The sequence below is a fragment of the Caballeronia sp. LZ028 genome, from assembly GCF_031451415.1.
Lineage (GTDB): Bacteria > Pseudomonadota > Gammaproteobacteria > Burkholderiales > Burkholderiaceae > Caballeronia > Caballeronia zhejiangensis.
Genome location: NZ_JARUXN010000001.1, coordinates 2539886 through 2653934 on the forward strand (window position 1 = coordinate 2539886; position 114049 = coordinate 2653934).

A 114049-nucleotide genomic window follows, 5' to 3' on the forward strand; every position below is an offset into this window, starting at 1 on the left:
TGCGACGCAACGCTCACTAAAACCTATTCACGTTCCATGCCAATTTCGAGATTGTTGATTGCCTGCCGTAACCGCTTGTTTATGAACATAAAATTTTAACTTTGTACCTTGACCGGAAATGCCGAAGAAGTAGTGTGTCGGAGTGCCTCCGACACATGGCCGGAATTCTGTTGGTAATGACGATGGAGGACGATGAAACAAAGCAAGCCCTGCTTTGATTTCCTCGCGGCGTTCGATGGTGCCAAAATCAAAAGCGGCGAATACCGCGACATCGATGAGTCGTAGGCGAGCATGAACGGGACGAGTTGCGGACAAGCGCCGCAGCGACCGACCAAGAATGAGGGGCATGCGAAGGCACAGCGGGGAGCACGTATGCAATCGCTGATTGGAACTCTTCATCGAGCCGCCGCAATGTCCGCTGACACCGCGGCTTCCACCGAGTCCGTAGCGTGAGTTGGACCGCGCGCTCGGCCACGCAGACTGATGAGCACCGGCGAAGGCTGAAGTGAAACGAACAGCTTCTCGCTTCGCGTAGGCCCTCTTCGCTTGACGATGTTCACATCGACGCCGCCGTCCGCCGGCCTGACGGCAAGTCGCAGGGTTGCAGGTGACGCGTCTTGCGCGGACGCGAGCGGGCGAATTAGCACCAGAAGTGTCTCGGTCGACTGAGCCGCAAGATGGAGCCGACGCAACGATTCTTGTCGGATGTGCTGCTGCCAAAACAGGAGCGTTCCGCACGTTCCCGCACTGAGAATGCGTTCGGCCGACCAGAGGGCGTCGGCGGTTTTGGGCGCGTGGAGCCGCATGAACTTGTCCGCAGGAAGACCAAGATATGCGAGCGCGAGCGCGTTGGGGACATGCGGGGGCTGAAGTAAGACGAGTGGTCGCTTGCTGACAGATACAAGGGCTGGACGCAGCAGCCGTACTTCTCCGACGCCGGGCTGTTGGACGAGCAACTCGACAAGCGAACCGACCGGCCAACCACCCCCTGGCAACTCTGCGGAAAGTTCAGCGTAACCGGTGTCGATAGTCTTCCCATACGCACGAGCAAGTTGAGACCCTCTCCACAGTGACGGGTGGATGTCCTCGATGTGTTTTGGGAGGGCTACCATTGCTTGCAAGCGCTAATCAGAATCGCGGTGGACGGTTCTTCCGGCGGCCGACAATTCTTCGCCGCCGCTAAGGTTTCACTTCTTCGCGCAGGAAAGCGCTGGGTCGCCGATTCCCCGTGGCACCCACACCACGCAAATCATGTTTTCAGTCTGGAACTCGCGTGAGCGACTTTCGGGATGTGCCATGACGTAACTCCACGAACCATCGTCATCCCCTCGCGTACATGATGCAACCAGTAGCAGCAGCCCGACTGTTGCCAAGATTCTCATATCCACGCTCCCCCTTTTTCGACAATGCCTCGGCGTCGTTATGACGCTCTTTCTCCAGCCAAGCCAAATCTAGTCGGGCATTGGGACGCAACGCGTCTCAATGTCCAACTTAAATGTCGACAAGGCGTCAGCGGCTTGGACGTCTGCGCCCATATAAGTGAGGCTCTCTATCTGGTTGCATGGATGACCTTCATGAAATCAGAGAAGCGGGGCCGAACGGCGATTGCGGCTTTGCTCGTGGATTGCCGGCAAGGCTGCTGGAGCTGTTGGAGGTCCTGGTTACAGATGTGGCGAGCGACGTTGAAGTGGTCGCAAGGGAGCTTGGGCTCAGGGACGAGATGCGGGAAAGGCTTCGGCGGGCGTTCGACCGGGTTGAGTGTGCGCTGGGTGTTCTGGAGGCAATGCAGAAGGCCGCGGTTACGCAATCCGGCCGGAGGCCGGCGGATGTGTCGGCAGAGGAAGGCGGTTGCGGCGGTCGCGACGTTGGCGCCAGCGAAGACCACGGGAGAGACGATGCGCTAGACGCGATGGAACGCGTTCGGGGTGCGGTGGAATTGCTCGCAGGGGAATGGCCGCAGGACTACCCCGAGCAGGCAGTCGAGTGGTGCATCCTCGAGAAGGTCGAGCGCTCGTCGACCGGACATACAAGCGACGCGGCAGCGACTAGGACGAAGCACTGGCTGTGAAAAACGCTTCTCTGCACCAGAAGCGTTCCTGACTGCAACGGAAAAAAATTTGGCCAGAAGAGTTGACGGCGAACGTCTGCCGAGTCCTCCGCGGCTAGCAATCTCGACAGGCGGGCGCGGGTTGACCACAACCTCACAAGGCCTGGAATCCTGACATAGTCGCAATTTCGGGCTTGGGCGACGAGGCTTGAACATTTCACGTCATAGCGGATTATCGAATTCCATCAACACACGGCGCTCGACTGCGGTTATCTGTCCGACCTTCCGTTTAGCTTCTCAGATGCGCAAGGACAATTCAGGGCAGAGAGCTTCCCTTCAATAGTCGCTATGTCGGCTTCGAAAGTGCGCTGCCGTGCTCGATGCCTCAAAGGAGCAGTCAGGAAAAACAGTCCGAGCGCTGCGCCAGCGCAACAGAACAAGAGTGCTCCGTTACCAATTTTTTCGCCGAGCCCGAATTCCCAGACCATCTGAAGCGAAGTCCCGGTTATGAAAAGCATGGCCAGGCCGGCTGCGAACCCAAACCAATCATTCCTTCTGGCTATGCCTTTCCGAATGCGTACTTCATGCTCTTTGGCGCGCAATTGGAGACACGCAAGGTTATTCGGGTTCTTCGGGTCATGATACTTTGGAAAATCTTTGAATACGTCCATTCGGCGTCCAGCGGCGTTGCGACACCGGTTTAACGGCACCCCAACGAAAATCTTTAATCAAACAAACGGTTTCGTTCATCCATGGGGCGACGCAGCGCATTTATGTCGCGCTCCGCTAACTCGAGCCGCGCGGCGGTCAGCTCGCTTGGCGTCCCCGGTCACACGAATTCAGGTGGGAACGAGCCGGCTCTTTGCGCCCCTTGATGACAAACTAAGCGATTGGTCTAGCTTAGCGTTGAGGAACCGGCCTGCCGGAATATTGGAACGCTTCCTTTATTTTTTGACGCGACCGCTCATGGTTTCATACGCCACCGTTCTTGTTCCGAGTTTTATGCACCGGGTGACGCGACGTGCGCCTGTCGTTATTGTCATCTGCATGGGAATCTGAGTCGATTTGCCGGCGTTGTACTCGCGAAAGAGCTTGCCGGGGCCGATGTCGATTCCTAGCCTCTCGAAGACTTCCGAGACGATGGCCTCAAACGTGGCTGCCGGTGCCAGCCGGCCGGTGAACCGATTTATCCGCGTCTTGCAGTAAATCCCGTGGCCAACCCGAATGAGCGTGAGAGCAGTGACGAGCTTCGCTAGTACGCGAGTAAGTTGCGATGTGCCTCCAAGCTTCGTGAGGTCAGAGCGGAGAATGACGACACCAGAACGGCGACGAATTGAGCGGAGTACTCGCTGCTCCACCGTAGATTCGCGTATTCGAGTGGAGGAGCCGGCCCTCACCATTCCGAGACGCTCGTCGACTTGGTCGGGTCCGGCAATTGAAGGTGCAACTCAAGGCCAAGAACTGCGCACCAACTCAGGAGCTGTCCGAAGCTCACATCTTCTGGATGCTTTTCCAAGTACGAGACGCGGTTTTGACTCAAGGCTACGCGCTGCGCGATTTGCGACTGCGTAAGTTTTCGCGATTTGCGTTGGGTACGGAGGAACTGGCCGAGCTGTGGCGCAGTGACGAGACGCTGAGAGAAGAGAGGAGCAGACATAGATACCCGTTCTTCGGTTATTTTCAATTTATCCGCATAGCGGCTGTTTCATCGCCGGCGTCGGCCCCCCGGATTTCCCTGCGAACAGCCGTAACGTCAAGCACGGCGGGGCTTATCGAGGACAGGCGGATACCGAAGCGGTCGGCGCCTTTATTGCGGTGCACGGCGCAACTCTCAACTCGCGATGTCATCGATGCTGCGGAACGCTGTGGCCATCCTTCCTTCCAAAGGTCGATTGGAGCATTGATTGAAGTTCTGCAAGCACTGCGGGTTCACTAATTCCAAGCATTAAGTCCGTCTTCACCAACTGGTTACGACACCAGACCGGCCATCCGTAATCGTCGTCATCAATCGCAAGCCAAGCGCTCGGGCGGCGTCGAAGGACATCGCTCCAAACTTGCATGCCTCGAGCCATGCTTGCAAATGAAGCGTCGTCCATCCGACTGTGATAAGTCGCACCGATGACTCTCGCCCGTAAGCTAGGTGTGAACTGCTTAGTCACTCGGGCGATGCTTCCTCGATATCGACGAACCCAAGACGTCGACAACACGATGTGCACGTTGGGATAGGGCTTCAGAAGCTCCTCGAGCAACGCCACGTGCTCGAATAGCCGATGGCCTGGCGCATTCGATAGAAAAGGCCCGACCCGCCGCTTCACGTAGACGGATTGCGGATGCAAAACTGCATCGTAGTCGCAATACAGCACCTGCCCGCCGAGCTGCCGCGGCGGCGGGATTTCGAAAGAGGGACCTGACATTCCTGTCAACATGCCGTCGTCCGTAGGGGTGAACGCACGAAGACACTTCCGAGAAGATGTGTCGGGAGACCTGGTGGTCGTGTGATACGCCCACGAGACCAGAAGCAACATACGTATCTAGAATCGTCGTGCTGTGAATCGCCTGAAACATCAGCCATTCGGAGCCTGCGTTTGCGCATGGGCGACGATGCGATGAATCAAAACCGTCACATCGTCGTGAGAGATTACTGCTGCACGCTGAATGCTCTGTTCGGAACCGTCGGCGAATTGGATGTTCGCATAGAGGTAGCCGTCGTCGACCCTGCCGTCGATTCGCATAAATGGGACAACTCCGTCCATCGCGCGTATTGAGACGAAGGCGGTTATCGCGTCCCCCGAGAGCGTCGGTACGGCGTATCTCTCGATGCTGATTTCTAATAACCTCGCGCCTTCCTGAAGTGTATCCAATCGCGGTCCACTGACCACACGGAGACCGCCTTCCAGGGAACAGATGCGCCTCGAAGTATTCGTGTCGTCGGGTACTTGGCCATCGAATATATCGACGATGATGGCCGGCAATGGTCCCATCTCGTCATCGACATTCGAAGCGTCTAGGTCTCCTTCGACGGGACCTTCAACGGAGTCGGCCTGCTCGTCCAGCGAACTTTTCTTCAAGATTTCTTTCCAGCTGTTTTTGGTGATGGCGCTCAGGTTGTGCCTAGCTTTTTGAGATACTCAAAAGCAGCCTTTGCGACAGACACAACGTCCTGCTCCTCGCACAAAATCGGCTCATTCATCTCTGACGAAACTGCTGGCCATACAGCCAGTATTCGCCACGCGTGGTCATCGCAACGGACACAAACACCGCCTTCCAACACACCGTCGGACGTTCCTTCGAAGTGCCTTTCGACAAAGGCGGTAAAAAGACTTGAGCTTGGATACGGCGCATAGGGAAACTGGTAACCGAATTCGCTCAACGTCGCTCGAGCACGAGACCACAGCGGCCTGCGTCGCTCAATCTCCGCTGCCGCGGTGTAGAGCGGCTCTGCTTGCGGAAGCGACGCATGGTGACCCTGAAAAATTTTGATGACAGTTCTTGTGGACTCCTGCACCCGCACCGCCGCCGACTGACGAACCCGCTTATAGTCCTTGTCATCGTCAAGCAGCTCAACCGGACGAAGACCGCCGAGGTGGCCCCACGCTGACAGCAGGAAGTCGAGCTTGCAAGTGTTTGAGATAGGTTGAAGCAGCCGACAGATTGACTGCAAGCGCTCCGCATTGACGCGTGGGCTCGCAAAAATGCTTGGGTAGTACGCCACTCTGTCGACGTTGACGGCAAAGATGCGGCCTTGCTCTACGAGTATGTGCAACTGCTCGGGTGTAATGTCGAGCAAGCGCATCAGCAGTTCGCGCGAGATGAGGGTGCCGTTTTCAAGCATCTCTCGCCGGTTACGCAAAATTTCTCTATCGAGACTTTCCTGGCTGAGCGTGCTGTTTTGGGACTCGAAATCGCCGACATACATGTAGTCTAAATTGGCGTTGTACGCCGCAAGTAGCACGACCGGTCCATGCACTGTTCTGTCGTACTCTTCATCGAAGCCGATGCTTTGGCCGAAGGAGCTTGGTGCGTAGAGCGATTGCGAGAGTCCGTCGTCACGAAAGTGAACTTCACATCCCCAATCATCTTGCTCCTCGACGCGACGAAGCTCGTCAGCGCCCGAGATGTCCGCACTTCCTGAGAGCAGCAGAACGTCCGCGTTGGGGTCAAGTTCGCTCAACTTCGAAATCAATGTAGCTACCTTCATCGAAGCTCCTTCTTTAGCATCGACTGGGCTGCTGGAGGTCAGCGGTGTCCACGACGCACGCGAATTCAAAGTTCGGTTTCTCAAACTTCAAGCCCGCAACATTCGACAACTTGAATCGGCCTCTCACATAGCCAGCCGGATTTGCTACGACTTGGCAATCGTTAATCTGATATCGGACGCTATCGTGAACGTGACCATGAATCCAAAGGTCCGCCTGTCCAAGAAGCTCGGTCACGTCACTTGCGAATGCCGCGTTCAAATTGTCCCCTTCTCCGCCGAGCAGCGACCCTGGATGCCGCGGATGGATTGAGTTCGCATGTGGCGCGTGATGAGTGACAACAACTGTCTTGCCGTCGTATGGCTTTGCGAGCTGTTCTTGGAGCCAAGCTCGTGATTTACGGTGAACTTCGAGTGCGTCCTCAGGCGTAAAGCGGTCGCCCGAGTTCATCCGAATGACTCGATGGTCTCGAATGAATCGAGCAGCTTCCTTCATCGCCGTTGCCCGTAGTTCGATTCCGTTCAGCAGATAGTCGGTCCACAGAGTGCAACCAAGAAATCTCGTGCCACCAAAGTCGGCAACTTCTCTTTCAAGTAGGCGCACAGAGGTCCCGGCCGCTTTGGTACGGATGCTGTCAAGCGTGGCCTCGATGCGGCCTTGATAGAACTCGTGATTCCCTGCAACGAAGAGGACAGGCACAGGCCAGTCCTCGAACAAGTTCACGACTTCGCACCCGCGAGCGATGTCTCCTGCGAGCACAAGGACGTCGGCTTGATGGGCGGGTCGAATGATGGTCTCGCCCGGAAAAGAGTCTGAAAGCAATTCGAGATGTAGGTCGGAAGCAATCTGGATTCGCATAGCTCAATCACGTCGACGGAGTCGGAAAATTGGCGCGAGCGGAGTCTAATACTTGGAGCATTGACCGGAGTGCGCGCAAAAAGCGGGGTGTTATGCGCGTCTTCGGTGAAAGCTGGCGCTCGATACTCGGCCACCGAGATGGCTGTCACCAATCAAGGAATTGCCCCCAGAGCCAATCAGCCGGGGACGCGTCGGGATGTCGTTCAACTGCCATCTCGTCTTTCTTGCGACCGTAGTTCCTCACTAAGTCGAGGTAACGCGCTATTAGAACCGCGCCATCGCTCTCGACTTTGGAGTCATAGAGAGACCGCTTCAAGCGCATGTCTGCAATCTCATCTGCGGTGTATTCGTCGAGTGTGTGCAGCGCGCCCCTGACCACAGCCTCCGCTTCGTAGGGGTGCAGGCTCGTCTTCCGCATCAGTTCAACTTCAAGGTTGACGAGCGTTGGGATGCGCCTTGCTGCCGGCAGTCCGCTGACTTGATGAAACGTGCGGAGGATGAGCCATCGGATGAAGTCGATTCGCCATTCCACCTCACCGGGCATCTCGTGCGGTGAAAGTCGGTAACGCTCGCCCTCTACCTCGACCGTGATGTAAGCGCCGACGCGCGCCATCATCGTTCTCGTGGTCGCAGGGGCGTAACTCATGTGGACTGGTCCCATCAACTCTCCATCAATCACGTCTGATTAGATAGCTCATCGAGCAAGGAAATTCGGCCCTTTAGGGTTTGAATGTGTTGACCTTCAGGGGCCGGCTAGCTCTTCTGCATTGCTTTGCATCGACGTTCCTTTGCAGCAGATATGCTCGCGTGACGACATCGTGTGCGGCCGCGTCGGCTTACTCCTGCGCGCGCGGCAAGTCCATGACGAATGCACAGGTGCTCCACAGCTTCAATCGCAGGATGAAACTACCTGCTGCGCTGACAGTCCAAATTTTCCTTCGCTAACAACACAATGTCTTCCTACAGATGCAACACCTCATCGTCGGCCGTGGATGACTCGACCGCGCTTTCAAGGCACACCAAATAGGTGGCATCAGAAGCGGCGCCGATGCTGATTGCCGACGAAACGCCCTCCTCGCAGCAGTCTTGCGAAAACTCCTGTGCTCGCAGAAACCGGAGTGAAGGGCAGCACTTCCTTGTCGCAAGTTGGCTCACGTTCGGTACACCGTCAGCCGTCACCCAAGAGCTATTTCATCTCGGCGCCTTCCGTTGGTTCCAGAAGCCGCCCGCAATCTTTAGATGGGGACCACGCTGACGAGCAAGCCCATGAGGGCCGTCAATGCAGCAAGTGTAGATTCAAACCATGTAGATGTAAACGTTGTAGATGTAAAACGAGTGGCTTCAAAACACGTGGACGCAAAAAACGTGGATGCAAAGGCTGTAGATTCAAAAGCCGTGTTCGGCGATGCTTTCGCCTATGGAAGAAAAACTAAAACCTGAGCAGCAGGCGCTTCGCAGCCGGGTGTCTGCAAATGTAAAAAGACTCCGGAACGCCCAAAAAATATCGCAGGAAGGACTTGCCGACCTCGCTGGACTCCACAGGACGTACGTCTCTCAAGTGGAACGGATGGTCGTGAACACCTCCATGGACAACATTGCGTTGCTCGCCACCGCCCTAGGCTGTGACTTTTGCGAATTGTTCGCAAAAGTTGAGACAAGCACCCAGAACGCACCGCCCGTGGCCCCGGTCGCTGAAAAAACTCGCCATCGAACTTTTAGAAAAAAGACCTGAGCCCCCGCTTTTGCGTGCTCCGAACTCAGGTCCAAGTCGACGCGGCATCGAAGCAATTTCGGCGGTCAAGTTTGCCCGCGGCGCCAGAACCCAAGTCCCGCCTCCTATCCGCGCGAACACCCTCCGTTCCGGCGGCCCTAGAATCTTTCGAATTCTTGCAAGCTCAGATAGGAATAGTTAAGTTACGCCCCCGCCGGTCTCATGCATCGTATAGTCCGACGGCTAGCCGTTGGCGCGGCTGGCGAAAAGTGCGCGCTCCGCCGGAAGAGGGGTCGAAACACTCCGACCTACCTTGGGCGTGAACTTGCGAGTTGTAGCAGAATGCTTCATTCGCAGATAGTCGCCCCCCTTAGAAACTTCCTCACAGGCCCCAGCAGCGTGACTTCGAGCGTCGAAATCCACGTAGTCGATTCCATAGAAGACGTCACCCCTGAGGATTGGAACGTCCTTGCGGGCACTAATCCGTTCGTCCAGCACGCCTACCTCTCCGCGATGCATGTCTCCGGATGCGCTGCCAAACGGACGGGATGGCAGCCGCGTTATCTGCTGATGCGCCGCGGTGAGGGGCTCATTGGCGCCATGCCGTTGTACCTGAAGAGCCATTCCAGGGGAGAGTACGTATTTGACCATTCTTGGGCAGACGCCTTCCAACGGCACGGGTTGCGGTACTACCCGAAGCTTTTGAGCGCGGTACCTTTCACGCCTGTGACGGGGCCGCGCCTGCTAGCAAAAACGCATGAAGACAGGGTGCTGCTTGCGCGCGGCGCGATTCAGTACGCCCGGCAGCTCGACGTATCGTCTCTGCATGTCCTGTTTCCAGAAGAGAACGACCTGGCCGCAATGTCTGACGCTGGGTACATGCAGCGCGAGGGCGTGCAATTCCACTGGAAGAACGAGGGATACACGAACTTCGACGCGTTCCTTGCTTCCATGAATCAGCAGAAGCGCAAGAAGGTGAAGCAGGACCGCCGGCATGTTGCCGAGGCCGGTGTCACGTTCACTTGGCTACGTGGAGCGGAGATTGATGAGGAGGCGCTGGACTTCTTCTACTCTTGCTACGAGAACACCTACCGTGAGCACTGGAACCCGCCGTACCTGACGCGTGAGTTCTTTGGTCTCATTCACGAAGCGATGCCTGAGAGCATCTTGCTCGTTATCGCGGAAGCCGATGGCGAGCGGCTCGCATGCGCGCTGAACGTCATCAGGGCCGGCATCATGTATGGTCGCTACTGGGGCACGCGGGAGTTCGTTTCAGGCCTTCACTTCGAGACCTGCTACATGCAGGGCATCGAGTACTGCATCGTGAACGGCCTGGACGCGTTCGAAGGCGGCGCCCAAGGTGTTCACAAGATGTCGCGCGGCATGCTCCCAACGCCGACCTGGTCTGCGCACTGGATTGCGGACAACCGGTTTGCTCATGCTATCAGTGAGTTCCTGGATGCAGAGACTGCCGCCATGGATGAGCACATCGGGGAGTTGGAAGCACATACGCCGTTTAAGAATCGAGCATAATCGGCTCGGGTCGCTTACGGCCCTTCGCTACATCCTTCCAGTAACGCGCCATCTGTACTGCTTCTTCGAGCTTGTTTCGAAGCTCCGACTCCATTTCCGCAGCTTGGGTTTCCAGTTGATTCAATCGCGCCTCCAGAATCGCGATTTCGGCGCTTGTATCGGTGACCTGCTCTCGCAGGCGAGCCTCCACGCTCTGACGTTGTAAGCGGGTGACTGCTCGGATGTAACACTCCCATGAGTAATCACCGCGATGGTCGAGCGCCTTTCTCATTGTCGACGCTAGGTTTTCCCATGTGAGAGCAATGCCGCGGCTTTGGAAAGAAGCGACGATTTCATCGGCGGTATTGTCGCCATATAGCCTCTTGAACGAATGCAAGCCGGCACCTTTCGGTGCTCTAATGGCCTTGAACGCCTCGCCGAACTCTTGAGATATGTGCTGCAAGGTCAACGGCGTTCCGTCGTCAACATTGATGAACAGAGCGTTGGATTGTTGAGATTTCTTCAATCCCAATCGAACTATGATTTTTGCCCTTCCTTCACAGATGTACGTGTGGACCATTCGACACCACAAAATACTCACTGGCTTCTTGAATGTATTTCCGTTCTTCTGCGCTGAGGGTCTTATCAGCATTTTCGTGTCACCCTTCGCTGCGGCCCGTTCGATATTCTCAAGAGAAAACTGGTCAATTGTTAAGCTCAAGAGCGCGTTTCTTCGCCAGCCGTTGTACTGGGCAAGCCGCATGACAAGGATATTTCTTTCCGCGACTGCCGGACCGCGATTGTCTCGGAAATACGCAATCAGCTTGTCTACATCTTCCTCTGTCGCCCAATACTGGTCGTCCGAAACGCGGGATGAGTCGCCAACATCGGCGAAACATTTCGGATACGTCCGCTTATCAGGAAACGACTTTTCTGTCTTCTTCGCTTCGACAATCACGCTCTGGATTCGATATCCCTCTCCTTTGCCGATTAGGTTAGCGCAGAGATGCGCAGTCTCTTGCGCCCAGCAGCAGAATTCGTACACAACTCGAAGCCGGTAATTCGTGGTTCTTTGTACTGATAATTCGTCTCGAGACCGCGGGTCCCGTTGGATTTTTTCCAGCAACCATTCACGCAGAAGGTCGAGCATGCTGTCAGTCAACTCAGACCACACAATGCTTCTTTCGTCCAAGAAGAGAGATAAAGCCTGTAGACCATCTGCGACCCGGTTTATGCCGGAATCGTAGGCTTGCGACGTAGGAGAAAAGCACTGAGCGAGAAGACCGCGTGCGATATGCTGCGCGTAAAGATTGAACGCGTCGATGCGCCGGAGACGCGCATCGCGATAGATTGGTATTCTCCTACTACCTCTAAATCTGACAATTCGCATCGTCGGTCGCGCTCGCCTCGGCGCCCTTATCGCATGCAAGCGAGTAACATTCGCGATGGCCGTCTCAGATACGTCAAGTTCACTTCTGAACTCGCGTTCTTCGTCTATACGTTGCTTCATTTCGATTCTCCCTTGGAGGACCGTCGCCGACCTATGATTCCAGCTCGGCGCAATTCATCGCCAGTCCCGACGACTACCGTTGCTGCTGCCGAGCGCGCCACGGCCAAGGCAATTGCGTCGGACACCGAGAAACGGCTGCGGCTTAGCATGACAACCACAAACTCTACTCGGGTCGAGATTGGCTCCAGAAATGAGGTCGCATATCCGAGCCGTAAGAGCGAAGTCTCTTCGCGACGGATATTCACATCTCCGACCCCATCAAAAGAGACCGTCAACGCGAGTTCATGCACTCCAGTCTCGTCGACTTCAACAAAACCTCTTTTCCATACGTGACGCACTTCTCCACGCATGCCGCGTAACAAGCGCCGTGCAAAATTGTTGCCATCCCAGATTACATGGTCTCCGATAGTCACGAACTGTTGGCGCGCCAATGCGACGACCGGAGTCGGCAAATTTTGATACTTTCTAGCGTCCAGATTCTCAACGTGAAATTGTCTGTTCACCAGCATCGCATGCGCTCGAGTCATCGTTACAAGAAGCGCGTTTCCAATAGAGACACACATCCTAAACTGTCCACCAGCCACGTCGTACCCTTCGCGGAAGTCCCTCACGCAAATCATCAACCTAGCCAGTCTGCCACCGGCCGTCATTGACAGTGATAACGTCTCCGGAGTTGAAGTCTCGTGACTTACTCGGGACCAGGATGGCTGTCGCGGGCCGGTGAATAAACCTTCGGCTTCTCCAAGCTTCAAAGTTGCTCCCGCAGTGAGATGCTTCAGAAAAAATCGCTCGAACATGCATGGCGCATAGCACGACAAAATTATTCTGACTGCCCCAACCAGCCGGCGCAAAAGAGCGTGTATTGCGACGAAGCTAAGAATAGCTGCGTCGTGCACAACGACCATATCAACATCGTAGGCCGCATCCATGCCACGAGCCAACAAGTCCTGGACAGAGACGAATGAAGCGCCGATGACGTGATTCCGCAATCTTGACGACACGCTGTTGGAGCTGAACACATGAAGGGCTGGTCGTTCCGAAGGCCACGAGCTCACGTTACCAATCCGTCGCATCTCATCGAAAACGCATACCTCGAGGGTCGGTCTTTGGTCGGTTGCACAGAGCGCAACCCCGTTACCATTACCGTGAAAAATAACTTTCCTGTGTGCAAAGAGTTGAGCCAGAGACCGCTCAAGTATCCAGGCACCTTGACCCTGCAAGCGTGAAGCTGCCGCCTTGCCTTGCTTTCTTACATCGCCTCTTTCTATGCATTCTCTGATGGCTTTCCGAGCCAATTCATCTGAAGCCAAAAGACGAGCAATACGCCTCGTGGCCTCAGACTCCTTGAGATGTATGTGACCCATTGCCGCTGCGTCATTCAGAACTTTTAAACAAGCTCCTCGGCGGCGCACCAGCGAATTGGGTCCAACGCCGAACACAGCCTTTGCGAACGAATCGACTGCTGCCCACCGTTCGAAGTACACGAGGCTGAAGGGGTCGGATGTAATCCTTTCAAAGGCGCCGTTTCCCCATATCGCCTTGGCTTTCGCGACGCTCGAGACGGACAATTCGTGGTCCGTCGCAAATCGTTGAACTTCCAGCTCATCTTGGTACTGCTTCCACCCACGCACGATAACCCCAGCTTGCCGCATGGTGAGACCCGTCTGGACAAGCCCTCGAACATCGCAAGTACATAACAGTTCGTAGAGCCGAATTCCCTGCTCCCTCCAAATCCTAGAAATGGCGAGACGACCTACACCGATGAAGTATGGATGGTGCTCAACAAACGAGACAATCTGGTCGCGCTCAGGTAGCTTTCGAAATATCAGGGCCGCCTCGAGTTGCTGACCAAAGCTAGAGTCGTTGTAAGTTCCTGTCGCTTCAAGTACTTCGCCGGCCCACGGCGCGTCTCGCATTACTCGATACGACGCGCGTACACGTACTCCCTGCGGAGACGCTCTACTCCGTACCCTAAAAATAGCCCCACCAAATGGGCCCTCACTTGTGACTCTCGTGACTACGCCGGTCACACTGAAGCTCCTCATTCCGGAATCCATGTTGCGAACTCCTCGAGGTAGGACAGGCGAGCCAATTTTTGAAGCAACATCTCAGATTGCTCGGACGGAGCGTGGTAGTGGATATCCGTTTGCTCGAACGCTACCTCGTTCGAAGTTGAGGTGCGCGGGGGTAGCCACTTTTCCAAACGGTCATCCAGTTCATCAAAAATCTTACGGATTGCACTGTTACTACCGACCGAGGATGGCGAGATTCGTAGGAGCTTGCACACCTTCTGCCGGCTAACTCGTCGGAATTGGTTCCGTGGTACAGACTGCAACGGCGTCTCAACGACCCAATCTGACAATCGGCGCCTAGCATTGTCCGCCTTTTCCTTATTCGATATCGCTTTCACGGTGTCTGCGCTCGCTCGATGCTAATGGGGTCACTTTCCGCGCTATGGTAGCCAGTTCGGCGTTGCGAGTTTCCAGTTGCTCAATGCGGGCCAACAGTTGTTCCTCGTTATTTTTCCGCGTCGCTCGTTCGCTTTGAAGCTCCGCTCCGCTCATCGTTACTTCATCCAACAAGACCGCAATTTCCGTCTCTTGCTGATGAATCAGCTTCCGTTGCCAGGAACGCTCGCGTAACAGCCGGCTGATGAGGTTTGCTTTGTTCGCGACCAACCGTTGGTGAGACGCTCGAGCTTCGAGCGTAGGAAATATTTTTTTAAGAAGTCCCCTCGAAGTGTCGTGGGCGGCACTGTTCACGGCAGACCGACTCGGACCTGCGAAGTTTAGATTTTCTCGATTCCTCACAAAGCTTGAATTCTGGGTACCATCCCATGCGCAAAATGAATCGACACTCGTTGGAAAGTATTCGAGCACGAGCTCGCCGTTCTTGTCGCGGACCGGCTCGCCTTCGCTGTTAGCTCTCCATGGTATTGACTTGCTCCAGCGTCGCAGGACTTCAAGTTTAGCCTCGATTGCCGCTTCTACTCGGCGCTTTTCGGATACGGACACGTGGTCAGGCATGTGACTTCTCCCGGAACACAACAGGCTTCCACTCACTCACCAATTTTTCCACAAGCACTTTCATCTCCGTCGCGCTTGCGCGCTCCCTTGTGATGATTACCCTAAGCTCATCCGCCGTGTCACGAGCTGCCAAGCGGTAGTGCAGGGGCCGCTTCGTGTCCGTCGCCGCCTTATCCAACTCCTCTACCTCTTCCTCCATCGTTGAGAGATGGTTACCTGTTCTAATTGAGTGAATGCAATCGATGCAAGTCGCGGGACTCGCCGTCTCAGGACACACACGGTCCTCCTCCTCGTTATAGCAGTTAGCTTGCCGTTTGGTTCTGGCGGCAGACCCAGCGGTGCAAGATGTGTTCGCCATAGGCGCGGGAGCGTACCCTTCTCGCTCTGCAACTTCACGGGTCTGACGCGCCTTCTCCTCCAGTGAAGCCTCGCGAAATGAAGCATTTGATTCAAGCTTTCGGCAAATGCGAACAACGATTCGAGCGAACCCGCCGCCAACGTCAACGCCGCTTAATATGTTTACAACCTTTTCTTGAAAGTATGTTGAACGAATGTCTTCGAACTCGTCGCTGAAGTCTGCGTCTTCCTTCTCGATAGCCGCGAAAAGCGACTCAATGCTACGGTCGTCAGCAACGTCTCTGCCGTCTGTCGTGTAGATGCGAGTAGTTTCCAATGTGAAATGGCACAGATGTCGGCTCAGGGCCATGAGCACGGGATGGTCATGCCGATACATGTAGATGAGCGCGAAGCAGCGTCGGTAGATGTGCGAAGCGCTCACCTTCGTAATCGAGACGTTCAAGTCTGAAAAGAATAGCTTTGCTCCCTCCTGAAAAGAGAATACGTTCGGGCGGTCGTTAAAGGCTGCGTATGAGAAATGGCGCCAGACGAACAATTTCTCTTTCCGGGCCTCATCGAGGGTAGGCGCGACGGCGAGCGGTTCTGTTCCAAGTGGTCGAAAGGTCTGGCCAAGGCGTTCCATTACGTCGACGGCTCGTTCAACGATTTCATTCGCCCACATCGACGCGTAGCGTTGAAGCGTCTTCTCAATGTACACATCTAGATAAGAGCCATCGCGCCCGTCATTCGCCGGTGTCAAGCAACCGCGGTACAGTCCGTATGTTTTCCCGGTCCCGAGCACTTCCTCACGCCTTCGCCCATGGTTGAACAAAACAGCGATAGCGCATGAAAATTGCAGCTTGAGGATAAGATGTCGCAAGCTGCTTTCCTGATTTCGAGCGAGTGCTCGCAAGGCTTTTGGTAACCCATAGCTATCTGCAATTTGTTCGTGGAGAGCGACCGTTTTGCGGGTAACTCTATCACCGATAACTTCTAATGAGAGAACCGATGGGTCACATGACTCCAGCTCATTACGGGCCGTTTCGCAAACCATAATGACACCGTCAGCACAAACGTGAATCCATCGCATCGCCTCGGTGAAAATCGTAACGACATCGGTGATACCCAAGTTCTCGGTGCGCAGGTCAGGATGCTCCCCTTTGTACAACTCTATTGCGCGCCTGTGCGCCGATTTGAAGGGGCGCTCTCCGAACGAGTCAAAGCCGCCGATGAGAGCACATCGATTCAAAAATTTGAGGTTTTGGTAAAGACTGTGCGGCGACACCAAGGGCAAGTCTTTATCTTTCTGCACAGGCCGCTGCGAACCTGTTGCCTCTGCTATGCGCTGTACGATAGCCTTTGGTAGGCTCGCGCTCGCGATTGGAAGCATCAAGTGCCTGCTAATGGCATCCATGTTGCACGAGAACTCGCCGATGTGACCGCTGCCCTCCAGAGAGTTCCTGAACTTAAGGTCGACATTTGCCCGTTGAAGGAGTAGCTCGAATCGAGCATCGTAGTCAAGCGCACTCCACCACCCACCGTTCGCAAGTTCGGTCGCTAGAGTTTGGACAAGTTCTGGTTCGACCTTACTCAACTTATAGCGTGCATGTCGAAACAACCAGACGATAAGTCGAAGGAAAGAGCGAACTGTTCGTCCGACTTCACGCTCGATGTCTCCCGCATCGTGCGCGTGACAGTCTTCATTCACCAACGCCTTCAACGTTGCCAACAGCTCAGGATGCTTACGGAGTCCCTGAGGCTTAAAAATGCTCTCCCCGCCAGAAAAGTCGATTACTGTTTTGCTATCGAAAACAGTCTTAACGTCCGAGACGCCTGAGGCATTTGGGGCTACATCGATACGAATCTCTTCATCGTCCCAGTGGCTCACAAATCTGCGGTGCTTTTTGTCTTCTATGAACCTTCTTGCTGCGTCAAAATCACGGCGGCCTGCACCGGCTGTAACCTCTTTCCGAAAGGCGTTACTTACTTTACGCGAGCACATTTCTTTCTACCTCCGGAACTGGAGTGAGATGATTTTGACCTGACCATTGCTTTTCAACGCTAACGCTTCAATGTCTCCCTAAGTACATAAGCGAAAGGGCTTCGCCGGAGGAGCCTGTAAAGCGCGGCACAAAAAACAATCCGTGGTAGATGAAAGGCAAGAAACCGCTTCTCATTAAATGAAATCAGGAAGCTTAGTCTTTGCTCGTAGAATCGTTGCTGAAGACAGCAATGTATGGCGTCGTCTTCCGTTATCTCAACACGCATCTCACCCCCTGAAGCTATCCAACTGTCGGCGACGCTGTCCCGGTTCTCACTGGCATATGGAGACGCAGGAAAAAGGAGACGTTTTGCGGCTTTTGATTCCTCGCTGTCGTCGATTTCTTTATTACCTGTTACCCAAAGTATGGATTTTCCTAACACTCGCATATATCTACGTATGTTGGCGTCGTGAAGTTCTGTCTGGACCTTCAACCTGAGATAACGTACCGTGGTGGCCATGCTTGAGTGACCAGCTTGGACTTGAGTAGCGATGATGTCACCTCCACCTTCAACGTATGTGTAATTAAGTCTCAGAGTCCTATAATCTCGAATCGTTATGTGCGGGAGGTTATTGCTCTCTAGGAATATCTGCAAATATCTGCTAATTTGGGGGAGATGTGCAATTCGCCGTCCATCGTATCTCAAACGCAACGCACAGAAAATGGATGGATTCCGCCTTTCAAGGAACGCGTCTATGTTCCTGTTGTGCCAAATCAGCAGTTCGATAGCTCTGCACGACAGTTTGTCGTCGGCTCGCCACTCCACTTCTTCAATCTCGATTTGCTGGAATTGGTCCGTCTTTGTTTTTATCCCCGTCAAACGATAACCAGTTCCAATTCGACGAATTCTGCCCGAGTTGAGTGAGACGAGCGTAGAACCGTTCCACCCCGTCTTGATTGCAAGAATTATGAAGCAAGCGATAAGCGAGCGTTGAGTAAGGTAAAACTGTGATAGAGCAACATCGAAAGCGTAACCAGCGGTGGCCTGCAATCCGTATCCGGTGAGAAAGTGTGATAGGCCAAAACCACGTTCGTTGGCGGTTCCAGTGACATACATCTGCTCGTTATGTACGTACGACATCAAAAGCCAATTTACGGCGTCCTGTGGAAGCCGCTTCATCGTGTCGTAGACGGGGATGATGCCGTCGGTATATCGCTCAAAGATACGCTTCGGCAGCGTTTTAGGTGGCCCAAGTGCGAGAATGGCGTTCATCTTTTCAATACACTCACCATGGTCGTTTAAGACCTGCTCACAAGCAATTAAGTATGTATCCATCAGCGAACGAAGTTTTGACGTCGCTTTCTCGTAGAAATCGACATCACTACTTGCTGAGATTACTTTCAAGCTATCCAGGACGTTATGAGATGCGGGAGCATCGTCTCTGTTCGCGACAAAAGGAGTTACTCGATATCCATGTGCTGCGTCACAGAAATTCTGCCCATTTTTAAGACGTGCCAAGCTGTAGCTTGTGAATACTTTGAATGACGTATAGAGACTGTTTCGCGATTTTTTATTGGGTAACAACGTGTCGACTAAGGAAAAGAGATTGGATACGTCTTCTACTTCCAACTCCGCTGCCGGGGTCGATAGCAGTCTCTTTCCATCCGTTGTTTTTACTAATTTTCGAAGAACTGCTATGACTTGGTAGAAGGATGAATGTTGAATAATCTCAGGAGCACCTGAAAGCGCTTCTGACAACAATCCCCCTGATTTAAGACCAAGGGCATCAAAATCAATTATTTTTAGATACTCGGTCCTCACCCCATGGACCATCGCCGTTGTGGTTATTTCGACGTAATTATCACCGATTGGTAGCTTGAATTTGGCAAAAAAGAATGCGGCTATTTCCGCAATTTTTTTGCCACCACGGATAAGTCTGGGACAGTACGAAATAAAGCTCGCGAACCCTTTCAAGGTAATTATTTTCGATTCAGGTTTCCCAGAATAATTTCGATTTGCGAGTAACAGCAGAGATTGGATTTTCGACGCGCTAATACTCTCCGGCGGGGAAGACAAAATTTCTTGTCCCTTTGGGCTCTTCGAGATAACACGGAATACTATGTTGAATGCATGGAACGTTTCGCTGTCTACTTCTTGTGGCGAGAGTTTTATCGCAAGTTCCAAGATGCTACCCGGAACTAACCCAAACTCCGCGCGCTTTAGCTCTCGAAACATCGCGTTTCCTTGGGCGTCGACCGTTTGAATCACGTATCCATCATCTGTACATTTTGCATGAACGCGGCGGAACTGCGTGCCCCAGAGCGGGCCGCGGAATGAGCTATGGCTCCAGACATCGCGAAACGTAAGCTGTTTTTCTGTCCGGGTAATCATCGTAGTCGCTCCAGCGTCGGAAGCCCATCATGTAACCTTTATGGGCCGTTCATTCAGTAAGTCAATGACCGTCAGCCTACATAACAGCTTGTATTCGCCGCGCGAATGCGACTTGATGTAGAGCGGCATCGCGCCGGCAAATTCGCCGCCGCGCTTCAGTATCAGATGATGCGCGCGCCAGCCGGTGCGCTTGACGGCGCACTCCGTCTCCTGCAACGCCGAGAGAAACGCGTGACGCACGAACGGGTTTTCGCCGGCGAGCCGGTTCCAGTCGTCGGCGGCGATGTCGGCGAGCGCATCGACCACATGAATTTCGACCTCGCGATTCAACAGGCTACCTCGCTGTGATTGACCGACGAGCACGCCCGAACCATCGCAGAGCGCGCCCGAAAGCGGCTATTCTCGCGCAAGTCGCAGCGGCGCGCCGATGCGGACAAAACGCCCCGGCGCGGTGCTTTCGGCGATAATGCGCGGCAAATCTTTCATCGTTCTTCCATGCCCTGGTTTCTGTACCTGATCGAATGCGCCGACGGCAGCCTCTACACGGGCATCGCGACGGACGTCGAGGCGCGCTTCACCGCGCACGCGAGCGGCAAGGGCGCGCGCTACACGCGGGCGCGAAAGCCGGTGCGCGTGCTGGCGTCGTTCGAACTGGCGGGGAAATCGGAGGCGCTGCGCGCGGAATATCGCGTCAAGCAACTGACCGCGCAGCAGAAGCGCGCGTTGATTGCGGGGGAAAGGACGCTGGAGTCGTTGTTGCCTCAGACCGAAGCAAGCGAAGAAGAATAAAAAACGCCGCCGCGTGGGTGACACGCGGCGGCGTTTTGTCGGAGAACGCGTTTACTTCTTGTAGTTCGCGACGCCTTCCGAGATTTCCTTGTGCGCGGCGTCGATGCCGGCCCAGCCTTCGACCTTCACCCACTTGCCCTTTTCGAGCGCCTTGTAGTTCTCGAAGAAGTGCTTGATCTGGTCTTTCAGATACTCGGGCACGTCGTCGATCGACTTGATGTTCGCCGTCATCGGGCAGACCTTGTCGTGCGCCACCGCGACGAGCTTCGCGTCCACGCCCGATTCATCGGTCATCTGCAGCATGCCGACCGCGCGCGCGCGCACGACCGAGCCCGCCAGCAGCGGATACGGCGTGATGACGAGCACGTCGACCGGGTCGCCGTCGCCGGAGAGCGTCTGCGGAATGAAGCCGTAGTTCGCCGGATAGCGCATGCCGGTGCCGACGAAACGGTCGACGACGAGCAGGCCCATGTCCTTGTCCGCTTCGTATTTGACCGGATCGCTCTGCGCGGGAATTTCGATGATGACGTTGAAATCGTGCGGGAGATCTTTGCCGGGAGGTACGTTGTTGAAGCTCATGAGCGCTCTCTGGAGAAGTTGAGATCGGAGATGGAATCGCACGGGCGGACGGTGTCTTGCGGCCCGTCGCGCCTGTCTGCGCGTGATTTCGCCATTATAGCCAATCGACCCCGCACGCCCGACGCACGTTCCCGGTTGGCGCGATAATCGGTTTCCGGCTCCAGAACATCCGATTTCAGGAGACATGCATGGAAGACGCGAAGCATTTCATCGATAACCGCTGGATCGCGGCATCGGGCAACGAGACGATTCCGGTCGTCGATCCGTCCGATGGCCAGGTCTTCGCGCAGATCGCCCGGGGCACCGCGGCGGACATCGACCGCGCGGTCGCCGCCGCCCGCGCGGCCTTCGACGGCGGATGGGGCGCGACGAGCGCGGCGGAACGCGGGCGCATCCTCGCGCGCCTGTCGATGCTGATCGGCGCGTGCCACGAGGAGATCGCGCAGGTCGAGGCGCGCGACACCGGCAAGCCGCTGAAGCAGGCACGCGCCGACGCCACCGGCATCGCGCGGTATTTCGAGTTTTACGCGGGCGCCGCCGACAAGCTCCACGGCGAAACCCTGCCCTATCAGCACGGCTACACCGTGCTCACGATCCGCGAGCCGCACGGCGTGACCGGGCATATCGTGCCGTGGAACTATCCGCTGCAGATTTTCGGGCGCAGCGTCGGCGCGGCGCTCGCCACGGGCAACGCGTGCGTCGTGAAGCCGGCGGAGGACGCGTGCCTGTCGCTGTTGCGCATCGCGGAACTGGCGGCGGAAGCCGGCCTGCCGGATGGCGCGCTCAATATCGTCACCGGATACGGTCACGAAGCGGGCGCGGCGCTCGCGCGGCATCCGGGCATCGATCACATCTCGTTCACCGGCTCGCCCGCGACGGGCGCGGCCGTCACGAAGATGGCCGCCGACAATCACGTCCCCGTCACGCTGGAACTCGGCGGCAAGTCGCCGCAAATCGTATTCGCCGATGCCGATTTCGACGCCGCCCTTCCCGTGCTCGTCGCCGCGATCGTGCAGAACGCCGGACAGACGTGCTCGGCGGGCAGCCGCGTGCTGATCGAGCGCGCGGCGTACGAACCCTTGCTGGATCGTCTCTCGGAGGCGTTCGCGGCGCTGAAGGTCGGTCCGAGCAAGCTCGATCTCGACTGCGGCCCGCTCATCAGCGCGAAGCAGCAGCAGCGCGTGTGGGATTTTCTGTCCGATGCGCAGCACGACGGCATTCCGATGGCCGCGCACGGCGAAGTCGTCGGCGATGCGCCCGAAGCGGGCTTCTATCAGGCGCCGACGCTGTTGCGCGACGTCCCGCCGACGCATCGTCTCGCGCGCGAGGAAGTGTTCGGCCCGGTGCTCGCCGCGATGCCCTTCGACGACGAAGCCGACGCGCTCCGACTCGCCAACGGCACCGACTACGGGCTCGTCGCCGGCATCTGGACCCGCGACGGCGCGCGTCAGATGCGGCTCGCGCGCCGCGTGCGTTCCGGACAGGTGTTCATCAACAACTACGGCGCGGGCGGCGGCATCGAATTGCCGTTCGGCGGCGTCAAGCATTCGGGACACGGACGCGAGAAAGGCTTCGAGGCGCTGTACGGCTTCACGACGCTCAAGACCATCGCCATCAAACACGGATAAGGAGACACGCATGCGACTGCAAGGCAAAACCGTCATCGTGACGGGCGGCGGCTCGGGATTCGGCGAAGGCATCGCGAAGACGTTCGCGCGTGAGGGCGCGAACGTCGTCGTCAACGATCTGAACGGGCCGGCCGCTGAGCGCGTCGCGAGCGAGATCGCGCTCGCATCGTCGCCGGAGGTGAAGCACGGCCGCGCGATCGCCGTTCAAGGCGATGTGACGCAGCGCGCCGACTGGCAAACGCTCTTCGATGCCGCGATCGGGGACTTCGGCAGCGTGCAGATCGTCGTCAACAACGCGGGCACGACGCACCGTAACAAGCCCGTTCTCGACGTCACCGAGACCGAATTCGACCGCGTCTACGCGGTGAACGTGAAGAGCATCTATTGGAGCGTCGAGCAGTTCGTGCCGTACTTTCGCGAACGGGGCGGCGGCGCGTTCATCAATATCGCGTCGACGGCGGGCGTGCGGCCGCGTCCGGGACTCGTCTGGTACAACGGCAGCAAGGCGGCGGTCATCATCGCGAGCAAGGCGCTCGCGGTCGAACTGGGCGCGGACCGCATCCGCGTGAACTGCATCAATCCGGTGATGGGCGAGACCGCCCTGCTCTCCGAGTTCATGGGCATGGAGGACACGCCCGAGAACCGCCGCAAGTTTCTCGCGACGATACCGCTCGGCCGGCTTTCGACGCCTCAGGACATCGCCAACGCGGCGCTTTATCTCGCATCCGACGATGCCGAGTTCATCACCGGCGTCGCGCTCGAAGTGGACGGCGGACGCTGCGTCTGACGCTTGCCCGCGCACGCCGCGCGCCGTGTGCGGCGAGTGCGGGCATCGGTGCTTTCCCTAGCAGAAACGGGCGTTTTGCGGTGCGGCCGACGGGCTAGAATCCTTACGCGCCTGTAATCGCGAGCGGGCCCGTCCGCTCGCCTGGCGCACACAAAAAATATTGGAGACAAGCATCATGGCCAGCACCGCCAAACCCATGCCGCGCCCCGGCGCGGGCACGCCTTCCGCGTTCGAGGAGGCCACTTACCGAAAGGTCGTCTGGCGTCTCGCGCCGCTTCTGCTGATCTGTTATGTGGTGGCGTATCTCGACCGCGTGAACGTCGGCTTCGCCAAGCTGCAGATGGCCGCCGATTTGCAACTGTCGGATGCCGTGTACGGCTTCGGCGCGGGCATTTTCTTCTTCGGCTACTTCATCTTCGAGATTCCGTCGAACATCATCTTGCATCGCGTCGGCGCGCGCGTGTGGATCGCGCGGATCATGATTACGTGGGGCGTCATTTCGGCGCTCACGATGTTCATCACCACGCCGACGATGTTCTACGTCATGCGCTTTCTGCTCGGCGCGGCGGAAGCGGGCTTCTTCCCCGGCATCATTCTTTATCTGACGTACTGGTTTCCGGCGCAGCGGCGCGGGCGCATCACGACGCTGTTCATGACGGCGATCGCGCTTTCGGGTCTGATCGGCGGGCCGATCAGCGGCTGGATCATGGATGCGTTCCACATGAAGAACGGCTGGCACGGCTGGCAATGGCTGCTGCTGCTCGAAGGCATTCCGTCGATCATCGTCGGCATCGTCGTGTTCCTGAAGCTCGACGATCGTATCTCGAAGGCTTCTTGGCTCACGCAGGAAGAACGCGAACTGCTCGAACGCAACATCGCGGCGGATAACGTCCAGAAGGAAGATCTGTCGCTGGGCAAGATCTTGTCGAGCCCGAAAGTGTGGCTGATGAGCATCATCTACTTCTCGTTCGTGATGGGACTGTATGGCGTGAGCTTCTGGCTGCCGACGATCATCAAGTCGATGGGGATCAAGGATGCGCTGCATGTCGGCCTGCTCTCCGCGATTCCTTATGGCGCGGCGGTGATCGGCATGCTGTACGCGGCGCGCAGCGCGGATCGTTCCGGCGAGCGTCGCTGGCATATCGCGATTCCGGCGTTGATCGGTGCGATCGGGCTGGTGCTGTCGGTGGTGTGGTTCAACAACACGACGCTCGCGATGCTCGGCCTCACGCTCGCCACGATGGGCATTCTCACGACGCTGCCGCTGTTCTGGAGTCTGCCGACGGCGTTTCTTGCCGGCACCGGGGCGGCTGCGGGTATTGCGATGATCAACTCGCTTGGGAATCTCGCCGGGTTTTTGAGTCCTTATCTCGTGGGGTGGTTGAAGCAGGTCACTGCTTCTAATTCGAGTGGGATGTATATGCTCGCGGGTTTTCTCGTTCTTGGGGCTGTGCTTGTGCTTAGTGTGCCGGCGCGGTTGGTTAATCGGTAAGGTTGCGTTCCGCTTTCTTTTTCGCGGCAGCCTGTGATCGCGTCGGTCTGTTGGCACTGCCCTTGTGCAGGGCAGTCCCAATAGACCGACGCGTAATCGCGAGCCGGCGGAAAAGAACGAAACCCGCACCGCAACGATGCACATCCCCCGTGCATGCACCAAAACCTCGCCCGCTAACCCCCATCCCCCGAAGTAAAACTTCCCTGCGATTCCCCGCAAACCCCCGCCATTAGGGCAAAAGACCCCAATTGGCATACCCCTTGCAGAACGCTCCGAGCAATCGTCATTGCTCAAACAACCACATCGGCAAGGGGAACACAGAAATGAAACGACGCAGTCTGCTGAAGTTCGGCTCCATGTCGGGCGCGCTCGCCCTTGCGGGCCAACTTCCGATCACGAAAGCCCACGCCGCCGATACCGGTCCGATCAAGGTCGGCATCCTCCATTCGCTGTCGGGCACGATGGCGATCTCCGAGACGTCGCTGAAAGACACGGCACTCATGACCATCGCCGATATCAACAAGAGCGGCGGCGTCATGGGCCGGCAGATTCAGCCCGTCGTCGTCGATCCCGCTTCGAACTGGCCGCTCTTCGCCGAGAAGGCGCGTCAGCTTCTCACGCAGGACAAGTGCGCGGTCGTGTTCGGCTGCTGGACCTCGGTGTCGCGCAAGTCCGTGCTGCCGGTGTTCGAGGAACTCAACGGCCTGCTCTTCTACCCCGTGCAGTACGAAGGCGAAGAGATGTCCCGCAACGTGTTCTATACGGGCGCCGCGCCGAATCAGCAGGCGATTCCCGCCGTCGAATATCTGATGGGACCGGAAGGCGGCAGCGCCAAGCGCTTCTTCCTGCTCGGCACCGACTACGTGTACCCGCGCACGACCAACAAGATCCTGCGCGCGTTCCTTCACTCCAAGGGCGTGAAAGATGCAGACATTCAGGAGGTCTACACACCGTTCGGACATAGCGACTATCAAACCATCGTCGCGAACATCAAGACCTTTGCCCAAGGGGGAAAGACGACTGTCATCTCTACGATCAACGGCGATTCGAACGTACCGTTCTACAAGGAACTCGGCAACCAGGGCCTGAAAGCGACGGACGTGCCTGTCGTCGCGTTCTCGGTCGGCGAAGAGGAACTGCGCGGCATCGACACGAAACCGCTCGTCGGCCATCTTGCCGCATGGAACTACTTCATGTCGGTGAAGAACCCGAACAACTCGAAGTTCGAGAAGGAATTCTTTGCGTACGCAAAGGCGCAGAACCTTCCGGGCGGCGACAAGCGCGTCACCAACGATCCGATGGAAGCGACCTTCGTCGGCATCCACATGTGGAAGCAGGCCGTCGAAAAGGCGAAGAGCGCCGATGTCGACAAGGTCCGCACCGCGATGGTCGGTCAGACCTTCGCCGCGCCTTCCGGCTTCACGCTGACGATGGACGGCAACCATCATCTGCATAAGCCCGTGATGATCGGCGAAATTCGCGGCGACGGTCAGTTCAACGTCGTCTGGAAGACGAAGACCGCCATACGCGCGCAGCCGTGGAGCCCGTATATCGCGGGCAACGAGGGCAAGCCGGATGTCGTCAGCTCGATTCCCGCGTTCCTGCGCCGTCAGCGTGTGCGTGTCGCGTAACGCCTGACGTCGATGCAGCGAGGCCGCGCGTTTCATGCGATGCGCGCGGCCTTTCGAGTTCTAACGGAAAGGCCCACATGACCGGCTCCCTCAAGCGCGCGCTCCTTGCGCTCATCCTCGCGATGACGTCGCTCGCGGCCCACGCGCTCACCAACGACGATCTCGCCCCGCTCGCCGGCGACGACTTCGAAGCCAAGACCGCCGCCATCGACAAGCTCATTGCCAATGCCGATGCGCCTTCCATCGCCGTGCTCGGCGCGCTGTCCGATGGCTCGCTCGTCGCGACCGATAACGGTCACGTCTACATTCAGACCGATGACGGCACGAAGGACGCGATCACCGGCAAGACCGCCGAAGCGCCTGATGCGCAACCGATCACGCTGAACAATCTGCTGCGCACGAAGGTCGCGGGCGCGTTGTCGGGGCTGCAGCTCGCATCGCCCGATACGGCCAAACGCCGCGACGCCATCGCTGCGTTGCTGAAGAACCCGGACGCATCGATGAAGCCGATGATCGACCGAGCCCGCGCAATCGAAAAGGATTCCGAACTAAAGAAGCGCCTCGACACGCTCTGGGCGATGACCGCGCTGCACGATCCCGACGTGAACAGGCGTCTCGAAGCCGCGCAACTCGTCGCGGCGCGCCATGACCTCGACATGTACGAACTGCTGCGCCCGATCGTCGCGAAGAAGGCCGACGGCACGTTCAACGAACCCGACGAACGCGTACGCAACGCGGCTCAGGAAGGCATCTACGCACTCGATTCGATTCAGCGCCGCAGCGAAATCTTCGGCACGATCTTCGCGGGCCTCTCGCTCGGCAGCGTGCTGCTGCTCGCGGCGCTCGGGCTTGCGATCACATATGGGCTGATCGGCGTCATCAACATGGCGCACGGCGAGTTCCTGATGATCGGCGCCTATGCGACCTATGTCGTGCAGAACCTCGTGCAGCATTACGCGCCCGCCGCGTTCAACTGGTATCCGCTCTTCGCGGTGCCTGCGTCGTTCATCGCCGCGGGGCTCGTCGGCATCGTGCTCGAAAGGCTCGTGCTGAAGCATCTCTACGGACGTCCGCTCGAAACGCTGCTGACGACCTTCGGCATCAGCCTGATCCTGATTCAGGCGACGCGCACGCTCTTCGGCGCGCAGAACGTGCAGGTGACGAATCCCTCGTGGATGAGCGGCGGCGTCACCGTGATGCAGAACCTCATCCTCCCGTACAACCGTCTGACGATCCTCGCGTTCTCGCTCGCCGTCGTCGCGATCGCGTGGGGCGTGCTCACGAAGACGCGCCTCGGCCTCTTCGTGCGCGCGGTGACGCAGAACCGCCGCATGGCCGCGTGCGTCGGCGTCAAGACAGCGCGTGTCGATTCGTACGCGTTCGCGTTCGGTGCGGGCATCGCGGGACTCGGCGGCTGCGCGCTCTCGCAGATCGGCAACGTCGGGCCCGATCTCGGCCAGAGCTACATCATCGATTCGTTCATGGCGGTGGTGCTCGGCGGCGTCGGCCAGCTCGCGGGCACGGTGATCGGCGGCTTCGGGCTCGGGCTCGTCAGCAAGGCGGTCGAGCCGTTCTGGGGCGCGGTGCTCGCGAAGATCGCGGTGCTCGTGCTCATCGTGTTGTTCATCCAGAAGCGTCCGCAGGGCATGTTCGCCCTCAAGGGCCGCAGCGCGGAGGCTTGAGACATGACCGCCTCGACCAATGTCGGCACGAACCTCGACGTCACGCCGCAACCCGATCCGGGCGCGGCGCGCGCGGGCTTCGCGCTCGGCCTGCCGCCGCGCGCCGCGCTCTTGCCGAAGAAAGGCTGGCTCGCGTTGATCGCGCTCGTCATCGCGATGAGCATCTTCGTGCCCGTCAGCGCGCTCGTGCTGCCGGAAACGAGCACGTTCCATCTCTCGGCTTATGCGATGACGCTCGTCGGCAAGCTCATGTGCTACGCAATCGGCGCGCTCGCGCTCGACCTCGTATGGGGCTATTGCGGCATTCTGAGCTTGGGCCATGCGCTTTTCTTCGCGCTCGGCGGCTACGCGATGGGCATGTACCTGATGCGCTCGATCGGCCGCGAGGGGACGTATCAAAGCGATCTTCCCGACTTCATGGTGTTTCTCGACTGGCACAAGCTGCCGTGGTACTGGGAGGGCACGGAACATCTCTGGTATGCGCTGTTGCTCGTCGTCCTCGTGCCTGGCGTGCTTGCGTGGGTGTTCGGCTTCTTCACGTTCCGCTCGCGCGTCAAGGGCGTGTATCTGTCGATCATCACGCAGGCGATGACCTTCGCCGCGATGCTGCTTTTCTATCGCAACGAAACGGGCTTCGGCGGCAACAACGGCTTCACCGACTTCAAGCGCATCGCGGGCTTTCCAATCACGCATCCGGGCACGCGCACTGCCCTCTTTCTCATCACGTTCGCGGTGCTCGTGCTCGCGTTTCTCGCGGCGAGATGGATCGTCACGTCGAAGCTCGGGCGAGTCGTCACCGGCGTGCGCGACGGCGAAGCGCGCCTGATGTTCCTCGGCTATAGCCCGCTCGCGTACAAGCTCTTCATCTGGACGGTGTCGGCGGTGTTGTGCGGCATCGCGGGCGCGTTGTATGTGCCGCAGGTCGGCATCATCAATCCGAGCGAGATGTCGCCCGCGAACTCGATCGAAATGGCGATCTGGGTCGCGGTCGGCGGACGCGGCACGCTGATCGGACCGATCGTCGGCGCGTTCGCCGTCAACGGCGCGAAGAGCTTTTTCACCGCCTATTTCGCGGAGTATTGGCTGTTTTTCCTCGGCCTCATCTTCACGCTCGTGCCCTTGCTTCTGCCGAACGGCATCATGGGACTGATTGATCTCGCGCGCCGCAAGAAGGCGCACGGAGACGCTGCCGAATGACTGCACATAACGCATTGATCGTGGATTTGCCGCCGATTCCGGAGACGAGCCACAAGAACATCAACGTGTCGTCGGGCCTGGGGCATGTGCTCGCGCCCGGCGAGATCGATGTATCGCACGGCACGATCCTCTATCTCGAGGACGTCACCGTGAGCTTCGACGGCTTTCGCGCGCTGAACAAGCTGACGTTGTCGATCGATGTGGGCGAGTTGCGCTGCGTGATCGGCCCGAACGGCGCGGGCAAGACGACGATGATGGATGTCATCACCGGCAAGACACGTCCCGACGACGGCAAGGTTTTTCTCGGGCAGACGTTCGATCTCACGCGCATGTCGGAGCCGGTGATTGCGCGCACGGGCATCGGGCGCAAGTTTCAGAAGCCGACTGTGTTCGAGAATCATCCGGTGTGGGAGAACCTCGAACTCGCGATGAAGACGGACAAGCGCTGGTTCGCATCGTTGAGGGCGCGGCTGGATGGTGCCGCGCAGGCTCGCATCGAAGAGACGCTCGAGCTGATTCGCCTTCAGCATCAGGCGACGCGGCTTGCGGGCGAGTTGTCGCATGGGCAGAAGCAGCGGCTCGAAATCGGCATGTTGTTGATGCAGCAGCCTGCTCTCTTGCTGCTCGATGAGCCTGCGGCCGGCATGACCGATCATGAAACGATGGAACTCGCGGAGTTGCTCAACAAGCTGCGTGGGTCGTGTTCGATGATGGTCGTCGAGCATGATATGGAGTTTGTTGCTGCGCTTTCGGGGGATAGCGGGAAGGTTACTGTTATGGCTGAGGGGAGTGTTCTTGCCGAAGGCACGCTCGATGACGTCAAACGGGACGAGGCCGTTATTGAGTCTTATCTTGGGCGTTAGTGTTTTATGTCGGCGTGGGTCGTCGTGGAAGCCTGTTTTCTTAGTGGTCTATTAGCACTGCCCCTGTGCGGGGCAGTGCTAATAGACCGACGCGATCACAGGATTCCACGCAAGCGTAAGCAAACAAGCGCAGACCAAGAGACAAAGCAAATGCTAGAAGTCGAAAACCTGAACCAATACTATGGCGGCAGCCACATCCTCCGCGATGTGAAACTCACCGTCCCCGATGGAAAACTCACCGTCCTGCTGGGCCGCAACGGCGTGGGCAAAACGACGCTCCTTCGCTGCCTGATGGGTGTCGTCCCGACAAAAAGCGGCACCATCGCCTGGCGCGGCAACAAGCTCTCCTCGATGCCCACCCACGCGCGCGTCGCAAACGGCCTCGCCTACGTGCCGCAAGGCCGCGACATCTTCGGCCGTCTCACCGTCGAAGAAAACCTGCTCGTCGGAGCAGCGAGCCGCAAAGCGCCATCGAAGATTCCCGATCACATCTACGCGCTGTTCCCCGTCCTCAAAGACATGAAGAACCGCCGAGGCGGCGATCTCTCCGGCGGTCAACAACAGCAACTCGCAATCGGCCGCGCGCTGATGAGCGAGCCGCAACTGCTCATCCTCGACGAGCCGACCGAAGGCATTCAGCCATCGATCATCCGCGATATCGGCCGAACGCTTCGGCAACTCGTCGACGAAATGGGCATGACCGTCCTGCTCGTCGAGCAGTATTACGACTTCGCGCGCGAACTCGCCGATCGATACTGGGTCATGAGCCGCGGCGAAATCGTCGCGGGCGGCGCGGGCTCGGAAATGGACGCGCATGGAGTGCGCGAGCTGATCGCCGTATGATCGAGGCTCCGCTCTAGAAGAACGCATCGCTCATGCACCACGAATCGCACGCAACACTCGCCGATCCGAACATCTGGCGCGGCTCGCTCGAACTCGGCTACGCGCGTCAGCACGGCCGCACCGTCTGCGTTCATCGCAAGCACGAAGGCCCATTGCGGCTGCAACGGCCGCTCTATCCCGAAGGCGATATCTGTCATTCGGTGATCGTGCACCCGCCCGGCGGCGTCGCGGGCGGCGATCGTCTTTCCATCGACGTTCGTCTGCACCAAGACACGCACGCCGTCATCACGACGCCCGGCGCGACCAAGTGGTACAAGGCCAACGGCAAGCTCGCGACGCAGCGCATCGATATCGATCTCGCCGCGCATGCGAAGCTCGACTGGCTGCCGCAAAACAACATCGTGTTCGAATCGTCGAACGTCGAACTCGAATTCAACCTGACACTCGATGAAGGCGCGAGCGCGATCGGCTGGGACGCAATGCTGCTCGGGCGCGCCGCCGCCGGCGAAAAGTGGACGCAAGGGCAAATCAAGGCGACATCGCGTATCGCGCATGGCAATGGTTCGACGCTCTGGTTCGAACGCACGCTGCTCGATGCGCGCGATCCGCTGCGCGACTCCGCTCAAGGTCTCGCGGGCTTCCCCGCTTACGGCACGCTCTGGGCGATCGGCCCCGCATGCGACGATGCCCTCGCCGAGACCCTCGCCGCACATCTTCCCTTCGACGATGAGCTCCGCGCAGGCGCATCGTGCGTCGCGCCGGGCGTGCTGATCGTGCGCGCGATCAGCCGCTCCATGGAACCGCTGCAAAACGCACTCACCGATTGCTGGTCGCGTCTTCGTCCGCTCGTGCATGGCGTCGATGCGCGACCTCTGCGTTTGTGGACTACCTAGTACGCACCAACGAAGCGCACGCGTCTGCACATCCGTTGTGCGCGGCGATATATGCGTAACCGGCAAACGCTGACAGCATAAGAAATAAGCATCGATGGCACGACTCTCGCTTTAAGCCTTCGCTCGAGAGCCGCGCATTCCAACGCGGCCGTTCAAGACCGAAGGATCATCGATGCTCACGACTTTTTCCCGCACGCGGCGCACCGCACTCGTCGCGCTGCTGCTTTCCCTCGCGCCTCTCGCCGCGCATGCCGACGCGCTCGACACCATCGCGAAGAACGGCACGCTGCGCGTCGCCGTGCCCGAAGACTATCCGCCCTTCGGCTCGGTCGGCGCCGACATGAAACCGCAAGGCTACGACGTCGACATGGCCGCGCTGCTCGCCAAGTCGATGAACGTGAAGCTCGAACTCGTGCCCGTCAACAGCGCGAACCGCATCCCGTATCTGACGACCAACAAGGTCGATCTCGTGATCTCGTCGCTCGGCAAGACGCCGGAACGCGAGAAGGTGCTCGACTTCTCGACGGCTTACGCGCCCTACTTCCAAGGCGTGTTCGGCCCCGCCGACATCAAGGTGACGAGCCCCGCCGATCTCACCGGCAAGACCGTCGGCGCCACGCGCGGCGCGCTCGAAGAGATCGCGCTCTCGCAGATGGCGCCCAACGCGACCATCAAGCGCTTCGAGGACAACAACGCGACCATCTCGGCCTTTCTCTCGGGACAGGTGCAACTGATCGCGGCGGGCAACATCGTCGCGGCGGCGATCCTGTCGAAGAATCCGCCGCGCCGGCCGGAAGCGAAGTTCATCATCAAGGATTCGCCGTGCTTCGTCGGCATGAACAAGAACGAGCCGCGCCTGATGTCGAAAGTGGACGACACCATCGCGCAGGCGAAGAAGGACGGCACGCTCGACACGATGTCGAAGAAGTGGTTCAACCAGCCGCTGCCCGCGACCCTTTGATCGGGAGCGCGGCATCGTATGGCCTATGAACTTCAATTCGCCGATCTCGCGCAGTACGCGGGCATGTTCGCGAGCGGCGCGGCGACCACGCTCGCGCTGACCGCCGTCTCGACGGCGCTCGGCGTGTCGGTCGGCGTGCTCGGCGCCGCCGCGCGCAACAGCCGGCATGCGTGGCTCGCGGCGATCGTCGGCGCCTATGTCGAAGCGGTCCGCAACACGCCGTTCATCGTGCAACTGTTCTTCGTGTTCTTCGGCCTGCCCGCGCTCGGCATTCATCTCAGCGAATACGTCGCGGCCATTCTCGCGATGACGCTCAATCTCGGCGCGTACTCGATCGAGATCGTGCGCGCGGGCGTCGCCGCCGTGCCGAAGGGTCATCTCGAAGCGGCGGCATCGCTCGCGATGTCGCGTGGCGAGACGTTCCGTCATGTCGTGTTGCCGCAAGCGCTCGCCAAAGTGTTCCCCGCATTGACGAGCCAGATCGTCATTACGATGCTCGGCTCGGCGGTCGTCTCGCAGATATCGGTGCCCGATCTCACGTATGCCGCGAGCTATATCCAGTCGCGCAACTTCCGCGCGTTCGAGACGTGCTTCTTCATCACGGCCGCGTATCTCGTGATGGCGCTCGCTCTGCGCGCCGCATTGAACGCCATGGGCAAGCGCTTTCTGATGAATCACCGGAGCGCCGCGCGATGATCGAATTCACGCTCGCGCAGATCTTCGAGAACCTGCTGCTCGCGGCGCGCTGGACCATCGTGCTGTCGATCGTGTCGTTCGTGTTGGGCGGCATCGTCGGCTTCGTGCTGCTCGTCATGCGCGTGTCGAAATCGCAAGTGCTGCGCATGCTCGTCAAAGGCTATATCCAGCTCTTTCAGGGCACGCCGCTTCTCATGCAGTTGTTCCTCGTGTTCTTCGGCCTGCCCTTGCTCGGCATCGACGTGTCGCCGTGGCTCGCGGCGAGCGTCGGTCTCACGCTCTTCACGAGCGCGTATCTCGCGGAGATCTGGCGCGGCGCGGTCGAAGCGGTGCCGAAGGGCCAGTGGGAAGCATCGTCGTCGCTCGCGATGAGTTACATGGAGCAGCTTCGTCACGTGATCCTGCCGCAAGCGACGCGCATCGCGGTCGGCCCGACGGTCGGCTTCGCGGTGCAGGCGGTGAAGGACACGGCGCTCGTATCGATCATCGGCTTCACGGAACTGACGAAGGCTGGCACGATGATTTCGAACGCAACTTTCCGGCCGTTTCTCGTGTATGGGCTCGTCGCCGTTATCTACTTCTTGCTTTGCTATCCGCTGACGCGCTATGCGCGCACGCTCGAAAGGAAATGGAATGCCGCTCGTTGAAACCCGCAATCTTCAGAAGCAGTTCGGCGCGAATCAGGTGCTGAAGGGCATCGACTTCGCCGTCGAGCGCGGACAAGTCGTGTCGATCATCGGGCGCAGCGGCTCGGGCAAGAGCACGTTGCTGCGCACGCTCAACGGTCTGGAGAGCATCGACGAAGGCTCGATCGAAATCGACGGCGAGCATATCGATGCGCGTCATGCCGACCTGCGCGCGCTGCGGCTGAAAGTCGGCATGGTGTTTCAGCAGTACAACCTCTTTCCGCATCTCACCGCGGGCGAAAACGTGATGCTCGCGCAGACCGTCGTCAGGAAGATCCACAGGGCGAAGGCGCGCGCGACGGCGCATACCGTGCTCGAACGCGTCGGTCTCGGCGACAAGTTCGATGCTTTTCCCGATCAGCTTTCGGGCGGTCAGCAGCAACGCGTCGCGATCGCGCGCGCACTTGCGATGAAGCCGACCGTGCTGCTCTGCGATGAGATCACATCGGCGCTCGATCCCGAACTCGTCGGCGAAGTGCTAGCGGTCGTCGAAGACCTCGCGCGCGACGGCATGACGCTCATCATGGTCACGCACGAAATGCGCTTCGCGCGCAAGGTGAGCGACAAGGTCGTGTTCATGCATCAGGGGCGCGTGTGGGAATCGGGCGCGCCGGACGCCATCTTCGAGCGGCCGTCGACCGTGGAGTTGCAGCGCTTCATCCAGTAAGCCGAAAGCCGACCGAAAGCCCCTTAAAAGCGCATGAGACGCGGCATTCCGGTGCTAGCATTGCAAAGCCCGAAACACTTTTCTCCATAGAAGAAGCCCATGAAACTCACGCCCAGAGAAAAGGACAAGCTGCTGATCTTCACAGCGGCCCTGCTCGCCGAGCGTCGCCGCGCGCGCGGCCTCAAGCTCAATCATCCGGAAGCGGTCGCGTTCATATCGGCGGCATTGATGGAAGCGGCGCGCGACGGCAAGACCGTCGCCGAAGTCATGCACTACGGCACCACGCTGCTCACGCGCGACGACGTGATGGAAGGCGTGCCCGAGATGATTCCCGACATCCAGATCGAAGCGACCTTCCCCGACGGCACCAAGCTCGTCACCGTTCATCATCCGATTCCCTGACACCATGATCCCCGGCGAATATTTCATCGACGATGGCGAGCACGAGCTCAATGCGGGCCGCGAGACGGTTACGGTCGTCGTCGCGAATCATGGCGACCGGCCGGTGCAGGTCGGCTCGCACTTCCACTTCTACGAAGTCAACGCGGCGCTCAAATTCGAGCGCGAGAAGGCGCGCGGCTTCCGATTGAACATCGCGGCGGGCACGGCAGTCCGCTTCGAACCCGGTCAGGAACGCACCGTCGAACTCGTCGCGCTGGCCGGCGATCGCCATGTGTACGGCTTCAACGCGCTCGTCATGGGCCCGCTCTAAAAAAGGACAGATATGACGCTACGCATCGGCCGCCGCGCTTATGCGGAAATGTTCGGCCCGACCACCGGCGACCGCGTGCGCCTCGCCGACACCGATCTCATCATCGAAGTGGAACGCGACTTCACGACCTACGGCGAAGAAGTGAAGTTCGGCGGCGGCAAGGTGATTCGCGACGGCATGGGCCAGTCGCAGCGCCCCGCCGCCGACGTCGTCGATACCGTCGTGACCAATGCGCTGATCCTCGATCACTGGGGCATCGTGAAGGCCGATATCGGCATCAAGGGTGGACGCATCTTCGCCATCGGCAAGGCGGGCAATCCGGACATTCAGCCGAACGTGAACATCGCGATCGGCGCGGCGACGGAAGTGATCGCGGGCGAAGGCATGATCGTGACGGCGGGCGGCGTCGATACGCACATTCACTTCATCAGCCCGCAACAGATCGACGAAGCGCTCGCGAGCGGCGTCACGACGATGCTCGGCGGCGGCACCGGCCCCGCGACCGGCACCAACGCGACAACCTGCACGCCGGGCCCGTGGCACATGGAGCGCATGCTGCAGGCCGCCGACGGCTGGCCCGTCAATCTCGGCTTTCTCGGCAAAGGGAACGCGAGCCTGCCGGAGCCGCTGATCGAGCAGGTGAAAGCGGGCGCGATCGGCCTGAAGCTGCACGAGGATTGGGGCACGACGCCCGCCGCGATCGACAATTGCTTGAGCGTCGCCGACGACACCGACACGCAAGTCGCCATCCACACCGACACGCTGAACGAAGCGGGCTTCGTCGAAACGACCATCGCCGCGTTCAAGGGCCGCACGATCCACACGTATCACACAGAAGGCGCGGGCGGCGGCCATGCGCCGGACATCATCAAGGTCGCGGGCGAATCGAACGTGCTGCCCTCTTCCACGAATCCGACGCGCCCCTACACCGTCAACACGCTCGATGAGCATCTCGACATGCTGATGGTGTGCCATCACCTCGATCCGTCGATCGCGGAAGACATCGCGTTCGCGGAATCGCGGATTCGTCGCGAGACCATCGCGGCCGAAGACATCCTTCACGATCTCGGCGCGCTGTCGATGCTTTCTTCGGATTCCCAAGCAATGGGCCGCGTCGGTGAAGTCATCATTCGCACATGGCAGACCGCGCACAAGATGAAGGTGCAGCGCGGCGCGTTGCCCGAAGACAGCACGCGTAACGATAATTTCCGCGCGAAGCGCTATGTCGCCAAGTACACGATCAATCCGGCAATCACGCACGGCATCGCGCATGAAGTCGGCTCGATCGAGCCGGGCAAGTGGGCCGATCTGGTGTTCTGGGAACCCGCGTTCTTCGGCGTGAAGCCCGCGATGATCGTCAAGGGCGGCATGATCGCGGTCGCGCAAATGGGCGACCCGAACGCGTCCATTCCGACGCCACAGCCGGTGCATTATCGCGAGATGTTCGCGACACGCGGCGGCGCACTCGGCAAGACGTCGCTGACATTCGTATCGCAGATGGCGATGGAGGCGCGCATCGCGGATCGTTATGGCTTGCAAAAGCAGATCGTCGCGGTCAGGAACTGCCGCAATGTGACGAAGGCCAACATGATTCACAATGCATGGCAGCCGTCCATCAGCGTCGATCCGCAGACCTATCAGGTGATCGCCGACGGACAATTGCTCACATGCGATCCCGCCACCGTTCTGCCGATGGCGCAGCGTTACTTCTTGTTCTGATATGCGTACCATCGACAAACGTCTGACCGCGAAGCTTGCCGACGTCCTCAAAAAACGCGCGCCCACGCTGACTCTTCCCTTCGATGCGCGCTGCAAGAGCCGCCTCGCCGCCACGCTCGACAACGGCGAGGAAGTCGCCCTCGTCATGCCGCGCGGCACCGTGCTCGCGGATGGCGACATGCTCGTCGCCGACGACGGCGGCTTCGTGCGCGTCGTCGCGGCGGCGGAGGACGTGCTCATCGTGCGTGCGCCGAGCGTGCGTCTCTTGACGCGTGCGGCCTATCACCTCGGCAACCGGCATACGCCGGTCGAAGTCGGCGCGGAGTATCTGAAGCTCGAAGCCGATCCCGTGCTCGAAGACATGCTGAAGCGCTTAGGCGTGCTCGTCGCGCACGAATCGCAGCCGTTCCAGCCCGAAACGGGCGCGTACGGCGGCGGACACAAGCACGGCCACGACGAGACGTTCAGCGAAGACTACGCGCTCGCGCAGAAGGTATTCGACGAGCATCACGGGCACGATCACGATCATTCGTCGTGCGGCCACGATCATGGTCACGATCACGGTCATCATCACCACGGCCATGCGCATCGCTGAGCTCACCGCGCTGTTGCATCTCGCGTCGCCGGCATTGCCGATCGGCGCGTTCAGCTATTCGCAAGGGCTCGAAGCGGCGATCGAGCACGGCCTGATCCACGACGGCGACAGCGCGCGCGACTGGATCGCGAGCGGCCTTTCCAGCGTGCTCGCGCGCGGCGAATTGCCGATGCTCGCGCATCAGATCGAACACTGGCGTTCGCACGACGAAGCCGCGCTGAGCGCCGCGAACGATGAATACATCGCGAGCCGCGAATCGGCGGAATTGAGACGCGAAACGGAGCAGATGGGCTGGTCGCTCGCGCAGTTGTGCGTGTCGCTCGAATGGGGCGACGAAGCACGCCGCGCGACGCTCGCCGCGATCAAGCCGATCGCGCAGCCGACCGCCTTCGCGTTCGCCGCGTTCGCGCACGATGCGGCACCCGACGCCGCGCTCGCGGCCTACGCATTCAGCTGGGTCGAGAATCAGGCGGCCGCCGCGCTCAAGGCCGTGCCGCTCGGCCAGCTCGCGGGACAGCGCATCATCGTCGCGTTGCGCGAGCCGATCGATGCCGCCGTGCGCCGCGCGCTCGATACAGCGCCTCAACACATCAACACCTTCGCACCGCAGCTCGGCGTTTTGTCCGCGCGGCACGAATCGCAATATTCGCGGCTTTTCCGCTCCTGAACCGACACTCCATGAACGCTCCCGCTTACTCTTCCGCCGCTCGCCGAACCAAGAAACTGCCGCCGTTGCGTGTCGGTGTCGGCGGGCCGGTCGGCTCCGGCAAGACCACGCTGCTCGAAATGCTCTGCAAGGCGATGCGCGAGAAATACGATCTCGTCGCCATCACCAACGATATCTACACGAAGGAAGATCAGCGCCTGCTGACCGTCGCGGGCGCGCTGCCGGCCGAGCGCATCATGGGCGTCGAGACGGGCGGCTGCCCGCATACGGCAATCCGCGAAGATGCGTCGATCAATCTCGAAGCCGTCGATCGCATGGTGTCGAAGTTTCCGGATGCGGATATCGTGTTCATCGAATCGGGCGGCGATAACCTCGCGGCGACTTTCAGCCCCGAACTCTCCGATCTGACTATCTACGTGATCGATGTCGCGGGCGGCGAGAAGATTCCGCGCAAGGGCGGGCCTGGCATCACGAAGTCGGATCTGCTCGTCATCAACAAGACCGATCTAGCGCCTCACGTCGGCGCGAATCTCGACATCATGGCGAGCGACGCGAAGAAGATGCGCGGCGAGCGGCCCTTCGTGATGTGCAATCTGAAGGCGCTCGATGGGCTCGACGAAGTCATCCGCTTCATCGAGAAGAAGGGTTTGCTGCTGGCTTGACGCGGAAAATCGCGTGACGACAGCGCGTTACGGCAGCGCGATCGAATTCGATATCGAGACCGCGTTCTCGCCGACCTGCACGAAGTCGCGCTTCATCGCGACTTGCCATTGCAGGAAGTTGCGGCTGTTCGATTCGCCGGGAAGCATCCAGTCGTGCAGCTCGATGATGATGACCGGAAACATGTTCAGCGCATCGCAATGGCGCGAGAACAGGTCGGCCTCCGCGCCTTCGATGTCGATCTTCAGGATGAACGGCGTCGTGCCGGACGGCATCACGTCTTCGAGCGTGAGCGCATCGACGGCATAGCCTTTCTCGGTGGGCTGCTCCGCGGTGCGAAACGCCCACTCGCCGCCGCCCGGATCGTTCAGATAAAGCGTGCCGCGCTTGGCCGCGATCGCGGCGTTGAGCGGTTTGATCGACGGAAACGCCTGTGCATTCTTGTTGAGCAGCGCGAAATTCGATATGTCCGGCTCGATGGCGACGATCTTCGCTTTCGGATAAGTGAGCGCGTGCCACACTGCGGCGGCGCCGATGTTGGCGCCCGCATCGACGATCAGCGGATTTTCGCAAGCCTCATAGAACGCGGCGATTTCCTTCGCGCGCATGAGATGATCCGTCGCGTATTCGCGAAGAAAGAAGATCTGCCGACAAACCGAGCGATCCGCCGGACAAGGCCGGTATTCGAAGCGCCGATTGCCGGGAAGAATCAGGCCATGCGCGCCGTAACGGACGGTGCCCCATGCATCGGTCGGTCCTGGGGATGGCCGCAGCAGGCGCAACAGTCTTGGCGGCAACATGTCCTTGACGACGGACTTGATGAGATCTTGCATGCGCGTCCTCGAAGAAAATTGGAAGCACGTTCGCAGGCACCCGGCCGCTTGTTATGCGTTCGAAAGGATCGGCTTGAGGAAGTTCATTATCCTCCGAACTTACTTCGCAAGATTCATCTGAGGAAAAGCGCAGTTGGCGGCAGGAAACAGCGAGATCGCGTCGGATCACTTCGCCGCGTCGCTGTCCTCTTCGAGCAGCGCGCTCAGCACGCTCACGGTACGCTCCGTCGCGCCGCGATGCCGCGCCGCGAACGCCGAAGCCGCCGCGCTCATCGCGAGACGCCGCGCCTTGTCGCCGAAGATCTCGCGCAGACCGCGCGCGAGTTCCTGCGGATCCTGCACGCGCAACGCCGCGCCCGCCGCGATCGCATCGTTGGTCGCCTGCGTGAAGTTGAACGTGTGCGGGCCGATCAGCACCGGCACACCTGCCGCGCACGCTTCGATCAGATTCTGCCCGCCGAGCGGCAACAGACTTCCGCCGATGAACGCCAGATCCGCGGCCGCATAATACGCGCCGAGCTCGCCCATCGAATCGCCGAGCAAGACCTGCACGCTCGCCGGCAACGGCTCGGGCACGTCCGCGCCCGAGCCCGCCGCGACGGGCTTCGGCGCCCACACCGACCGGCGCGCGCTCGTCAGCCCGAGACTCGCGATCAGCGCGGACACTTCGTCGAAACGCTGCGGATGACGCGGCACGAGAATCAGCAACGCATCGGGCAGGTTGAGGGCCGAGAATGCGCGCAGCACGAGCGTTTCCTCGCCCGCGCGCGTGCTCGCCGCGACCCACACGGGCCGCTCGCCGATCGCCGCGCGCCACGCGTGACCGCGCGCGATCAGTTCGGGCGGCGCGGTCATGTCGAACTTCAGATTGCCGAGCACGGCGACATTGCGCGCGCCGAGCGCGGTGAGCCGCTCGGCATCGGACGGCGTCTGCGCGAGCACACGCGAAAAGCCGCCGAACACCTCGCGCACGGCGCGCCCGAACTTCGCCGCGCGCCGGTACGAACGTTCCGACATGCGCGCGTTCGTCAAGACGAGCGGCACGTCGGCGCGTTTGCATTCGTCGATGAGCGTCGGCCAGACTTCGGTTTCCATCACGATGCCGAGCGACGGCCGCCACGCGCGCAGAAAGCGCCGCACGAGAATGGGCAGATCGTAGGGAAGATAGCTGCGCAACACGCGGTCGCCGAAAAGCTCGACGCCGGTCGCGCGGCCGCTCGGCGTCATGTGCGTGAGCAGCACGCGCGCTTCGGGATGCGCTTTCATCAGCGCGTCGATGAGCGGCTGCGCCGCGCGCGTCTCGCCCACGGACACCGCGTGCACCCAGATGAGCGGCGCGAGATCGTCGGCGCGGCGCGGCGCGATGTGGCCGAAACGCTCGCCGATATGCTCGCGATAACCGCGCTCCTTTCGCGAACGGATGTAGAGCCGCAGCACCGCGAGCGGCGCGACGATCCACCAGAGCGCGCGATAGACGAGCCGGAGCACGGAAGCCGATGCGCCCGGCGTAGCGGCGGACGAGGCGGCGCCGCTCAAACGAGCGCCCGGCCCTTCAGGCGTTCGAGAATGCCGAGCGGCGCGTGATCGGGGCGCGCCATCGCCTTGACGGGCAGGAAGAAGGTCTGCTCCATCATGAACTGGCCGGACATCACCGCATGCGAGGTGTGATCGGAGAAGCAGACCCACACCGAGCCGGGCGGAAACGGCATCGTCTCCTGCGGCGAATTTTTCTGATAGTCGAGATCGGCTTTCATCGCATCATGCAGATGCAGCATGAGATGGTCGTACTCGCTGCGCGGCGACTTCGTGATGTGCAGCAGATTCATCAGCCACGCCGAGCCGGGCGCCTGCGCCTTGATGCCGGGCAGGAAACGCTTCGCCATGTCCTCGAACGGCTCGCCGACGCGCCACACGCGCGGCGCGCCTTTCGGATTGATGTTCGTGAACACGCGCAAGATGCGCTCGCCGTGCGTTGGCCGCGACGGGAAGGCATCGACGTGAAGACGGGCATCGTCCTTTCGCCAGGATGTTTCGCGCGTCTCGACCTGACGCAGCCTGAGGCTCGTGGGCGCGACGCGCAGCTTGCCGTCGTATTCGGGAAAGAGCCCGTCGACGAGCGAACGCGCATGATCCTGATAGCGCTTGATGAGCGAGCGCACCGCCGACTGCATCACGCTGTCGCCGAGCACGCCGTTCAACGCGCCGCCGTTGGGCGCGAGGCTGATGTTCTTGCGCTTCGGATCCGCGATGCCCGGATCGAGCAGCGAAAGCTCGCCGCCTTCGATCGGAAAGCGCAGGTTGGGGAAATACAGCACTTTGCCGTTTTCGACGCCGGCGAGCAGCGTCTCGCGCGGCACGGACAGGTTCTTGCCTTGCCAATCGCCCGAGGCGACTTCGATGATTTGAGATTCCGTCATGTGTCTACGACCTTGAGTTGCCCGCACACAGCGCAGCGCGGTGAAAACTACAGCAGGCCGAAGCCCGCGAGCGCGGTCTTCACTTCGGAAAGCGTCGGATGCCGGCTCGCGTCGCCGAGATTGACGACGTTCGGCGACCAATAGCCGCCGGTGCGCCATGCGGTCGAGAAATTGTACAACTCGACGGTCGGGCGCTTCAGCGCCGCGGCAATATGCACCAAACCGGTATCGACGCCGACGGTCGCCGCGGCCCCGTCGATCAGCCCGACGACCGCGGGCAGCGACATCTTCGGCGGCACGATCGCGGCCGCGCCGAATTCCTTCGCGAGCTTTTCGCTCGTTGCGCGTTCGGCCTCGCTGCCCCACGGCAGCACGATCGACGCGCCGCGCGTCACGAGCGCTTGGCCCAGTTCGATCCACGCGGCTTCGGGCCATTGCTTGTCGGCGCGCGAGGTGGCGTGCACGAACACGACGTAAGGCACGGGAAGATTCAGCCCGAGCGCGGAGACGGCGAGCGTCGCGCGTCGCGTGTCGAGGCCGAAGTCGATGTCGTCGGTCGTTTGCGGCTTCGGCAGGTCGAGCGCCGCCGCCACGAGTTGCCGCGTGCGCTCGACGACATGCGTGCGCGGTTCGATCGGCACGCGCCGGTCGTAGAAAAAGCGCACCGGCCATTCGTAGCCCGCGCCGTCGGTGCGATTGCCGAGGCCGACGAGCGGCCCGCGCGCCCAGCTCGCGACCCACGCGGTCTTGATGAGACCCTGGCAGTCGATGACGAGATCGTATTTTTCGGCGGCGAGCTCGCGCTTGAACTTGCCGATCTCGCGCCAGTTCGCCGGCGACGTGAACGCCTTGCGCCAGCGCCTGAGCGAAAACGGAATCGCGCGGCGCACGCCGTGTACGAGTTCGACGAGACTCGCGAAACTTTCCTCGACGAGCCAGTCGATTTGCGCATCGGGATAGCGGCGGCGGATGTCGGCGATGGCCGGCATGTTGTGGACGACGTCGCCAAGCGACGACACGCGGACGATCAGGATCTTTTGCACGCTGAGATGGAGAAGCGCGGACGGCGCGGCGCGGTGAGCAGGAAAACGGGGATTTTAGCGCGGCTTGCCTGCTGAACGGGCACAGTTCGTGACTTTCGCGGCGGTTCAGGTCTGAAATAATGCTGGCTGAGCGGAACTCGGACGTCGTCGCATTGGCGCGCTGCTGCTCCATAAGCCGAGAAAGATTCAGTTCTGTCGCACTGTATATTTAGTAACGCTAAATCATGATAATCAGCCCGCCGTTCCTTCCGGCTGAAGGCCTCAACATGCCCGCTGAGAAATGGAAGACCGACCCGATGATGGATGTGGTCGATACTTTCGAGTTGTCGCACAGTGGCGTATTTCCTATCGCGTTCGATCGTCGCTGGCATTGCGGCATGCACGTGGTGCCGTTCGGAGGGCTCGGCCAGCTTGAGCCCGTGCGCGCGATCGCAGACGGAGAGGTCGTCGCCTATCGCGTGTCGTTGAAGGCCATCTCGGACGGACAGAGAAACGCCGATGGCACCGAGGCATTGAACAGCAACATCGGATTCGTACTGCTCAAGCATGTAACCGATACCGGTGAAGGCCGCACCATCACGTTCTATTCGCTGTATATGCACCTGCTTGATCTGGTGAAAACGAATGAACTGAGCCCGCAGCCGAACCATCCTGCTTCGGACAGCTCGCCCAATGCGCTGCCCGCGTGGCTGCTCGCCGAGACGGACGGTGTGCAGGCGGGCGCGGGCAAGAAGGTTTTTCGGAAGGATCGGTTGGGTTTTCGCGGCCGGTATCAGGGCGAGGCTCATCTGCACTTTGAGATCTTCATGACCGAGGAGGATTTCATCGCATATTTTGAGCAAGACGGGCATAAGGTCGCATTAGGCGAAGCGCAGCCAACGACGCCGGCGTCGAAGGATTACTGGGGAAGCACGTATTTTGTGATTCCGGGCGGTTCGACGTTCGTCAGCGTGCCGGCGGGGTTAGGTGATCTGAAAACTAAGGGCCGCTCGCCCAAGCCGTTCTTTCCGGCTTTGGACACTGGTGCGTTGAACGAAAACAGCACGCTTTATGTCGAGACGTATTTCAATCGTGGCGAGCGCTTTATGCGTGCGTGGATTGATCGCGGAGACGGTAAGCCTGTTCCGGTGACATCCGATTTCGCACGGGACAAATTCGAGGAATACGAGTACGGCCTTTATGAGCGTGCCACTGCGCTCTATGGAACCTGTCCGAGCGAAGGCTTCGAGTTATTGCGTTTCGGGCGAATCCTGAGCACGGATACGCCGACCTTGACTGCCACTGAACAGGCTACATGGGTCTCGGTGCCGTTTGCTGAGGGCAAAACGGGCTATATCGACATCAATCAGGCCGGCATCCAGAAGCTTTCGGATGCGGACTTTCCGTCGTTCATGCACTGGCAGAAGATCGAAGATGGCAATACGCCGTTCGATCAGGATGGGCTGTGCGGATACGACACGTTGTGTCGAATTGCGGGTGCGACCGATTCGCAGCCGATTACTCCAAGCGATATGACGTCAGAATTCAGCCACGATCAGCAGGTAGCGGCGCTAGTACAGCGCGATGTGAGCGTGCGCGCCAAGCTCAAAGGGTTCATCTGTCACGCCCGGAGCGAATGGGATGCGGGCAACAACGATCAGCGCTACGGCTGGTTGAACGAGCCGGAGGGATTTTTTGGCAAACGCGAGGATACTGATCCGCACGGTTACGAGAACTTCATCAACTTCGTGAAGCGGTGTCAGTTCCTGGCGCAAACGCCGCTTGGCGAAGGAAAGAAATTTTGGTTCTTTCATCCGCTTGCGTTTATTCGGCATTTTAGGAAGTGTGGGTGGTTGAATCACAAGGAGTTCGCCAACACTTTTCCTCGCTATCCGTATTATACGAATAACGGATCGCCCGCATCAGCAATAACAACGAACAATTCAACGTATGTCATCACAAAATCCACTGCAATCGCGCGCATACAAAATCATGTAATCGCGCTGAATCAGACGATTCGAAAATATCTGGGAGCAGACGCCCGTAGAACTGCAATATTTCTCGCTCAGGTTCTGCTGGAGACTGCCCAGTGGCGGAATTTGGGAGGCGTAAGGCGATTGTTGAGTGAGTGGGGTTTCGGTAAGTACTCGGCGGTAAATCCAGCGACTCAATTTTATGGACCGTTCTACGGACGCGGGATTATGCAACTGACTTGGGCTGGAAATTTTTCAGAGTATGGAACGTATCGGGCATTGCCTGCGCACGTTGGGCCTTACGTTGAGCGACTTCCTAACTCGCCCGTCAGAATTACCGAGACCTCTGAGCACTATAATTTCAATCCTCGAGATGGCGGGATGCCTATGCGTTGGTTCCCTCGTTTCGATCCTGATCGCATTGCGGAGGAGCCTCCGTTAGCCTGTGATTCTGGAGGATTCTACTGGGTTTCAAAGGCATTCTCGCAAGGTCAGAATATCAATCGCGTCGCAGATAAAGAATACTCCGCCGATAATATTGGACTCATCAACAGGCTGGTCAACGGCGGTTTCAATGGATACAACGAACGACAGGCTTATACCATTTTTATAATGAATGAATTATGGGACGCAACGCTCGGCTATTTCCCGGAAATAATCGCGCCTACTCGACGAACCACGATTAAGCCCGATCTGACCAGGAGCAACGAATGATATGAAGATCCACAAACCATTAATGATTGTCGTCTGCGCCTTCCTATTTGCACTAGCAAGGGCCTCGGCTCAGACCGTGACGTTTAAAGTGACCGAAACAGCGTCAGCATCCGTTCGATTGAAGGATCGGTCGGTACATGTGGATGTCCGCGATACCATCTTTGGTTTAACGTCCCAAGACATAGAACTCGATACAGAGAGCGCTCCTCATATTGGCGTGGATGATTACGGCTTCGATGGAACCAGGGGCTTTTCTGTGTGGTATTTGGACGAAGGAATGGCAACGAGCACGATATCGCGTGTTTTTCTCTACTCGCCAATCAGACGTGGTTTCGTGGAAATACGTCCGAAATGCGCGGATGAGTTCGTCAATTTGCGGGTCGATCGCGTTAAGCATGTACTCGTGAGCACGTACTATGACGGGAACGAACCGAAGCTTTGCAGGACGGAAACTAGACGGTTGAACCGATGAAGAAATTGCGCTGTCGGCTTCAGGTAAGAAGTTTAGATTTCAACCCATTGTCGACCGATGCCACGACACGTACCCGAGGTCATGTGAGCGGGCTAAGAAGCTTCGCTCCCTAAAGGCAAAGGACATTTTATGCGACGCAAATTCATAATCGCCATTGGCGCTATTTCTTGCTGTCTATCGGCTAGCGTCTTTGCGTCATGTCAACGCGCGAATCTATCACTATCTAAAGTCAGCAACGGCCGCGTACTCGTTGAAGCCTGCCCCGACGACGAAGGCGGCGGGACGATCACGCTGACGGTATTAGTCGGAGCTGAAAAGCGCGCCTGGACAAGAACAGTCTATGCGGACTCAGCCTATCAGCTTTCGCTGGATTCATTGATCGATTTCGACAATGGCATCAGTCAAGGCCTTGGTGTCACCACTGGCGAAGGGCGCGATGCAAACGGAATGCACTATTGGAAGATCTCGAAGGACGGACGATCTATAACTGATCTCGGAAGTGCTCCCTTGTTGGCCAAGGACAGATTCATGCAGGGTTATTTTTCCGGCTTGACGTCGAGCAGCGGTGAATTTCAAGCCATAAGATACTTTTATAGAGTGAAGGGCGAAAGGCTGGATCTGCACCGCGCAATTGGCTTCAAGTGGAATGATGACTCAACGGGGATAGCAGTTTCGATGGAAATACAGTCCGAGGAGGCCATGAATGCTATCCGGGAGCGAGCACTGTCCAATACCGAGATTGAACAATGCCAGAGAGGATCGATTAATTGCTGGTAGCTCTCGAATTAGAAAGGATAGTCCAGCCTTTGCAGGACGCTCCGCCGACGCCCGCGGCATATCCTGGCACATATTGTTGGTCATGTGCCGCAGATCCCTTGGTGCCTTGTCACTTTCCTCAGGTTCCGTCTATTCATGCACTGTGCCAAGCCTGCCTGATGCCTGGACAAGTGCTATCTGATAGCGGCAGAAGCGAAGAAGGCGAGAACCGAAACTGCGTTTCTTGAGGAAACTAACCCGTCATCACGGGCTTGGTGCGGGCATGCATCACTAGTGTTGACGGTCGCCTGTTCCGAATAACAGTTGACTCACCCGGCGACGTCGCCCAGCGTCCGCAAACAAATCAGCGGCCTCCATGCTCCGGAAAGCCGCCGATATCTCATCAACTTTCTAAAACGGCAACTGCGCGTCCGGCTTCTCCGCCAGAATCACCCGACGAAAATCTTCCTGAATGCGCTTAAGCGCCGCGTCGTTGTCCGCTTCGAAACGCATCACGACGACCGGCGTCGTATTCGACGAACGCGCCAGCCCGAACCCATCCGGGTACTCGACACGCAGACCGTCGATCGTCAGCACGTCGTCCGCGCCAGTGAACTTCGCCGATTTCTGCAGACGCGCGATCAGCTCGAAATTCTCGCCCTCCTGCAACTTCAATTGCAGTTCAGGCGTGGAAAGCGAATTCGGCAGATCGTTGAGCAGCTTGCTCGGATCGGCCACGCGCGACAGGATTTCGAGCATACGCGCGCCGGTGTACAAACCGTCGTCGAAGCCGTACCAGCGATCCTTGAAGAACACGTGGCCGCTCATTTCGCCCGCGAGCGGCGCGCCCGTTTCACGCAGCTTCGCCTTCACAAGCGAATGGCCGGTCTTCCACATGACCGGCTCGCCGCCCTGCTCGCGCACCCACTTCGCGAGATTGCGCGTGCACTTCACGTCGTAAATGATCTGGCCGCCCTTGTTGCGCGACAGCACTTCCTGCGCGAACAGCATCAACTGGCGATCCGGATAGATGACCTGCCCGTCCTTCGTGACGACGCCGAGACGGTCGCCATCGCCATCGAACGCAAAGCCGACTTCCGCGTCCGTTTCCTTGAGCGCCTTGATGACGTCCTGCAGATTCTCCGGATGCGCCGGATCCGGATGATGATTCGGGAAGTTGCCGTCGATCTCCGTGAAGAGTTCGACCAGCTCGCAGCCGAGCGCCTTGAAAAGACGCGGCGCGAGACCGCCCGCGACGCCGTTGCCCGTATCGACGACGATCTTCATCGCGCGCACCGGCTTCACGTCCGACACGATGCGGTCGAGATACATCTGCGACACGTCGAATTCGGTGTACGTGCCTTCGCCCGTCGTGAAGTCGTTATCGACGATGCGCTTGTACAAGCCTTGGATCTGATCGCCGTAGATGGCCGCGCCGCGCAGCACCATCTTGAAGCCGTTGTAGTCGGGCGGATTGTGGCTGCCCGTCACGACGATGCACGAATCGACGCGACGCTCGCCCGAAGGCAACGGCAGCGGCACGCTCGCCGCGAAGTAGCCGACCGGAGTCGGCACCATGCCGATATCGACGACATCGACGCCCGCCGCGCGCAGGCCATCCGAGAGTGCGCCGACGAGTTCGGGACCGGAGAGACGACCGTCGCGCGCGACCACGACCGAATCGCCGCCCTGCTTTTTGATCTCGCTGCCGAACGACTGGCCTATGCTCTTAGCGACGTCCTTGTCGACCGTCTTGCCGACGATCCCGCGAATGTCGTAGGCCTTGAAGATGGATTGGGAAACTTGGCTCATGAGATGGCTACCTCCTCTCTATTAATTGATGGTTTCTCGGCGATGCAGCCATGAGGGCATGCAGGTCGTGACGGTTGGCGCGCCGCTGCAATGCACAGCGCGCGCGAACGACTGCCAGATGACGTATCGAATTCTGCCTATGCGTCTGGTAAACCAATACGAAAGAAACAATTCGAAGCAAATGGATGCAAAACCGGCGCAGCGGGCGGCCCATGGATCGCACTTATAATCGCTGTCTTTCGGCGCTCTGGTGGTTGCGCTCGCTCTGACGAAGCCGGTTGGAGCCTGCGCGTTCATTCTAATCCAATGCTCAAACGCTCTTTCGCCTCGATGCCTTCGAATGAGGCGCGTCTGCGTGCAAACACACAAAACTTGACCGATCGCTCGTTTGCGCGAGGCGGTCAGGCTTGGGTAGCACGCGCCGTGCCCGATTACGCCGAGCGCTTCACCGCATGAAGGCGCTCACGCGCTCCGGCAATCCGGACGTCGCCCGCGCGCTCGCCAACATCGTCTGGCTCGGGCTGGAGCGGCTCACGCAGATCGCGGTCGCCATCGTCATCTCCGGTTTGCTCGCGCGCTACCTCGGCCCGGACGACTTCGGCAAATGGCAATACGCGAACACGCTGCTGCTCGTCATCGCGCCGATCACCTGGGTGTGCGGCGCGGAGATTCTCGTGCCGACGATCGTCAACCGCAAGCCCGCCGATACCGGCGCCGTACTCGGCAGCGCGTTCGTGCTGCGCATGGGCGTGTCGGTCGTCGCACTCTGCGTAACGTGGATCTGGATCGCCGCCGGCGGCACGGACCCGATGGTCGGGCTGATGCTCGCCGGACTCGCCGTCACGATGCTCTTTCGCGAGCCGTTCATCGGCGTCGTCAATTCGTGGCTGCAAAGCCTCACCTACAGCAAGCCGCAGCTCATCGCGAGCATGGCGGCGGCCATCGTCAAGGCGGCGCTCGTCTTCGCGCTCGTGCGCATCGCGGCCGCGCCGTCGAGCTTCGGCTGGCTCTGGGCGCTCGAAGCCGCGGCGATCAGCGCCGCGCTCGTCGCGTACTACGTGCGCCGTCACGGCGGCACGCTCGGCTGGGGTTTCGACCGCGCACTGTTCAGACATTTCGCGAGCGCGGGCACGGTGTTCTGGCTCGGCCTCATCTGCATGTATTTGTTCCTGAAGCTCGACCGGCTGATGCTCGCGCATCGCGTGTCGTTCGCGGAACTCGGGCTTTACTCCGCCGCGCAGCAGTTGAACGAGAACTGGATCGCGCTCGCGCTGATGCTCTCGCAGACCATCGCGCCGGCGTTCGTGTATCGCGTGCAGGAAACCGCGCGCCTGAAGCGCAATCTCGTGCGCCTCTTCGCGATGACCGCCGCGCTGATGATCGCAGGCGCGGCCGTCCTCGATGCGCTCGCGGGCTTCATCATCGCGCGCGTGTTCGGACCGAATTACGCGGGCGCGGCGGACATCTTCCGCTGGGCCGTGTGGCTTTCGGTGCCCGCGGGCATCGAAGCGATCGGCAATCTCGTCGTGCTGAAATATCAGGCGAAGTATGTGCTGCTATCGAAATGGCTTTTCGCGCTCGCGGTCGCGTTCGCGGTGAACTGGTTCGCGATACCGCGCATGGAAGGCTACGGCGCGCTGATCGGACTCGCGGCGGGTTATGTCGCGGCGGCATCGGTGAATTTCTACTACATCCGTTTTCGGCTGCGCGCATGAACGAACTCCACGATGTCGCCGTGCTGATGCCCGCGTTCAACGGCCAGGCCGATGTCGAACGCACGCTCGCGTCGTTTCGCGAAACGTCGATGGTGAACGTGCTCATCGTCGACGATGGCAGCACGCCGCCTATCGTCGCGCCCGTCATCGACGGCATGAACATCGACATTCTGCGCATGCCGAAAAACGGCGGCATCGAGCGCGCGCTCGAAGCGGGCATCGCGGCGCTGTACGCGCGAGGCGTCCGTTACGCGGCGCGCATCGACGCAGGCGATCTCGCGACGCCCGCTCGCCTCGCGAAGCAGCGCGCGTATATGGAGGCGCATCCGCGCGTCGCGGTGCTCGGCATGTGGACGCACGTCGTATCGACCGATGGCGCGCCGCTCTTCGATCTCACGCCGCCCGCCGATCCCGCCGCGATCCGCCGCATGATGCTCGCGCGCACATGCTTCACGCATCCGTCGCTGATGCTGCGCATCGACGCCGTGATCGAAGCGGGCAACTATCGCGCGCAGTATCGCGCCGCCGAGGATCTCGATCTGATCCTGCGTCTGCTACAACGGCACGACGGCGCGAATCTGCCCGAGTTCGGTCTCTTCTACGAACTGAACGAAAGCGGCATCAGCGCGACCAAACGGCGTGCGCAAATCATGTCGACACTGCGTCTGCAACTGCGCCATTTGCGCGTGAGCAATCCGCTCGACTGGGCGGGCGTCGCGAAGAGCATCGCGCATCTCGTTTTGCCGTATCGCGCGTTGCGTGGATTGAAGGCGCGCTTGCTGAAGCGCGCATCCGCCGCGTGAACCTATTCCTGACTTCCGGATGACCAAAGAAAAGTCGAAGCTTCGTATCGCCCTCGTGTGCAACACGGCGTGGGCGATCTATACCTACCGGCAAGGCGTGCTGCGCATGCTGACCGCGCGCGGCGCGCAAGTCACGATCATCGCGCCGCGCGACCGCACCTTCGAGCCGCTCACCGAAATGGGCTGCCGCTGCGTCGAGTTGCCGGTCGCATCGAAAAGCACCGATCCGCGCGATGACCTCAGGACGCTCGCCGCGCTCTTTCGCGAATATCGTGCGACGCGTCCGCATATCGTGTTTCACTATACGATCAAGCCGAACATCTACGGCTCGCTTGCCGCGATGCTCGCGCGCGTGCCGTCGATCGCGGTGACGACGGGTCTCGGCTACGTCTTCATCCAGAAGAGCCGCACGGCGCAGGTCGCGAAGCGGCTGTACCGTTTCGCGTTCCGCTTTCCGCGCGAAGTGTGGTTCCTCAATCGCGACGATCACGAAGCCTTCCTGCACGAGAATCTGCTCGCGCATCCGGATCGCGCGCGGCGTCTGCATGGCGAAGGCGTCGATCTCGACGAATTCGCGTTCGAGCCGCTGCCCGCGCGCGAGGATTTCGTGTTCATCCTGATCGGCCGTCTGTTGTGGGATAAAGGCGTGGCGGAATATGTCGAAGCCGCACGCAGGATTCGCGCGAAGTTTCCGCACGCGCGTTTTCAGTTGCTCGGGCCGGTCGGCGTCGACAATCCGAGCGCGATCAGCCGCACCGACGTAGAAAAGTGGGAAGCGGAGCATATCGTCGAATATCTCGGCGAAGCGAACGATGTGCGGCCGCTCGTCGCCGCGGCGGATTGCGTCGTGCTGCCTTCGTATCGCGAAGGCGTGCCGCGCACGCTGATGGAAGCATCGGCGATGGGCCGCCCGATCGTCGCCACCGACGTTCCCGGCTGCCGCGAAGTGGTCGAGGACGGCGTGAACGGCCTGCTCTGCGAGGTCAAAAGCGCCGACAGCCTGACCGAAGCGCTCGAGCGCATGCTGACGCTCTCTGCCGACGAGCGCGCCGCCATGGCGCGGCGCGGCCGCGAAAAGGTCGCGAGCGAATTCGACGAAAAAAATGTCGTCGAACGCTACAAGGGCACAATACATGCCATTACCGGCATTTCACTTTGATTTCATGCAATCGGGAGAGCACAAGATGAATGGCAATCAGCCGACGAAGGGCACGATTCTCGTCACCGGCGGCGCGGGCTTCATCGGTTCGCATACGTGCGTCGAACTACTCGACGCGGACTATGGCGTCGTGGTCATCGACAATCTCGTCAACAGTCGCGCGGAGTCGTTGAAGCGCGTCGAGCGCATCACGGGCAAGAGCGTCACGTTTTATGAAGCCGATGCCCGCGACGAAGCCGCGCTCAACCGCATCTTCGACGCGCACGCGATCACCGGCGCGATCCACTTCGCGGCGTTGAAGGCCGTGGGCGAATCGGTCGCGAAGCCCATCGAGTACTACGAGAACAACATCGGCAGCCTGCTCGCGGTGCTCAAGGTCATGAAAGCGCGCGGCGTGCGCAACTTCGTGTTCAGCTCGTCCGCGACGGTATATGGCGTGCCGAAGAGCGTGCCGATCGACGAATCGTTTCCGCTTTCCGCGACGAACCCCTACGGCCAGAGCAAGCTCATCGCCGAGCAGATCCTGCGCGATCTCGAAGTGTCCGATCCGTCGTGGCGCATCGCGACGCTGCGCTATTTCAATCCGGTCGGCGCGCACGAGAGCGGTTTGATCGGCGAAGATCCGGCGGGCATTCCGAACAACCTGATGCCGTATGTGGCGCAAGTGGCCGTCGGCAAGCTCGCGCAACTGCGCGTGTTCGGCAGCGATTACGATACGCACGACGGCACCGGCGTGCGCGATTACATTCACGTCGTGGATCTGGCGCGCGGGCATATCGCGGCCATCGATGCGCTCAAGAAGCTCGACCGCAGCTTCGTCGTGAATCTCGGCACCGGGCAAGGCTATAGCGTGCTCGATGTCGTGAAGGCGTTCGAGGCCGCGTCGGGCAAGCCGGTTCCGTATGAGCTCGTGCCGCGCCGTCCGGGCGATATCGCCGCCTGCTACGCCGATCCGGCCGCCGCGGCGGAACTGATCGGCTGGCGCGCGGAGCATGGCATCGAACGCATGTGCGCGGATCACTGGCGCTGGCAGTCGCAGAATCCGCAAGGGTTCGCTTAAAAGCGTCGAGGCGCTGCGCTTTGCGCGCGGCGCCGCTTTTTTCCATCGGTTCTATTTCATGCTCAGTTTCGCGCTTGCTTTTCTGGTCTCGCTCTTCGTGACCTTGTTGATCGTGCGCTTCGCACACCTGCAGGAAGGCGTGCTCGGCGACACCGATCTCGCCGGCGTGCAGAAGTTTCACGCGCGGCCCGTTCCGCGCATCGGCGGCGTGGGCATCATCTGCGGGCTCACGGCATCGGCCGTGCAGTTGCGATGGGGCTATCCGGCCGTATCGGGCGGCATTCTCGGCATCGTCGCGTGCGGCTTGCCGGCGTTTCTCTCCGGGCTGATCGAAGACCTGACCAAGCGCGTCTCGCCGCTCGCGCGCCTCGTCTGCACGATGGCCGCCGCGGGCCTCGCCTATGCGTTCCTGAACATCGCGGTCACGCGCATCAGCGTGCCGCCGCTCGATTTCCTGTTGTCCTACGCGGTCATTTCATGCGCGGTGACGGTGCTCGCCGTCGCGGCGCTCGCCAACGCGGTGAACATCATCGACGGCTTCAACGGCCTCGCATCGATGGTCAGCTTCATGATGTTCGCCTCGCTCGCCTATGTGGCGTTCCAGGTGCACGATCCGATCGTGCTTTCCGGCTCGCTCATCATGATGGGCGCGGTGATGGGCTTCTTCATCTGGAACTTCCCCGCCGGGCTGATCTTTCTCGGCGACGGCGGCGCGTACTTCGTCGGCTTCATGCTGGGCGAACTCTCGATCATGCTCGTGATGCGCAACCGCGATGTCTCCGCGTGGTATCCGGTGCTGCTCTTCATGTATCCGATCTTCGAGACGTGCTTCTCGATCTATCGCAAGAAGTTCATTCGCGGCATTTCGCCGGGCATTCCGGACGGCGTGCATCTGCATATGCTCGTCTACAAGCGTCTGATGCGCTGGGCCGTCGGCGTGAAGAACGCGCATGAGCTGACGCGGCGCAATTCGCTGACGTCGCCGTATCTGTGGCTGCTGTGTCTCGTCGCCGTGATTCCCGCGACGCTCTTCTGGCGGCATACGGTGCATCTGTTCTGCTTCGTCGTCGTGTTCGCGGCAACTTACGTGTGGCTCTACATGAGCATCGTGCGCTTCAAATCACCGCGCTGGCTCGTGTTTCGCCGGCCGCACACGGTGAAGAAATGAAGCGACGCCGCCTGAGTTCCAGGCGGCGTTTTTCATTCGAAGCCTTATTTCAGGTGCTTTGCGAAGAAATCCGCGGTGCGGCCGTTGGCGAGTTGCGCGGCCGCCGCGTCGTAATGCGCGCCCTGATTGCGCGCGAACGCGTGATGACAGCCGGGATACGTGTACACCTCGACATTCGGCTGCCCCTTCACCGCCGCCAGCACGCGGTTGCGCGCATCGGCGGGAATGAACTCGTCCTCTTCCGCGAGATGCAGCATGAGCGGCACCTTGATCTTCGGCAGTTCGGCGAGGTATTGATCCGTGCCGCCGCCGTAGTACGAAACCGATGCGTCGACATCCGTGCGCGCCGCCGTCAGGAACGAGAGCAAGCCGCCGAGACAAAAGCCGACCGAGCCGATCTTGCCCTGCACTTGTGAGAGTCCGCGCGCGAAACCGATCGTCGCCGCGATGTCCTCGACGCCCGTGTTCACGTCGAATGCGTTGTAGTACTTGAGCGCCTGCTGCCATTCGGCTTCGGTGCGATCGGTGAGCTCGACGTTCGGCTCCAGCCGCCAGAAGAGATCGGGGCATAGCGCGACGTATCCCTGGCGCGCGTATTCGTCACAGGTTTCGCGCATGTCGGCGTTGATGCCGAAAATTTCCTGAATCACGATCACGGCCGGCGCGGTCGTTTGCGCGGGATATGCGACGTAAGCGTCGAAATTGCCATCGGGGATGGAGATGCTGAGCGTCTCGGACATGGGAAGTCTCCTGGATGATGAAGCGAGCCCATCATATCCAAACTTTCCCGCGCCGCGCTCGAAGCGGACCACTCATCTCGGCGATGATCGCGAGTCCCCGGATGAATCGAGCGTATCGATCGATCGGGGCCTTGCATGCGTGTCGCGCCGAACCGCCCATGCCATTTCCCTTCTGCGAGGGTCGATTGTTATCGAGTGGCTCGCGCGGCCGGAACCGCGCGTCCTCGTGGGCCTGCTTCCCCGGCATCGCGGGGCACCTCGTTCCGGCGTGTAGCACGCACATCGCGCATATTGAGTGGTCTCAAGCCGGATCGGACCGCTTCCGGCCATTGCATCTTCGGTCCATCGAACGGCGGCGATCCGCCAGAATGCCGTGCTTTGCGGACATCGATTCGAAGCGTCCGATGAAGCGTGGTCCGGCGCACACGCGCTTCCGTCGTTTCGCGCCGAAGACTAGTCGCAAGACGCCGCCGCAACCGCGCACGACAAGAGCCGCTGCTATATTCGACGCAAAAAATAGGGGTGCCGGGGCCGTCATGCGCAACAAGTTCGCCGTCGTCTGGATCTGGCTTTGCCTGCTTCCGCTCGCGTTCGACTTACGAAGCGTCGAGACGGCCAGCAAGGCCATCGATGTTCTGCTCACCGTGACATCGATGGGCGCCGCCTGCGCGATGCTGCTCATCGCGCCGCGCTTCGCGCGCCGCTCGCGCATGCGCGGGTTCGTCAGCGCGCTCTTTCTGCTCACGATCTTCGGCAGCGACGCAACCCAATGGCTGCAAGGCAACGACGCCGGCAACTACGCGCGCGTCGTGCTGCCGTTCCTCTTGATGCTGCTCGGCTATTTCGTAGGCTGCCGTCCGTGGGATGCGCAGCGTCTTGCGCAGATCGAACGCGCGATGGTCTGGTCGATGATCGCATCGCTCGTGTTCGGCGGCGGTTTCGGCATGGCGATGCCTGGCGGCATCGACACCTTGAGCATTCGCGTCGTCCCGGTCACGTTCCTTTGTCTGCAAGGGCTGTTGCTGCACGAAATCGTCTTCGCGCAGCGCATCGGGAAGCTGGCCGGGCTGTTTTTTCTCGCGACGATCGTCATCGAGATTCTGTTCGGCACGCCGGGCCTCCTGGTCGGCACCGTGCTGCTGATCGCTTATGCGACGTGGCTCGCCGCGCCTTCGCTGCGCGCGTTCTTCGCCGCCGGTCTGCGCGCGGCCACGATCCTGACGCTGCTGATCGCGATGGCCACCGCGACGGCCACGTTCTTTCCGACGATCGGAGCGCCGTGGATGAAGCGTCTGTCGCTCGTGCAGGATGCGCCACCCGCACGCGATCCGGTGCTGATCGCGCGTCTCGCGGAAATGAAGGATCAGGTCGATCAGACTACGTCGTCGGCAATGTCGACGATCGTCGGCATGGGCTACGGACACGACTATCGCTACGCGCCGTCGTATCTGCCGGATCTTGCCGGCGACATCAGCGAGCAGGACTTCTACGCCTTCAAAAAATGGGCGGCCGGCCGCGACTTCTGGGTCTATCAGTTCTTCGCGGGCGGCGTGCTGTTCGGGCTCGCGCTGCCGATCGCCATTCTGTGGGCGCTCTGGCGCGGTTCGCGGGCGTATCGCGCATGGCGGCACAGCACGCCCGATGCGCCCTGGCTGCCGGTGCTCGGCCGTGCGCTCTTCGTGCTCGCTGCGCTGCCCGCGACGTCGATCGGCGGTAATCCGCTCGGCGAGCGTTTTCCGGGGCTGATGTTCGGTGTCGCGCTGGGTCTCGTCGTCGCGTCGTATGCGCGCATCGCGCATGGCATCCACGCGCGCGCCGCCGAAGCGGCCGGTCGCACGCCGCAGCAAAGCGCGCCTTTTTACGGCGCGCCGCCCGACATGCATCCGCAAGACGGGCCGCTCACGGAGATACGTCCGGCGAATCCGCCGCGCGCGTCAGGTTCGCTGCCCGCGCAGTAAGGTCCGTCCGCTCACTGCGCGCGCAGATGTGCCCGCAGATAAGGCGCGAAGCCGTTTTGAACGGAGATGATCTTCGTCGCGCAGTCGTCGAAATCCGAGCCTCGCGCGCGCTCGTCCTCGAACATGCCCTTGCATTGCGCGAAGAGCGAGATCGTCGCGCCGTCGCCGTTCGGGACGCGCGTCGCCGAGAACACCGGCTTGCCGGTGTCCGAAGGCACGTCGGTTTCGATCGCGGCATTGTCGGCGCGTGTCAGGCGTTCCTTCGAATTCTGCTCGACGTAAGTCTTCGTGAGCTTCCAGGCCGCATCGCACTGTGCGGCGTCGCGGCATGCGACGGTCGCATTGCGTTGCGCCGTATCCAGCGATTGCTGCGAGAGCAGGAACGTGCGTTCCTTCGTCTGCTCCTTCTCGACGGACGAGCACGCGGTGAGGACGATCGAAGCGACTGCGAGAGCGATGAGCTTTTTCACGGACGGAAAGCCAAAGAATCAGGTCGGACGGCGATTATAACGACGCCCGCTTTCGGCAACCATTTGCGTGCGGTATCGCGCGATCAGGAGGAGACACATGAAACACGCGCTTTTGTGGCTGGCCATCGCGGCCTTCGCGCCGTCGTTCGCGTATGCGGGCGATTCGGCCGATACTCCGTCGATGGACGCGCTGCTCGCGCAACAGAACGGCTATGTGGGCAATCCGGCGGGCGGCGCGCGGCTGCGTCCGGGCACGCGCAAGGCCGACGCAAAAGCGATGATGATGCCGCGAAGCGCGGCGGCGACGCTTTATCCGGCGCCTTCGGGTCTGAAGGCGCCGGCGTCGAATGCCGCGCGTGCGCGCGACATCTACAAGTCGCCGTATTGAACTGAGAAGACCTACTCCGCGATGCTCTCGTAGCTGTAATAGCCCGCGTAGGTGCTGCCCATCAGCACCTTCGATTGCGGCACATCGGTGAGGAGCACGCCCTTCATGTGCACGCCGCCGTGATAGAGGCGCTTCATCGTTTCGCCGATTTCCTGCACCTGATTCTTGCCGTGCCGCACGACGAGCAGGCTCGTGCCCGCGTGCCGGCCGATCACGGTCGCGTCGGTGACGGCGAGCACGGGCGGCGTATCGATGACGACGAGATCGTAGAGCTGCTTCAGTTCGCCGAGGATTTCGCCGAGCCGATCGCTCGCGAGCAGTTCCGCCGGATGCGATGGCAGCGAGCCCTTCGGAATCAGATCGACGCCGGGCAACACGTCGTGAACGATGACGTCCATCGCGTTGGCGCCCATCAGCACGTCGGATAGGCCCGGCGTGTGACGCACGCCGAAGTGCGAGTGGATGTCGCCGCGGCGCATGTCGCCGTCGATCAGCAACACGCGCTTTCTCGTCGATGCGACGAGCGTCGCGAGATTCGCCGACAGAAACGACTTGCCCGCTTCGGGCCGCGAGCCGGTCAGCATCACGACGTTGTTGCGCGCTTCGCCGAGCTGCAGTTGCAGCGACGTGCGCAAGCTGCGAATGCCTTCGACGGCCGCATCCTCCGGTGCCTGCGCGGCGAGCACGTGCATGCCTTCGCGGCGCATGCCGACCTGACGTTGCAGACGAAGCTGCTGCGTGCTGCGCGGCACGATGGCGAAGACGCGCGTGCCCAGTTGCCGTTCGATGTCTTCGGGACGCTCGACGCCGCCCCACAGCGACTTGCGCACGAACGCCGCGATGATGCCGAGCACGAGGCCGATGCCCGCCGAGATCAGGATCACGAGCGCGCGCTTCGGACGCACGGGATCGTCGGCGGGTTGCGCGAGATCGACGATCCGCACGTTGCCGACCTGCCCCGCCTTCGCGATGCGCAATTGCTGCGCGCTGTTCTGCAGGTTCGCGTAAAGCTCGCTGTTCGAGCGCACGTCGCGCGTATAGCGCAGCGCGGTCTGCTCGGTATCGGGCAGCGTCGACACGTTCTTGCCGAGGCGCGTCTGCGCGGCGGTGAGCGATGCAATCTGCGCATCGAGCGCCTGCACCGACGGATGATTCGCCGTGAAGCGCAGCGACAGTTCCGCGCGCTGTTGCTGAAGATCGGAGAGCTTCGTCTTGTTGTCGACGATCTGCTGCAGGAGCAAGCGGCTCTCTTCGGAGAGATCGACGGAACCTTGCTTGTTGCGAAACGCGCTCAGGCGCTGCTCGGCTTCATCGAGCTGCTTCTTCACGAGCGGCAGTTGCTGCTCCAGAAACGCGAGCGTGTGCTCCGCTTCGGCCGAACGCTTCTGCGTGTCCTGCTCCACATAACGATTCGCGATGTTGTTGACGATCGCCGCGATTTGCTTCGGATTACTACCTTCCAGAGATACGCCGATGATGCCCGATTGCAGTGCGGTCTCCGCCACGGTCAGGCGCTGCTGAAGACGGTCGATGGTCGTGATCGTCGAGAAGCGTTGCAGTTCGAACTGCACGCCGGGCTTGCTGTCGAGCTTGTCGACCTTGAGCGTCACCGGGCCTTGCGGCGTCGCACCCGACACTTCCTTGCCGACCTGCCCCGTCAGCACGACCAGTCCGCTCGGATCGCGCAGTTCGTAAGCGCCGCGCTCGAGCGCGACGAGTGTGAACTTCCTGTCGTAGAGCTCCTTCGGCGTGTCGAAGAGCGGCACGTCGATGGCTTCGCCGCCCCACGCAAAGCGCGACAGATAACCCTGCGGAATCGGCCGGTTCAGCATCGCGAACACGTTGCCGACGAGCTTGCCCACGACCGGCAACACGCGCGGCGAGGCATCGATATCCAGATGCAGACGCCGCACCGTATCGTCGATGACGAGTCGCGAGCGCAGCAGTTCGATCTGCGCGGCAGTCGAAGTCTTCGTTTCGGTGAGTTGCGGAACGGCGGCTTGCAGCGCCTTGGCGCCGGCGTTCGCGTTGTTCGTGTTCGCCGGCTCGTCGACCTGGATCATCGCGTCGGCCTTGTAGGTCGGCGTCGCGAGATACGCGTAAGAGGTGCCGAGCGCAATCACGGCGAGCATGACGAGCGTCACGAGCTTCCAGTTGAGCATCGCCGCGGCCAGGTAATCGGACAGGCGCAGTTCGTCACCCGTCGATACGTCCACGTATCGCGTATCAAAGTTCATCGACATGATCTCGCTCGCTTATATTTTTTAAGTCGAACCATGATGCTCCGGCGCGCCCCGCGCGCGCCGGTCAGACACTTGATGCCAGATGCTTACTTCGTCAACACGGCCGCCGTCAAACCAGCGTTGATCGCCGGCAGCAGCAGGTTGAGCACGCGCGAGAAGCGCACGAGCCCGTTGTTGTCGACATAGACGACGTCATGCGGCTGCAGCTCGAAGTTGTTCGCGAGCAGCATCGACACCGGCGACAGCGCGTCGAGCTTGTAGACCTCCGGCTGGTCCGTCGCGCCGTTGCGGATCACGTACAGCTCGCGCGGGTTCGACGTTTCCGGGTTGAAGCTGCCCGCCTGCGAGATCGCGTCCGACAGCGTGAGCTTGCCGTTGCGCATCGGGATGACGGTGGCCGGCTTGGTCACTTCGCCCATCACGTAGACGCCGTTTTCGTCGCGCGAATCGACACGCAGCGCATCGCCCGGCTTGAGCATGATGTCCGACGGGCTGCGGCCCTTCGACGTCATGCCGGCCATGTTGATGTGATACGTGACGCCATCGCGGATCAGCGTGACGCGGCTCTGATCCGCCGTCGTCGCGAAACCGCCCGCGCGGCCGATCGCCTCGGTGAGCGTCATCGGAATGTCGTTGATCTGCTGCGCGCCCGGCGTGCGGACATCGCCGTCGATATACACCTGCGACGCGCGGAACGACGCGACGCGCACCGTCACCTGCGGCTTCACGAACACCTTCGACAGCTCGGCATACAGCTCGCGCTGAACCTGCGTCTCGGTCTTGCCCGCGACGTGCAGCGGCTTGTTCACGTACGGGAATTGCAGATTGCCGTCGGCATCGACGACGAAGCCGGGCGCGGCATCCGACGTGCGCGTCTGGTTCGCCGGCTGGCCGAGCGCCGCGACGAGTTCCGGGTGATCCCAGACCGTGATCTGCAGCACGTCGCCGACGCCCAGCTTGTAAGGCGCGGGCTTGCCGTAGAGCGAGGCGTTCGGATCGCCCGTCACGGACGGCTGCGCGGCGCGCATCTTCTTCACGAGCGCGGCGTCGATCGTCGTGATCGGAATGTTGGTGGTCGTGGCCGGATCGCCCTGATCGTTCGACGTTTCGACGAGCTGGGCGGGCTTTTCCATGTGCATGCCCGGCGAGAGCCCGCAACCCGTCAGGATCACGGCGACGGAAGCTGCCGCAGCCAGGCTCGTGAGGCGGAAGATACGCGACACGTTGGTGTTGGCGGCCATGGAGGTGGTGCCCGGTTGTTGTTGGTTGTGCATGATGGTCGTCCCCTGCATCAGTAAGCGTTGGTGTGGCGTAGTCCCTTGAAGATCGTTGCGGCGATGATTCTCATATCGAGCCCGAACGACCAGTTACCCAGATAGTACAAATCGTGAGCGACGCGTCCTTCCATCTTTTCGATCCGATCCGTTTCCCCACGAAAACCGTTGACCTGGGCCCAGCCGGTGATGCCTGGCTTGATCCGGTAACGATGGATGTACCCCGATACGACCTTCTGATACAGGTCGTCATGTTCGAGCGCGTGTGGACGCGGGCCCACGACCGACATGTCGCCGCGCAGAACGTTGAAGAACTGCGGCAGCTCATCGAGGCTGGTGCGGCGCAGGAACGCTCCGACACGGGTCACGCGCGGATCGTTGCGCGTGGCCTGGCGAAGCACTCCGGCCTGTTCCGTGTGCAGGCGCATCGAACGGAACTTGTAGATGGTGAAGACGCGGCCATCCGCGCCTTTGCGGTTCTGCCGGAACAACACCGGCCCGCGCGAAGTGAGCTTGATTGCGAGCGCGATGCAGATGAGCGCCGGCGAGACCGCGATGATCGCGCCGAGCGCGAACAGGCGGTCGAAGATTTCCTTTTGCAGCTGCGCCGACGCCGACAACGGCGTCGCGACGAGATTGATCGCGGGCTGGCCGAGCAGATCGGTGACGCCGCTTTCGAACAGCGCGAGGCTGCGCACGTCGGGGATGAAGCGCACGTTGATGAGATCGTCGCGGAATTCGTTCACGAAGCGCAGGATCGTGGGCTCCTCCGACAGCGGCAGCGCGAGCCACACTTCATGGACGTTCTGCGCGCGCACGAAGGCGACGAACGCGTCGAAATCGTCATACACGGGCAGGCGCGTGTTCAGACGCGACTTGCCCGCCGCCGCGTTGAACGCCGCGCACATGCGAAAACCGGTGTCCTGCGAACGCTCGATCTTGCGCAGCATCGAATCGCAATGTCTGCCGCAGCCGACGATCGCCACTTGCTGCAGGTTCAGGCCCGCGTTGCGCATGTGCGCGAGAATCGCGTGCGTGATGAGACGGCCGGCGATCATGAGGCCGCCGGACATCGCGGTCCAGTAGGCGAACCAGAGGCGCGACACGTAGTCGAGCCGATGCAGCGAGAACATCAGCGCGAGCGCGCAGCCCTGCACGACGAGCCAGCCGAGCGAGACCTGACACGCAAGCTGAAGCTTGCTGCGGCCGCGCCACGACTGGTAGACGCCGAAGCCAGGAAAGAGCGCAAGCGAGAACGCCGCCGCGAACGCGACGAACGCCACCGAATAGGTGTGTGCCTCGATGTACTCGAACCTGATTTGCGACGCCACTGCCGCACCGCCGACGATCATCAAGACGTCGAACAGGCGCGCGAGCAATCCCTGTAAATCGCGCATGTTTTTTTCCCCGGAACGCAATCAGCCCTTTACCGCCCTTCAGTCTCCTCCTCGCGTTAGCCCCGTCTTCTTCTTGTGAACGGTTGCAAGAAAGTCTTCTGCCTTCGAACGCTCAACTGCGCCCGTAGGTGTCGTCGAAACGCACGATGTCGTCTTCGCCGAGATAGCTCCCCGACTGCACTTCAATGATTTCGAGCGGCACCTTGCCCGGGTTCTCCAGACGATGCCGCACGCCGAGCGGAATGAACGTCGATTCGTTCTCGGAGAGCAGAAACTGCTCTTCGCCGCGCGTGACGAGCGCCGTGCCGCACACGACGATCCAGTGTTCCGCGCGATGGTGATGCATCTGCAGCGACAGCTTCGAGCCCGGCGACACCACGATGCGCTTGACCTGGAAGCGCTCCCCGTGCTCGATCGAATCGTAGAAACCCCACGGGCGGCGCACCTTGCGATGCGTATCCGCTTCGGGCGCGTGCTGCTCGCGGATGCGCGCAACCAGCCCCTTGATGTCCTGCACGCGCGAACGGTCCGCGACGAGCACGGCGTCGTCCGTCTCGACGACGATCACGTTGGTCGTGCCGACACACGCGACGAGCCGTCCGCCTTCGGAGCGCGCATAGCTCGATGTCGCGCCTTCGAACACGACGCGGCCGCTCGCGACGTTGCCCGATTCGTCCTTGTCCATCGCGTCCCACACGGCGTCCCACGAACCGAGATCCGACCAGCCCGCGACGAGCGGCACGACCACGCCGTCGCACGGCTTCGTCGGCGTGCCGATGTGCTCCATCACCGCATAGTCGATCGAGTCGGACGGCGCGCGCCCGAACTGCGCCGCCTGCGGGCGGAAGAACTTGCCGTCGGCCTCGCCCTCCTGCGCGGCGGCCGAGCACGCCGCGTGCATGTCGGCATTGAGCTTTTGCAGCGCCGCGAGCCACACGCTCGCGCGCACGACGAAGATGCCGCTGTTCCACCAGTACGTGCCCGCCGCGACGTATTGCGCCGCGAGTTCCGCCGCCGGCTTTTCGACGAAGCGGTCGATCTCGTGCGCGCCGTCATCGAGCGCCGCGCCCAGACGGATGTAGCCGAAGCCGGTGTCGGGGCGCGTCGGCGGAATGCCGAGCGTCGCGATCACGCCGCGCTCCGCATGTTCCGCAGCGATCGCGATCGCGCGATGCAGCGCCGGAATATCGGCGATGGAGTGATCCGCCGGCATCGCGACCATGATCGCGTCCTCGCCGTCCTTCACGGCGGCAAGTGCCGCGAGCGTGAGCGCGGGCGCGGTGTCGCGGCGCGCCGGCTCGACGATGATGCGTGCATCGACGCCGGCTTCGCGCGTCTGTTCTTCCGTCGTGAACCGATGCTCTTCGCCGCACACGATGATCGGCTCGCCATCGACCTTGAAGTTGCCGGCAAAGCCTTTGAGCCGCGACACCGTCGCCTGGAGCAGCGAGTCACGTCCGACGACGCCGATCAGCTGCTTCGGGAATTGTTCACGCGACATCGGCCACAGGCGCGTGCCCGAGCCGCCGGCGAGGATCACAGGGACGAGGCGGCGGCACGGCCCGGCCGCCTTGGCCGGGCCCGCCTCCACACCTGCTGCTCCCTGCTTCACCCCACCTTCCGTGCGTGCTTCATTCGTCATAAAGAACTCCTGCCTGCCTGTTCGTCCGAACGGCGAACCGTTCGGGAAATGATTAAGTGCCGGACCGATCGGGTCCGGCCAAAGGTCCGACGTTTTACGCCATAGTCGGGCTCAGAGCGGCCCACGTCACATAAGCGCGCGGGTCAGCCGTTCGCCTCGCGTCTGCTCTGCATCCGGTACTCCGTCGGCGAGATCAGAAGGCGCTTGCGGAAAATCTTCGCGAGCCTGTCGCCGTTGCCCATGCCGCTTCTGCGCGCGATCTTGTCGACCGGCAGTTCCGAATCCGTCAGAAGCGCACAGGTCACGGCGAGGCGCGCCTGCAGCAAATAATCGGATGGCGTGATGCCCATCTCGATCTTGAAGCGGCGCAAGAAGTTGCGCTCGCTCATCGCGGCCACCTGCGCCGCATCGACGACCGAAATCGGCCGTTCGCAGTTGTCCTGCAGCCAGCGCGCCGCCGCGCGGATCTTGTCGCCCGCCGACGCCACGCCGCTGTCGCCGAGGATCGACACGAGCTTCGCGGCCGAACCGGGCATCAGACGTTCGGCGACGCTGCGCGACACGTCGATGCCGAGATCGCGCTTCACGATCAGAAGCGCGCCCTTCATCGACTCGTAGCGGTCGCCGGCGTCGCCCTGCTGCTCGTCGCGCACGAGTTGCATCGCGTTGCCGTAGCGCGCCTGCGCGTCCTGCGCCTGACCGATGCCCGCGGCGTCGAGCACCTTGCGGCCCTCGGAAATCGCGCGCACGACCGTGGTCTTGGTCTGCACGCGACGCAGCCATTCGATGATGCGATCGTCCTTCGCCGCTTCTTCCGCGCCACGGCCGCCGGCGACGAAAAGCGCGTCGAAGCCGCCGTAGTGGCGCGCATCGAGACCGTCCGTCCAGACGCGCACCGACGACGAGCACGCCACGTTGCCGCCTTCGACCGACAGGAACCGCACGTCGTACGTGCAATCCGGCCGCGACTTCGCCGACGACAGCTCGTTCGCCATGTGGAAGACCTCCGCGACGATTCCCGCGCCGAGCAGCGAAAAGCCGTCGAACAGCAGGATCGCGACCTGGCGCACCTCGGTCTGCGAGGCGTTCGACGCGGGAGGCGTCCAACCCATGACTGCGGGTTCAAGAGTGGCGTAAGGCATGGTCATCCTCTGCAGCTTGTTTCCTGGAAGGCGCGGAAGAGTTGTTCGGTCATTGCGGCGCATCAATGGACTTCCCGAACTTCGCCGGGTTGCCGTGACCGATTGGAACGAAGTGTTGGCGGAATCGATCCGCTGGCTTGAATAATAAGCAGACAATGTTTTTTGTGCTCTGGATTTTCGCGCTTAAACCACAGAATCTGTTCCGCTATGAGGGTGAGCGCACATTGAAATCCTTCCCCAAATTCCGGAAAGCCTGCATTCAATGCATGGAAAACAAATACGGATTTGTCATACAAGGGTTGATTCGGCGGTTTAGCTCAATCTGATTCCCGTGCCGCCAGATCGGACACAGCGTTGCTCACTAAGCTCCACAGGACGGCCCTGCGCGGTCCGCCGGATGCGATGGCCGCCAAGTCCGATCATTCGAATTGATTCATTTATGAAACATCGATGTGTGCGAAAGCGGACGTTCGTACCGCTGCAATCGGAAAATTTTGGTTTCGCCGTTACATTTAGGAACGATATGTAATGCGCATTTCAGACGCCGATTAAAATCCGCGAACGGCTTCGGCATTAATACTCAATGATTTTCTAATAACGCAATCGAGGTCCCCAACGTGATTTTTGATTAACCCGTTTTATTTTTATTCAAAGGCATAATGCGGTATTTTCATATGAACTTAGATGCTGCATTGCAGCGGACACGAGATCGCGTCGAACCTGCATGCGCGCGGGACTCGGGCGCTGTCACCGTCCGCCATCGGCTAGTATTTTTGCGGCGGCGCACGCTTTGACACTATTTGCCGAATCGCCCAATTCTTGTTTTGCAATGATCGGCTGAATGCGGCTCGAATCGCGCGTACGTTCGCAATCGTCTTCACGCAAATTTTCGTACAGCGCGCGGACACGCAAATCGGTCAGGTTTGCCGCCCGCGCTGACAATGTGCTGACCGTTGCTCGTCAGCCTTGCTTGTTTCAGTCGTGAAATTCCCTCGCGCGTGCGCGCACGCACGGTCATGCGGCGTCGCAGCGGGCATCGTTTGCGCGACGCACGACTCACCGAAGCCAACCGGAGCAACGATGCTGAGCAACGCTGATTTCCTGACGGTCGTGCGGCTCGCGCCGCTCGTGGCAATCGATCTGATCGTCACCGATGGCAACCGGCGCATCCTCGTGGGGCATCGGCGCAACCGGCCCGCGCAGGGCACATGGTTCGTTCCGGGCGGCCGCATCAGAAAAGACGAATCGCTCGATGCCGCCTACAGGCGCATCGTCAGCAACGAGTTGGGCGTCGCGAGCGCGCAGCGTTCGGCCGCACGCTTCTTCGGCGTCTACGAGCATCTCTACGACGACAACTTCGCGGGCGCCGATGGCATCGGCACGCATTACATCGTGCTCGCCTACGCGCTGACGCTCTCCAGCAAGGTTCCGATCGGCCGTTTCGATCAGCACAGCGACTATCGATGGCTTATGCCCGACGAACTGCTCGCGCGCGACGACGTGCACGAAAACACCAAGGCCTACTTCCGCTGATCCGCGCGAAAAGGCGCGTACCGAGATCATCTGCCAACACTTCGTCAATTTCGGACTCGGCGCGCGGCGGCTGCCGGGCGCCGCGTATAGTGCGCCCATGTAAGCTCACTTTCCCGCTACTTACGTTCCTGCATCGATCGGACCCCGGCCGGACACGACGCCTGCCGCGGTTCGCACAGGGAGAAGTCGATGGTGTACGCCAATGGTACGGGCCGGCTTCAGGTCGTGCGCGCGGTCGCGCCCGACGTGCCGTCCGCCGATATGACCAGCGCGGCGAAGCGAATCGGCATTCTGATCTTCGAGGACTTTTCGCTCGTCGAAGTCAGCTCGATCTCCGAGGTCTTCTCGGTCGCGAATCAGGTGCATCTGCCCGCCGACGCCAACGCACGCGCGCAGGCGCCGAATTATTCGCTGATGTTTCTGTCGAGCGATGGCGGCAGCGTGGCGAGCAGTTGCTCGATGCGGATCTGGACCGAGAGTCTCGAAACGCGCTGGATGAACGAATGCGACGCGCTGTTCATCGCGGGCGGCGTGGGCGCGCGTCATGCGCGTAACGATGCCGCGCTGCGCAAGCGCCTCGCGCGCGTGGCGCCGAAGATTCCGTTCATCAAGGCGATCGGCGAAGGCGCGCAGATTCTCGCCGCGGCCAATCTCGACGTGCAGAACCGCACGCTCGATTTCGCCGGCGAGCCGCAAGGCCGCGCGCTTGCGCCGGCGTTGTCGAATCCGCTTTTCATCGCGGAACAAACGCTCACGCTCGACGATCCCAAAGGGCCGATCGCGGCGGCGCTGTCGATCATCAAGCGCGACCACGGCGCGGCGCTCGCGCGTGAAGTATCGGAGCGCTCCATTCCGGGCGCGTGGCAGAAGCTCGCCACCGTGCTCGACGATACCGAAGCCGGCAGCGTGCGCCAGAAGATCGACGCCGCCGCGCGCTGGATCCGCGAGAACTACGTGCGGCCGATCTCGATCACGGATGCGGCGCGCGTCGCCGCGATGAGCGAGCGCAATTTCCTGCGCCGCTTCAAGGCGCAGATCGGGCTGACGCCGTCGGAATATCTGTTGCGCGCGCGGCTCGATGCGAGTTGCATGTTGCTGGCCGCGACCGATCTGCCGGTCGACAAGATCGCGCGGCGCTGCGGCGCGGGCAGCGGCGACGGCCTCGCGAAAATCTTCCGCAAGCGGCTCTCGATCTCGCCGACCGAATACCGGATGGCAGGCCGCCGAAAACAGGGCGACGGTTCGTAAACGTCCGGAGCCGGCCTAGAACAAATACGCATGGAATCAAAGGTACTCTGGACGCTTTCGAATCTCGGCGACGCGGCCTTTCTGCTGCCGCTCGCGCTCGTCTGCGCGCTGTGGCTGCGCACGGTCGACGTGCGCCTCGCGTTGCGCTGGGCCGTGCTGCTCGCGATCGGCATGGGGCTCGTCGGTCTGTCGAAGATTCTCTATGCCGGCTGCGGCGTCGAGATCGCCGCGATCCAGTTGCGCATGATCAGCGGACACACGATGCTCGCCGCGTCGATCTACACCGTCGCCGGCGGCTTGCTGTTCGGCGCATTCGGCGGAAGCTGGCATCGGCTGGGCGCGGCGGGCGGACTCGCGCTCGCGGCGGCCATCGGCGCGAGCCGCATCATGCAGGACGCGCACACGCCCGCCGAAGTCGTCGCGGGCTGGGTGCTCGGCGCGGTCGTCGCCGCCCTCTTCCTCATGCGCGTCTTCGAAACGCCGCGCAAGATGCCGCGCGCGCTCGTCGCGGGTTGCGCGCTGCTGGCGGTTTCGTCGATCGCCTACGGCCATCACGCGCCGTTCCAGCGGATGATCGAGCACTATTCGTGGCGGCTCTGTCAGGGACTCGGGCTCTGAGCTTCGCGTCAGTTCACTCGCAGCGCATGGGCTGACGAACTTCAGTATGATCGCAGGCTCTTTTCTCTCGCGCGCCCATAGAGGCGCGCGATCACGTTTCCGGGATCGAGCATGGACCGCTTCCTTGCAATGAAAGTCTTCGCGCGAGTCGTCGAGGCGGGCAGTTTCTCCAAGGCAGCCGATGCCCTGCGCCTGCCGCCCGCGAGCGTCTCGCGCACGCTTCAGGCGCTCGAAGCGCATCTCGGTGCGCGCCTCATCAATCGCACGACGCGCAGCATCAGCATCACCGAAGACGGCGAAGCCTATTACGAGCGCTGCGTGCGCGTGCTCGGCGAAGTGGACGACATGGAAGCGTCGCTGTCGCATTCCAAGCTGAGTCCCAAGGGCAATGTGAAAGTCAGCCTGCCGCAAGTGATGGCGAAGAACACGATCATTCCCGCGCTGCCGGAATTCTTCGCCGCGTATCCGGATATCGGCGTCGAACTGGTGCTGACGGACCGGCAAGTCGATCTCGTCGAGGAAGCGGTCGATTGTGTCGTGCGCGTGGGCGCGGTCGGCGATGTCGGGCTGGTCGCGAAACGCATCGGCGCGTATACGCAGATCACTTGCGCGTCGCCGGGATACATCGAAAAGCACGGCGAGCCGACGTCGCTCGATGACCTCGAGCAGCATCTCGCCGTCGGCTATGTGCTGAACAACTCGGGACGCGTGCGCAACTGGGAATTCGTCGTCGATGGCGAAACGCGCACCATCGCGATGAAGCACAAGATCGCCGTGAACGACGGCGATTCGTATATCGCGGCGGGCGCCAACGGGCTCGGGCTGATTCAAAGCTCGAGCTATACGCTCGATCCGCTCGTCAGAAGCGGCGCGTTGAAGGAAGTGCTACGGGAATATCCGTCGTATCCGCGCGTGGTGTCGGTGCTGTATGCGGCCAACCGGCATCAGCCGAGGCGCGTGCGCGTGTTCATCGACTGGGTTGCGGAGTTGTATGCGCGCCTGCCGTCGTTTCAGGTGAGCAAGGGAAACTGAACGCGGGCGTCGTTTGCGGCGATGCATCCGCGAACGGCATCGCGCGCCAGTCGTAATCGCGATAAGCGCGCTCGAGCGCGCGCAGATCGGCGGGCCGCGCGCTCGCGTGCACGCCCTCCAGATGCGGCAAGCTGAATTCCACCTTGACGCAGTTCGCATAATCGCGCGCGCGCATGTTGGCGGGGATCGTCGTGAAGAACGCGGTCGTCGGCACGTCGAATCCCGCGCCGGCGTGTAGCGCCGCCGTATCCGCCGTGACGAGATAGCGCGCGCGCCCGATCCACGCGAGGAAATCGTCCGTGTCGATGCAAAACGGCGCGATATCGCGATAACGCGGATCGTCGACGGGCCCGAAACCCATCACCGGCAGGCCGGTTTCATCCGCGAGACGCGCGACGATACGCGCGCGCATCGACGCCGGAATGCTGCGCACCGGCGTGCTCGCGTTCGGGCAGAACAGCGCGTAAGGCTCGTTTGCGATCGGCTTGAGCGGCACATCGGCGAGCCAGCGATTGCGCTTGTCGGCGGCGGCGATGGTCGAAGGCGCGATGCCCATCGCCCAAAGGAAGAAGTCGATCATCGGCATCGAGGCGAAGCGCGGCCAGAAAAGCTGATTGCCGACGTCGATCTTCGGTTCATCGGCAGGCAGGCTCGCGAGCGGCACAGGCAGACCGACGATATCGGCGAGACGCGGCGCGGCAAGCTCGTAAAGACGCTGCACGTAGCGCGGCGCGCGCGCCGGCCGATAGATCGTGAACCGAAGATGCGGATGAAGGCGCTTGACGGCGGAGAGCGCCGTAAGCCCGATGATCGAATCGCCGAGCGTGACGCCGAACGCGTTGACGAGATGCACGCGGCGCTCGCGCGCATAGTCGGCGTCGAAGGGTTCGCGGCCCGCGTTCAGGATGGTGGCGGGCAGCGCGGAGAACGCGGATGCATCGGCGTGCGCGACTTCGAGATCGTAAGGCGCGACGATCTCGCCGCTTAGCGATAACAGCGATCCCGTGTGGGTCAGCGCATGAACTTCGTCGAGCGTCGTCATGCGTGACCCCGTTGCGGTCAGCCGGCCGCGCCGCGTTCGTTCGCCGCCTTCGCGACGGGCACGCTTTGCAGCACGGGCATCGTCGCCGTCTGATACTCGGGCACCCAGCGGCGCAGATCGCGGCGCACTTCTTCGTCGGAGAGCACGCGATGCTGCATCAGCCAGGGCAGCAATTCGTCGATGAAATCGTCCGGCACGCCGCGCGCCTGCGCGATGCGCAGCTTCGGATGCGGCGTGCGCGTGGTGGTTTCGTCGTCGGCGAGCAGTTCTTCGTAGAGCTTTTCGCCCGGACGCAGCCCAGTAAACGTGATGCGGATCTGCTCTTCCGTGAAGCCATAGAGACGGATGAGGTCGCGCGCGAGATCGACGATTCTCACGGGCTGGCCCATGTCGAGAATGAAGATCTCGCCGCCGCGCCCCATGCTCGACGCCTGCAGCACGAGTTGCGCGGCTTCCGGAATCGTCATGAAAAAGCGCGTGATTTCCGGATGCGTGACCGTGACCGGACCGCCCTTCGCAATCTGCTGCTGAAATTTCGGGATCACGCTGCCCGCGCTGCCGAGCACGTTGCCGAAGCGCACCGTCTCGAACTGCGTGCGCGGCGCGGATTGCTGCAGCGCCTGACAGGCCATCTCGGCGAGACGCTTGGAGGCGCCCATCACGTTGGTCGGGTTGACGGCCTTGTCGGTGGAGATCAGCACGAAATGGCGCACGTTGTGGCGAATCGCCGCGCGCGCGACGCGCAGCGTGCCGAGCACGTTGTTGCGCACGGCCTGCCACGCGTTCTGCTCTTCCATCAGCGGGACGTGCTTGTAGGCCGCCGCATGGAAAACGATGTGCGGCGTGAAGCGCGCCATCGTCTGATCGAGCAGCAGCGAATCCTTCGCGTCGCCGACGACCGGAATCACCGAGCACTCCGGAAACTTCTCGTGCAGTTCCTCGATGAGGCGATACATCGCATATTCGGAGAGGTCGTAGGCGATGAGCTGCGCGGGCGAGAAACGCAGAATCTGACGGCACAGTTCCGAGCCGATGGAGCCGCCGCCGCCCGTCACCATCACGACGCGCCCGTGGAGCAGTTGCTCGACGTGCGGCATGTCGATCTTCACCGGCTCGCGGCCGAGCAAGTCTTCGAGGTCGATCTGCCGCACGCGCGACAGGAAGTTGCCGCCTTCGGTGAGCGGCGTGAGCGCGGGCAGCACCATCACCTTGACGCCGGCGCGCACGCACAACGTGGCGACGCGCCGCTGCTCCTCGACCGACGCCGAAGGAATCGCGATGATCACGTAGTCGGTCTTGTACTGCTCCGCGAATCGGGAGAGGTCGCTGAACCCGCCGAGGACCTTGTGGCCGAGCACTTCGCGGCCCTGCTTGGCGGGATCGTCGTCGAGCAGGCCGACGAGACGCCATTCGCTGGAGCGCGCAAGCTCGCGGGCGAGCATCGCGCCCGCCGTGCCCGCGCCGAGCACGATCACGGGCTTGCCCTGGCCGACCAGACCGCCGTACAGATAGAACTCCTTGCCCGCGCGATAAAGCGCGCGCGCGCCGCCCATCGCGAGAAACAGCAGAAGCGGCGAGACGATGAGCACCGAGCGCGGGATGATCGGCGTCGGCTGCGACATCACCGCGCCCACCATCACGACGAGCGCGCCCACGACGATCGATTTGGAGATACGCATCAGGTCCGGCAGGCTCGCGAACACCCACATGCCGCGATACAGCCCGAAGACGCGAAAGACGATGGCGTAGACCGGCACGACCCACAAGAGCGCGTGCAGCGCGCCATCGCGGAAATCATGCGGCACGCTGCCGTTGAAGCGCAGCAGGTAAGCGACGACCCAGGCTCCGACGACGGCCACGAGATCGAAGCCGAACGCCCCCGCCGATAGCCATGTAGCTTTTATTCGATTCATCAGCATGGACCCTCAAGATTGTCCGGTATGGCGCGTTTCATGACGACGCCACTGCGCGTCGACGACCGCGCCCGCTGCCACAACCACGACTGCCCAGCCCGCAACCGCCGCCCACTGCCCCGTGACGGAAAACCACAGCGCCCAGTTCGCGAGGATCATGCCCGCCAGCATGAGCAGATACCACGTGAGCGCGGTGCGCGCGTGCCCCATTCCGAGGCGCACCATGCGCTGATAGTAATGCTCTCGATGCGCCTGCCAAAATTTTTCACCGCGCGCGAGGCGTCGCAGCAACGTGACCGTGGCATCCGCGATGAAAGGCGAAAACACGAGCGCCGGAAACCAGACGGGCCATGCGCCCCGTTGCCAGCCCCAGAACCCGAGCGCGCCTGCGAGAAATCCCAACGGAATAGACCCGGCATCGCCGAGAAAAATCCGAGCCGGATGGAAATTGAGGGTCAGGAAACCGGCCGCCGCTCCGGCGATCGCCGCGCTCGCCAGGCCGAGATCGGCTTGCGGCGCGGGTCCGGCGAGCGCCGCGAGCGCGTAGCCGCCGAATCCGAACAGCGCCATGCCGCCGGCGAGCCCGTCGGAGCCGTCCATGAAGTTGTAGAGATTGACGAGCCACAGCATCAGAAAGCCGACGAATGCGAGCGCCCACCACGGCGCGTTCGCCGGATGCGCGACGATCACGAGCGTCACCGCGACGATATGCGCCGCGAAGCGCACGCGCGCGGGCAAACCGCGTCGGTCGTCGATCTGCGAGACGGCCGCGAGGAAGACCGCGCAGGCCGCGACGAGCCACATCGACGGGGCCGCGACGAGAAGCGCGACGACGGCGACCGGCACGATGCCCCAGCCGCCGACGCGCGGCGTGGGCCGTTCGTGCAGCGAACGCTCGTTGGGGATATCGGTGGCGAGGCGCCACGCGAGGCCCGTGCGGATGAGCGTCCGCAGAATCAGCGCGCAGGCGGCGAACGCCAATACCGCGACCGACATCGCGGCCAACGGCGGCGAAGCTTGGAAATACGAATGCAGCATGCGTTGTTATGAGTTGTCGAAAACGAAGCCCCGATCGTCCCGGCGACTTTTATCCCGGGCAAACCCGCAAGGATACGCGAACGGTCGCCGGAATGAGTCGTAAATAACTGACGGATAACGAAAATCGCGCCGATATCGAAGCCGCGCATATTTTAACGTTCGCGACGGACGTTTCCGATCGCGAGAACCGTTTATTGCGCGCGCGTCGAGCGAAACCACGCGGCCGTGGCGGCGAGGCCTTCGTCGAGCGATTGCGGCGCTTGCCAGCCGAGCGTCTCGCGGATGCGGCTCGAATCGAGGCGCAGGCTGCCGGTCAGCCGATCGATCTGCGCGGTCTTGCCCGTCAGACGCCCGACGCCGCGCAAGAGTCCCACCGGCACCGGCACGAGCCGCGCCGGTTTGCCGAGATGTTGGCCGAGCTTGCGCGCGAGTTCGGCGACGCTCGGGTCGTCGCCGTCCGTGACATGGAACAGGCGGCCCGCCGCAGCCGGATGGAGCGCGCATTCGATCGTCGCGCTCGCGAGATTGTCGACGGAGACGAGGCTGCGGCGCGCATCGATCGCGCCGAGCGGCAACGGGATGCCGCGCGCGATCGCGTTCATCATCGCCAGGAAATTGGCGCGCACGCCGGGGCCGTAGACGAGCGGCGGCCGCACGATGGCGATTTCCAGCCCGGTGCGGCTACCGAATTCGAGCAGTTTCACTTCGGCTTCGGCTTTCGACACGCCGTAGGCATCGGGCGGATTGCGCGCGTCGTCTTCGGTGAACGGGCGGCCCGGATCGCTTTCGCCGAGCGCCTTGACGCTGCTCATCATGACAAAGCGCGTGACGCCCGCTCGCCGCGCGGATTCGGCGGCGGCGAGCGTGCCGTCGACGTTGACCGCCCGATACGCCTTCAACACGGCCTGCGATTGGGCGGCGGCGTCGGCCATTACGTGGACGCGCGCCGCAAGATGGATCACTGCGTCGCAACCGGCAAAGGCTTCGGGCGCGATCGAATCGAGGCCGTCGATATGGCGCACGTCGACGCCCGGTTCGCACTGCGCGTCGCGCCGCACGAGCCCTGTCGCGCCGATCCCGCGCGCCGCGAGCGCACGGCTCACCGCGCGGCCGACGAAGCCGTTGGCGCCGGTTATCGCGATGCGTCGGCCGGATTCGCTCATAGCCATTTCCAGCCGAAACGGTTGAAGAACCGGTACGCCGACGTGACGAACAGCTTGATGTGCACCGAGCCTTTCTTCGCCGCGCCGCCGCCGTGATGCAGGATTCGCACCGACGGCACATAGGCGATGCGCGCGACGCGGCGCGTGCGCAGGCTCAGGTCGTAGTCCTCGAAATAGAGGAAATAGCGCGGATCGAAGCCGCCGAGCGACTTGAGCACATCGGTTCTGAAGAGCATGAAGCAGCCGCTCACGATCGGCGGATCCCACACGATATTGCTGTCGCCGATGACATCGCGCATTTCGTAGCGCGCGAGGCGCCCCGCGAACGGCTTGCGCAGCGCCGACGGCAGAAAGCCGCGCACGAAAAGGTCGAGCACGGTCGGATAGCGGCGGCAAAGAAACTGCTGACGGCCATCGTCGCCGCCGATCCACGGCGCGAGCAGACCGGTTTCCGGCGAGCCGTGCAGAAAGGCGAGCGCGCGGCGCAGGCCATCGGCATTGAGTTCGACGTCGGGATTGAGAATCAGATGGAAGCGGCTGTTCGCGCGCTCGATGGCGAGATTGTGGCCGCGTCCATAACCGACATTGCCGTGCCCTTTGAGCACCACGGTGTCGAATTCCGCATCCGAGGGCGCCGGCAGGTCGGCGAGCTCGCCCGGATTGCCGTTGTCGATCAGATACAGGCACGGGCGCCCGGCGACATCGTGCAGTTGGGCGAGCGCGGATTCCAGCGTTTCGACGGTGCGCGCGAGCAACGCGGCATCGGGCCGGTAGACGACGATGGAAATGCTGAGAGTGATCGGCGGGGCGTTCGCGTTCATCGGACAAATGGGGCGTCCGCGCCACGAAAGGAAAACGGACCGCATCGACGGGTGGAAGACGCCAAGATTGTCCTTAATGTCGGAGGTTTCGGCAACCGCGGGCGGCGGGGCGTCGCGTCAGGCGAACGTGCGAAACACGTAGCGCTTGTCGAGGCGGTACTTGATCACATAACCGATCGCGAGACCGATGCAGCCGCCGACGTAGCGCATTTCGGCCGTTCCGAAGACGTGATTGAAGCCGAATTCGACGCCCCAGAAAATCGCTGTGGTGACGAGGCCCATCGTGACGTAGAGCGTGAACATGGTCGCGTCGTGACGCGCATTCTCCGCCTTGAAGCGGAAGATCCATTTCTTGTCGAGCAGATATTTCACGACGAGACCAACGCCCGTGCCGACGAACACCGACAGCAAAACATGCCAGGGGCCGCTATAGACACGCGTAGTCAGATCCTGCGCGCCGATGTTGGCAAGCGTCGCGATGGCGGCGAAAAAGGTGTAGAGCAGCGCGAGTTGCATGTGTTCAGAACATGGTTCGGTGGTTCGGCGTTTTTCCGGCGCTACGTCACACGTTGCTTGGCGGAAAAATCGACACCATATACGATGTGCCTGGAAAACTCGACAAAGCCGGTGCCGAAGCCGTCGCTGAGAAGACGGCCAGGCCCGGTTCCGCCCGGTCGTGGGCTTAAGCAATCATCTCAACGTGAATTGAATGAGCAAGCCCATCGTCGTCGATCTCGATGGCACGTTGATTCACTCCGACATTCTCGTCGAGAGCGGATTCGCCTTCCTGAGATCCTCACCGCAGAAATTCTTCAAGCCGCTGCTGTGGCTTTCCAGCGGCGGCAAGTCCGTGCTCAAGTCGCGGCTCGCCGAGCACGTGAGCATCGATGTCGCGACGCTGCCCTACAACACGCAGGTCGTGAACTGGCTGAAGGACATGCGCGCCGCGGGCCGCACGATCGCGCTCGCCACCGCGAGCCATGAATCGTTCGCGCATCGCATCGCGGAGCATCTCGGCATCTTCGATCGCGTGTTCGCCACCGACGAGCGCGTCAACCTTTCCGCGCATCGCAAGCGCGACCGGCTCGTCGCCGAGTACGGCGAGAAGGGCTTCGATTACGTCGGCAATTCGCACGATGACATGTCCGTCTGGGCCGCCGCCGATCGCGCGTACGTGGTCAATCCGCACGCGGGCGTCGTGCGCGCCGCCTCGAAGCACGACAACGTCGAACAGGTCTTCGAGAATCGCCCGCCGACGCTCAAGGTCTGGGCCAAGTCGCTGCGGCTGCATCAGTGGCTGAAAAACGTGCTGATCTTCGTGCCGCTGCTCGCGGGGCATCAGCTGAAGTCGCCGGCGGCCATCGAGTCCGCCGTGATTGCGTTCTTCGCGTTCGGGCTGTGTGCATCGAGCGTGTATCTGCTGAACGATCTGCTCGACTTGCAGGACGACCGGCAGCATCCGGTGAAGCGCCGGCGCCCGCTCGCCGCCGGCACGATGCCGCTCGCCTGGGGCATGGCGCTCTGCCCTGTCCTGCTCGCCGCCGCGTTCTCGATCGCACTCACGTTCTTGTCGTGGAAATTCAATGCGGTCCTGCTCGGCTACTACGTGCTGACGCTCGCGTACTCGCTCGCGCTCAAGCGTCAGGTGATGATCGACGTCGTCGTGCTTGCCGCGCTGTACACCACGCGCATCGTCGCGGGCGCCGCGGCGATCCATGTCCCGCTCACGTTCTGGCTGCTAGCTTTCTCGATGTTCGCGTTCCTGAGCCTCGCGCTCGTCAAGCGCTACACCGAGCTTCACGCGATGATGAAGTCCGGGCGCGAAGGCGCGCGCGGGCGAGGTTATCTGGCGAGCGATCTGGCCATCGTGTCGTCGCTGGGAACGTCGTCGGGTTACATCTCGGTGCTCGTGCTCGCGCTCTATATCCAGGACGAACGCACCACCGTGCTTTACCGGCATCCGCAATACATCTGGATGGTATGTCCGCTGATGCTCTACTGGTTCAGCCGGACATGGGTCATCACGCATCGCGGACGCATGAACGACGATCCCATCGTGTTCGCGGCGCGCGATCGCATGAGCCTCGTCGTCGTCGCGCTGTGCGGCTTCGCGTTCTGGCTCGCGATCTGACCGATGAGCGAACTGCTCTCCTGGGGCCGCTACCCGCGCCTGCCGCAGACCGCGCACGCCGCGCACTGGCGCGACGAAGCGCAGGCGCGATGGCGCGACGTGCAGCGCGAACATGGCACGACGCTCGCGTTCGGCAATGGCCGAAGCTACGGCGACGTCTGCCTCGCGAGTTCGAATCACGTCTTTCAGACGCTCGCGCTCGACCGGATCATCGCCGCCGACTGGACGCGCGGCATCGTGCGCGCCGAGCCCGGCATCACGTTCGAGCAGATTCTCGCGCTCGCGGTGCCGCGCGGCTGGATGCTGCCGGTCACGCCGGGCACGAAGTACGTGACGCTGGGCGGCGCGATCGCCAACGACGTGCACGGCAAGAATCATCACGTGCGCGGCACGTTCGGGCGGCATGTGCGCGCGTTCGGCCTCGCGCGCAGCGACGGCACGTTCATCGAATGCTCGCCGGAATCGAACACGGAGATGTTCAATGCGACGATCGGCGGGCTCGGGCTGACGGGACTCATCCTGTGGGCCGAGTTCTCGCTGATGCCGATCCGCACGAGTCTCATCGACGTGACGAGCATCCGCTTCGGCAAGCTCGACGAGTTCTTCGATCTCTCGGAAGAGTACGACGCGAAGCACGAGTATTGCGTCGCGTGGGTCGATTGCGCGAGCCGCGGACCGGCGCTCGGTCGCGGCATCTTCATGGCGGGCGATCACGCGATCCACGGCTCGCTCGATGTCGAACAGCGCAACACGCGCCGCGTGCCGTTCACGCCGCCCGTTTCGCTCATCAACGGCCTCACGCTGCGCGCGTTCAACGAGCTGTACTACCGGAAGCAGCGCCGCGCGATCGAGCTTTCGCGCGTCGGTTACGACGGCTATTTCTATCCGCTCGACAGTCTGCTCGAATGGAACCGCATCTACGGGCCGCAGGGGTTTCAGCAGTATCAGTGCGTCGTGCCGGCAGCGAGCGCGCGCGATGCGGTGCGCGCGATGCTCGATCGCATTTCATCGAGCGGCACGGGTTCGTTTCTCGCGGTGCTCAAGCGCTGCGGGAACATTCCGTCGCCGGGGCTGCTGTCGTTTCCGATGGAAGGCACCTCGCTCGCGCTCGACTTTCCGCAGCATGAATTGCGTAATTCGCAGCTCTTCGACGCGCTCGACGCGATCGTGCGCGATGCCGGCGGACGCATCTACCCGGCCAAGGACGCGCACATGTCGGGCGCCGATTTCCGCGCCGCTTATCCCCGATGGCAGGCGCTCGAATCGCTTCGCGATCCGGCCATGCTGTCGCATTTCTGGAAACGAATGACCGGCCTATGAAGAACATCGTCATCGTGGGCGCCACGTCCGCTATCGCCATCGCCTGCGCGCGAGAATGGGCCGCGAGAGGCGCGCGCTTCTTTCTCGTCGCGCGCAACCAGGAACGCATGGAGCAGGTCGCCGCCGATTTGACGGCGCGGGGGGCGGCTTCGGTTGCCACGTATCGGCTCGATATCGACAAGCTCGACGATCACGCCGCGATGCTCGCTGACTGCGCCGCGCACATGGATTCGATCGATATCGTGCTGGTTGCGTCGGGCACGCTGCCGGACCAGGCGGCCTGCCAGAGCGATCCCGCCGTCGCGGTGCGCGAGTTTCATACCAATGCGCTTTCGCTGATTGCGCTCATCACGCCGATCGCCAATCGGCTCGAGGCGCAGCGGCACGGGGCGCTCGCGGTGATCTCGTCGGTGGCGGGAGATCGCGGGCGTCCGTCGAATTATCTTTATGGCAGCGCGAAGGCCGCGTTGCAGGCGTTTCTCGAAGGCTTGCGCGCGCGGTTGTTCAAGGTCGGCGTGCATGTCGTCGATATCAAACCCGGCTTCGTCGCCACGCCGATGACTGCGGGGCTGCCGTTGCCCGGCCCGCTCGTCGCCACGCCGGAGAAGGTCGCGAAGGACATCGTGCGCGGAATCGACAGGAAGAAGGACGTGGTTTATACGCCGTGGTTCTGGTGGGGGATCATGCTGATCATCCGGAACGTGCCGCGGTTCGTGTTCAAGCGGGCGTCGTTTTAGGGGAAGGCGTGCATCGACATCAGGCATGGCACGGTGGGAGTTGTGGCATCATCTTTTTTTACAAAGTTGCGCCCTCCCCTGATGAGACCCCAGAACGATCGCGCCCTGCCCGCCGCCGTTGCATCGAAGCATGCCAAGAACGAAGACCTCGAAGTGCTCAGAGCGGTCGCGATCGGCTTCACGATTCTTGCTCATTTCCCCGCGCTGCTCTGGTATGCATCCGAGTTTCCGACCAACAACCGCTATTTCAATTTCGGCAGCGGCGTCGATCTCTTCTTCTGCATTTCCGGTTTCATCATTACGCGGTCCATTCTCCAAAGCCGGTCGCGCAGGCCGGATAGCGGGCCGTTCGGCGAATTCGCATTTCCCTTCTGGATAAAGCGATTTTTCAGGCTCGCGCCGTCGGCGTGGTTGTGGATCGTCGTTGGCATGGCGTTGAGCTTTCCACTCGACAAGACGGGTTTCTATGCGCCGTTCAACGTCAACTTCAAGGAAGGTTTGACGGCGCTTCTTCAGGTCGCCAATTTCGAAGTGGCGATGTGCCGGCCAAAGAACGAATGCGGCAGCCTTGCGATTTACTGGTCTCTGGCGCTCGAAGAGCAGTTCTATCTGATCTTTCCTTTTCTCATTGCTTTCTGCTCCCGGCGTCTGCTCGCGATGATCATGCTCGTGGTCGTCGCCGCCCAGTTCTTCATTCCGCGCCCCGTCACGTCTCCGCTGTGGGCGTTTCGCACTGACGCGATCGCGCTGGGTGTGCTCATCGCGCTGTGGAGCAGGACGCCCGGTTACGCGACGATGAACCCGCGCATCCTCCGGCATCGCCTATTCGCGATACCCGTGCTGACCATCCTGTTTGCGGCGCTCGCCACGCTCGGGTCAAAGGTATTGATTGGATCGGTGTCCACGGGGCTGATCGCGTTCGTATCCGCTGCGATCGTCTGGATCGCCTCGTATGACGCGAACTACATCAAGCTCCCGGGTCTTCTCAAACGAATCCTGGTCGCCATCGGCGCGCGGTCTTACGTGATGTATCTCACCCACTATCCGGCGCTCTTTTGCGCGAGCGCGATATGGCGCGCGTTGTCGCATCGTTTCGCCATGCTGGATGCGGCCAATATTCTGCCGCCCATTCTGATCTTCATCGTGCTGACGGCCGCCTTTACCGAATTCACACACCGGATCATCGAAGATCCACTGCGTCGAAGAGGCATTCGGATAGCCGACGCCGTCAGAACGAGACTCGCGCAACGGCGCATGGCGCTTTCGGCGAACTGAAGTCCGCTGAATCGGCGCGCCTTCAGCGCCTGGGATCGGACGGTGCATGGGGGCGCGCGGCTTCATTCGAAGATCTTCTTGAAGCACGGGCAGACATCGACTTCCCCGCCGAATGCGATTGCGTATGGGCTTCGCACGTTCCGGAGCATCAGAGCAACATCGGCCTTTTCCTCGGCAGAATCGCTTCCATACCGATCCGTTCGACGGGAACATCGCGCGGCTGAACTGGTAGGCAAATGCTGCGCGCCGGACACACTCACTCCGACGCGGACGCCTGCTTGAAAACCCAGAACTTCGAAGAGAGGAAATTGACGCCCAGACCGCAGATCGAACCGGCCGCGACCGCGATGACGGGCAGATAGTGCGTCTTCGGCAGCAGCAGCACCACGGCCGTATACGCGCAATAGTTCACCACGCCGCCCGCCGACATCGCCACCAGATAGCGCCACCACTCGCGCCATAGTCCGCCCGGCGCCTCTGCGTCGAAGGTAAAACGCCGGTTGATCTGCCATGTGACCACGACCGCCGCAATGAACGAGATCGCCCGGCCCGCGAAGTAGCCAAGGCCGCACGCGAGCATCAGGTAGAGCACTGCGATATCGACGAGAAAGCCGACGGTTCCGGCGACAGCGAACAGAATGAATTGTTTCATCGTGGCGAAATGGGCCAGTCAGGGGTTGTAATGCCCGAGGCAGGCTTTGAACAAGACCTTGAGCACCGCCCAGTTTCCCCGAATGCCGCTGATCTTGGTGGGTGTGTCGCCCGTGGCGGGATAACGTCTCACGGTCGGCAACTCGATGCATCGAAAGCCGAGCTTCGGCACGCGGTAAGACAGATAGGCCAGAAGTTCGTACCCGGAAAACACCGAGCGAAACGGCGCAATGCGGGCATCCCTCAACATGCGGCTGCTGTAGGCGCGAAAGCCCTGCGTCGTGTCGGTCCAGCGGAAGCCCGACGCGAGCGAGAGCGCGGGTGCGTGAATCAGACGGATCGCGAGGTCGCGCGACACGGGCGTGTTTTCCGCCACGCCGCCAGGAAGGAAGCGCGACGCCTGCACGAAATCGTAGCCTTCCTTCAAGGCGTCGATGAACCGCGCGATCGGATCCGGATCGTCCTTGTCGTTGCCGTCGATCGTGACGATGCCCTCGTAGCCCTGCTCGAGCGCAAACGCATAGGCGCAGCGCAGTTGCGCGCTGAGTTTGCCGGGTCCGCGTTTGACCAGCAAACCGCGCACGCCGACGCTGTCCAGAAAGGCGGGCGCGAGTGAGCCGTCGGTGCTGCCGCCGTCGACGACGATCACATCCGCGATTCCGTCGACATCGATCGCGTGCATGCGCGAAAGAAGCCGCTGAATGCGTTCGCCCTCATTGATGACCGGGATGACGACGCAGTAGTCGCGCGTCTTGCCGCGCCAGATCGGCGCATCGAAGGCGGGAATCTCGGCCGTGCTGTCCTGCAGGCGCCCGGCTGCGCTATGGATGGAGTTCACTGCGTGTTCTTCCTGAAGGATGCGGCCGCGGATCGATATGTGCCACAAACGAATGCCAGCGCAGCATCGATGTCGGCAAGTCGCGTCTCGGCACGGCGCGTCAGCATTTCGATCGTGACGAGCGGATGGATCGCGGATCCGGACAACGCACGCGCGAGCGCGCCGTGATAAGACGCCGCCGAAGCCGGCGCCGATCCCACGGGTACGAGATCGGGCTCGCTCACGTGAACATGACCGATGACGTCCTCGAATGCCCGAATCGCGTGCCCGACATCTTCGCCGTTGATCGCGGACGCACCGCTGTCGAACTGGAGGCGAATGGCCCGATGGTCCACCGCGCGGACGATATCGGCGGCGCTGGCCGTATCGGTCATGAAGTTGCAGCCGTATTTCGGCGGGTTGGGTTCGAGGCAGACGATCACGCCGTGATCGTCCGCCACGCGAGCGAGCCGGCCGAAAAATTTCACGGCGCTTTCCTTCGCGGCATCCGGAGTCAAATCACCGATGTCGCGGTTCTTCGGCGAGCCGAAGGTGAGACGCACGCCCTCTTTGCTGGCGAGTCCCTCGCCGACGCGGCAGACCGCCCGCAGACGATCGAGCATGCGGTTTTGCGTGTCGACGTCGCCGAAAAGGTTCAGCCCCGCGGTGCCGAACAGCAGCGACTGCATGCCGACGATCTTAATGCCGCGATCGGCCCACATCGTGCGAACGGCGGACGTCTCCTCGGCCGTCGCGCCGTCGATATCGGGGAAATACTTGCTGGGCGCGACGTCGATCGCGTCGACGCCATGTTTGTTCAGCAGGGCGACGACCTGCTCGTCCTCGTCCGGCTCCCACGCGAGATTGGAGATGGAGACTCTCATCACGACGACTCCTTTGCGCGGCGGGGCTCGGATTGCGCATACGCCCGGATTGCCATCAACGATTCGCGCTTGCTGTATTGATAGCGGCCGCTTCCGCCCAGCGCTTCGGCGAAGCGGGACTGCATGTCGTATCGCGCCGGCTGATTCTGCGTCTGGTTGCCGAATTCGATACCGAACCCTTCGCGCGCGAGCTCTCCGACCGTCACGGGTTCCGCCGTCAGGTGCACGAGATCGAGGCCGGCTTTCAGCGCGAGGTCGATGTCGGACCAAAGATTGACCATGGGATAAAACTGGAACGCCGCGCGACTGTCGACCGCCGCGAGATTGTTGTCGTTCAGCAGATCGAAGATCACGTTCTTGCGCAGGCCGGGCCCGACGAGACCCGGCAGGCGAACGATCAAATGGCGCTCGAAACCCGCCGATGCGCAAAATTCCTCCAGCATGCGCCGATTCGCGCCATACGCATGGAGGTTTCGCACATCGACGCTCGAATCCTCGTCGACATTCAGCGGGTTCTCGAACACATCGACCGTGCTGATGAGGATGAACGTCTTGCAACGCATCGCCCGCAAATGGTCGATGAGCGATTCGATGCGCTCGCGGTCTGCCTGCGGTTCGCGATTGGCGATCCACTTCTGTGCGGGCGCACCGGCGCAGACGACGGTGTCGAACGTCTGCCCCCGAATATCGGCGATGTTGGTGGAACGGTATGTGTTCTCGAATGACCGCTGACGCAGCAAGGTCGTTCCCACAAATCCTGAATAGCCGATCAAAGCATCTGGCATGGCGAAATCCGATGTGTTGAGTAAGGATCAACGGACGGGAAGAGACACGGCATCGAGTCTTTCGAGAACGTCGAACACGTTGTCGATTTTCCCGCCGAGTATCGAGAAGCAGCGCGGCATTTGCGCATGCCGTTCGAGCAGGATTGGACGTCCGTCGTCGCGTTCGTTGTTCAAGAGCACGCTCTTGATTTCGAACAGCGAGTCCGCGTACTGCGCATCCTCGAGGATCGGCAGATAGCGCGCGCTATCGCGCACCATGCGGTCCACCCTGCTTACCTTCGAATAACGCTCGAGCATCTCTTCCGTGTCGAATGCGTCGTCTTCGATCCATTCGACATGAGGCGTGTATCGCACGTGAGAGAGGCTGTGCAGCCCTTTCGAAGGAAACGGCATGAACGAGAAGAACGGGCCGTCCATGACCGTAACGCCGATGTCCTCCAGCGCCCGTGGCGGCTTCATCAGGGCCATTTCGGTGACCTGATGCTTGAGCCCCGTGCTTGCCTTGGGAAAATCGCCCGACAGACGATTGATTCTACTGTAAGTGCAATTGAACACCCATTGCGCATCGATCGGCCAGTGCTCACCCGTCCTCACGTTCTCCACGATCGCGCCGAGCGCGTCGGCCCGGTTGCTCAGCGAACGAACTCTGGAGTTGAAGCGAACATCCACGTTCAGTTCCTTCATGCGCTGCGCCATGAGCTCGCGCAGAACGAGAGAATCGAACGCGTATTCCTGCACCGCGTAGACGCTGCGAATCAGGCGTTTCTCGAACAACGCGGCATGAGCCGGCGACGCGAGTTCGAGTTGCGCGCCGATGCTGCGGCAGAAGCGCTCGAACTGTCCGGGCGCGACGTTGGAATTGCTGGCGATCGCATACAGCTTGACGAAATCGGACCTGACCGCCGGCCCGAACTGCTCGACGAAGCGAGGAAAATTCACCCGGCTACGAATGCCGGTCGTCACGCTGCGCGGATAGTGGTAGCCGTTGTGCACGCGCGCCTGATTGGTGAACGACGCCCGCGTCATCAGCTGTTCTTCCTGCTCGAGCACGAGCACCCGCGAAAAACCGCGCTGCTCGCGGAGATAGCATGCGAGCGCCGCGCCATAGAACCCGCCGCCGATGATCAGCGCCTGTTCCTCGACGGCGCGACGCACCTCGCTCATGGAGCATTCTCCGTGGGACTTTCCTTCGCGTCCGACAAGTCGCCATGAGTCTCGATGTTCAGCCTCCGGCGACCCGACATCTCCGCGCTCGTGAACTCCTGCGCAATGTGGTACGCGGGGCCGTCGCTGCTGGCACGCGCGACATTGAGCAGATATTCGCCCAGCACGAGCATGACGAGCGACAGAAGAAAGAACATGCCCGATTGCTGCAGGGACAACGTGACCCACCCCGGCGCGACATCTGACTTGAACATCGCGATGAGCAGAACGTACGCGGAATATATGACGTTCGCGCCGGCGCCGAAAAGGGTCAGCGCCGTCACGAGCCGCATCGGCACGCGCGTCGTCGAGACCAGCAGCCGCATGCCGCGATCGAAGCCATCTTCCAGGCGCTTGACCGTCGCGTCGGTCGGCGCGCTTCTGTACCGCAGGCTCTTGCGTGCGAATCCCGCTGTTACAGGCAGATGCCGGTAACTCACCGCGGGATGCTGATGCCGCAACAAATGATGCACGACCTTGCGGCTCAGCAGCCGGAACGGCGGCGCGTCGCGCTCCAGGTCGATACCGGACAGGCGTCGGTAAAGCACGTTGAACACCGAGGAGCAGACGCGATAGGCGAACGTGCGGCGCGGCTTGGTCTCATTGACGGCAAGGACCACGTCAGCGCCCTCGCTCGCCGTGCGCAGCATCTCACCGATGAAATCGATCTGATCCAGAAGCGGATCGATGATGGCAACGTAATCCCCAAGCGAATGCTCCACGCCAACGGACGCCGCCGTGTCCGAATCGACTTCCTTCGTCAGAGTGAAAACCTGGAGATTCGGAATACCGCCGACGCTCGTCAGCTTTTTCAGGCGGGCGACGGATTCGTCGGTGGACGCATTATCGACAATGATCAATTCATGATCGCGCGCGAGAGACGCAACCGACGCGGATATTGCACGAATCATACTGTCCAGGCGACTGTCGCAATTTCTCGTCAGGACGACAACCGAGAGAAAAACGGGCAACTGTTCCATCGTCGTTTCAGTATTCGTTGTCAGTTCTGCAATTCATCGGCATAAGCACGCTTTGCGGCGTCAGGCGCCTGGCCAATACGCTTGCGCAACCGGCGCAGGGATGGCGCGATCGCCGAGCAGTACTGCAACGCGAGAATGCAGAAACCGATGCCGATGGTGGCCGAGAAAATGTCCCACTCATACATGAAGTGCCACATGATGTGCTGATAAGCGAACACGTACCACGATACATAGGATATCGGCGCCCATACGAACACCAGCTTTTCCAGTCTTGAAAGACGCTGGAAACGCACTAACAAGGCGATGGTTGCGATTGCGAAGACGTTGCCTTCCGTGAGCTTCCATTGGAAGAACCAGGGAAACACGAACGCGGTGTCGCCCATTCGGCCGCGTATCGTGTCAAAGAACTTCGTGGTGAACGGCAACGGAACGCTGTCGAAGCTTGCGGTCCGGTGAGTCAGCGTCGAAAACGCGAGTTCTGCGCCAACGCGCAAAGAGCTTCGGCCGATCGCATGGCAGACGATCAGCACGTGATCGAAGGCGGCGATGAGAAAGCCCAGGCAGACGGATGCGAACACGAAAACCGCCACACGGATGACCTGTCGCGGCGAACCGCGCAGAAAACATAAGGCCGCGAATACGGAGTTGATCGTATAGACCGTCGCGAACTCATAGCCGCGCGAGAAATTCAGGAATGAAAGCGCCATGAAGCCCGCATAAAGCACGCGATTCGACCATCTGCCGGCGGCGAAAGCGCTCCACGCGAACGGCGCATAAAACACGGCCGTTATGAAATACAGGTTCTGTGAGAAAAACACCAATCCGGCCATCGATGACAACAAGATCGGCACGAGCGGCGCGCAATTCAAATGGTACTCTCTTGAAATTCGCCGGAAAAAGACGCAGAGAATCAACGCGAGCAAAAACGCATTCAACATACGGAATGCGCCCAGGAAAATGTCGATTTGCTTTTCCGTTTTCAGACCGAGGCCACGCGCAACCAGCGAGGCAGCGTAGCCTTGCAAGGCGAGATTGGCGAGATAAGTCCTCGTTCCGTCCGGATAATACGCGAAGTCTTTATCTGCATAACCGCGCGGAACGATCAGCAATACACCCTTGTTCTCCGTGCCGAGAATCTCGTTTTTTACTTTATCTCTAATTAGATACTCAGAGAAAGAGTCGACAATGTCGATATATTTTCCATTGCCATCGCCTACATCGTGGCGCAATCCGGCCGGATTAAAAATAAAGATCGTCGCAATAATGATCGGGAAGAGCACCAACCAAGCCAGCCGCTGCATGAAAGCCCCTATAGATCTCTGAATTCGGCCGTCCCGACGCCTCGAAGCGTGCCCGAATCTGGGAATTATATCAGCGACGCCCGGATCATCTAAAAAACAAGCTCTAGTCTGCGGCTGAAGCGACTCGACTCCAGAGGTAATAAATACTTAAGGAGCCCAGGATAAGCGGGTAAATTCGAAAGAGCACCCATCATTTCGTCGCTAAGCAGTTATAGCGACACGGGTGCCCTCTCGTGTATGAGTTCAACCGGAACAGAAATGCGTACGATCAGATACCGACCGCACGTGCGTCGTTTGCGGTTTCCTCGGCGATGCGCGGCGGCGACGGTACATAGATCTTCAGCGCGCGGTGCGTGTAGCCGAGCAACGAAATATGTCCTTCGGACGAACCGCATACAACATAGTCGAGATAACTGTTGCTCCAGCGCAGCGAATGAATGCCACGTGGAATTCCCTCGAATTCGCCAAGATAAACGCCGATGGCCGGACGCGACTGCGATGCCCATATATCCTGGAGCATCGGCAAATAAAGATTGTCCGTGCCGAACAAAAGCAATTCGGACGGCGCGTGTGCATTGATCAGTTGTCGAACGCAATCGCGGTGTTGCGGAACGAACTGAATTTTTCCCTTCGAATCGAGCGCAAGAATGACATGCGTCGACGATAACGTCGAGAAAAAGTCGCTCGCGCCCTGTCGCAGTTTCTCAATCATCGCAGGAAGGCGAAAATCCCTTCCGGCATGCAGCGACGCATTAAAACGCCTCAATTGCGCTGCACGGCGGACTTCGTTCGTCTTTCGCATATTGACGACATTGTCGTAAGACGAGTTTTGTCCGGAATGCACGCGATGGTAATAAACCGCCTTCGGCACGTGCAGCAGCGGCGCGATCTCCGACACTTTAAGCGCGACGTCCCAATCCTGAACGCCGTCGGTGCCTTCCGCAAATCCTCCCACGCGATCGATCAGTTCCTTCCTGATGACCTTTAAATGCGACGCGACCATATGGTCGAGCAGATTTTCCGCGTGCGTCCGCGTTTCACGCAATTGAGGCTGCCCGCCGTACGGACGCGCGCGCTCTTCGCCAGCCTCTTCATTGATATCGATGCGGTCGGTGAACACATATCCGGCAGGCGTTTGTTTCAGCGCATCGGCCACGGACATCAATGCGTCAGGCATGAGCCAGTCGTCGCAATCCAGAAACGCGATGTACTCCGCAGTGGCCGCAGCCACGGCAACGTTTTGCGCGTGACAGATTCCGCCATTCTTTTCCAGCGTGATGACTTCGACGGTCGGAAGCTGCGCGGCGAGTTTCGAAAGGATTTCCTTCACACGCGGATCGGGCGACGCATCGTCCACGCAAATGATTCTTTGCGCGGCAAAAGTCTGAGCCGCTGCGCTCCTTATGCATCTTTCCAGATGATCCGCGTGATTATAGACGGGGATAATAATATCGATTTGAGGGCCGGCCATAATCTACTTTGCAAACGACAACAGATAATTGACTTCATCGTGCGCCAAAGCCGGCGACGGATTCACCGCGTCTACCGTGCCAAAAAAACGCACGTAAAAACGGTTGTAATGCTCGAGCAGGCTCTTTTGCGATTCAGCGTCGAGCGGTGCGCCCATATTCCGAAGATGCTGTATCGCCCGTAGATATGACAGCGCCATCGAACGTCCGTCCTTGCACATATTCGAATCGTGCTGCCGATACACGGCGCCGACAAAGTCGGAATATGCAAATCGAGCGCCGGCCGTTGCAAGCGTGACCCAGAAAATCCAGTCCTCCTTGGCTCGCAGTTGCTCGTTGAAGCGAGTCGCGCCAATGGCGGACGCGCGGAACAGACCGCAATGAATCGGAATCGTCAGGCCGCGTTCCCAATACTTGACGAACGAAGACGGATCGTATTCGAAACCGGCAATCGTCGAGACACCCAGGCGCCAGAAGCGGGATCGGCTCGCGTCGCACATCACGAATTCCGTGAGATGGACGTCGATCGACGGATCGGCCTCCATCGCCTCGATCTGCAAATCGAGCTTGTTCTGTGTGACGAGGTCGTCGGAGTCCAGGAACTGGATGTACCGCCCTCTCGCCGCATCGAGCCCGGTGTTGCGGGCGGCGGGCAAACCGCCGTTCGCGCGCGAGATCACCCTGACTTCCTGACGCGGCCCTTCGGATCGAATCCGGGCCAGGCAACGACGCGTCAGCGAATCGGTAGATCCGTCGTCGATGATGAGCACCTCGTGATGCGAAGAACACGACGCATTGACCGATTCGACAAGGTCGGCCAGGTACTGGCCCTGGTTGTAACAAGGAACGACCACGCTGACCAGCGGCTGAGTCGTCTGCTCCTTCATGTTTCGTTGCTCCAGGTTGTCACTCATGCCGCAACGACTCGCTTGATATAGCCGTCCAGTTCGTCGAAGCTGTTCAGATTCAGCATCGTCCGGCAGCGGGACAGAAGATTGGTTGGCCAGACGTCTGTCGTGCCGGCCATGCGAAGGTACGCGGCCAGCGCGGTTTCGTCGGATTCCGGATCGAATCCCGTCGTCGCCTTGAACCATTCGACGTCGAACAGCGGATGCGGCGTTCTGTTCTCCCGGGATCCGTATTCGATGTAGTGCAGCAGCGGATTCACCTGGCTCTCGGCCAGATCCGGATAAACCCAGAGATAGAAGCCGGCATCGAAGAACGCGCAGGGATTGCGTCGCTCTTGCGCGCCCGCTTTGAGGAAGTGCTCGATCGGGTCCGTACCGGCTACAGCGATGTCCTCGTATTGCGACAGATACCAGTCGCGATCGAAAAGCCCGCTTTTGACGATGATTTCGTACTCGCGGCTGCCCGGCGAGCCGAAGGGTGCCTCGACCGGCACGGGTTGCTCAACGACTGCGACCTGTTCCGGCTCGGCGGGCTGCTCAACGACTGCGGCCTGTTCCGCTTCGGCAGGCATATGCGCGCCGCGCAGCCTGCGCGCCAGGTATCTCGCCGGTGCCAGCACACGCCAGCTTCGTGAGTAGCGGATCTGGTCGAAACGCGCTTGCCATGCCCGCGTTTCGTTTCTGCTGGCCGTCAATTCCGCCTCGGCGCGCGCCACGTCGGCGCGCAGCGAATCGATGATCTCATCGAGACGGCGACGATCGTCCTCGAGACGGCGGCGATCATCCTCGAGGTGACGGCGATCCTCGTCGAACTTGTTGCGCTCGGCCAGCATCTTTTCGAATTGGCCCGAGATTTCGGTCGACGCGCGCGTCAGGTCGTCGCTCGAGGCAAAGCGATTCGCCGCCGTCTGCCGTCTCAACTCCGCGAGCTCGCTCGCGATCTGCTGCACCCGTTCGTCCAGAAGCGCTACCTGTGGAAGATGCGGCGGCCGATCCACGGCGAATTCCATCACCTTCGACGAACCGTCCTCCGATGCGCCTCGGAACGTCGACACGACTTGCGGCCATCCCGCCGCGACGAACGCGTGCCGCACCTTGGCGGCGATCTGCTCGCTGCTTCGGGCATCGAAGCAATATCGCGTCAGGAAGTAGGCGATGAACCGGTCACGTGTATCAGCAGTAACGGCCGTTTTCCCGTCGAACACCGAGGAGACGTCCTCGATTCGGGCGATACGCTCGGCCGCCGCGTTGTAGTCGCTTTCGCCAAAAGAGAAGACGGGCTTGCCGTGTAGAAGCGCTTCGAAGCCGACACCCGAATTGCAGCAGAGCACCGACTTGGCGCCGGCCAGACACTGATGCACGGACGCTTCCGTGATCGTGACGAACGGCGCATCTCGCAGCTTCTCGAGCGCGCTCTCCATTTTCTCGTCGGTACACAACGGATGACGCTTGATGACGAGCGCCTGACGGCGCTCCTGAGCCGTGCGTACTGCCGCGTCCAGCACATCGAAATAATCCAGCCGCGACAGCTTCAGCACCGTGTCAGACGTGATCTGAAGCGGAAAAAAGACAAACCCGGAAGGCAGATTCGAGACCGAAATGCTCGGCTGTGGATACTTCGATACGTTGCGCCCGACACTTTCTTCACGCGCCTTGCGCACGATCCGCCGAGCCTCTTCGAGGTCCATCTGCTGCGCCTGCGCGTACATGTCCCCCGAATGCGCGATTTCCGACCAGCCGGAGTAGCCGCGCCGATCGAAAGAGAAGTAATACGGCAGCGGGCCTTCCTTGATGCGCCAGACATTGGGCGCATCGCCGACGGAATGGTAGGAGAACAGCACGGAATTCGTCGTGCGTGGAACGAAGTCGTCGCCGGAGCGGACGTACTTCGTGTGCACGACCGCATCGAGATCCGCAAGTATGCCGAACAGGTTTGCGACAAAGAGCCGGTGAGGCTCTCCCACGAGCGGATGCTCGCACCAGGCCGAGGGAACCTCGACCTCCACCCACGGAGAATATTGTTCGTTCATTGGCGTGCGACGTGCGAATACGGATCTTTTCTGAAGAAAGTATTGTATCCAACCGTACACGACCTCGTCTCAATAAACTCGATTCGCGCAACGCCGCCGGCTCAGAAGCCGGCGGCGGATTTTCTGCGAGCGAACAGCCGGCGGCAAATCATGCCCGCCCGTAGTGATCCTCGAATCTGACGATATCGTCCTCGCCGAGATAAGCGCCTGATTGCACTTCGATCATTTCCAGCGGCAACTTGCCGGGATTTTCGAGCCGATGCTTCTGTCCGAGCGCGATATACGTCGACTCGTTTTCCGCCAGCAGGAAGCTCTCTTCGCCGCGCGTGACGCGCGCCGTCCCGCGCACGACGATCCAGTGCTCGGAACGATGGTGATGCATCTGCAACGAAAGCCGCGCCCCTGGATTCACGACGATGCGCTTGACGTGAAAGCCCTTCCCTTCATCGATCGAATCATAGTAGCCCCACGGCCGATAAACCTTGCGGTGAAAATTAGCCTCGGTGCCCTGCTCGCTTTTGATGCGCGCCACGATCGCCTTGACGTTCTGCACGGCCGAATGTTTGGCCACGAGAATCGCATCGGGCGTCTCGACCACGATCAGATCGTCCGTTCCGACGCACGCGATGAGGCGTCCCTCCGAATGCGCCAGCGTATTCGATGCCCCTTCCAGCATGACGCGCCCGCGTGTGACGTTGCCGGCGGCGTCCTTCGGCAGGGCCTCCCAGACGGCGTCCCACGCACCTACATCGGACCAGCCCGCTTCGAGCGGCACCACGGCCGCGAGGAACCCGGAGCCCGGCTCGGTGATGCGTTCCATGACCGCGTAATCGATGGACTGCGACGGGCACGCCTTGAACGCCTCCACGCCGACACGAAGGAAGTCGACGTCGTTCGTTCTAGCGTTGAACGCATCGACACAGGCAGCGTGAATCAGCGGTTCGAATTGCTCGATGGCCCGCAGCCACACCGACGCGCGCAGCACGAACAAGCCGCTGTTCCAGAGGTATTGTTTCGAGTCGACATATTGTTGCGCCAGTTCGCGCGATGGCTTTTCGACGAACTTGTCGAGCTGATGCACGTTGCGCTCGTCCAGTTGCGGACCCACGCGCAGATAGCCATATCCGGTCTCCGCGCGCGTGGGCACGATCCCGAGCGTGACCACATGCCCTTCGCCCGCGAACCGGACGGCATCCGCGACGCGCGCCCGAAACGCGGCTTCGTCGGTCACGGCGTGATCCGCGGGCATGACGACCATGATCGCGTCGTCGCCGTTCCGCACGAGCGACAGCGCCGCGAGCGTCAACGCGGGCGCGGTGTTTCGTCCGGCAGGCTCGAGAATGATCTGCGCGGGCGCGCCGCTCTGCCGAAGTTGCTCGGCCACGTTGAACCGGTGATCTTCACCGCAGACGACGATGCCGTGCGACGCCACGGGATGGCTCGCGCTCAGGCCATCGAGACGCCGCGCGGTCGACTGGAGGAGGGAATCGTCGCCGAGCAGGCCGATGAGCTGCTTCGGATACTGTTCGCGCGACAGCGGCCACAGACGCGTGCCCGCGCCGCCCGCCAGAATGACTGCCTGTACCGGAAGACGATCGGCGTGTGCGTCTGCTTTGCCGGAGACGGAAGATGAAATGCTCATGCTTGTTACTCGAGATGGAGGCGCGTCGGCCATGGCCGACGCAGCCAATCAAGCCGGCGAAACGGACTGGCGGAAAACCGCGGCGCGCTTCGCATCGTTTGCGTATTCGTAGAATGCGGTGCGTGTCGCAAAGGCAGGACGAACAGTCTGGAAAAAGCAGAGCATGTCGCTCATCTGCTTATTGCGCAGCACCGCCGTAAACGCTTCGAAATCGCGTTCGCCGAATTCGGGCGATAGCAGACGCGGTCCCGATTGATGCAGCGCATCGGCGATCACGGCCGCGATTTCGACCCGCACGCGAGACAGATCTTCCTTGATCGTATTGCCCTGATGCACGCGATACACGATGTGCTCTTCATCGAGATCGAGAATCACGTTGCCGAACTCGAATGCGAACATCAGGAAGTCGAGATCGTGACAGTAGCGCAGCGGCTGGAAGCCGCCGGACGCCTCCCACAAGCGCCGCGAAAACACCATGTTGGACGTGGTGGCGACATAGTTTTCGTTCACCAGCGACAACTGCGGCAGACCGTATTTGTCGAGGAACGATTTCGAGCGCGCGAGCCAGTCCACGGCGACGCCGCCGCGCTGACGGGCGCCATCGTCGTCCATGATGCCGACGCCGCCCGCGATCAGATCCGCCGCACCGCGCTGCGCGATCAGTTCGCGGCAGCGCTCGAGCTTCTTCGGCGCAAAGAGATCGTCGGAATTGAGCACCGCGACGTACTGCGAACGGCTCACGCCGATGGCCCGGTTGATCGTGTTGTGCGCGCCGGCGTTTTCCTGCCTGAACGTGCGCGCGCGCGGCGTCTTCGCCAGCACGCGCTCGGCGATCTCGAAGCCGTTGTCGGACGAGCCGTCGTCGATCAGAACGATTTCATCCGCGGGCGAAGTCTGCTCGAGCACGCTTTCGAGCGTCGACTTGATGTACCGGCCGTGGTTGTACAGCGGCACCACGACCGAGATGGATGGCCCTTCATTCTTCTTGAGGAACTTGAACATAGAGATATCGGAACGGGCGACGCCACCCGTTCGCGTCGAAAAACTATTGGATGTCGGTATCGAAGAACGGGAAGTACCTCGACCGGTAACGCAGATCGCGGGATCTGTCCTTGATATAGCGCGCCGGATTGCCGCCGACGATCGTGTATGGCGCAACATCGCGCGTCACGACCGCGCCGGCGCCAACCACCGCGCCCTCGCCGACGGTGACGCCCGGACAGATGATCGCGCGCGCACCGATCCACGCATGATCGCCGATGACCACGGGCTTGCACAGACAGACGAAGTCCGGGTTCTGCGGATCGTGCGTCAGCGTCTGAATCAGCGTGTAGTGCGAGATGTTCACGTTATTGCCGATCTTGAGCGGGACCCGCCCGTCGAGATACGTGTAACGGTTGATCACCGTGTTCGAGCCGATCTCGATGTGATACCCGGTCACGAAGCAGCCCATCGCGATACTGGAATCGGCGCCCATGCGAACCATGCAGAACCTGCGCAGGAACCAGTGCCTGATGCCGTACGGCATCCAGTTCATGAAGAGATGATTGCCGAGATAGAAACACACGGCCGGCTTGAAGCGCCAGCGCAAGAAGCGCCATATGCGTCGAACGCGTTCCACGGCTCTTGCTGCCAGCGAAGGATTAGCGACGTTGCTCACGGACCACCTCCTCGATGACTTCTTCGTAGCGCCGCACGATGTCCGCGAAATCATAGGACGAGTAGATCTTTTCGCGTCCGCGCTTGCCACGCGAAGCCCACTCGTCGCGGTGATCCGCCATGGTTTCCATTGCCTCGACGAGGCGTGGCGTGATGCCGTAGGCGTGCGGCGTATAGGCCAATAGATCGAGTTTAACCGAGTCGAGATCGGCGGTATCGCCGTACTCGTTGGGAATCAGAATGCCGATGTCGTCATCTTCGATGACCTCGGCGGACGCGCCCGTGTCGGTGAGGATCATCGGCTTGCCGTAGAACATCGCCTCGTTCATCGCGATGCTCCAGCCTTCGATGAAGGACGGCAGCAGAAACGCGTCGGCGATGCGATGCACGTCGGCGACGTCGGCGATGTAGCCGGGCATCAGCATGTGCTGTTCCAGCCCTTCGCGCCTGATGAGATCCTTGAGCGCGTCGACGTGCGGCGCGAACACCGGGTTGCCGACGCACAGGATCTTGATGTCCTTGCGCTTGGCCACGATGCGCTTCATCGCGTCGACCATCACGTAATGGCCTTTGTGCAGGTTGTACGAAGCGACGTTCGCGAAGACGTAGTCCGTATCCGCGATACCCAGGTCCGCCCGGCGCAATGCGCCAGGCTTCTTCTCACGCGCCTCGTGCTCGCCGATGATGAGGCCGTTCGGCACGGTGATCACCTTTTCGGGCTTCACGCCGAGCCGGGCGGCCGCATAGCGCGTCGCGTTCCTCGACACGGAGATATAAAGATCGACGTACTTGTCGTTGTCGGCGAAGGCGCGGGCCTGTTCCGCCGAAAAGAACGCGTACACGTTATGGATGAAGGTGATGTTCCTGATGCCGAACTTCGCGAACAACGGATATCCGACGTACGAGAAATGCGACATCGCGAGATGCGGCCGAATCTGCGAGAGCAGTTGGCCATAGGCCTCGAGCGTGCCGCGCTCCGGCAAGCCGATCACGCGCAGACCGGCCTCCCGCGCGACGGCGCCGAGATGTCCGACCTTGCCCGAGGTAACGATCGTCACGTCGTAGCGGTCGCGATTGAACGCGATCGCCGAATCGAGCACGACTTTCTCGAGCCCGCCCTTATCGAACGACGCGAGTTCGATCAAAAGCCTGAGCTTGCCCGGATCGATGTCGGGCCGCTCGTAACTGATCGGTTGCGGCTTCGGCGCGAACAGTCGCTTTACAAGATTGAGTACGGTCATGACTTGAGGCAAAGAGACTTAGTGGGGAAGGAAACGCAGTCCGCGTTCGTCGACCGTACTGCCGAGGTCAATCGATTCGAGCAGTGTCCTGAAACACTCCGCCACGGTGCGGACCGAGAACTCCGCGAGCGCGGCATCGAATCCCGCATCGGCGATACGTTTCCAGAGTTCGCTGTCCTCATGCAGGCGCACGATCTGATCGGCCATCTCCTGCGCCGAATCGCCCTCGAGAACGTGCTCGCCCGCAACGAGCCCCATGCCTTCGCTCGCCACCTTGCTGAGCACGCATGGAACGCCGTGAAGAAGACTGGACACGACTTTTCCTTTCACGCCGGCGCCGAAACGCAGCGGCGCCACCGACAAACGCACGTGATCCAGAACCGTCGAAAGGTCCTCGACGAATCCGACGATGCGCACGCCGTCTTGCGGCGCGTCGAGTGCGGCGATGTCCGGTGTGACATTGCTGCCGACCACTTGCAGTTGCGCATCGGGCAGACGCCGGCGCACGAGCGGCCAGATCTCCTCGACGAGCCATTTGACTGCGTCGATGTTCGGCCGATGAGCGAAACCTCCCACGAAAACCACGCCTCGCCGCTGCTCGAAAGCGGTCGGCGCGCGCGTGGGCAAACGCGGAATCGGAATTCGATGGACGTTGGCTGCCGGCATGAGCCGCTTGACGATGTCCAGCTCGACGTGGCTCACCACGGTCGTCGCATCGGCGACACCGATCGCGTGCAGTTCCGCCCGGCGCACCTCGAGCGCATGGGCGAGCGCGGAAGCGGAACGCTCGAGTATCGCCGACCGCTCTTCGCGCAGGAAGTGCAGATCGACGGTGCTGAAAACGAGCTTCGCCTCCGGCGCCACGCGACGTACGGTATCGACGAGATGGCTAGCAACGCTGATTCGCTGAAGCATCACGACGCGGGCGGTCGCGGCCTCGCGCGTGACGATTTCCTGCAATGACACCATGCCGTTCGCGACCAGCACGCGGAAACCCCAACGGCGCAATGCGTCGGCGTACTCGCGCGGCTCCGATTGCTCGAACGCGGCAACGAAGCTCACCTGATAACCGAACGCCTGGAAGATCCGCATGTACCAGAAAAGGTCTGCCGATCCGGAATCCTGATCGGGCTTCGGCACGAATGCGTCGACGATCACGATCTTCGGCCTCGCCGCCAGCGGCAGAATATCGTTCGTTCCCGCATAGTTGGCGAAAACCGTGTCGAATCGCTCGCGCAGGCGCCAGCGCTGATACGCGTCGTCCCAGCTGTCGCGAGCCGGTGCGGGAATGGTTGCGGATTCGCTTACGAAGGAGAACCGCGCGAACGGCTGGCAATACGTGTGGACGCCCTCGCCCGCCAGCAACAGCGCGAGTGATGCGATGCCCGCCTCGAATGGCGCGCCCTCGATCAGCTGCGCCGACAGTTTGCGCCAGAGGTCGGCGTCGAGCATCAGGATGCCCGGTGATGCCGCGGTCACGCGCGCAACCGAGGACATGCGGGAATCGTCGTTCGCGTTCGCAATCAGGCGTCCGTCCGATGAGATACCGGAACCTGCGGCGATCACATTGCCGCTCGTGCCGAGAAGCGTACCTGTGACCGCGCCCGCGTCCGGGAACCGCTCGAACAGCTCGAGCATGTCATCCAGCCAACCGGGATGAGCAGCGAGCCGGTCCGACATGAGAACCAGATACTCGCCTTGCACCGCGCCGATGGCGTCGCGAACGTTCGAAATGTAAGCGGTGGCATCGGTGGCGTCGCGTACCGGCACGCCTCGCTGCGCGGCGGCCGGCACATTGTCATCGGCGATCACGACGACCTCCGTCGCCACATTGGCGAGCGTCGCGCTCAGCGCGCGCAGGCTCGCGTCGAGCGTCGTCGAATCCTTCGAGGCGATCACCGCGATGGTGACGCGCGGACGCGCTGCCTGCCGGAACGGCACAAACGGAACGTCGCGCCAGTTCGTCGTCGGCGCAGCCGAAGCACGCGTGACTTGGGCGCCGACCGAAGGCGGCGCGGGACGACGGCCGAGCAGCACCGCGGCGCGGGCCTTGGCCGGACGCAGAATGCGCGTGCTCACGGTACGCACCGGTTTCGTGATCCGCCATGAAAAGGAGGCGCGCAGCGCGTCGATCTCGGCATGCAGCGCGCGGTTTTGCGTGCGCAACGCGTTTTCGGTGTCGGTCGGGAGCGCACCGCCGGGCGACGCGGCGGCAGAGATATCCGAGGCGCGGTCGCCGTGCGATGCGATCTTCCCGAATGCATCGGAAAGCGCGACCAGCGCCTGTTGCTGTTGTGCGAATTCCGAGTCGCGCTTCTGACGGTCTGCGGTCGCGCGCTCCAGATCCTGGTTGCGCTGGACGATCACTTCGTTGAGACGCACCGTCTCGCTCGTCAGGCGGCCGATGTCGGCATCCCGCGTCACGACCGCATCGGTGAGACGCACGGTTTCCGCTGTCAGATGGCCAATTTCGTTGGCGCGCTGCATCGTCTCGTTCGTGAGATGCGCGATCTCCGCGGCTTGCCGCGTCATCAGATCGCTGCGCGACTGGTCGTAATCGTGAAACGGCTTGCTAGCGTCAAGCTGACTTCCCTCGATCTCGGGAAGCGCGCCGTTGCTTGCAAGGGCGATGAAATAAACCGGATCGCTCGACAGATCGGACAACTCGCAAACACCGTCTTCCTTCAGCGTCCAGCATGACGGCTCGCCCAGCGAGGTGGAACCTTCGCGAACGATTACGGACCCCGCCCCGGCTTTCTGGCCGAACAACGCGACCTTGCCGAAGCCCGTCTCGAGCAGGCGCATGAACTCGGCGCGATCCAGTTCGCGGACGTGATACGCATTGGGCGATGATCCGGGCGGCGAATAGACCGGGCGATTCGGCGTCGAGACGATCAGAAGCCCTCCGGGGCGCAACACGCGCACGACTTCGCGGATGAACGCCTCCTGCTCGGCGAAGTGCTCCAGCGTTTCGAACGACGTCACGACATCTACCGACGCGTCGGGCAGCGGGATGCGCGTCGCACTGCCGGCTTCGAAGCGAAGGTTGTCGCTGACGTAGCGCGCTTGGGCGGTCTCGACAGCGCGATCGTCGATGTCCACGCCAACGACGCTCTTTGCCCCCTGCGCGAGCATCGCCGAGCCGTAGCCTTCGCCCGACGCGATATCGAGGACATCCTTGCCTTCGCAGAGCTTCAGTGCGAAAAGGTAGCGGTGATAGTGCTCGTACTGGATCGGACCCTGCACCTGAGGAACGTAGCGTTCTCCCGAAAACAGATCGTCTGCGTGCTGACTTCCGAAACGAACACGCTTGACTGGACTCGTCATAAATAATGCCCTGGCGCGGCTCTTCCGCCGCCAATGTTGAAATAAAAGCGATTGCTCGCTATGCCCATGCGGGCACTAGCCGCATTGCGCGACCCTCGGCGGAAATGCCAGTGAGAAGACCGCCCCGCCTCCCAGCGCGAGATTCGGATTGTAGAACGGGTCTTCCCGGACCTTCGACTTCCATCGCTCGTGCATCCATGCCGCTTCCTTTCCGAAGCGGGCAGCGTTCGACGATGTCATGTCGCTGCCGCGCGATGCCGATTCGTGATGGTACAGTTCGGCGAACGGAACATAGAGGTTCCGATACCCCGCCGCGCCAAGCTTCAAGCAAAAATCCACATCGTTGAATGCAACGGCCAGATGCTCTTCATCGAGTCCGCCGACTTCCTCGTACAACGCTTTCCTGACGACGAGACACGCTGCCGACACGGCCGATAGCTGCTGCGCCAGGACCGCGCGGCCGAAATAGCCGCGTGCGCCACGCGGCAGCATATGGTGCAGGTGTCCGGCCACGTCGCCGATGCCCAGTAACACGCCACCGTGCTGCAGACGGTCGTTCGGATACCAGAGGGCGGCCCCGACCGCGCCCGACTGCGGCAGCGCCGCATAGCCCACGAGCGTTTGGAGCCAGTCCGGCGAAATCACTTCGATGTCGTTATTGAGCAGGCACAGGATCGAGCCCCGCGCACGCGCGACGGCCTGATTGTTCAACGCCGAATAGTTGAACGGCGCGTCGATGCGCAAGACGTTGATCTCGGGACGCCGCTCATAACGCGCGAGCAAGTCGAGCGCTCGCTTCTCGCGAGAGCCGTTGTCCACGATGATGATTTCGTACGCGTCGTAGCGGGTACGCGTCGTTACGCTCTCGATGCAGCGCTCGAGCAACTCGGCGCGATCCCGCGTCGGAATGATGATGGAGACCAACGGCGCCGGCTGCGGGACCGCGAAAGTCACGCGCAACATCGTAGAGTCGGGGGACAACTGCCGGACGTCGGCCTCGAACCCGGTACGGACCAGATGTTCCGCGACCGACCGCACGGACGCCTCCCTCGCATACGGTTTGACGTCAACGCGCGCCGACGTGCTCTCGGCCGTCATCCGCCAGTGGTACAGAACGTGGGGCACATGGATTACAGCGCCGTCGCCCGCGCGCTCGACGCACCGCAACACGAGATCGTGATCCTGGCTGCCTTCGAACCCCGGCCGGAATCCGCCCACTTCCCGCACCAGGTTCGTCTCGAACACACCGAGATGCGAGAACATGTTCTGACCGAGCATCAGCGCCGGATTCCAGTCCGACTTGAAATATGGCTCGACACGCAGGCCGTTCGGCGCCAGCTTGTCCTCGTCGCTGTACAGCATCCGGGCCGTCGGATTTCGCTCCAGGTACATGGCGACCATGCAGAGCGCATGCTCCGGCAAAACATCGTCGTGATCGAGCAGCGCGACGAACTCCCCCGTCGCCATGCTGAGGGCGTCATTGCTCGCGGCGCAGATATGGCCGTTGGACGCGCGGCGCATCACCTTGATGCGCGCGTCGCCACTTGCGTACTCGCGCAGAACGGCGCTCACGTGCGGCGCGGTCGAGGCATCGTCGGCGATGCAGAGTTCCCAGTGCGGATAGATCTGCGCACGCACCGACTCGATCATTTGCCGGAGGTATGTTTCAGGCGTATTGAATACCGGCACGAGAACCGAAATGACGGGCCGCCGGTGCAATGCGCGAACCGCTTCGCCGAGGGCCTCGCGCTTGGCATCGTCGAGTGTGTCGTAGCGTTCAACCCATGCGCGATAGTCGGTGGTGTCGTCGCGCGCCGCCCGATTGCGCAATCCCGCGAGACCTTCCCGGCGCCACACCGCCCAGCCGGCGCGCAGCGCCGGTATCACGCCGCCACGCAACGTGATGGCATGCTGCAACGCGCGCAGCGATCTTTGCGGTATTTGCACGAGGGCGGTAGTCCGCATGGGTTCAGACCTGCGCTTCGTACGCCGAAACCACTTCTTCGGTCGGACCGAAGGCGCGCACGCGCCCGTGGTCCATCCACAGCACCTTGTTGCACATGCGGCGGATCTCGGCGTTCGCGTGCATCGCCAGCACCACGATCTCCGAGCGGTGATGCAGGTCCTGCAGACGCGCCTTGGCCTTGTTCATGAACGACGCATCGCCGACGCCCATGACTTCGTCGAGCAAGAGGATGTCGGCATCGACGGCAGTCGAGACCGCGAACGCGAGACGCACGCGCATGCCGCTGGAATACGTGCGTAGCGGAAGATCGAGATAGTCGCCAAGTTCGCAGAAATCCGCGATCTCCTGCTGTTTGGCCTGAATCTCGCTATCGCTCATGCCGAGCAGCAGCCCGCGCAAACGAATGTTCTGAAGACCGGTCGAGTTGTCGTCCATGCCGAGGCTGATGTCCAGCAGCGGAACGATCTTGCCCTCGCACGACATCGTCCCGCTGGTCGGCGCATAGATGCCCGCCATGATGCGAAGCAGCGTGGACTTGCCCGCGCCGTTGTGGCCGATCAGGCCGATACGGTCGCCGCTTTCGAGCCGCAGGTCGATGTTGTCGAGCGCGCGCACCACGATCACGCCGTCGTTGTCCTCGGCGATGGCGTTGCGTCGGCCCATGCGCATCACCTTCTTCTTCAGGGAGCGCCCTTGTACATCGTAAATGGGCAAATCGAGCGTTGCGCCCTTGAGTTCTATGAACGCCATGATGTTTCTCTCAAATCCAGTACGGGATGCGCTTCAGATAGCGGCTCGTCAATGTCAGTGCGATCAGCCAGCCGACCACAGCCATGCCGACGCACACGCCCCAGGTCAGCAGGCTCGGCACCTCTCCGATGAGCGGCTCGCGCACCAGGCTGAGAAGATGGGCGAGCGGATTCCAGTCGACGATGAACGAAAAGCGCGTCAGCGAATTCGGGCGATACAGCACGGGTGTGACATAGAAGGCGATCTGGATCAGCGCCTGAATGATCTGCGGCAAATCACGGAAGCGCGCCGACAGGAGCGACGCCACCATGGCGATCCACATTGCGTTCAGCACGTAGATCGCGAGCGCGGGAATGAAGATCGGGAGCGTTTCCCAGCTCTTCACGCCGTACACCGCGAGCAGGACCACGACGATCACGAAATTGTGCGTGAGGATCACCAGGTTTCGCCACACGACCTGCAAGATGAAGATGAGCTTCGGCGTCGAGGCCTGTCTGATGTACGTTCCGCTTACGATGTAGGCATTGCTGCCCTCGGACACCGTGCTGGAAAGCATCGTCCACATGACGAGGCTGATCGACAGAAACGGCAGATAGTCGCTCATCTTCTGACCGAACAGCGCGCCGTAGACGACGCCGATGGAACCGATCATCACGCCCATGCTGATGGTCAGCCAGAACGGGCCCAGTCGCGAGCGGGCGTAGCGCTGCCTGACCTCGAGCCAGCCCAGCAGAGTCCAGAGCCGCCATGAAGCGATGCTTCGTTTCAAATCGACAAGTGCGAGATTAAGCATTGAGTATTGAAAGAATGACAGTAGTTGCCGTTTTCGACGGCTCGAAGAGCTTGCAAAGAACCTTCAGCGCTCGCGCAATGCGCCCATCCGGCCGGTCAGCCCGTGCCAGATGCCCAGCACGGCCATGCGCAGATGGTGAGCGCGCGGGCGCATGAACAGCCCATAAATTGCCAGACGCACGGGAAACTTCACGAGTTCCGTGGACTTCCAGCTCCACGGAATATAGCTTCGCCGGATCAGCGCTACGGCATTACGAAACAAATAGTAGTGCCGCAACGGACTGTGACTCGGGTAGGCCCGTCCGAAGATGACGACCGGCTCGCCACCCAGCGAATGCTGCAGACGCAACGCCGGTGCGCCGAGCACGGCGTATCCCTTGGCTCGAGCGCGAATGCACCACTCAAGATCGACGAAGTCGATGAACAGCTCGTCCTCCATCGGGCCGATATCGCCCCACGCCGCCAGGTTGATGCACGAGCCCGATGTGATCAGAAAATCCACGTCGATCGGCTGCGTGCCGACGGGCGCGACGCGTTGCAGCTTCCAGTACCCGAAGCGCACAAACGGTGCGACTCCTCCGAGCCGCGCGTCCTCATACGCGGGGCCGATCAGCGCGACGCGCCCGCCCCGCTCCAGTTCTTCGTCGAGCGCGCGAGGCAGCGCCGCGAGCAGGTGTTCCGAAGGCTCGCTGTCCTGGTCGAACAGGAGCGCGCTCGAGCATCCCATGCCGATCAGCACGTCGACGCCCTGATTGAGCGCTGTCGCGATGCCCAGATTCGCGCCATTCGCGACATGCACGATCCGGGAATCCAGACCGAGTGCCTCCGCCGGGGTCGCGTTTTCCGTGTTGTCGACCACGACGCACGGCGCGAATCGGGCGAATCGATTCGCACGCTTCACGCAGTCGCCGTCGGGCCGATAGAAGACGACGACGATACCCGTACGCCGTTCGCCGTTATTCACGTCGATCCACGATTCGGATTCGGAACGCTGCGACGCCATTGCGCGCGCAACCCTCTGCCGCTCGACCGCTCACACTCATGACGTGCCGCCCGCCATGCACAAGCGCAGCGCTTCGTCCCACGCGGGCAAGATCAGACCGAAGCGCTCGGCGAGCTTGTCATGCGACATGCGTGAGTTTGCGGGACGCTTCGCGGGCACCGGATAATCCGCGGCGGGGATGGGCAGCACCTTCGGCGCCCCCTCGCCCATTGCGACCGCGAAGATCGCCTGCGCGAACCCGTGCCACGAGGTCGACCCGGAGGCCGTGAGGTGATAAATGCCCGAATGCTTCGACCACCAGTCGGCGGTATCGGCGGCGATGCTTTGCGCGAGCACGTGAGCCGTGGCTGCCGCGATCGTGTTGGACCAGGTCGGCGCGCCGATTTGATCCGCGACCACGCTCAGTTGATCGCGCTCGGCGCCGAGCCGTAGCATCGTCAGGAGAAAATTCTTCCCGCGCGTGCCGTACACCCAACTCGTGCGGAAGATCAGATGGTCGCAACCCGAAGCCGCGATCGCCCGCTCGCCCGCCAGCTTGCTCTTGCCGTAGACGTTCTGCGGGTTCACCGCGTCGTCTTCGACATAGACGCCGTCCTTCGTGCCGTCGAACACGTAATCGGTCGAATAGTGAACCAGCGCGGCCGACAGACGCTTCGCCTCTTCGGCGAGGACGCCGGGCGCTTCGCCATTCGCGCGCATCGCCGCTTCCGCATCGCTTTCCGCCTTGTCGACCGCGGTGTAAGCGGCCGGATTTACGATCAACGACGGCTTCACTTCGCGAACCACCTTCCGGATTGCGTCGAGATCGCCGAGGTCGAGCTTGTTGCGGTCGAGCGCGACGACCCTGCCGAGTCCCTGCAAAGTGCGCGCGAGCTCGAAGCCAACCTGACCATTCACGCCAGTCAGCAGGATCGTTCGCTGAGAATCTTGAGTCATCGCGTCGCTCACTCGAAACACTCGGCTTCGCCCAGACGCTTCCCCGCCGCGTCCTTCGCCGCGAGCATCGGCTCGAAATCGATCGGCCATTCGATGCCGATCTCCTTGTCGTTCCACACGATGCTGCGTTCGAACTCGGGAAACCAGTAGTCCGTCGTCTTGTAGAGGAACTGCGCCGCATCCGACAGCACGACGAAACCGTGCGCAAACCCCGGCGGCACCCACAATTGCCGATGATTCTCCGCCGACAGATTCACGCCCACCCACTTGCCAAAGTTTGGCGAACTCTTGCGGACGTCGACGGCGACATCGAACACTTCGCCTTCCACCACGCGCACGAGTTTGCCCTGCGCGTGCTGAATCTGATAATGCAGACCGCGCAGCACGCCCTTCGCCGAGCGCGAGTGGTTGTCCTGCACGAATTCGACGCCCGCCTCGACGTGCTCGGCAAACTCGCGAGCGTTGAAGCTTTCATAGAAATACCCGCGCGCATCGCCGAACACCTTCGGCTCGATGATCTTGACTTCGGGCAACGCCGTAGCGGTTACTTGGATGGCCATGCGACTTGGTCCTTCGGAAGATTGAGCAGATATTGACCGTAGGCGTTCTTCGAAAGCGGCTTCGCGAGTTCGAGCAGTTGCTCGTCGCCGATCCACTTCTTGCGATACGCGATTTCCTCGGGACACGCCACCACCAGCCCCTGACGCTTCTGCAACGTCGCGATGAACGTGGCCGCGTCGATCAGCGAATCGTGCGTACCGGTGTCGAGCCACGCATAGCCACGCCCCATGATTTCGACATTGAGCCGCTTCTCCGCCAGATAGCGAGAGTTCACATCCGTAATTTCGAGTTCGCCGCGCGGGGACGGTTTGATATCCGCCGCGATGTCGCACACCTGATTGTCGTAGAAGTAAAGACCCGTCACCGCGTAGTTAGAGCGGGGCTTCGCGGGCTTTTCTTCGATCGACAGCGCTCTGAATTGCTGATCGAACTCGACCACGCCATAACGCTCGGGATCCTGCACGTGATAGGCGAACACCGTTGCGCCATCGGTACGGGCACTGGCCGCGTCCAACTGCTTGACGAGATCGTGTCCGTAGAAGATGTTGTCGCCGAGAATCAACGCCGACGGATCATTGCCAACGAATTCCCGCCCGATGATGAACGCCTGCGCAAGCCCGTCCGGCGACGGCTGCACCGCGTACTGAATGTTCATGCCCCACTGGCTGCCGTCGCCGAGCATCGACTCGAAGCGCGGCGTGTCTTGCGGCGTCGAGATGATAAGCACATCGCGGATGCCGGCGATCATCAGCGTCGACAGCGGGTAGTAGATCATCGGCTTGTCGTAGACCGGCAGAAGCTGCTTCGACACCGCGTGCGTGATCGGGTAAAGCCGCGTGCCGGACCCGCCGGCCAGAATAATGCCCTTGCGCGCCATAATTCAGCCCCTCACGCGCGCTGCGCGTAGTTCGTCTCGACCCATTTCCGGTAGTCGCCGGAAGCCACTTCGTCGGCCCACGCCTGGTTGTCCAGATACCACTGAACCGTCTTCGCAAGACCCGTCTCGAAGGTCTCCGCAGGCTTCCAGCCGAGTTCGCGCTCGAGCTTGCGCGCGTCGATGGCGTAGCGGCGGTCGTGGCCCGGACGGTCCTTTACATATGTGATCTGATCGCGATACGAACCGCTCGACTTCGGCTTCGCGCGATCGAGCAAGTCACACAGCGTGTGCACGACTTCGAGATTCTTTTTCTCGTTCCAGCCGCCGACGTTATACGTCTCGCCGGGCACGCCGCGTGCGAGCACCTCACGGATCGCGGAGCAGTGATCGCCCACGTACAGCCAATCGCGCACGTTCTGGCCATCGCCGTAGACCGGCAGCGGCTTGCCGCCGAGCGCGTTGGCGATCATCAGCGGAATCAGCTTTTCAGGGAATTGATACGGACCGTAATTGTTCGAGCAATTCGTGGTCAGGACCGGCAGTCCGTACGTGTGGTGATACGCGCGAACGAGATGGTCGGAGCCGGCCTTGGTCGCGGAATACGGGCTGTTCGGCGCGTACGGCGTGGTCTCGGAGAACTGCGGATCGGTGGCCGAAAGCGAGCCGTACACTTCGTCGGTCGATACGTGCAGGAAGCGGAACGCCTGCTTCTCGTCTTCGGGCAGCTTGCTCCAGTACATCCGCGCGGCTTCGAGCAGCGTGAACGTGCCGACGACGTTCGTCTGCACGAAATCGGCCGGGCCGTGGATCGAGCGATCGACGTGGCTCTCGGCGGCGAAGTGCAGAATGGCGCGCGGCTTGTGCTTGGCCAGCAGCGCATCGATCGCGGCGCGGTCGCAAATATCGGCGCGCTCGAAGATGTGGCGGGGATCGTCCTTCAGAGACTTGAGCGTTCCCAGATTGCCCGCATACGTCAGCTTGTCGACGTTGAGCACGGGTTCGTCCGAACCATTGAGCCAATCCAGCACAAAATTGGCGCCGATGAAACCGGCGCCGCCCGTCACGAGAATCATACGTGGCCCTCTTTATAGCTTTCCGTCAGGAGATTACGCCGCGCGAAAGCTTGACTATGCGAAAAAATTGCGACAGTTGCGGTGGATGAAAGCACAATCGGAAGATATGACCGATTTTCGTGCATTCCCGCCCCAGTTTGGTCAACCCTGAATTATAAGGCTCCGCCATTCGAAAACTAGACGGATAACAACTTGATACAGCTCGCGATTTATGGTTGCACAGGTGGCGGCAGGTAATGCCAGCCTGTGCATCCGTCGGATGAAGACACAGTGCTTGCCCGCTGTTCCATAATCTTCGCTCACGCGGATTTCCTCCTAGAAGCCTGACAACAAGTCTCCCAGATGACCATCGCCACCTCCCCCGCTCCCCTCGTCTTCGGCGATCTCCAGGGCTGCTGCGATCCCTTCCAGCGCCTCCTCAAAAAAGCCGCGCCATCACCCGACACACCGCTCTGGTTCGCGGGCGATCTCATCAACCGTGGGCCGAAGTCCTTGCAGACATTGCGCGAGATCATCGCCCTCGGCTCGCGCGCAACTGTCGTGCTTGGCAATCACGATCTGAATCTGCTCTCCGTCGCCGCTGGCCTGCGCAAGCCGAAAAAAGGCGACACGCTCGATGAAATCCTCGAAGCGCCCGACGCCGCCGATCTCATCGAGTGGGTGCGTCACAAGCCGGTCGCGCACTTCGAAAACAATGTGCTGATGGTTCACGCGGGCGTGTTGCCGCAATGGGACGCGACGATGACGATGGAACTCGCGCACGAGCTCGAGCAAGCGCTGCGCGCACCGAACTGGAAGGAAACGCTCGCGTCGCTCTACGGCAACGAGCCGCATCGCTGGGACGATTCACTGAAGGGCGCCGACCGGCTGCGCGTGATCTATAACGCGTTGTCGCGCATCCGCTTCTGCACACCCGAAGGCGCGATGGAGTTCGCCAACAACGGCGGCCCCGACGCGGCGCCGCCCGGCTACATGCCGTGGTTCGACGTGCCGGACCGCCGCACGCAGGACGTGACGATCGTCTTCGGCCACTGGGCCGCGCTCGGTCTCATGATCCGCGACGACGTTCTCTGCCTCGATTCGGGCTGCGTGTGGGGCAACAAGCTGTCGGCGGTGCGCCTGACGGCCGATCCCGCAGAGCGCGTCGTCACGCAGGTGAGCTGCTCGATGAAGAAGTGAGCGGCACTTCCGTCATCGCATCGGCGACGGCGGGCAGGCCACGCATCCGCTGAAGTGCGGCGTCGACGGAAGCCTGCGCCTCGCTCGCGAGCAACCGCCGGTCCGCGCCCGGTGCGAGCGGATCGCACACGTAAAGATGCGCGGTGAGCGGCCGCGCGCGCAAGAGCGCATCGAGCGAATCGTTGAGCGACATATCGCCGATATACGCCGGCGCGGTCGATTGCCTTCCTTGCGCATCCTCGTACATCAGGCAGATCGGCTGCACCGGGCACGACGCCGACACCGCCGCCTGAAACATGTTCGCGTGAAAGGGCAGCAGCGCTTGCCCGTCCGAGGTCGTGCCTTCCGGAAAGACGCACATCTTTTCGCCAGCAAGCAGACGATCCGCGAGCTCGTGCATGATGCGCTTCGCGTCGCTGCGCTTCTCGCGCTGCACGAACACCGTATCCAGTTGATGCGCAAGCCAGCCGACCACCGGCCATTTGCGGATCTCCGCCTTCGACACGAACGGCGTCGGACGCCACGCGTTGATGACGTAGATATCGATCCACGAGATGTGATTGCCGACGACGAGCACGCCGCTATCGAGCCGCGCCTCGTCGTTATGCACGACGAGCTTCATCCCCGAAAGCCGCAGCATTTCGAGCGACCACAGTCGGTTCATCTCGGCGCGTTCGGCCGCCGACGCGCGGGCAAAGCGCGTCGCGACGATCCACATGCCGTACAACAGATGCGCGACGAGCCGAAGCTTGCGCCATGCGAAGCGCATGTTCAGCGGCTCTCGTAAGCGACGTGACCGCCGACCACCGTCGCACGCACGCGCGCCGGCAATTCGTAGCCACGAAACGGCGTGTTGCGGCCCTGGCTCTTCAGCTTCAGCGGATCGACGCGCCATTCGCTCGCCGCATCGAACACGCACAGATCGGCGAGCGCGCCCGTCGCAATGCGGCCGGCGGGGAGCTTCAGCACGTCGGCGGGCGCGGACGTGATGCGCGACAGCGCCTTCGCGAGCGGCACGTTCGCTTCGCGCGCCCACTTCACCGTCAGCGACAGCAGCAATTCGAGGCCGGTCGCGCCGGGCGTCGCTTCGGCGAAGGGCAGCAGCTTTTCGTCGTCGTCGAGCGGCGTGTGATCGGAGCAGATCGCGTCGATGGTGCCGTCGGCGAGACCCGCGCGAATCGCATCGCGGTCGCGTTGCTGACGCAGCGGCGGATCGAGCCGGAATTGCGAATCGAAATAGCCGATGTCGATGTCCGTCAGATGCACGTGATTGATGGTCACGTCGCACGACACGGCGATTCCTTCGGCCTTCGCCGCGCGCACGAGCGCGACGCCCGCCGCCGACGACAGATGCGACAAATGCACGCGCGCGCCCGTCACGCGCATCAGTTCGAAGATGGTATGCAGCGCGATCGTTTCCGCCGACACCGGCACGCCCGACAGCCCCAGCCGCGACGCCACCGCGCCGCTCGCCGCCACGCCGCCCTTCGACATGTACGCATCCTGCGGACGCAGCCACGCGGTATAGCCGTACGTGGTCGCGTACTGCAGCGCGCGTTGCAGCGTGCGCGTATCGACGATCGGGTTATCCGCCTGCGAAAAGCCGACGCAGCCCGCTTCGGTCAGCTCGACCATCTCGGTGATGGTCTCCCCCTTGAGCCCGACCGTCAGCGCGCCGAGCGGATAGACGTGCGCGAGATGCAGTTTCTGCGCGCGAAACTTGAGCATTTCGACGAGACCGGGTTCGTCGAGCGTCGGATCGGTGTCGGGCGGGCACACGAGACTCGTCACGCCGCCCGCCATCGCGGCGGCCATCTCGGATTCGAGCGTCGCCTTGTGTTCGAAGCCCGGTTCGCGCAGACGCGCCGACAAATCGACGAAACCCGGCGCGACGTAAAGCCCCGAAGCGTCGATGACCTTGGCCGCGTTGAAATCCGCGGGCGCCTCGCCGATGCCGACGATCCTGCCCGCCGCGATGAACACGTCCTTGCGCTCTTCCGTGCCGGCCGCCGGATCGATGATCGTGCCGTTCTGAATCTGGATCTTCATGTCGTCTTTGTCAGTCAGTGTTGCCGGCCACGATGCCCATCACCGCCATGCGCACGGCGATGCCGAAAGTCACCTGATTCAGGATGACCGACTGCGGGCCGTCGGCCACTTGCGAGTCGATTTCCACGCCGCGATTCATCGGACCCGGATGCATGACGATCGCATCGGGCGCGGCGAGCGCGAGACGCTCGGGCGTCAATCCCCAGCTCTTGAAGTACTCCTGCGCGGACGGCAAGAGCGCGCCGCTCATGCGCTCGTTCTGCAGGCGCAGCATGATGATGACGTCGACGCCCTTCAGCCCTTCGTCGAGATTGTGATAGACGTGCACGCCCATCTGATCGAGATTGCCCGGCAACAGCGTGCGCGGTCCGATCGCGCGCACTTCGGGCACGCCGAGCGTCGTCAGCGCGTGAATGTCGGAGCGCGCGACGCGCGAATGCAGGATGTCGCCGACGATCGCCACGCGCAGCTTCGTGAAGTCGCGCTTGTAATGGCGGATCGTGTACATGTCGAGCAGGCCCTGCGTCGGATGCGCGTGACGGCCATCGCCCGCATTGATGACGTGCACGTGCGGCGCGCAATGCTCGGCGATCAGATACGGCGCGCCGCTCGATGCGTGACGCACGACGAACATGTCGGCGTGCATCGCGGAGAGATTGTTGATCGTGTCGAGCAGCGATTCGCCTTTGCTCGTCGACGATGCGTTGATGTTCAGATTCAGCACGTCGGCCGAAAGACGCTTCGCCGCGATCTCGAACGTGGTGCGCGTGCGTGTCGAGTTCTCGAAGAAGAGATTGAACACCGACTTGCCGCGCAAAAGCGGCACCTTCTTCACTTCGCGATCGGTCACGCTGACGAACTGCTCGGCGGTATCGAGGATGTGCGTGACGATCGAGCGCGGCAATCCTTCGATGCTCAACAGGTGCTTCAGCTCGCCGTTCTTCGTCAGCTGCGGATTGCCCTTGAGAAAGCCGTAGCGAAAGGTGTCGGGCGCGGCGGCGCCTTCGGTGGCGGTATTCATGTCGATCCCGGATGTACTTTGAAAAGACGTCGAAGCGCTCGCTTCAGCTGGCGCGCGCTTCCGTCCTGAAGTCGAATGCGCCGTCTTCGCGACGCGCGAGCACGAGATTCTGATTCGCGGGCACATCGAGCGTCGCGCCGGTGAAACGCGCGCCGATCGGCATTTCGCGCCCGCCGCGATCGGCGAGCACCGCGAGATCGATCGATGCCGGACGGCCATAGTCGTACAGCTCGTTGATCGCCGCGCGCACGGTGCGCCCCGTGGACAGCACGTCGTCGACCAGGATGATGCGGCGGCCGTTCACATCGAAGGGGAGCGAGGTCGGGCTCGCCTGGCTGTGCAGGCCTTTCTTCGCGTAGTCGTCGCGATGCAGCGCCACGTTCACCACGCCGAAGCGCGGCGCGTTCAGATCCTTCGCGAGCCGCTCGGCAAGCCACACGCCGCCGCTGAAAATGCCCGCGAGCACGGCGCCGTCGGGCGCGGCGAGCGATTGTCCGTAGGCAGCGCGAATCTGGTCGACGAGCGCGCGATACAGCGCCTCGGCGTCAATGGAACTCATGATCGTCGGCAAGTCCGTCGAGATATTGTTGAAGGATGAC

At 61.2% G+C, this 114049-nt stretch carries 105 protein-coding genes (1 of these 105 only partly in view); 44 read left to right on the forward strand and 61 right to left on the reverse strand.

The window, feature by feature from the left end; translation table 11 throughout:
- Positions 1 to 395 precede the first annotated feature (395 nt).
- A complete protein-coding gene (imuA, locus tag QCE58_RS12040) occupies positions 396 to 1112 on the reverse strand; it encodes a translesion DNA synthesis-associated protein ImuA (RefSeq protein ID WP_250521325.1) in 717 nt (238 codons plus the stop codon).
- Between the two features lie 449 nt (positions 1113 to 1561).
- On the opposite strand from imuA, the gene QCE58_RS12045 reads away from it, so the two are divergent.
- Positions 1562 to 2068, forward strand: a complete 507-nt coding sequence (locus tag QCE58_RS12045; RefSeq protein ID WP_250521326.1) for a hypothetical protein — start codon at positions 1562 to 1564, stop codon at positions 2066 to 2068.
- A gap of 359 nt (positions 2069 to 2427) precedes the next feature.
- A complete protein-coding gene (locus QCE58_RS12050) occupies positions 2428 to 2751 on the forward strand; it encodes a hypothetical protein (RefSeq protein ID WP_250521327.1) in 324 nt (107 codons plus the stop codon).
- 240 nt (positions 2752 to 2991) lie between these two features.
- Here QCE58_RS12050 and QCE58_RS12055 read toward each other — a convergent pair whose 3' ends face one another.
- From QCE58_RS12055 to QCE58_RS12085, 7 genes are all read right to left on the reverse strand, one after another.
- Positions 2992 to 3447 (reverse strand): DUF6088 family protein, encoded by a 456-nt coding sequence (locus tag QCE58_RS12055; protein WP_250521328.1) that lies wholly within the window; start codon positions 3445 to 3447, stop codon positions 2992 to 2994.
- Positions 3441 to 3704: a helix-turn-helix domain-containing protein gene (locus QCE58_RS12060; RefSeq protein WP_250521329.1), complete on the reverse strand. Its 264-nt coding sequence runs from the start codon at positions 3702 to 3704 to the stop codon at positions 3441 to 3443. The genes QCE58_RS12055 and QCE58_RS12060 overlap by 7 nt, the downstream gene beginning before the upstream one ends.
- A gap of 187 nt (positions 3705 to 3891) precedes the next feature.
- Positions 3892 to 4572 (reverse strand): HAD domain-containing protein, encoded by a 681-nt coding sequence (locus QCE58_RS12065; RefSeq protein ID WP_309779584.1) that lies wholly within the window; start codon positions 4570 to 4572, stop codon positions 3892 to 3894.
- Between the two features lie 39 nt (positions 4573 to 4611).
- On the reverse strand, positions 4612 to 5115 hold the full coding sequence (locus QCE58_RS12070) for a hypothetical protein (RefSeq protein WP_250521330.1): 504 nt from the start codon (positions 5113 to 5115) through the stop codon (positions 4612 to 4614).
- Positions 5116 to 5147: 32 nt separating this feature from the next.
- Complete coding sequence (locus QCE58_RS12075) at positions 5148 to 6245, reverse strand: hypothetical protein (RefSeq protein WP_250521331.1); 1098 nt, start codon at positions 6243 to 6245, stop codon at positions 5148 to 5150.
- A 13-nt stretch (positions 6246 to 6258) separates the two neighbouring features.
- Positions 6259 to 7101, reverse strand: coding sequence for a metallophosphoesterase (locus tag QCE58_RS12080; protein WP_250521332.1), 843 nt, complete (start codon positions 7099 to 7101; stop codon positions 6259 to 6261).
- Positions 7102 to 7246: 145 nt separating this feature from the next.
- A complete protein-coding gene (locus tag QCE58_RS12085; RefSeq protein WP_309779587.1) occupies positions 7247 to 7747 on the reverse strand; it encodes a hypothetical protein in 501 nt (166 codons plus the stop codon).
- Between the two features lie 620 nt (positions 7748 to 8367).
- On the opposite strand from QCE58_RS12085, the gene QCE58_RS12090 reads away from it, so the two are divergent.
- From QCE58_RS12090 to QCE58_RS12100, 3 genes are all read left to right on the forward strand, one after another.
- Positions 8368 to 8541, forward strand: a complete 174-nt coding sequence (locus tag QCE58_RS12090; RefSeq protein WP_250521334.1) for a hypothetical protein — start codon at positions 8368 to 8370, stop codon at positions 8539 to 8541.
- A complete protein-coding gene (locus QCE58_RS12095) occupies positions 8519 to 8833 on the forward strand; it encodes a helix-turn-helix domain-containing protein (RefSeq protein WP_250521335.1) in 315 nt (104 codons plus the stop codon). The genes QCE58_RS12090 and QCE58_RS12095 overlap by 23 nt, the downstream gene beginning before the upstream one ends.
- Before the next feature lie 378 nt (positions 8834 to 9211).
- Positions 9212 to 10345: a GNAT family N-acetyltransferase gene (locus tag QCE58_RS12100; RefSeq protein ID WP_250521336.1), complete on the forward strand. Its 1134-nt coding sequence runs from the start codon at positions 9212 to 9214 to the stop codon at positions 10343 to 10345.
- On the opposite strand, the gene QCE58_RS12105 is transcribed toward QCE58_RS12100, so the two are convergent.
- The 6 genes from QCE58_RS12105 to QCE58_RS12130 form a co-directional block, all read right to left on the reverse strand.
- Positions 10329 to 11834, reverse strand: coding sequence for a hypothetical protein (locus QCE58_RS12105; RefSeq protein WP_250521337.1), 1506 nt, complete (start codon positions 11832 to 11834; stop codon positions 10329 to 10331). The genes QCE58_RS12100 and QCE58_RS12105 overlap by 17 nt on opposite strands.
- Positions 11831 to 13750 carry a hypothetical protein gene (locus tag QCE58_RS12110; RefSeq protein WP_250521338.1) on the reverse strand — a complete coding sequence of 640 codons (1920 nt, stop codon included), beginning with the start codon at positions 13748 to 13750 and terminating at the stop codon, positions 11831 to 11833. Before QCE58_RS12110 ends, QCE58_RS12105 begins: the two co-directional genes overlap by 4 nt.
- Before the next feature lie 474 nt (positions 13751 to 14224).
- A complete protein-coding gene (locus tag QCE58_RS12115) occupies positions 14225 to 14860 on the reverse strand; it encodes a hypothetical protein (RefSeq protein WP_250521339.1) in 636 nt (211 codons plus the stop codon).
- Positions 14853 to 17198 carry a hypothetical protein gene (locus tag QCE58_RS12120; RefSeq protein WP_309779590.1) on the reverse strand — a complete coding sequence of 782 codons (2346 nt, stop codon included), beginning with the start codon at positions 17196 to 17198 and terminating at the stop codon, positions 14853 to 14855. The genes QCE58_RS12115 and QCE58_RS12120 overlap by 8 nt, the downstream gene beginning before the upstream one ends.
- 59 nt (positions 17199 to 17257) lie before the next feature.
- On the reverse strand, positions 17258 to 19570 hold the full coding sequence (locus tag QCE58_RS12125) for a hypothetical protein (protein ID WP_250521346.1): 2313 nt from the start codon (positions 19568 to 19570) through the stop codon (positions 17258 to 17260).
- A 27-nt stretch (positions 19571 to 19597) separates the two neighbouring features.
- Positions 19598 to 19900 (reverse strand): peptidogalycan biosysnthesis protein, encoded by a 303-nt coding sequence (locus QCE58_RS12130; protein WP_409014107.1) that lies wholly within the window; start codon positions 19898 to 19900, stop codon positions 19598 to 19600.
- Positions 19901 to 20065: 165 nt separating this feature from the next.
- On the opposite strand from QCE58_RS12130, the gene QCE58_RS12135 reads away from it, so the two are divergent.
- The gene (locus QCE58_RS12135) at positions 20066 to 20359 is read left to right on the forward strand and encodes a GIY-YIG nuclease family protein (protein WP_008342455.1); all 294 of its coding nucleotides are present in this window, start codon (positions 20066 to 20068) and stop codon (positions 20357 to 20359) included.
- 51 nt (positions 20360 to 20410) lie between these two features.
- Here QCE58_RS12135 and ppa read toward each other — a convergent pair whose 3' ends face one another.
- On the reverse strand, positions 20411 to 20938 hold the full coding sequence (gene ppa, locus QCE58_RS12140) for an inorganic diphosphatase (protein ID WP_008342456.1): 528 nt from the start codon (positions 20936 to 20938) through the stop codon (positions 20411 to 20413).
- A 188-nt stretch (positions 20939 to 21126) separates the two neighbouring features.
- Between ppa and QCE58_RS12145 the strand changes: the two genes are divergently transcribed.
- The 19 genes from QCE58_RS12145 to ureG all read left to right on the forward strand — a co-directional run bounded on the left by QCE58_RS12145 (position 21127) and on the right by ureG (position 39319).
- Entirely contained in the window at positions 21127 to 22566 is a 1440-nt protein-coding gene (locus tag QCE58_RS12145) for an aldehyde dehydrogenase family protein (RefSeq protein WP_008342457.1), read from the forward strand.
- Positions 22567 to 22576: 10 nt separating this feature from the next.
- The gene (locus QCE58_RS12150) at positions 22577 to 23353 is read left to right on the forward strand and encodes an SDR family oxidoreductase (RefSeq protein ID WP_250521347.1); all 777 of its coding nucleotides are present in this window, start codon (positions 22577 to 22579) and stop codon (positions 23351 to 23353) included.
- A gap of 175 nt (positions 23354 to 23528) precedes the next feature.
- Positions 23529 to 24845, forward strand: coding sequence for an MFS transporter (locus QCE58_RS12155; RefSeq protein WP_008342460.1), 1317 nt, complete (start codon positions 23529 to 23531; stop codon positions 24843 to 24845).
- A 323-nt stretch (positions 24846 to 25168) separates the two neighbouring features.
- Positions 25169 to 26476 (forward strand): urea ABC transporter substrate-binding protein, encoded by a 1308-nt coding sequence (gene urtA / locus QCE58_RS12160; RefSeq protein ID WP_008342462.1) that lies wholly within the window; start codon positions 25169 to 25171, stop codon positions 26474 to 26476.
- 77 nt (positions 26477 to 26553) lie between these two features.
- Entirely contained in the window at positions 26554 to 28158 is a 1605-nt protein-coding gene (gene urtB, locus QCE58_RS12165; protein WP_250521348.1) for an urea ABC transporter permease subunit UrtB, read from the forward strand.
- Between the two features lie 3 nt (positions 28159 to 28161).
- Positions 28162 to 29355, forward strand: coding sequence for an urea ABC transporter permease subunit UrtC (urtC, locus tag QCE58_RS12170; protein ID WP_250496942.1), 1194 nt, complete (start codon positions 28162 to 28164; stop codon positions 29353 to 29355).
- The gene (urtD, locus tag QCE58_RS12175; protein ID WP_008342468.1) at positions 29352 to 30218 is read left to right on the forward strand and encodes an urea ABC transporter ATP-binding protein UrtD; all 867 of its coding nucleotides are present in this window, start codon (positions 29352 to 29354) and stop codon (positions 30216 to 30218) included. Before urtC ends, urtD begins: the two co-directional genes overlap by 4 nt.
- 150 nt (positions 30219 to 30368) lie before the next feature.
- Positions 30369 to 31061, forward strand: coding sequence for an urea ABC transporter ATP-binding subunit UrtE (gene urtE / locus QCE58_RS12180; RefSeq protein WP_008342470.1), 693 nt, complete (start codon positions 30369 to 30371; stop codon positions 31059 to 31061).
- A 32-nt stretch (positions 31062 to 31093) separates the two neighbouring features.
- Entirely contained in the window at positions 31094 to 31954 is an 861-nt protein-coding gene (locus QCE58_RS12185; RefSeq protein ID WP_250521349.1) for an urease accessory protein UreD, read from the forward strand.
- Positions 31955 to 32126: 172 nt separating this feature from the next.
- Positions 32127 to 32915: a transporter substrate-binding domain-containing protein gene (locus QCE58_RS12190; protein WP_250521350.1), complete on the forward strand. Its 789-nt coding sequence runs from the start codon at positions 32127 to 32129 to the stop codon at positions 32913 to 32915.
- Between the two features lie 18 nt (positions 32916 to 32933).
- Positions 32934 to 33611 (forward strand): amino acid ABC transporter permease, encoded by a 678-nt coding sequence (locus QCE58_RS12195; protein ID WP_034472752.1) that lies wholly within the window; start codon positions 32934 to 32936, stop codon positions 33609 to 33611.
- Positions 33608 to 34258, forward strand: coding sequence for an amino acid ABC transporter permease (locus QCE58_RS12200; RefSeq protein WP_250518260.1), 651 nt, complete (start codon positions 33608 to 33610; stop codon positions 34256 to 34258). Before QCE58_RS12195 ends, QCE58_RS12200 begins: the two co-directional genes overlap by 4 nt.
- A complete protein-coding gene (locus tag QCE58_RS12205) occupies positions 34245 to 34964 on the forward strand; it encodes an amino acid ABC transporter ATP-binding protein (protein WP_008342480.1) in 720 nt (239 codons plus the stop codon). The genes QCE58_RS12200 and QCE58_RS12205 overlap by 14 nt, the downstream gene beginning before the upstream one ends.
- 99 nt (positions 34965 to 35063) lie before the next feature.
- Complete coding sequence (locus QCE58_RS12210) at positions 35064 to 35366, forward strand: urease subunit gamma (protein WP_008342482.1); 303 nt, start codon at positions 35064 to 35066, stop codon at positions 35364 to 35366.
- Positions 35367 to 35370: 4 nt separating this feature from the next.
- Positions 35371 to 35676 carry an urease subunit beta gene (locus QCE58_RS12215; protein WP_008342484.1) on the forward strand — a complete coding sequence of 102 codons (306 nt, stop codon included), beginning with the start codon at positions 35371 to 35373 and terminating at the stop codon, positions 35674 to 35676.
- A gap of 12 nt (positions 35677 to 35688) precedes the next feature.
- Positions 35689 to 37395 (forward strand): urease subunit alpha, encoded by a 1707-nt coding sequence (gene ureC / locus QCE58_RS12220; RefSeq protein WP_008342486.1) that lies wholly within the window; start codon positions 35689 to 35691, stop codon positions 37393 to 37395.
- A gap of 1 nt (position 37396) precedes the next feature.
- Positions 37397 to 37990 (forward strand): urease accessory protein UreE, encoded by a 594-nt coding sequence (gene ureE, locus QCE58_RS12225; RefSeq protein ID WP_008342488.1) that lies wholly within the window; start codon positions 37397 to 37399, stop codon positions 37988 to 37990.
- Positions 37977 to 38657, forward strand: a complete 681-nt coding sequence (locus tag QCE58_RS12230; protein ID WP_008342489.1) for an urease accessory protein UreF — start codon at positions 37977 to 37979, stop codon at positions 38655 to 38657. The genes ureE and QCE58_RS12230 overlap by 14 nt, the downstream gene beginning before the upstream one ends.
- Positions 38658 to 38668: 11 nt before the next feature.
- Positions 38669 to 39319 (forward strand): urease accessory protein UreG, encoded by a 651-nt coding sequence (gene ureG / locus QCE58_RS12235; RefSeq protein ID WP_034472760.1) that lies wholly within the window; start codon positions 38669 to 38671, stop codon positions 39317 to 39319.
- A 27-nt stretch (positions 39320 to 39346) separates the two neighbouring features.
- Here ureG and QCE58_RS12240 read toward each other — a convergent pair whose 3' ends face one another.
- The 4 genes from QCE58_RS12240 to waaC form a co-directional block, all read right to left on the reverse strand.
- Positions 39347 to 40150 carry an FkbM family methyltransferase gene (locus QCE58_RS12240; protein WP_034472761.1) on the reverse strand — a complete coding sequence of 268 codons (804 nt, stop codon included), beginning with the start codon at positions 40148 to 40150 and terminating at the stop codon, positions 39347 to 39349.
- Between the two features lie 165 nt (positions 40151 to 40315).
- Positions 40316 to 41638, reverse strand: coding sequence for a lipid IV(A) 3-deoxy-D-manno-octulosonic acid transferase (waaA, locus tag QCE58_RS12245; protein ID WP_250521369.1), 1323 nt, complete (start codon positions 41636 to 41638; stop codon positions 40316 to 40318).
- A gap of 44 nt (positions 41639 to 41682) precedes the next feature.
- Complete coding sequence (locus QCE58_RS12250) at positions 41683 to 42567, reverse strand: Kdo hydroxylase family protein (RefSeq protein WP_175980396.1); 885 nt, start codon at positions 42565 to 42567, stop codon at positions 41683 to 41685.
- Positions 42568 to 42614: 47 nt separating this feature from the next.
- On the reverse strand, positions 42615 to 43610 hold the full coding sequence (waaC, locus tag QCE58_RS12255) for a lipopolysaccharide heptosyltransferase I (protein ID WP_034472764.1): 996 nt from the start codon (positions 43608 to 43610) through the stop codon (positions 42615 to 42617).
- A gap of 224 nt (positions 43611 to 43834) precedes the next feature.
- Between waaC and QCE58_RS12260 the strand changes: the two genes are divergently transcribed.
- From QCE58_RS12260 to QCE58_RS12270, 3 genes are all read left to right on the forward strand, one after another.
- Entirely contained in the window at positions 43835 to 46276 is a 2442-nt protein-coding gene (locus tag QCE58_RS12260) for a hypothetical protein (protein WP_250521351.1), read from the forward strand.
- Position 46277: 1 nt separating this feature from the next.
- Positions 46278 to 46748, forward strand: a complete 471-nt coding sequence (locus tag QCE58_RS12265; protein WP_250521352.1) for a hypothetical protein — start codon at positions 46278 to 46280, stop codon at positions 46746 to 46748.
- A 129-nt stretch (positions 46749 to 46877) separates the two neighbouring features.
- Entirely contained in the window at positions 46878 to 47525 is a 648-nt protein-coding gene (locus tag QCE58_RS12270; protein WP_250521353.1) for a hypothetical protein, read from the forward strand.
- A gap of 390 nt (positions 47526 to 47915) precedes the next feature.
- Here QCE58_RS12270 and QCE58_RS12275 read toward each other — a convergent pair whose 3' ends face one another.
- Positions 47916 to 49316: a phosphomannomutase/phosphoglucomutase gene (locus QCE58_RS12275; protein WP_008342501.1), complete on the reverse strand. Its 1401-nt coding sequence runs from the start codon at positions 49314 to 49316 to the stop codon at positions 47916 to 47918.
- A 452-nt stretch (positions 49317 to 49768) separates the two neighbouring features.
- Here QCE58_RS12275 and QCE58_RS12280 point away from each other — a divergent pair, with 452 nt between their 5' ends.
- From QCE58_RS12280 to QCE58_RS12300, 5 genes are read left to right on the forward strand one after another with little or no spacing between them, the layout of a single operon-like run.
- A complete protein-coding gene (locus tag QCE58_RS12280; protein ID WP_250480594.1) occupies positions 49769 to 51031 on the forward strand; it encodes an oligosaccharide flippase family protein in 1263 nt (420 codons plus the stop codon).
- A complete protein-coding gene (locus QCE58_RS12285) occupies positions 51028 to 51834 on the forward strand; it encodes a glycosyltransferase (protein ID WP_250521354.1) in 807 nt (268 codons plus the stop codon). Before QCE58_RS12280 ends, QCE58_RS12285 begins: the two co-directional genes overlap by 4 nt.
- A 19-nt stretch (positions 51835 to 51853) precedes the next feature.
- A complete protein-coding gene (locus QCE58_RS12290) occupies positions 51854 to 52993 on the forward strand; it encodes a glycosyltransferase family 4 protein (RefSeq protein WP_034472774.1) in 1140 nt (379 codons plus the stop codon).
- Between the two features lie 25 nt (positions 52994 to 53018).
- Positions 53019 to 54053, forward strand: a complete 1035-nt coding sequence (gene galE / locus QCE58_RS12295; RefSeq protein ID WP_034472825.1) for a UDP-glucose 4-epimerase GalE — start codon at positions 53019 to 53021, stop codon at positions 54051 to 54053.
- 58 nt (positions 54054 to 54111) lie between these two features.
- Positions 54112 to 55221, forward strand: a complete 1110-nt coding sequence (locus tag QCE58_RS12300; RefSeq protein WP_033537192.1) for a glycosyltransferase — start codon at positions 54112 to 54114, stop codon at positions 55219 to 55221.
- A gap of 44 nt (positions 55222 to 55265) precedes the next feature.
- On the opposite strand, the gene QCE58_RS12305 is transcribed toward QCE58_RS12300, so the two are convergent.
- The gene (locus QCE58_RS12305) at positions 55266 to 55961 is read right to left on the reverse strand and encodes a dienelactone hydrolase family protein (RefSeq protein WP_008342514.1); all 696 of its coding nucleotides are present in this window, start codon (positions 55959 to 55961) and stop codon (positions 55266 to 55268) included.
- Between the two features lie 536 nt (positions 55962 to 56497).
- On the opposite strand from QCE58_RS12305, the gene QCE58_RS12310 reads away from it, so the two are divergent.
- Positions 56498 to 57919, forward strand: coding sequence for a hypothetical protein (locus tag QCE58_RS12310; RefSeq protein WP_309779600.1), 1422 nt, complete (start codon positions 56498 to 56500; stop codon positions 57917 to 57919).
- Positions 57920 to 57930: 11 nt separating this feature from the next.
- Here the strand turns inward: QCE58_RS12310 and QCE58_RS12315 are convergent, their stop codons facing one another.
- Complete coding sequence (locus tag QCE58_RS12315) at positions 57931 to 58389, reverse strand: hypothetical protein (protein ID WP_034472777.1); 459 nt, start codon at positions 58387 to 58389, stop codon at positions 57931 to 57933.
- A gap of 97 nt (positions 58390 to 58486) precedes the next feature.
- Between QCE58_RS12315 and QCE58_RS12320 the strand changes: the two genes are divergently transcribed.
- A complete protein-coding gene (locus tag QCE58_RS12320; RefSeq protein WP_008342521.1) occupies positions 58487 to 58777 on the forward strand; it encodes a hypothetical protein in 291 nt (96 codons plus the stop codon).
- An 11-nt stretch (positions 58778 to 58788) separates the two neighbouring features.
- On the opposite strand, the gene QCE58_RS12325 is transcribed toward QCE58_RS12320, so the two are convergent.
- The 5 genes from QCE58_RS12325 to QCE58_RS12345 form a co-directional block, all read right to left on the reverse strand.
- Positions 58789 to 61020, reverse strand: a complete 2232-nt coding sequence (locus QCE58_RS12325) for a polysaccharide biosynthesis tyrosine autokinase (RefSeq protein ID WP_250521355.1) — start codon at positions 61018 to 61020, stop codon at positions 58789 to 58791.
- Positions 61021 to 61106: 86 nt separating this feature from the next.
- A complete protein-coding gene (locus tag QCE58_RS12330; RefSeq protein WP_008342525.1) occupies positions 61107 to 62261 on the reverse strand; it encodes a polysaccharide biosynthesis/export family protein in 1155 nt (384 codons plus the stop codon).
- Positions 62262 to 62311: 50 nt separating this feature from the next.
- Complete coding sequence (locus QCE58_RS12335) at positions 62312 to 63691, reverse strand: undecaprenyl-phosphate glucose phosphotransferase (protein ID WP_008342527.1); 1380 nt, start codon at positions 63689 to 63691, stop codon at positions 62312 to 62314.
- A 112-nt stretch (positions 63692 to 63803) separates the two neighbouring features.
- Complete coding sequence (locus QCE58_RS12340; RefSeq protein WP_239295211.1) at positions 63804 to 65333, reverse strand: mannose-1-phosphate guanylyltransferase/mannose-6-phosphate isomerase; 1530 nt, start codon at positions 65331 to 65333, stop codon at positions 63804 to 63806.
- Between the two features lie 143 nt (positions 65334 to 65476).
- The gene (locus QCE58_RS12345) at positions 65477 to 66475 is read right to left on the reverse strand and encodes a GlxA family transcriptional regulator (protein WP_033537200.1); all 999 of its coding nucleotides are present in this window, start codon (positions 66473 to 66475) and stop codon (positions 65477 to 65479) included.
- 1080 nt (positions 66476 to 67555) lie between these two features.
- On the opposite strand from QCE58_RS12345, the gene QCE58_RS12350 reads away from it, so the two are divergent.
- The 4 genes from QCE58_RS12350 to QCE58_RS12365 all read left to right on the forward strand — a co-directional run bounded on the left by QCE58_RS12350 (position 67556) and on the right by QCE58_RS12365 (position 70906).
- Entirely contained in the window at positions 67556 to 68008 is a 453-nt protein-coding gene (locus tag QCE58_RS12350; RefSeq protein WP_034472787.1) for a GDP-mannose mannosyl hydrolase, read from the forward strand.
- Between the two features lie 189 nt (positions 68009 to 68197).
- On the forward strand, positions 68198 to 69256 hold the full coding sequence (locus QCE58_RS12355; protein WP_034472789.1) for a GlxA family transcriptional regulator: 1059 nt from the start codon (positions 68198 to 68200) through the stop codon (positions 69254 to 69256).
- 30 nt (positions 69257 to 69286) lie between these two features.
- Positions 69287 to 69874, forward strand: coding sequence for a phosphatase PAP2 family protein (locus QCE58_RS12360; RefSeq protein WP_250521356.1), 588 nt, complete (start codon positions 69287 to 69289; stop codon positions 69872 to 69874).
- Positions 69875 to 69985: 111 nt separating this feature from the next.
- The gene (locus QCE58_RS12365; RefSeq protein WP_033537194.1) at positions 69986 to 70906 is read left to right on the forward strand and encodes a LysR family transcriptional regulator; all 921 of its coding nucleotides are present in this window, start codon (positions 69986 to 69988) and stop codon (positions 70904 to 70906) included.
- On the opposite strand, the gene QCE58_RS12370 is transcribed toward QCE58_RS12365, so the two are convergent.
- The 6 genes from QCE58_RS12370 to QCE58_RS12395 form a co-directional block, all read right to left on the reverse strand.
- Complete coding sequence (locus QCE58_RS12370; protein WP_250521357.1) at positions 70842 to 71948, reverse strand: ADP-heptose--LPS heptosyltransferase; 1107 nt, start codon at positions 71946 to 71948, stop codon at positions 70842 to 70844. The two genes, QCE58_RS12365 and QCE58_RS12370, sit on opposite strands and share 65 nt — an antisense overlap.
- Positions 71949 to 71965: 17 nt before the next feature.
- On the reverse strand, positions 71966 to 73861 hold the full coding sequence (locus QCE58_RS12375; protein WP_175980403.1) for a nucleoside-diphosphate sugar epimerase/dehydratase: 1896 nt from the start codon (positions 73859 to 73861) through the stop codon (positions 71966 to 71968).
- A gap of 12 nt (positions 73862 to 73873) precedes the next feature.
- Positions 73874 to 74899, reverse strand: a complete 1026-nt coding sequence (locus QCE58_RS12380; protein WP_051996840.1) for a glycosyltransferase family 4 protein — start codon at positions 74897 to 74899, stop codon at positions 73874 to 73876.
- A gap of 191 nt (positions 74900 to 75090) precedes the next feature.
- Entirely contained in the window at positions 75091 to 76062 is a 972-nt protein-coding gene (locus QCE58_RS12385) for an SDR family oxidoreductase (protein WP_250457481.1), read from the reverse strand.
- Positions 76059 to 76883, reverse strand: a complete 825-nt coding sequence (locus tag QCE58_RS12390) for a glycosyltransferase family 2 protein (protein WP_034474349.1) — start codon at positions 76881 to 76883, stop codon at positions 76059 to 76061. The genes QCE58_RS12385 and QCE58_RS12390 overlap by 4 nt, the downstream gene beginning before the upstream one ends.
- Positions 76884 to 77000: 117 nt before the next feature.
- Positions 77001 to 77399, reverse strand: coding sequence for a GtrA family protein (locus QCE58_RS12395; RefSeq protein ID WP_008342550.1), 399 nt, complete (start codon positions 77397 to 77399; stop codon positions 77001 to 77003).
- A gap of 193 nt (positions 77400 to 77592) precedes the next feature.
- Here QCE58_RS12395 and QCE58_RS12400 point away from each other — a divergent pair, with 193 nt between their 5' ends.
- The 4 genes from QCE58_RS12400 (at position 77593) to QCE58_RS12415 (ending at position 82346) form a co-directional block, all read left to right on the forward strand.
- On the forward strand, positions 77593 to 79014 hold the full coding sequence (locus QCE58_RS12400) for a UbiA family prenyltransferase (RefSeq protein WP_250435030.1): 1422 nt from the start codon (positions 77593 to 77595) through the stop codon (positions 79012 to 79014).
- A gap of 3 nt (positions 79015 to 79017) precedes the next feature.
- Entirely contained in the window at positions 79018 to 80334 is a 1317-nt protein-coding gene (locus tag QCE58_RS12405; RefSeq protein ID WP_250457480.1) for an FAD-binding oxidoreductase, read from the forward strand.
- Entirely contained in the window at positions 80331 to 81071 is a 741-nt protein-coding gene (locus tag QCE58_RS12410; RefSeq protein ID WP_250521358.1) for an SDR family oxidoreductase, read from the forward strand. The genes QCE58_RS12405 and QCE58_RS12410 overlap by 4 nt, the downstream gene beginning before the upstream one ends.
- A gap of 81 nt (positions 81072 to 81152) precedes the next feature.
- A complete protein-coding gene (locus QCE58_RS12415; protein WP_250435034.1) occupies positions 81153 to 82346 on the forward strand; it encodes an acyltransferase in 1194 nt (397 codons plus the stop codon).
- 256 nt (positions 82347 to 82602) lie between these two features.
- Here the strand turns inward: QCE58_RS12415 and QCE58_RS12420 are convergent, their stop codons facing one another.
- The 23 genes from QCE58_RS12420 to rfbB all read right to left on the reverse strand — a co-directional run bounded on the left by QCE58_RS12420 (position 82603) and on the right by rfbB (position 109201).
- Complete coding sequence (locus QCE58_RS12420; protein WP_250435035.1) at positions 82603 to 82998, reverse strand: GtrA family protein; 396 nt, start codon at positions 82996 to 82998, stop codon at positions 82603 to 82605.
- 18 nt (positions 82999 to 83016) lie between these two features.
- Positions 83017 to 83835, reverse strand: coding sequence for a glycosyltransferase family 2 protein (locus QCE58_RS12425; protein ID WP_250457477.1), 819 nt, complete (start codon positions 83833 to 83835; stop codon positions 83017 to 83019).
- On the reverse strand, positions 83832 to 84698 hold the full coding sequence (locus QCE58_RS12430) for a TIM barrel protein (protein ID WP_309779601.1): 867 nt from the start codon (positions 84696 to 84698) through the stop codon (positions 83832 to 83834). The genes QCE58_RS12425 and QCE58_RS12430 overlap by 4 nt, the downstream gene beginning before the upstream one ends.
- Positions 84698 to 85483 carry a pyridine nucleotide transhydrogenase gene (locus QCE58_RS12435; RefSeq protein WP_250521360.1) on the reverse strand — a complete coding sequence of 262 codons (786 nt, stop codon included), beginning with the start codon at positions 85481 to 85483 and terminating at the stop codon, positions 84698 to 84700. The genes QCE58_RS12430 and QCE58_RS12435 overlap by 1 nt, the downstream gene beginning before the upstream one ends.
- 27 nt (positions 85484 to 85510) lie before the next feature.
- Positions 85511 to 86647 carry an FAD-dependent oxidoreductase gene (locus tag QCE58_RS12440; RefSeq protein ID WP_250435039.1) on the reverse strand — a complete coding sequence of 379 codons (1137 nt, stop codon included), beginning with the start codon at positions 86645 to 86647 and terminating at the stop codon, positions 85511 to 85513.
- Positions 86644 to 87666, reverse strand: a complete 1023-nt coding sequence (locus tag QCE58_RS12445) for a glycosyltransferase (protein ID WP_250435041.1) — start codon at positions 87664 to 87666, stop codon at positions 86644 to 86646. The genes QCE58_RS12440 and QCE58_RS12445 overlap by 4 nt, the downstream gene beginning before the upstream one ends.
- Positions 87667 to 87686: 20 nt before the next feature.
- Complete coding sequence (locus tag QCE58_RS12450) at positions 87687 to 88967, reverse strand: hypothetical protein (protein WP_250521361.1); 1281 nt, start codon at positions 88965 to 88967, stop codon at positions 87687 to 87689.
- A 268-nt stretch (positions 88968 to 89235) separates the two neighbouring features.
- Positions 89236 to 90438, reverse strand: a complete 1203-nt coding sequence (locus QCE58_RS12455) for a glycosyltransferase (RefSeq protein WP_250521362.1) — start codon at positions 90436 to 90438, stop codon at positions 89236 to 89238.
- Between the two features lie 3 nt (positions 90439 to 90441).
- On the reverse strand, positions 90442 to 91350 hold the full coding sequence (locus tag QCE58_RS12460) for a glycosyltransferase family 2 protein (RefSeq protein WP_250521363.1): 909 nt from the start codon (positions 91348 to 91350) through the stop codon (positions 90442 to 90444).
- Positions 91347 to 93374: a hypothetical protein gene (locus QCE58_RS12465; RefSeq protein WP_250521364.1), complete on the reverse strand. Its 2028-nt coding sequence runs from the start codon at positions 93372 to 93374 to the stop codon at positions 91347 to 91349. Before QCE58_RS12465 ends, QCE58_RS12460 begins: the two co-directional genes overlap by 4 nt.
- 148 nt (positions 93375 to 93522) lie before the next feature.
- Positions 93523 to 95016, reverse strand: a complete 1494-nt coding sequence (locus QCE58_RS12470; protein ID WP_250435048.1) for a mannose-1-phosphate guanylyltransferase/mannose-6-phosphate isomerase — start codon at positions 95014 to 95016, stop codon at positions 93523 to 93525.
- Positions 95017 to 95064: 48 nt separating this feature from the next.
- On the reverse strand, positions 95065 to 96018 hold the full coding sequence (locus QCE58_RS12475; protein ID WP_250435049.1) for a glycosyltransferase: 954 nt from the start codon (positions 96016 to 96018) through the stop codon (positions 95065 to 95067).
- A 43-nt stretch (positions 96019 to 96061) separates the two neighbouring features.
- On the reverse strand, positions 96062 to 96676 hold the full coding sequence (locus tag QCE58_RS12480) for an acyltransferase (protein WP_250435050.1): 615 nt from the start codon (positions 96674 to 96676) through the stop codon (positions 96062 to 96064).
- Entirely contained in the window at positions 96660 to 97916 is a 1257-nt protein-coding gene (locus tag QCE58_RS12485; protein ID WP_250521365.1) for a glycosyltransferase, read from the reverse strand. Before QCE58_RS12485 ends, QCE58_RS12480 begins: the two co-directional genes overlap by 17 nt.
- An 18-nt stretch (positions 97917 to 97934) precedes the next feature.
- Positions 97935 to 101162 carry a methyltransferase domain-containing protein gene (locus QCE58_RS12490; RefSeq protein ID WP_250521366.1) on the reverse strand — a complete coding sequence of 1076 codons (3228 nt, stop codon included), beginning with the start codon at positions 101160 to 101162 and terminating at the stop codon, positions 97935 to 97937.
- A gap of 156 nt (positions 101163 to 101318) precedes the next feature.
- Positions 101319 to 103208 carry a glycosyltransferase family 2 protein gene (locus QCE58_RS12495; RefSeq protein WP_409014108.1) on the reverse strand — a complete coding sequence of 630 codons (1890 nt, stop codon included), beginning with the start codon at positions 103206 to 103208 and terminating at the stop codon, positions 101319 to 101321.
- A gap of 4 nt (positions 103209 to 103212) precedes the next feature.
- Positions 103213 to 103959 (reverse strand): ABC transporter ATP-binding protein, encoded by a 747-nt coding sequence (locus tag QCE58_RS12500; RefSeq protein ID WP_284502450.1) that lies wholly within the window; start codon positions 103957 to 103959, stop codon positions 103213 to 103215.
- Positions 103960 to 103969: 10 nt separating this feature from the next.
- On the reverse strand, positions 103970 to 104752 hold the full coding sequence (locus QCE58_RS12505) for an ABC transporter permease (protein WP_250435055.1): 783 nt from the start codon (positions 104750 to 104752) through the stop codon (positions 103970 to 103972).
- A 63-nt stretch (positions 104753 to 104815) separates the two neighbouring features.
- A complete protein-coding gene (locus tag QCE58_RS12510) occupies positions 104816 to 105754 on the reverse strand; it encodes a glycosyltransferase family 2 protein (protein WP_250435056.1) in 939 nt (312 codons plus the stop codon).
- Positions 105755 to 105790: 36 nt separating this feature from the next.
- Positions 105791 to 106690: a dTDP-4-dehydrorhamnose reductase gene (gene rfbD, locus QCE58_RS12515; protein ID WP_250521368.1), complete on the reverse strand. Its 900-nt coding sequence runs from the start codon at positions 106688 to 106690 to the stop codon at positions 105791 to 105793.
- Between the two features lie 8 nt (positions 106691 to 106698).
- A complete protein-coding gene (gene rfbC, locus QCE58_RS12520; RefSeq protein WP_250435058.1) occupies positions 106699 to 107250 on the reverse strand; it encodes a dTDP-4-dehydrorhamnose 3,5-epimerase in 552 nt (183 codons plus the stop codon).
- Entirely contained in the window at positions 107235 to 108128 is an 894-nt protein-coding gene (gene rfbA / locus QCE58_RS12525) for a glucose-1-phosphate thymidylyltransferase RfbA (protein ID WP_250435059.1), read from the reverse strand. Before rfbA ends, rfbC begins: the two co-directional genes overlap by 16 nt.
- An 11-nt stretch (positions 108129 to 108139) precedes the next feature.
- Positions 108140 to 109201, reverse strand: coding sequence for a dTDP-glucose 4,6-dehydratase (gene rfbB, locus QCE58_RS12530; RefSeq protein WP_250440132.1), 1062 nt, complete (start codon positions 109199 to 109201; stop codon positions 108140 to 108142).
- Between the two features lie 342 nt (positions 109202 to 109543).
- Between rfbB and QCE58_RS12535 the strand changes: the two genes are divergently transcribed.
- Complete coding sequence (locus tag QCE58_RS12535; protein WP_250457466.1) at positions 109544 to 110380, forward strand: symmetrical bis(5'-nucleosyl)-tetraphosphatase; 837 nt, start codon at positions 109544 to 109546, stop codon at positions 110378 to 110380.
- Here the strand turns inward: QCE58_RS12535 and QCE58_RS12540 are convergent.
- The 5 genes in view from QCE58_RS12540 to ruvX are tightly spaced (at most 43 nt apart) and all read right to left on the reverse strand, a layout consistent with a single transcriptional unit that may run on beyond the window.
- A complete protein-coding gene (locus QCE58_RS12540; RefSeq protein ID WP_239295075.1) occupies positions 110349 to 111149 on the reverse strand; it encodes a 1-acyl-sn-glycerol-3-phosphate acyltransferase in 801 nt (266 codons plus the stop codon). The two genes, QCE58_RS12535 and QCE58_RS12540, sit on opposite strands and share 32 nt — an antisense overlap.
- A 2-nt stretch (positions 111150 to 111151) precedes the next feature.
- The gene (locus QCE58_RS12545) at positions 111152 to 112429 is read right to left on the reverse strand and encodes a dihydroorotase (RefSeq protein ID WP_250502574.1); all 1278 of its coding nucleotides are present in this window, start codon (positions 112427 to 112429) and stop codon (positions 111152 to 111154) included.
- 10 nt (positions 112430 to 112439) lie between these two features.
- The gene (locus tag QCE58_RS12550; RefSeq protein ID WP_008342662.1) at positions 112440 to 113450 is read right to left on the reverse strand and encodes an aspartate carbamoyltransferase catalytic subunit; all 1011 of its coding nucleotides are present in this window, start codon (positions 113448 to 113450) and stop codon (positions 112440 to 112442) included.
- A gap of 43 nt (positions 113451 to 113493) precedes the next feature.
- Positions 113494 to 114009: a bifunctional pyr operon transcriptional regulator/uracil phosphoribosyltransferase PyrR gene (pyrR, locus tag QCE58_RS12555; RefSeq protein WP_239295077.1), complete on the reverse strand. Its 516-nt coding sequence runs from the start codon at positions 114007 to 114009 to the stop codon at positions 113494 to 113496.
- Positions 113996 to 114049, reverse strand: the 3' portion of a protein-coding gene (gene ruvX / locus QCE58_RS12560; RefSeq protein ID WP_244807555.1) for a Holliday junction resolvase RuvX. Its footprint extends 393 nt past the window's final position; the window shows 54 of its 447 coding nt (coding positions 394-447); the start codon falls outside the window, past its right edge; it ends in the stop codon at positions 113996 to 113998. The genes pyrR and ruvX overlap by 14 nt, the downstream gene beginning before the upstream one ends.

Excerpts from the sequence above, each read along its gene's own strand:
- imuA (WP_250521325.1), bottom strand. The coding sequence starts at position 1,112 with ATGGTAGCCCTCCCAAAACACATCGAGGACATCCACCCGTCACTGTGG.
- QCE58_RS12045 (WP_250521326.1), top strand. The coding sequence starts at position 1,562 with ATGGATGACCTTCATGAAATCAGAGAAGCGGGGCCGAACGGCGATTGC.
- QCE58_RS12050 (WP_250521327.1), top strand. The coding sequence starts at position 2,428 with ATGCCTCAAAGGAGCAGTCAGGAAAAACAGTCCGAGCGCTGCGCCAGC.
- QCE58_RS12055 (WP_250521328.1), bottom strand. The coding sequence starts at position 3,447 with ATGGTGAGGGCCGGCTCCTCCACTCGAATACGCGAATCTACGGTGGAG.
- QCE58_RS12060 (WP_250521329.1), bottom strand. The coding sequence starts at position 3,704 with ATGTCTGCTCCTCTCTTCTCTCAGCGTCTCGTCACTGCGCCACAGCTC.
- QCE58_RS12065 (WP_309779584.1), bottom strand. The coding sequence starts at position 4,572 with ATGTTGCTTCTGGTCTCGTGGGCGTATCACACGACCACCAGGTCTCCC.
- QCE58_RS12075 (WP_250521331.1), bottom strand. The coding sequence starts at position 6,245 with ATGAAGGTAGCTACATTGATTTCGAAGTTGAGCGAACTTGACCCCAAC.
- QCE58_RS12080 (WP_250521332.1), bottom strand. The coding sequence starts at position 7,101 with ATGCGAATCCAGATTGCTTCCGACCTACATCTCGAATTGCTTTCAGAC.
- QCE58_RS12085 (WP_309779587.1), bottom strand. The coding sequence starts at position 7,747 with ATGAGTTACGCCCCTGCGACCACGAGAACGATGATGGCGCGCGTCGGC.
- QCE58_RS12090 (WP_250521334.1), top strand. The coding sequence starts at position 8,368 with ATGAGGGCCGTCAATGCAGCAAGTGTAGATTCAAACCATGTAGATGTA.
- QCE58_RS12095 (WP_250521335.1), top strand. The coding sequence starts at position 8,519 with ATGGAAGAAAAACTAAAACCTGAGCAGCAGGCGCTTCGCAGCCGGGTG.
- QCE58_RS12105 (WP_250521337.1), bottom strand. The coding sequence starts at position 11,834 with ATGAAGCAACGTATAGACGAAGAACGCGAGTTCAGAAGTGAACTTGAC.
- QCE58_RS12110 (WP_250521338.1), bottom strand. The coding sequence starts at position 13,750 with ATGCGAGACGCGCCGTGGGCCGGCGAAGTACTTGAAGCGACAGGAACT.
- QCE58_RS12115 (WP_250521339.1), bottom strand. The coding sequence starts at position 14,860 with ATGCCTGACCACGTGTCCGTATCCGAAAAGCGCCGAGTAGAAGCGGCA.
- QCE58_RS12120 (WP_309779590.1), bottom strand. The coding sequence starts at position 17,198 with ATGTGCTCGCGTAAAGTAAGTAACGCCTTTCGGAAAGAGGTTACAGCC.
- QCE58_RS12125 (WP_250521346.1), bottom strand. The coding sequence starts at position 19,570 with ATGATTACCCGGACAGAAAAACAGCTTACGTTTCGCGATGTCTGGAGC.
- QCE58_RS12135 (WP_008342455.1), top strand. The coding sequence starts at position 20,066 with ATGCCCTGGTTTCTGTACCTGATCGAATGCGCCGACGGCAGCCTCTAC.
- ppa (WP_008342456.1), bottom strand. The coding sequence starts at position 20,938 with ATGAGCTTCAACAACGTACCTCCCGGCAAAGATCTCCCGCACGATTTC.
- QCE58_RS12145 (WP_008342457.1), top strand. The coding sequence starts at position 21,127 with ATGGAAGACGCGAAGCATTTCATCGATAACCGCTGGATCGCGGCATCG.
- QCE58_RS12150 (WP_250521347.1), top strand. The coding sequence starts at position 22,577 with ATGCGACTGCAAGGCAAAACCGTCATCGTGACGGGCGGCGGCTCGGGA.
- QCE58_RS12155 (WP_008342460.1), top strand. The coding sequence starts at position 23,529 with ATGGCCAGCACCGCCAAACCCATGCCGCGCCCCGGCGCGGGCACGCCT.
- urtA (WP_008342462.1), top strand. The coding sequence starts at position 25,169 with ATGAAACGACGCAGTCTGCTGAAGTTCGGCTCCATGTCGGGCGCGCTC.
- urtB (WP_250521348.1), top strand. The coding sequence starts at position 26,554 with ATGACCGGCTCCCTCAAGCGCGCGCTCCTTGCGCTCATCCTCGCGATG.
- urtC (WP_250496942.1), top strand. The coding sequence starts at position 28,162 with ATGACCGCCTCGACCAATGTCGGCACGAACCTCGACGTCACGCCGCAA.
- urtD (WP_008342468.1), top strand. The coding sequence starts at position 29,352 with ATGACTGCACATAACGCATTGATCGTGGATTTGCCGCCGATTCCGGAG.
- urtE (WP_008342470.1), top strand. The coding sequence starts at position 30,369 with ATGCTAGAAGTCGAAAACCTGAACCAATACTATGGCGGCAGCCACATC.
- QCE58_RS12185 (WP_250521349.1), top strand. The coding sequence starts at position 31,094 with ATGCACCACGAATCGCACGCAACACTCGCCGATCCGAACATCTGGCGC.
- QCE58_RS12190 (WP_250521350.1), top strand. The coding sequence starts at position 32,127 with ATGCTCACGACTTTTTCCCGCACGCGGCGCACCGCACTCGTCGCGCTG.
- QCE58_RS12195 (WP_034472752.1), top strand. The coding sequence starts at position 32,934 with ATGGCCTATGAACTTCAATTCGCCGATCTCGCGCAGTACGCGGGCATG.
- QCE58_RS12200 (WP_250518260.1), top strand. The coding sequence starts at position 33,608 with ATGATCGAATTCACGCTCGCGCAGATCTTCGAGAACCTGCTGCTCGCG.
- QCE58_RS12205 (WP_008342480.1), top strand. The coding sequence starts at position 34,245 with ATGCCGCTCGTTGAAACCCGCAATCTTCAGAAGCAGTTCGGCGCGAAT.
- QCE58_RS12210 (WP_008342482.1), top strand. The coding sequence starts at position 35,064 with ATGAAACTCACGCCCAGAGAAAAGGACAAGCTGCTGATCTTCACAGCG.
- QCE58_RS12215 (WP_008342484.1), top strand. The coding sequence starts at position 35,371 with ATGATCCCCGGCGAATATTTCATCGACGATGGCGAGCACGAGCTCAAT.
- ureC (WP_008342486.1), top strand. The coding sequence starts at position 35,689 with ATGACGCTACGCATCGGCCGCCGCGCTTATGCGGAAATGTTCGGCCCG.
- ureE (WP_008342488.1), top strand. The coding sequence starts at position 37,397 with ATGCGTACCATCGACAAACGTCTGACCGCGAAGCTTGCCGACGTCCTC.
- QCE58_RS12230 (WP_008342489.1), top strand. The coding sequence starts at position 37,977 with ATGCGCATCGCTGAGCTCACCGCGCTGTTGCATCTCGCGTCGCCGGCA.
- ureG (WP_034472760.1), top strand. The coding sequence starts at position 38,669 with ATGAACGCTCCCGCTTACTCTTCCGCCGCTCGCCGAACCAAGAAACTG.
- QCE58_RS12240 (WP_034472761.1), bottom strand. The coding sequence starts at position 40,150 with ATGCAAGATCTCATCAAGTCCGTCGTCAAGGACATGTTGCCGCCAAGA.
- QCE58_RS12250 (WP_175980396.1), bottom strand. The coding sequence starts at position 42,567 with ATGACGGAATCTCAAATCATCGAAGTCGCCTCGGGCGATTGGCAAGGC.
- QCE58_RS12260 (WP_250521351.1), top strand. The coding sequence starts at position 43,835 with ATGATAATCAGCCCGCCGTTCCTTCCGGCTGAAGGCCTCAACATGCCC.
- QCE58_RS12265 (WP_250521352.1), top strand. The coding sequence starts at position 46,278 with ATGAAGATCCACAAACCATTAATGATTGTCGTCTGCGCCTTCCTATTT.
- QCE58_RS12270 (WP_250521353.1), top strand. The coding sequence starts at position 46,878 with ATGCGACGCAAATTCATAATCGCCATTGGCGCTATTTCTTGCTGTCTA.
- QCE58_RS12275 (WP_008342501.1), bottom strand. The coding sequence starts at position 49,316 with ATGAGCCAAGTTTCCCAATCCATCTTCAAGGCCTACGACATTCGCGGG.
- QCE58_RS12280 (WP_250480594.1), top strand. The coding sequence starts at position 49,769 with ATGAAGGCGCTCACGCGCTCCGGCAATCCGGACGTCGCCCGCGCGCTC.
- QCE58_RS12285 (WP_250521354.1), top strand. The coding sequence starts at position 51,028 with ATGAACGAACTCCACGATGTCGCCGTGCTGATGCCCGCGTTCAACGGC.
- QCE58_RS12290 (WP_034472774.1), top strand. The coding sequence starts at position 51,854 with ATGACCAAAGAAAAGTCGAAGCTTCGTATCGCCCTCGTGTGCAACACG.
- galE (WP_034472825.1), top strand. The coding sequence starts at position 53,019 with ATGAATGGCAATCAGCCGACGAAGGGCACGATTCTCGTCACCGGCGGC.
- QCE58_RS12300 (WP_033537192.1), top strand. The coding sequence starts at position 54,112 with ATGCTCAGTTTCGCGCTTGCTTTTCTGGTCTCGCTCTTCGTGACCTTG.
- QCE58_RS12305 (WP_008342514.1), bottom strand. The coding sequence starts at position 55,961 with ATGTCCGAGACGCTCAGCATCTCCATCCCCGATGGCAATTTCGACGCT.
- QCE58_RS12310 (WP_309779600.1), top strand. The coding sequence starts at position 56,498 with ATGCGCAACAAGTTCGCCGTCGTCTGGATCTGGCTTTGCCTGCTTCCG.
- QCE58_RS12320 (WP_008342521.1), top strand. The coding sequence starts at position 58,487 with ATGAAACACGCGCTTTTGTGGCTGGCCATCGCGGCCTTCGCGCCGTCG.
- QCE58_RS12325 (WP_250521355.1), bottom strand. The coding sequence starts at position 61,020 with ATGTCGATGAACTTTGATACGCGATACGTGGACGTATCGACGGGTGAC.
- QCE58_RS12330 (WP_008342525.1), bottom strand. The coding sequence starts at position 62,261 with ATGGCCGCCAACACCAACGTGTCGCGTATCTTCCGCCTCACGAGCCTG.
- QCE58_RS12335 (WP_008342527.1), bottom strand. The coding sequence starts at position 63,691 with ATGCGCGATTTACAGGGATTGCTCGCGCGCCTGTTCGACGTCTTGATG.
- QCE58_RS12340 (WP_239295211.1), bottom strand. The coding sequence starts at position 65,333 with ATGACGAATGAAGCACGCACGGAAGGTGGGGTGAAGCAGGGAGCAGCA.
- QCE58_RS12345 (WP_033537200.1), bottom strand. The coding sequence starts at position 66,475 with ATGCCTTACGCCACTCTTGAACCCGCAGTCATGGGTTGGACGCCTCCC.
- QCE58_RS12350 (WP_034472787.1), top strand. The coding sequence starts at position 67,556 with ATGCTGAGCAACGCTGATTTCCTGACGGTCGTGCGGCTCGCGCCGCTC.
- QCE58_RS12355 (WP_034472789.1), top strand. The coding sequence starts at position 68,198 with ATGGTGTACGCCAATGGTACGGGCCGGCTTCAGGTCGTGCGCGCGGTC.
- QCE58_RS12360 (WP_250521356.1), top strand. The coding sequence starts at position 69,287 with ATGGAATCAAAGGTACTCTGGACGCTTTCGAATCTCGGCGACGCGGCC.
- QCE58_RS12365 (WP_033537194.1), top strand. The coding sequence starts at position 69,986 with ATGGACCGCTTCCTTGCAATGAAAGTCTTCGCGCGAGTCGTCGAGGCG.
- QCE58_RS12370 (WP_250521357.1), bottom strand. The coding sequence starts at position 71,948 with ATGACGACGCTCGACGAAGTTCATGCGCTGACCCACACGGGATCGCTG.
- QCE58_RS12375 (WP_175980403.1), bottom strand. The coding sequence starts at position 73,861 with ATGAATCGAATAAAAGCTACATGGCTATCGGCGGGGGCGTTCGGCTTC.
- QCE58_RS12380 (WP_051996840.1), bottom strand. The coding sequence starts at position 74,899 with ATGCTGCATTCGTATTTCCAAGCTTCGCCGCCGTTGGCCGCGATGTCG.
- QCE58_RS12385 (WP_250457481.1), bottom strand. The coding sequence starts at position 76,062 with ATGAGCGAATCCGGCCGACGCATCGCGATAACCGGCGCCAACGGCTTC.
- QCE58_RS12390 (WP_034474349.1), bottom strand. The coding sequence starts at position 76,883 with ATGAACGCGAACGCCCCGCCGATCACTCTCAGCATTTCCATCGTCGTC.
- QCE58_RS12395 (WP_008342550.1), bottom strand. The coding sequence starts at position 77,399 with ATGCAACTCGCGCTGCTCTACACCTTTTTCGCCGCCATCGCGACGCTT.
- QCE58_RS12400 (WP_250435030.1), top strand. The coding sequence starts at position 77,593 with ATGAGCAAGCCCATCGTCGTCGATCTCGATGGCACGTTGATTCACTCC.
- QCE58_RS12405 (WP_250457480.1), top strand. The coding sequence starts at position 79,018 with ATGAGCGAACTGCTCTCCTGGGGCCGCTACCCGCGCCTGCCGCAGACC.
- QCE58_RS12410 (WP_250521358.1), top strand. The coding sequence starts at position 80,331 with ATGAAGAACATCGTCATCGTGGGCGCCACGTCCGCTATCGCCATCGCC.
- QCE58_RS12415 (WP_250435034.1), top strand. The coding sequence starts at position 81,153 with ATGAGACCCCAGAACGATCGCGCCCTGCCCGCCGCCGTTGCATCGAAG.
- QCE58_RS12420 (WP_250435035.1), bottom strand. The coding sequence starts at position 82,998 with ATGAAACAATTCATTCTGTTCGCTGTCGCCGGAACCGTCGGCTTTCTC.
- QCE58_RS12430 (WP_309779601.1), bottom strand. The coding sequence starts at position 84,698 with ATGAGAGTCTCCATCTCCAATCTCGCGTGGGAGCCGGACGAGGACGAG.
- QCE58_RS12435 (WP_250521360.1), bottom strand. The coding sequence starts at position 85,483 with ATGCCAGATGCTTTGATCGGCTATTCAGGATTTGTGGGAACGACCTTG.
- QCE58_RS12440 (WP_250435039.1), bottom strand. The coding sequence starts at position 86,647 with ATGAGCGAGGTGCGTCGCGCCGTCGAGGAACAGGCGCTGATCATCGGC.
- QCE58_RS12445 (WP_250435041.1), bottom strand. The coding sequence starts at position 87,666 with ATGGAACAGTTGCCCGTTTTTCTCTCGGTTGTCGTCCTGACGAGAAAT.
- QCE58_RS12450 (WP_250521361.1), bottom strand. The coding sequence starts at position 88,967 with ATGCAGCGGCTGGCTTGGTTGGTGCTCTTCCCGATCATTATTGCGACG.
- QCE58_RS12455 (WP_250521362.1), bottom strand. The coding sequence starts at position 90,438 with ATGGCCGGCCCTCAAATCGATATTATTATCCCCGTCTATAATCACGCG.
- QCE58_RS12460 (WP_250521363.1), bottom strand. The coding sequence starts at position 91,350 with ATGAGTGACAACCTGGAGCAACGAAACATGAAGGAGCAGACGACTCAG.
- QCE58_RS12465 (WP_250521364.1), bottom strand. The coding sequence starts at position 93,374 with ATGAACGAACAATATTCTCCGTGGGTGGAGGTCGAGGTTCCCTCGGCC.
- QCE58_RS12470 (WP_250435048.1), bottom strand. The coding sequence starts at position 95,016 with ATGAGCATTTCATCTTCCGTCTCCGGCAAAGCAGACGCACACGCCGAT.
- QCE58_RS12475 (WP_250435049.1), bottom strand. The coding sequence starts at position 96,018 with ATGTTCAAGTTCCTCAAGAAGAATGAAGGGCCATCCATCTCGGTCGTG.
- QCE58_RS12485 (WP_250521365.1), bottom strand. The coding sequence starts at position 97,916 with ATGACCGTACTCAATCTTGTAAAGCGACTGTTCGCGCCGAAGCCGCAA.
- QCE58_RS12495 (WP_409014108.1), bottom strand. The coding sequence starts at position 103,208 with ATGCGGACTACCGCCCTCGTGCAAATACCGCAAAGATCGCTGCGCGCG.
- QCE58_RS12500 (WP_284502450.1), bottom strand. The coding sequence starts at position 103,959 with ATGGCGTTCATAGAACTCAAGGGCGCAACGCTCGATTTGCCCATTTAC.
- QCE58_RS12505 (WP_250435055.1), bottom strand. The coding sequence starts at position 104,752 with ATGCTTAATCTCGCACTTGTCGATTTGAAACGAAGCATCGCTTCATGG.
- QCE58_RS12510 (WP_250435056.1), bottom strand. The coding sequence starts at position 105,754 with ATGGCGTCGCAGCGTTCCGAATCCGAATCGTGGATCGACGTGAATAAC.
- rfbD (WP_250521368.1), bottom strand. The coding sequence starts at position 106,690 with ATGACTCAAGATTCTCAGCGAACGATCCTGCTGACTGGCGTGAATGGT.
- rfbC (WP_250435058.1), bottom strand. The coding sequence starts at position 107,250 with ATGGCCATCCAAGTAACCGCTACGGCGTTGCCCGAAGTCAAGATCATC.
- rfbA (WP_250435059.1), bottom strand. The coding sequence starts at position 108,128 with ATGGCGCGCAAGGGCATTATTCTGGCCGGCGGGTCCGGCACGCGGCTT.
- rfbB (WP_250440132.1), bottom strand. The coding sequence starts at position 109,201 with ATGATTCTCGTGACGGGCGGCGCCGGTTTCATCGGCGCCAATTTTGTG.
- QCE58_RS12535 (WP_250457466.1), top strand. The coding sequence starts at position 109,544 with ATGACCATCGCCACCTCCCCCGCTCCCCTCGTCTTCGGCGATCTCCAG.
- QCE58_RS12540 (WP_239295075.1), bottom strand. The coding sequence starts at position 111,149 with ATGCGCTTCGCATGGCGCAAGCTTCGGCTCGTCGCGCATCTGTTGTAC.
- QCE58_RS12545 (WP_250502574.1), bottom strand. The coding sequence starts at position 112,429 with ATGAAGATCCAGATTCAGAACGGCACGATCATCGATCCGGCGGCCGGC.
- QCE58_RS12550 (WP_008342662.1), bottom strand. The coding sequence starts at position 113,450 with ATGAATACCGCCACCGAAGGCGCCGCCGCGCCCGACACCTTTCGCTAC.
- pyrR (WP_239295077.1), bottom strand. The coding sequence starts at position 114,009 with ATGAGTTCCATTGACGCCGAGGCGCTGTATCGCGCGCTCGTCGACCAG.